General features: G+C 72.2%; 101 protein-coding genes and 1 pseudogene. 54 read left to right on the top strand and 48 right to left on the bottom strand.

Annotated features, from left to right (window positions below; genetic code table 11):
- Window positions 1-844: 844 nt before the first annotated feature.
- The 3 genes from ACBI99_RS41695 to ACBI99_RS41705 are packed head-to-tail and all read right to left on the bottom strand — an operon-like array spanning window position 845 to window position 3,482.
- Window positions 845-2,116, bottom strand: a complete 1,272-nt coding sequence (locus ACBI99_RS41695) for a DUF6493 family protein (RefSeq protein ID WP_375074990.1) — start codon at window positions 2,114-2,116, stop codon at window positions 845-847.
- 33 nt (window positions 2,117-2,149) lie between these two features.
- Window positions 2,150-2,944, bottom strand: a complete 795-nt coding sequence (locus ACBI99_RS41700; protein ID WP_219505361.1) for an SDR family NAD(P)-dependent oxidoreductase — start codon at window positions 2,942-2,944, stop codon at window positions 2,150-2,152.
- 58 nt (window positions 2,945-3,002) lie between these two features.
- Window positions 3,003-3,482, bottom strand: coding sequence for a GNAT family N-acetyltransferase (locus ACBI99_RS41705; RefSeq protein WP_375074991.1), 480 nt, complete (start codon window positions 3,480-3,482; stop codon window positions 3,003-3,005).
- 109 nt (window positions 3,483-3,591) lie between these two features.
- Between ACBI99_RS41705 and ACBI99_RS41710 the strand changes: the two genes are divergently transcribed.
- The 3 genes from ACBI99_RS41710 (at window position 3,592) to ACBI99_RS41720 (ending at window position 7,920) form a co-directional block, all read left to right on the top strand.
- A complete protein-coding gene (locus ACBI99_RS41710) occupies window positions 3,592-5,133 on the top strand; it encodes a trypsin-like serine peptidase (protein ID WP_375074992.1) in 1,542 nt (513 codons plus the stop codon).
- Window positions 5,134-5,233: 100 nt separating this feature from the next.
- Window positions 5,234-6,868, top strand: a complete 1,635-nt coding sequence (locus ACBI99_RS41715) for a hypothetical protein (protein WP_357583841.1) — start codon at window positions 5,234-5,236, stop codon at window positions 6,866-6,868.
- A complete protein-coding gene (locus ACBI99_RS41720; RefSeq protein WP_375074993.1) occupies window positions 6,865-7,920 on the top strand; it encodes a hypothetical protein in 1,056 nt (351 codons plus the stop codon). Before ACBI99_RS41715 ends, ACBI99_RS41720 begins: the two co-directional genes overlap by 4 nt.
- On the opposite strand, the gene ACBI99_RS41725 is transcribed toward ACBI99_RS41720, so the two are convergent.
- The 4 genes from ACBI99_RS41725 to ACBI99_RS41740 all read right to left on the bottom strand — a co-directional run bounded on the left by ACBI99_RS41725 (window position 7,900) and on the right by ACBI99_RS41740 (window position 12,330).
- Window positions 7,900-9,279 (bottom strand): glycoside hydrolase family 5 protein, encoded by a 1,380-nt coding sequence (locus ACBI99_RS41725; protein WP_375074994.1) that lies wholly within the window; start codon window positions 9,277-9,279, stop codon window positions 7,900-7,902. The genes ACBI99_RS41720 and ACBI99_RS41725 overlap by 21 nt on opposite strands.
- Window positions 9,280-9,281: 2 nt before the next feature.
- The gene (locus ACBI99_RS41730) at window positions 9,282-10,100 is read right to left on the bottom strand and encodes a carbohydrate ABC transporter permease (protein ID WP_219505373.1); all 819 of its coding nucleotides are present in this window, start codon (window positions 10,098-10,100) and stop codon (window positions 9,282-9,284) included.
- On the bottom strand, window positions 10,097-10,978 hold the full coding sequence (locus ACBI99_RS41735) for a sugar ABC transporter permease (protein WP_357583835.1): 882 nt from the start codon (window positions 10,976-10,978) through the stop codon (window positions 10,097-10,099). Before ACBI99_RS41735 ends, ACBI99_RS41730 begins: the two co-directional genes overlap by 4 nt.
- A 77-nt stretch (window positions 10,979-11,055) precedes the next feature.
- A complete protein-coding gene (locus ACBI99_RS41740) occupies window positions 11,056-12,330 on the bottom strand; it encodes an extracellular solute-binding protein (protein WP_357583833.1) in 1,275 nt (424 codons plus the stop codon).
- Window positions 12,331-12,496: 166 nt separating this feature from the next.
- Here ACBI99_RS41740 and ACBI99_RS41745 point away from each other — a divergent pair, with 166 nt between their 5' ends.
- Window positions 12,497-13,504, top strand: a complete 1,008-nt coding sequence (locus ACBI99_RS41745; RefSeq protein WP_219505378.1) for a LacI family DNA-binding transcriptional regulator — start codon at window positions 12,497-12,499, stop codon at window positions 13,502-13,504.
- A gap of 35 nt (window positions 13,505-13,539) precedes the next feature.
- Window positions 13,540-14,049, top strand: coding sequence for a DUF6789 family protein (locus ACBI99_RS41750; RefSeq protein WP_246644987.1), 510 nt, complete (start codon window positions 13,540-13,542; stop codon window positions 14,047-14,049).
- Between the two features lie 2 nt (window positions 14,050-14,051).
- Here ACBI99_RS41750 and ACBI99_RS41755 read toward each other — a convergent pair whose 3' ends face one another.
- Window positions 14,052-14,690, bottom strand: a complete 639-nt coding sequence (locus tag ACBI99_RS41755; protein ID WP_219505380.1) for a TetR/AcrR family transcriptional regulator — start codon at window positions 14,688-14,690, stop codon at window positions 14,052-14,054.
- Between the two features lie 66 nt (window positions 14,691-14,756).
- On the opposite strand from ACBI99_RS41755, the gene ACBI99_RS41760 reads away from it, so the two are divergent.
- The 6 genes from ACBI99_RS41760 (at window position 14,757) to ACBI99_RS41785 (ending at window position 21,742) form a co-directional block, all read left to right on the top strand.
- Complete coding sequence (locus tag ACBI99_RS41760; protein WP_219505382.1) at window positions 14,757-15,410, top strand: hypothetical protein; 654 nt, start codon at window positions 14,757-14,759, stop codon at window positions 15,408-15,410.
- Window positions 15,411-15,425: 15 nt separating this feature from the next.
- On the top strand, window positions 15,426-16,253 hold the full coding sequence (locus ACBI99_RS41765; protein ID WP_375074995.1) for an NAD(P)H-binding protein: 828 nt from the start codon (window positions 15,426-15,428) through the stop codon (window positions 16,251-16,253).
- 113 nt (window positions 16,254-16,366) lie between these two features.
- A complete protein-coding gene (locus tag ACBI99_RS41770) occupies window positions 16,367-17,524 on the top strand; it encodes a sensor histidine kinase (RefSeq protein WP_375074996.1) in 1,158 nt (385 codons plus the stop codon).
- Complete coding sequence (locus ACBI99_RS41775) at window positions 17,521-18,165, top strand: response regulator transcription factor (protein WP_219505389.1); 645 nt, start codon at window positions 17,521-17,523, stop codon at window positions 18,163-18,165. Before ACBI99_RS41770 ends, ACBI99_RS41775 begins: the two co-directional genes overlap by 4 nt.
- A 19-nt stretch (window positions 18,166-18,184) precedes the next feature.
- The gene (locus tag ACBI99_RS41780; protein ID WP_375074997.1) at window positions 18,185-18,538 is read left to right on the top strand and encodes a nucleotide pyrophosphohydrolase; all 354 of its coding nucleotides are present in this window, start codon (window positions 18,185-18,187) and stop codon (window positions 18,536-18,538) included.
- Window positions 18,539-18,577: 39 nt separating this feature from the next.
- Window positions 18,578-21,742, top strand: a complete 3,165-nt coding sequence (locus ACBI99_RS41785) for a BTAD domain-containing putative transcriptional regulator (protein ID WP_375074998.1) — start codon at window positions 18,578-18,580, stop codon at window positions 21,740-21,742.
- Window positions 21,743-21,782: 40 nt separating this feature from the next.
- Here ACBI99_RS41785 and ACBI99_RS41790 read toward each other — a convergent pair whose 3' ends face one another.
- The gene (locus tag ACBI99_RS41790; protein ID WP_375074999.1) at window positions 21,783-22,190 is read right to left on the bottom strand and encodes an SRPBCC domain-containing protein; all 408 of its coding nucleotides are present in this window, start codon (window positions 22,188-22,190) and stop codon (window positions 21,783-21,785) included.
- A 145-nt stretch (window positions 22,191-22,335) separates the two neighbouring features.
- Between ACBI99_RS41790 and ACBI99_RS41795 the strand changes: the two genes are divergently transcribed.
- Window positions 22,336-23,034, top strand: a complete 699-nt coding sequence (locus ACBI99_RS41795; protein ID WP_308125762.1) for a helix-turn-helix domain-containing protein — start codon at window positions 22,336-22,338, stop codon at window positions 23,032-23,034.
- On the opposite strand, the gene ACBI99_RS41800 is transcribed toward ACBI99_RS41795, so the two are convergent.
- Entirely contained in the window at window positions 23,020-23,469 is a 450-nt protein-coding gene (locus ACBI99_RS41800; protein ID WP_219505397.1) for a hypothetical protein, read from the bottom strand. The two genes, ACBI99_RS41795 and ACBI99_RS41800, sit on opposite strands and share 15 nt — an antisense overlap.
- Window positions 23,466-24,134, bottom strand: a complete 669-nt coding sequence (locus ACBI99_RS41805; protein ID WP_219505398.1) for a 2OG-Fe(II) oxygenase — start codon at window positions 24,132-24,134, stop codon at window positions 23,466-23,468. The genes ACBI99_RS41800 and ACBI99_RS41805 overlap by 4 nt, the downstream gene beginning before the upstream one ends.
- Window positions 24,135-24,231: 97 nt before the next feature.
- Here ACBI99_RS41805 and ACBI99_RS41810 point away from each other — a divergent pair, with 97 nt between their 5' ends.
- Window positions 24,232-25,050 (top strand): lysophospholipase, encoded by an 819-nt coding sequence (locus ACBI99_RS41810; protein ID WP_357583824.1) that lies wholly within the window; start codon window positions 24,232-24,234, stop codon window positions 25,048-25,050.
- On the opposite strand, the gene ACBI99_RS41815 is transcribed toward ACBI99_RS41810, so the two are convergent.
- The gene (locus ACBI99_RS41815) at window positions 25,036-25,365 is read right to left on the bottom strand and encodes a hypothetical protein (protein WP_219505401.1); all 330 of its coding nucleotides are present in this window, start codon (window positions 25,363-25,365) and stop codon (window positions 25,036-25,038) included. The two genes, ACBI99_RS41810 and ACBI99_RS41815, sit on opposite strands and share 15 nt — an antisense overlap.
- A 321-nt stretch (window positions 25,366-25,686) precedes the next feature.
- Here ACBI99_RS41815 and ACBI99_RS41820 point away from each other — a divergent pair, with 321 nt between their 5' ends.
- Window positions 25,687-26,403: a maleylpyruvate isomerase N-terminal domain-containing protein gene (locus ACBI99_RS41820; protein ID WP_375075000.1), complete on the top strand. Its 717-nt coding sequence runs from the start codon at window positions 25,687-25,689 to the stop codon at window positions 26,401-26,403.
- A 155-nt stretch (window positions 26,404-26,558) separates the two neighbouring features.
- Here the strand turns inward: ACBI99_RS41820 and ACBI99_RS41825 are convergent, their stop codons facing one another.
- From ACBI99_RS41825 to ACBI99_RS41840, 4 genes are all read right to left on the bottom strand, one after another.
- Complete coding sequence (locus ACBI99_RS41825) at window positions 26,559-27,695, bottom strand: methyltransferase domain-containing protein (protein WP_375075001.1); 1,137 nt, start codon at window positions 27,693-27,695, stop codon at window positions 26,559-26,561.
- Window positions 27,692-27,823, bottom strand: coding sequence for a hypothetical protein (locus ACBI99_RS41830; protein WP_281427003.1), 132 nt, complete (start codon window positions 27,821-27,823; stop codon window positions 27,692-27,694). Before ACBI99_RS41830 ends, ACBI99_RS41825 begins: the two co-directional genes overlap by 4 nt.
- 326 nt (window positions 27,824-28,149) lie before the next feature.
- Window positions 28,150-29,997, bottom strand: coding sequence for a DNA helicase RecQ (recQ, locus tag ACBI99_RS41835; protein ID WP_219505408.1), 1,848 nt, complete (start codon window positions 29,995-29,997; stop codon window positions 28,150-28,152).
- Between the two features lie 4 nt (window positions 29,998-30,001).
- Window positions 30,002-31,186 (bottom strand): MFS transporter, encoded by a 1,185-nt coding sequence (locus ACBI99_RS41840; protein WP_375075021.1) that lies wholly within the window; start codon window positions 31,184-31,186, stop codon window positions 30,002-30,004.
- A 99-nt stretch (window positions 31,187-31,285) separates the two neighbouring features.
- On the opposite strand from ACBI99_RS41840, the gene ACBI99_RS41845 reads away from it, so the two are divergent.
- The 3 genes from ACBI99_RS41845 to ACBI99_RS41855 all read left to right on the top strand — a co-directional run bounded on the left by ACBI99_RS41845 (window position 31,286) and on the right by ACBI99_RS41855 (window position 32,629).
- On the top strand, window positions 31,286-32,020 hold the full coding sequence (locus ACBI99_RS41845; protein WP_364179476.1) for an SDR family oxidoreductase: 735 nt from the start codon (window positions 31,286-31,288) through the stop codon (window positions 32,018-32,020).
- Window positions 32,021-32,048: 28 nt separating this feature from the next.
- A complete protein-coding gene (locus ACBI99_RS41850; RefSeq protein WP_364179535.1) occupies window positions 32,049-32,294 on the top strand; it encodes a type B 50S ribosomal protein L31 in 246 nt (81 codons plus the stop codon).
- A 74-nt stretch (window positions 32,295-32,368) separates the two neighbouring features.
- Window positions 32,369-32,629, top strand: coding sequence for a DUF3040 domain-containing protein (locus ACBI99_RS41855; protein WP_219505412.1), 261 nt, complete (start codon window positions 32,369-32,371; stop codon window positions 32,627-32,629).
- On the opposite strand, the gene ACBI99_RS41860 is transcribed toward ACBI99_RS41855, so the two are convergent.
- The 3 genes from ACBI99_RS41860 to ACBI99_RS41870 form a co-directional block, all read right to left on the bottom strand.
- A complete protein-coding gene (locus ACBI99_RS41860) occupies window positions 32,600-32,863 on the bottom strand; it encodes a DUF6343 family protein (protein ID WP_219505414.1) in 264 nt (87 codons plus the stop codon). The genes ACBI99_RS41855 and ACBI99_RS41860 overlap by 30 nt on opposite strands.
- A 13-nt stretch (window positions 32,864-32,876) precedes the next feature.
- Window positions 32,877-33,581 carry a maleylpyruvate isomerase family mycothiol-dependent enzyme gene (locus ACBI99_RS41865; RefSeq protein WP_375075002.1) on the bottom strand — a complete coding sequence of 235 codons (705 nt, stop codon included), beginning with the start codon at window positions 33,579-33,581 and terminating at the stop codon, window positions 32,877-32,879.
- A 100-nt stretch (window positions 33,582-33,681) separates the two neighbouring features.
- Window positions 33,682-34,416: a hypothetical protein gene (locus ACBI99_RS41870; protein ID WP_219505418.1), complete on the bottom strand. Its 735-nt coding sequence runs from the start codon at window positions 34,414-34,416 to the stop codon at window positions 33,682-33,684.
- A 187-nt stretch (window positions 34,417-34,603) separates the two neighbouring features.
- On the opposite strand from ACBI99_RS41870, the gene ACBI99_RS41875 reads away from it, so the two are divergent.
- On the top strand, window positions 34,604-35,476 hold the full coding sequence (locus tag ACBI99_RS41875; protein WP_219505420.1) for a sugar kinase: 873 nt from the start codon (window positions 34,604-34,606) through the stop codon (window positions 35,474-35,476).
- Window positions 35,477-35,491: 15 nt separating this feature from the next.
- On the opposite strand, the gene ACBI99_RS41880 is transcribed toward ACBI99_RS41875, so the two are convergent.
- The gene (locus ACBI99_RS41880; protein ID WP_375075003.1) at window positions 35,492-38,761 is read right to left on the bottom strand and encodes a discoidin domain-containing protein; all 3,270 of its coding nucleotides are present in this window, start codon (window positions 38,759-38,761) and stop codon (window positions 35,492-35,494) included.
- 228 nt (window positions 38,762-38,989) lie between these two features.
- Here ACBI99_RS41880 and ACBI99_RS41885 point away from each other — a divergent pair, with 228 nt between their 5' ends.
- From ACBI99_RS41885 to ACBI99_RS41910, 6 genes are all read left to right on the top strand, one after another.
- Entirely contained in the window at window positions 38,990-39,979 is a 990-nt protein-coding gene (locus ACBI99_RS41885; RefSeq protein WP_219505424.1) for a LacI family DNA-binding transcriptional regulator, read from the top strand.
- A 93-nt stretch (window positions 39,980-40,072) separates the two neighbouring features.
- Complete coding sequence (locus ACBI99_RS41890; RefSeq protein WP_357583810.1) at window positions 40,073-41,422, top strand: extracellular solute-binding protein; 1,350 nt, start codon at window positions 40,073-40,075, stop codon at window positions 41,420-41,422.
- A gap of 3 nt (window positions 41,423-41,425) precedes the next feature.
- Entirely contained in the window at window positions 41,426-42,292 is an 867-nt protein-coding gene (locus ACBI99_RS41895) for a carbohydrate ABC transporter permease (protein ID WP_219505428.1), read from the top strand.
- On the top strand, window positions 42,289-43,164 hold the full coding sequence (locus ACBI99_RS41900; RefSeq protein ID WP_219505436.1) for a carbohydrate ABC transporter permease: 876 nt from the start codon (window positions 42,289-42,291) through the stop codon (window positions 43,162-43,164). Before ACBI99_RS41895 ends, ACBI99_RS41900 begins: the two co-directional genes overlap by 4 nt.
- Window positions 43,165-43,166: 2 nt before the next feature.
- Window positions 43,167-44,672 carry a glycoside hydrolase family 13 protein gene (locus ACBI99_RS41905; protein WP_375075004.1) on the top strand — a complete coding sequence of 502 codons (1,506 nt, stop codon included), beginning with the start codon at window positions 43,167-43,169 and terminating at the stop codon, window positions 44,670-44,672.
- A gap of 41 nt (window positions 44,673-44,713) precedes the next feature.
- Entirely contained in the window at window positions 44,714-45,244 is a 531-nt protein-coding gene (locus tag ACBI99_RS41910; protein WP_308125763.1) for a carboxymuconolactone decarboxylase family protein, read from the top strand.
- On the opposite strand, the gene ACBI99_RS41915 is transcribed toward ACBI99_RS41910, so the two are convergent.
- The 7 genes from ACBI99_RS41915 to ACBI99_RS41945 all read right to left on the bottom strand — a co-directional run bounded on the left by ACBI99_RS41915 (window position 45,241) and on the right by ACBI99_RS41945 (window position 53,266).
- Window positions 45,241-46,470, bottom strand: a complete 1,230-nt coding sequence (locus ACBI99_RS41915) for a hypothetical protein (protein WP_375075005.1) — start codon at window positions 46,468-46,470, stop codon at window positions 45,241-45,243. The genes ACBI99_RS41910 and ACBI99_RS41915 overlap by 4 nt on opposite strands.
- A gap of 72 nt (window positions 46,471-46,542) precedes the next feature.
- Window positions 46,543-47,784 carry a phospholipase D-like domain-containing protein gene (locus ACBI99_RS41920; RefSeq protein WP_357583802.1) on the bottom strand — a complete coding sequence of 414 codons (1,242 nt, stop codon included), beginning with the start codon at window positions 47,782-47,784 and terminating at the stop codon, window positions 46,543-46,545.
- A gap of 43 nt (window positions 47,785-47,827) precedes the next feature.
- Complete coding sequence (locus tag ACBI99_RS41925) at window positions 47,828-48,823, bottom strand: LacI family DNA-binding transcriptional regulator (RefSeq protein WP_219505440.1); 996 nt, start codon at window positions 48,821-48,823, stop codon at window positions 47,828-47,830.
- A gap of 33 nt (window positions 48,824-48,856) precedes the next feature.
- Window positions 48,857-50,227 carry a GH1 family beta-glucosidase gene (locus tag ACBI99_RS41930; RefSeq protein WP_357583800.1) on the bottom strand — a complete coding sequence of 457 codons (1,371 nt, stop codon included), beginning with the start codon at window positions 50,225-50,227 and terminating at the stop codon, window positions 48,857-48,859.
- On the bottom strand, window positions 50,224-51,027 hold the full coding sequence (locus tag ACBI99_RS41935) for a carbohydrate ABC transporter permease (RefSeq protein WP_357583798.1): 804 nt from the start codon (window positions 51,025-51,027) through the stop codon (window positions 50,224-50,226). The genes ACBI99_RS41930 and ACBI99_RS41935 overlap by 4 nt, the downstream gene beginning before the upstream one ends.
- Complete coding sequence (locus ACBI99_RS41940) at window positions 51,024-51,986, bottom strand: carbohydrate ABC transporter permease (RefSeq protein WP_219505444.1); 963 nt, start codon at window positions 51,984-51,986, stop codon at window positions 51,024-51,026. Before ACBI99_RS41940 ends, ACBI99_RS41935 begins: the two co-directional genes overlap by 4 nt.
- Entirely contained in the window at window positions 51,983-53,266 is a 1,284-nt protein-coding gene (locus tag ACBI99_RS41945) for an ABC transporter substrate-binding protein (RefSeq protein WP_219505446.1), read from the bottom strand. Before ACBI99_RS41945 ends, ACBI99_RS41940 begins: the two co-directional genes overlap by 4 nt.
- A gap of 60 nt (window positions 53,267-53,326) precedes the next feature.
- Between ACBI99_RS41945 and ACBI99_RS41950 the strand changes: the two genes are divergently transcribed.
- The 5 genes from ACBI99_RS41950 to ACBI99_RS41970 all read left to right on the top strand — a co-directional run bounded on the left by ACBI99_RS41950 (window position 53,327) and on the right by ACBI99_RS41970 (window position 57,863).
- Window positions 53,327-53,545: a hypothetical protein gene (locus ACBI99_RS41950; protein WP_357583794.1), complete on the top strand. Its 219-nt coding sequence runs from the start codon at window positions 53,327-53,329 to the stop codon at window positions 53,543-53,545.
- A gap of 83 nt (window positions 53,546-53,628) precedes the next feature.
- Window positions 53,629-54,708, top strand: a complete 1,080-nt coding sequence (locus ACBI99_RS41955; protein ID WP_219505450.1) for a ThiF family adenylyltransferase — start codon at window positions 53,629-53,631, stop codon at window positions 54,706-54,708.
- Window positions 54,705-55,862 (top strand): hypothetical protein, encoded by a 1,158-nt coding sequence (locus ACBI99_RS41960; RefSeq protein WP_375075006.1) that lies wholly within the window; start codon window positions 54,705-54,707, stop codon window positions 55,860-55,862. Before ACBI99_RS41955 ends, ACBI99_RS41960 begins: the two co-directional genes overlap by 4 nt.
- A 64-nt stretch (window positions 55,863-55,926) precedes the next feature.
- Complete coding sequence (gene fepB / locus ACBI99_RS41965) at window positions 55,927-56,913, top strand: Fe2+-enterobactin ABC transporter substrate-binding protein (RefSeq protein WP_219505453.1); 987 nt, start codon at window positions 55,927-55,929, stop codon at window positions 56,911-56,913.
- Window positions 56,913-57,863 (top strand): alpha/beta hydrolase-fold protein, encoded by a 951-nt coding sequence (locus ACBI99_RS41970; RefSeq protein WP_375075007.1) that lies wholly within the window; start codon window positions 56,913-56,915, stop codon window positions 57,861-57,863. Before fepB ends, ACBI99_RS41970 begins: the two co-directional genes overlap by 1 nt.
- A gap of 12 nt (window positions 57,864-57,875) precedes the next feature.
- Here the strand turns inward: ACBI99_RS41970 and ACBI99_RS41975 are convergent, their stop codons facing one another.
- Both ACBI99_RS41975 and ACBI99_RS41980 read right to left on the bottom strand, forming a co-directional pair.
- The gene (locus ACBI99_RS41975) at window positions 57,876-58,892 is read right to left on the bottom strand and encodes an iron chelate uptake ABC transporter family permease subunit (RefSeq protein WP_308125764.1); all 1,017 of its coding nucleotides are present in this window, start codon (window positions 58,890-58,892) and stop codon (window positions 57,876-57,878) included.
- Window positions 58,889-59,815, bottom strand: coding sequence for an iron ABC transporter permease (locus tag ACBI99_RS41980; RefSeq protein WP_246644990.1), 927 nt, complete (start codon window positions 59,813-59,815; stop codon window positions 58,889-58,891). Before ACBI99_RS41980 ends, ACBI99_RS41975 begins: the two co-directional genes overlap by 4 nt.
- Window positions 59,816-59,948: 133 nt before the next feature.
- On the opposite strand from ACBI99_RS41980, the gene ACBI99_RS41985 reads away from it, so the two are divergent.
- Genes ACBI99_RS41985 through ACBI99_RS42015 form a run of 7 tightly spaced genes read left to right on the top strand, consistent with a single transcriptional unit; the run spans window position 59,949 to window position 68,274 of the window.
- The gene (locus ACBI99_RS41985; protein ID WP_219505467.1) at window positions 59,949-60,701 is read left to right on the top strand and encodes a 2,3-dihydro-2,3-dihydroxybenzoate dehydrogenase; all 753 of its coding nucleotides are present in this window, start codon (window positions 59,949-59,951) and stop codon (window positions 60,699-60,701) included.
- 11 nt (window positions 60,702-60,712) lie between these two features.
- Entirely contained in the window at window positions 60,713-61,798 is a 1,086-nt protein-coding gene (locus ACBI99_RS41990; protein WP_375075008.1) for an isochorismate synthase, read from the top strand.
- Window positions 61,785-63,296 (top strand): (2,3-dihydroxybenzoyl)adenylate synthase, encoded by a 1,512-nt coding sequence (locus ACBI99_RS41995; protein ID WP_375075009.1) that lies wholly within the window; start codon window positions 61,785-61,787, stop codon window positions 63,294-63,296. The genes ACBI99_RS41990 and ACBI99_RS41995 overlap by 14 nt, the downstream gene beginning before the upstream one ends.
- Window positions 63,297-63,298: 2 nt before the next feature.
- On the top strand, window positions 63,299-63,913 hold the full coding sequence (locus ACBI99_RS42000; RefSeq protein ID WP_219505471.1) for an isochorismatase family protein: 615 nt from the start codon (window positions 63,299-63,301) through the stop codon (window positions 63,911-63,913).
- Window positions 63,910-64,101, top strand: a complete 192-nt coding sequence (locus ACBI99_RS42005) for a phosphopantetheine-binding protein (protein WP_219505472.1) — start codon at window positions 63,910-63,912, stop codon at window positions 64,099-64,101. The genes ACBI99_RS42000 and ACBI99_RS42005 overlap by 4 nt, the downstream gene beginning before the upstream one ends.
- Window positions 64,094-67,999 carry a thioester reductase domain-containing protein gene (locus ACBI99_RS42010; protein WP_375075010.1) on the top strand — a complete coding sequence of 1,302 codons (3,906 nt, stop codon included), beginning with the start codon at window positions 64,094-64,096 and terminating at the stop codon, window positions 67,997-67,999. The genes ACBI99_RS42005 and ACBI99_RS42010 overlap by 8 nt, the downstream gene beginning before the upstream one ends.
- Window positions 67,993-68,274, top strand: a complete 282-nt coding sequence (locus ACBI99_RS42015; protein WP_219505474.1) for a DUF2218 domain-containing protein — start codon at window positions 67,993-67,995, stop codon at window positions 68,272-68,274. Before ACBI99_RS42010 ends, ACBI99_RS42015 begins: the two co-directional genes overlap by 7 nt.
- Window positions 68,275-68,351: 77 nt before the next feature.
- On the opposite strand, the gene ACBI99_RS42020 is transcribed toward ACBI99_RS42015, so the two are convergent.
- The 7 genes from ACBI99_RS42020 to ACBI99_RS42050 form a co-directional block, all read right to left on the bottom strand.
- On the bottom strand, window positions 68,352-70,613 hold the full coding sequence (locus ACBI99_RS42020; protein ID WP_219505475.1) for a hypothetical protein: 2,262 nt from the start codon (window positions 70,611-70,613) through the stop codon (window positions 68,352-68,354).
- A 140-nt stretch (window positions 70,614-70,753) separates the two neighbouring features.
- Window positions 70,754-71,164: a type II toxin-antitoxin system VapC family toxin gene (locus ACBI99_RS42025; protein ID WP_219505476.1), complete on the bottom strand. Its 411-nt coding sequence runs from the start codon at window positions 71,162-71,164 to the stop codon at window positions 70,754-70,756.
- Window positions 71,161-71,385 (bottom strand): hypothetical protein, encoded by a 225-nt coding sequence (locus tag ACBI99_RS42030; RefSeq protein ID WP_219505477.1) that lies wholly within the window; start codon window positions 71,383-71,385, stop codon window positions 71,161-71,163. Before ACBI99_RS42030 ends, ACBI99_RS42025 begins: the two co-directional genes overlap by 4 nt.
- A 77-nt stretch (window positions 71,386-71,462) precedes the next feature.
- The gene (locus ACBI99_RS42035; RefSeq protein WP_357583781.1) at window positions 71,463-72,602 is read right to left on the bottom strand and encodes an FAD-dependent oxidoreductase; all 1,140 of its coding nucleotides are present in this window, start codon (window positions 72,600-72,602) and stop codon (window positions 71,463-71,465) included.
- 45 nt (window positions 72,603-72,647) lie between these two features.
- A complete protein-coding gene (sigJ, locus tag ACBI99_RS42040; protein WP_219505483.1) occupies window positions 72,648-73,493 on the bottom strand; it encodes an RNA polymerase sigma factor SigJ in 846 nt (281 codons plus the stop codon).
- Entirely contained in the window at window positions 73,493-74,380 is an 888-nt protein-coding gene (locus tag ACBI99_RS42045; RefSeq protein WP_219505484.1) for a serine/threonine-protein kinase, read from the bottom strand. The genes sigJ and ACBI99_RS42045 overlap by 1 nt, the downstream gene beginning before the upstream one ends.
- Window positions 74,381-74,420: 40 nt before the next feature.
- Window positions 74,421-76,175, bottom strand: a complete 1,755-nt coding sequence (locus tag ACBI99_RS42050; RefSeq protein ID WP_375075011.1) for a class I SAM-dependent DNA methyltransferase — start codon at window positions 76,173-76,175, stop codon at window positions 74,421-74,423.
- 75 nt (window positions 76,176-76,250) lie between these two features.
- Here ACBI99_RS42050 and ACBI99_RS42055 point away from each other — a divergent pair, with 75 nt between their 5' ends.
- Together ACBI99_RS42055 and ACBI99_RS42060 are read left to right on the top strand one after the other, a co-directional pair.
- Window positions 76,251-77,021 (top strand): PP2C family serine/threonine-protein phosphatase, encoded by a 771-nt coding sequence (locus ACBI99_RS42055; protein WP_219505488.1) that lies wholly within the window; start codon window positions 76,251-76,253, stop codon window positions 77,019-77,021.
- A gap of 240 nt (window positions 77,022-77,261) precedes the next feature.
- Complete coding sequence (locus ACBI99_RS42060; RefSeq protein ID WP_375075012.1) at window positions 77,262-77,939, top strand: CHAP domain-containing protein; 678 nt, start codon at window positions 77,262-77,264, stop codon at window positions 77,937-77,939.
- 257 nt (window positions 77,940-78,196) lie between these two features.
- On the opposite strand, the gene ACBI99_RS42065 is transcribed toward ACBI99_RS42060, so the two are convergent.
- Window positions 78,197-79,237, bottom strand: a complete 1,041-nt coding sequence (locus ACBI99_RS42065) for a glucose 1-dehydrogenase (RefSeq protein WP_375075013.1) — start codon at window positions 79,235-79,237, stop codon at window positions 78,197-78,199.
- 88 nt (window positions 79,238-79,325) lie between these two features.
- On the opposite strand from ACBI99_RS42065, the gene icmF reads away from it, so the two are divergent.
- The 3 genes from icmF (at window position 79,326) to tpx (ending at window position 84,165) form a co-directional block, all read left to right on the top strand.
- Window positions 79,326-82,523 (top strand): fused isobutyryl-CoA mutase/GTPase IcmF, encoded by a 3,198-nt coding sequence (gene icmF / locus ACBI99_RS42070; protein WP_219505493.1) that lies wholly within the window; start codon window positions 79,326-79,328, stop codon window positions 82,521-82,523.
- Between the two features lie 115 nt (window positions 82,524-82,638).
- Window positions 82,639-83,613: a helix-turn-helix domain-containing protein gene (locus ACBI99_RS42075; RefSeq protein WP_375075014.1), complete on the top strand. Its 975-nt coding sequence runs from the start codon at window positions 82,639-82,641 to the stop codon at window positions 83,611-83,613.
- A 51-nt stretch (window positions 83,614-83,664) separates the two neighbouring features.
- Window positions 83,665-84,165: a thiol peroxidase gene (tpx, locus tag ACBI99_RS42080; RefSeq protein WP_219505497.1), complete on the top strand. Its 501-nt coding sequence runs from the start codon at window positions 83,665-83,667 to the stop codon at window positions 84,163-84,165.
- On the opposite strand, the gene ACBI99_RS42085 is transcribed toward tpx, so the two are convergent.
- Together ACBI99_RS42085 and ACBI99_RS42090 are read right to left on the bottom strand one after the other, a co-directional pair.
- Window positions 84,135-85,046, bottom strand: coding sequence for a TIGR03619 family F420-dependent LLM class oxidoreductase (locus ACBI99_RS42085; RefSeq protein WP_357583767.1), 912 nt, complete (start codon window positions 85,044-85,046; stop codon window positions 84,135-84,137). The genes tpx and ACBI99_RS42085 overlap by 31 nt on opposite strands.
- A 4-nt stretch (window positions 85,047-85,050) precedes the next feature.
- Complete coding sequence (locus tag ACBI99_RS42090) at window positions 85,051-85,869, bottom strand: SAM-dependent methyltransferase (protein WP_357583765.1); 819 nt, start codon at window positions 85,867-85,869, stop codon at window positions 85,051-85,053.
- A gap of 54 nt (window positions 85,870-85,923) precedes the next feature.
- Between ACBI99_RS42090 and ACBI99_RS42095 the strand changes: the two genes are divergently transcribed.
- Window positions 85,924-86,706 (top strand): helical backbone metal receptor, encoded by a 783-nt coding sequence (locus ACBI99_RS42095; RefSeq protein ID WP_219505501.1) that lies wholly within the window; start codon window positions 85,924-85,926, stop codon window positions 86,704-86,706.
- On the opposite strand, the gene ACBI99_RS42100 is transcribed toward ACBI99_RS42095, so the two are convergent.
- The 4 genes from ACBI99_RS42100 to ACBI99_RS42115 are packed head-to-tail and all read right to left on the bottom strand — an operon-like array spanning window position 86,671 to window position 90,954.
- Window positions 86,671-87,843, bottom strand: a complete 1,173-nt coding sequence (locus ACBI99_RS42100; protein WP_219505504.1) for an ROK family transcriptional regulator — start codon at window positions 87,841-87,843, stop codon at window positions 86,671-86,673. The genes ACBI99_RS42095 and ACBI99_RS42100 overlap by 36 nt on opposite strands.
- Window positions 87,844-87,846: 3 nt before the next feature.
- Window positions 87,847-88,692, bottom strand: a complete 846-nt coding sequence (locus ACBI99_RS42105) for a carbohydrate ABC transporter permease (protein ID WP_308125767.1) — start codon at window positions 88,690-88,692, stop codon at window positions 87,847-87,849.
- Entirely contained in the window at window positions 88,679-89,593 is a 915-nt protein-coding gene (locus ACBI99_RS42110; RefSeq protein ID WP_219505506.1) for a carbohydrate ABC transporter permease, read from the bottom strand. Before ACBI99_RS42110 ends, ACBI99_RS42105 begins: the two co-directional genes overlap by 14 nt.
- Window positions 89,590-90,954, bottom strand: coding sequence for an extracellular solute-binding protein (locus ACBI99_RS42115; RefSeq protein ID WP_357583759.1), 1,365 nt, complete (start codon window positions 90,952-90,954; stop codon window positions 89,590-89,592). The genes ACBI99_RS42110 and ACBI99_RS42115 overlap by 4 nt, the downstream gene beginning before the upstream one ends.
- 290 nt (window positions 90,955-91,244) lie before the next feature.
- Here ACBI99_RS42115 and ACBI99_RS42120 point away from each other — a divergent pair, with 290 nt between their 5' ends.
- The 3 genes and pseudogenes from ACBI99_RS42120 to ACBI99_RS42130 all read left to right on the top strand — a co-directional run.
- Window positions 91,245-92,279: a zinc-binding alcohol dehydrogenase gene (locus ACBI99_RS42120; protein ID WP_219505518.1), complete on the top strand. Its 1,035-nt coding sequence runs from the start codon at window positions 91,245-91,247 to the stop codon at window positions 92,277-92,279.
- Window positions 92,276-93,061: a sugar phosphate isomerase/epimerase gene (locus ACBI99_RS42125; protein WP_219505520.1), complete on the top strand. Its 786-nt coding sequence runs from the start codon at window positions 92,276-92,278 to the stop codon at window positions 93,059-93,061. The genes ACBI99_RS42120 and ACBI99_RS42125 overlap by 4 nt, the downstream gene beginning before the upstream one ends.
- Window positions 93,058-94,236: pseudogene (locus ACBI99_RS42130) on the top strand (hypothetical protein); the annotation flags it as partial. The gene ACBI99_RS42125 and the pseudogene ACBI99_RS42130, both read left to right, overlap by 4 nt.
- 9 nt (window positions 94,237-94,245) lie before the next feature.
- Here the strand turns inward: ACBI99_RS42130 and ACBI99_RS42135 are convergent.
- Window positions 94,246-95,364, bottom strand: a complete 1,119-nt coding sequence (locus ACBI99_RS42135) for a zinc-binding dehydrogenase (protein ID WP_375075015.1) — start codon at window positions 95,362-95,364, stop codon at window positions 94,246-94,248.
- Window positions 95,357-96,307, bottom strand: a complete 951-nt coding sequence (locus tag ACBI99_RS42140) for a Gfo/Idh/MocA family protein (protein ID WP_219505524.1) — start codon at window positions 96,305-96,307, stop codon at window positions 95,357-95,359. Before ACBI99_RS42140 ends, ACBI99_RS42135 begins: the two co-directional genes overlap by 8 nt.
- 105 nt (window positions 96,308-96,412) lie before the next feature.
- Here ACBI99_RS42140 and ACBI99_RS42145 point away from each other — a divergent pair, with 105 nt between their 5' ends.
- Window positions 96,413-97,387 carry a glucosyl-3-phosphoglycerate synthase gene (locus tag ACBI99_RS42145; protein WP_375075016.1) on the top strand — a complete coding sequence of 325 codons (975 nt, stop codon included), beginning with the start codon at window positions 96,413-96,415 and terminating at the stop codon, window positions 97,385-97,387.
- Window positions 97,384-98,499, top strand: a complete 1,116-nt coding sequence (locus ACBI99_RS42150; RefSeq protein ID WP_219505529.1) for a glycosyltransferase — start codon at window positions 97,384-97,386, stop codon at window positions 98,497-98,499. Before ACBI99_RS42145 ends, ACBI99_RS42150 begins: the two co-directional genes overlap by 4 nt.
- Here ACBI99_RS42150 and ACBI99_RS42155 read toward each other — a convergent pair.
- A complete protein-coding gene (locus ACBI99_RS42155) occupies window positions 98,496-99,290 on the bottom strand; it encodes a universal stress protein (RefSeq protein ID WP_308125768.1) in 795 nt (264 codons plus the stop codon). The two genes, ACBI99_RS42150 and ACBI99_RS42155, sit on opposite strands and share 4 nt — an antisense overlap.
- Window positions 99,291-99,367: 77 nt before the next feature.
- Between ACBI99_RS42155 and ACBI99_RS42160 the strand changes: the two genes are divergently transcribed.
- Together ACBI99_RS42160 and ACBI99_RS42165 are read left to right on the top strand one after the other, a co-directional pair.
- Window positions 99,368-99,670: a hypothetical protein gene (locus ACBI99_RS42160; RefSeq protein ID WP_219505532.1), complete on the top strand. Its 303-nt coding sequence runs from the start codon at window positions 99,368-99,370 to the stop codon at window positions 99,668-99,670.
- 79 nt (window positions 99,671-99,749) lie between these two features.
- Complete coding sequence (locus ACBI99_RS42165) at window positions 99,750-100,298, top strand: phosphatase PAP2 family protein (RefSeq protein WP_219505533.1); 549 nt, start codon at window positions 99,750-99,752, stop codon at window positions 100,296-100,298.
- Here the strand turns inward: ACBI99_RS42165 and ACBI99_RS42170 are convergent.
- Window positions 100,295-100,870 (bottom strand): hypothetical protein, encoded by a 576-nt coding sequence (locus ACBI99_RS42170; protein ID WP_357583754.1) that lies wholly within the window; start codon window positions 100,868-100,870, stop codon window positions 100,295-100,297. The genes ACBI99_RS42165 and ACBI99_RS42170 overlap by 4 nt on opposite strands.
- Window positions 100,871-101,000: 130 nt before the next feature.
- A complete protein-coding gene (gene mscL, locus ACBI99_RS42175; protein WP_375075017.1) occupies window positions 101,001-101,423 on the bottom strand; it encodes a large conductance mechanosensitive channel protein MscL in 423 nt (140 codons plus the stop codon).
- Between the two features lie 209 nt (window positions 101,424-101,632).
- On the opposite strand from mscL, the gene glgX reads away from it, so the two are divergent.
- From glgX to ACBI99_RS42200, 5 genes are all read left to right on the top strand, one after another.
- On the top strand, window positions 101,633-103,726 hold the full coding sequence (gene glgX, locus ACBI99_RS42180; protein ID WP_219505537.1) for a glycogen debranching protein GlgX: 2,094 nt from the start codon (window positions 101,633-101,635) through the stop codon (window positions 103,724-103,726).
- Window positions 103,719-105,827 (top strand): malto-oligosyltrehalose synthase, encoded by a 2,109-nt coding sequence (gene treY / locus ACBI99_RS42185; RefSeq protein WP_375075018.1) that lies wholly within the window; start codon window positions 103,719-103,721, stop codon window positions 105,825-105,827. The genes glgX and treY overlap by 8 nt, the downstream gene beginning before the upstream one ends.
- A 1-nt stretch (window position 105,828) precedes the next feature.
- Window positions 105,829-107,529: a malto-oligosyltrehalose trehalohydrolase gene (treZ, locus tag ACBI99_RS42190; RefSeq protein ID WP_375075019.1), complete on the top strand. Its 1,701-nt coding sequence runs from the start codon at window positions 105,829-105,831 to the stop codon at window positions 107,527-107,529.
- A gap of 250 nt (window positions 107,530-107,779) precedes the next feature.
- Window positions 107,780-108,709, top strand: coding sequence for a hypothetical protein (locus ACBI99_RS42195; RefSeq protein ID WP_375075020.1), 930 nt, complete (start codon window positions 107,780-107,782; stop codon window positions 108,707-108,709).
- An 83-nt stretch (window positions 108,710-108,792) separates the two neighbouring features.
- On the top strand, window positions 108,793-109,731 hold the full coding sequence (locus tag ACBI99_RS42200; protein WP_219505546.1) for a hypothetical protein: 939 nt from the start codon (window positions 108,793-108,795) through the stop codon (window positions 109,729-109,731).
- The last annotated feature ends 121 nt before the right edge of the window (window positions 109,732-109,852 follow it).

A 109,852-nucleotide genomic window follows, 5' to 3' on the forward strand; every position in this document is an offset into this window, starting at 1 on the left:
CACCACCACCCCGTACCCCTGGCATCCCTGACCTCCACTGGCCCCGAGGAACCCCCCACGGAGGCCCCCCGAGGTCCCCGAGGTCCCCCGAGGCCCCCCGAGGTCCCCCGAGGCCAGGCCCCCCGAGGAACCCCCCGAGGAACCGCCCCCACCCGGGGCGGCCCCTCCACCCACCGCCGGCGGGAGGCCAAAGGCCGGCACAGCCGCCCATCCGCAGCCGTGCGGCGGGGTGCCCACCCACACGCCGGCCTCGCCACCGGCCCGCCTACCGTCCACCCCAATCCGGTCGCACCAGATCACCAAGTGAGGGGGCCCACGTGGGCCACCTTGCCGCCGCAAACGGCGGGGTCCGGCGCGGGCGGCCGGTCCGGGACCGGCTCCCCGCCGCAGCGGACGGCGGAGGCCCAATGAGGGCCTGGCCCTCCGTGGGATGGTCCCCGTGAGATGGCCCGCCCATGTGCGGCCTCCCCGTGTGCGGCCTCCCCGTGTGCGGCCTCCCCGTGTGCGGCGGGGCCCGTGGGACGGCACCCCTGGGCGGCCCCCGTGGGACGGTCCGCCCGTGGGACGGTCCGCCTGTGGGACGGTCCGCCCGTGAGATGGCCCGCCTGTGGGACGGTCCCTGTGGGACGGTCCGCCTGTGGGGCGGCCCGCCTGTGGGACGGTCCCTGTGGGACGGTCCGCCTGTGGGGCGGCCCGCCTGTGAGATGGCCCGCTGTGGGACGGGTCGCCGCTGCAAACGGTGGGGTGAGGGGCGGGCGGTCCTCGATGGGCCTGCTGGCACGGCCGATGGGCGGGTGGCCAGGGGGCGGCGCCCGTCGAAGTGGCTTGCCGGGGTGCGGGGAGGTCAGGCTCGGGTGAGGGCGGTGGTGAGGTGGGCGTGGAGGTCGTCGTCCAGGGGGGTGGCGGCTTGGCGCAGGGTGGCGGCGGTGGCCGGGGTGAGGCGGGCGGCGTGGCGGAGCAGCAGCCGGACGGCTCGTTCCTGGACGGAGCGCGTGGGGTGGCCGAAGGTGGGCGTCAGGGCCGGGGTGAGGGTGTCGGCCAGGGCGGGGGAGGCGCGCAGGACGGCGGCGAGCCAGGAGAGCCCGGCGCGGACGAGGCCGGTCTCGCGGCGGAACAGCAGCGCCTCCAGGGCTTCCGCCAGGTCGGCCGGGTCGAGGGCGGGCAGCCGCCGCAGGTGGGTCAGCGCCAGCTCGGCGACGGGGCCGGGCGCGGTCGGGAGGAGGCGCAGGTACGTGGTCGCGTGGGCGGCGATCTCGGCCTCGGTGGGCGCCAGGGATTCGTGGAGCCGGGTGAAGAAGCGCAGCTCGATCGCGTCGCCGCCGAGCAGGAAGCGGCGGCGGCAGCCGTCGAGCAGCAGGTCGCGGCTGATCACGCCCTCCCGGGCGAGGGTGTGCAGGGCGGTGAGCCAGGACAGCGGCCCGTGCTGCTGGTGGCGCAGCGCCAGGCCGACGCCCTGGGCGGTGAACAGGCGCGGCAGCAGGCCGGGCAGCAGCGGGTCGCCGCGCAGGCTGCTCAGCAGGGCGTCGCGTGACACGTACGCCACCACCAGCGGGTCGTGGTCGGGCGGGGTGACGCCGGTGGCGCGCAGCAGCGCCAGGACGAGGGGGAGGGTGCGGTCGGAGCCGCGCTCGCGCGGGCGGGGCGGCCGGATGCGGAGGGCGAGCCGCACGGCCACGTCGGCCTGCCACTCGGGCGGGCGGGCGGCGATCACCTCCAGGAGGGGGCCGTGGTCGGCGAACAGCGGGTAGCCGTCGAGGTCCCACAGGTCGAAGTCGCGCCGGGTGATCCAGGCGGCCGCGGCGGCGGGGCTGAGCACGCCGGCTCCCGCGATCCGCATCGGCTCGGCCCATTCCGGATGGTCGTCGATCTCGTGCTCATGGTCCCAGGGGCGCGGGAAGGTTGAGGCGAGGCGGCGTTCCTGCTCGCGGCGGGCGCGGCGGGCGGCGGCGACCTCGGCCGCGTGGGCGCGGGCGACCTGGACGTGGCCGGGCAGCTCGCGGGCGACGAGGCGGCGGCCGGCGGCGTCGAGGACGGTCACCGCGGCGACGGTGCCGGGGACGTCACCGGCGTCGATGAGGCGGCGCAGCTCGTCCCAGGGGGATTCCTGGCGTGTCATGACGCCGGAGCCTGGCAGAGCGCACCGACATTCCTACGGCAGGATCGAGTCCACGTACCCGCCGTCCACGCGGACGGCCGCGCCCGTGGTGGCGGAGGCGTACGGGGAGCTGAGGTAGACGACCAGGTTGGCGATCTCCTCGGGCTCGATGAGGCGTTGCAGCAGCGACTGGGGCCGGTGTTCGCGCATGAACGCCCGCTGCGCCTCCTCCCACGGCAGGTCGCGGTCGACGAGCTGGTAGACGAAGTCCTCGACGCCGCCCGTGTGGGTGGGCCCGGCGATCACCGAGTTGACGGTGACGCCGCTGCCCGCCGCCTCCTTGGCGAAGCCGCGCGACACCGCGAGCAGCGCGGTCTTGGTCATGCCGTAGTGGATCATCTCGGCGGGGATGACGACGGCGGAGTCGCTGGCGATGTACTGGATGCGGCCCCAGGACCGTTCCCGCATGCCGGGCAGGTAGGCGCGCGTCAGGCGGACCGCGGCGAGCACGTTCACCTCGAAGTAGCGGCGCCATTCGGCGTCGGTGATGTCGAGCGCCGGCTGGGCGCCGAAGATGCCCAGGTTGTTGACCAGGATGTCCACGGCGGGCAGGTCCTCCAGCACCCGGGCTGCGCCCTCGTCGGTGGCCAGGTCGCCGGGGGCGGCCAGCAGGACGGCGCCGGGGTGCGCGGCGCGGATGCGGTCGAGCGCGGACGCGACGGACGCCTCACCGCGGCCGTTGACCGCGACCGTGGCCCCGGCGGTGGCCAGGCCGGTGGCGATGGCGGCGCCGATGCCCTGGGTGGAGCCGGTGACCAGCGCGGTCTTGCCGGTGAGGTCGATGCGCATGTGTTCCCCCCTGATCGCGTTGCCCTGCCATTGTCGGTGACGGGCGGGCGGTTGCCGGTCAGGCGGGGCCGCGCCGCCAGAGGCGTTCGCCGTCGTCGAAGCGGCCGGTGGGGGTCAGGCCGGCGCGGCGGGCCACGGCGGCGGAGGCGGCGTGGTCGGGGTGGATGTGCGCTTCGACGGTGGTGACGCCGTGCTCGTCGAGCCAGGCGACCAGGGCGCGGGCGGCCTCGGTGGCGTAGCCGTGGCCCTGCTGTCGTTCGCCGACGACCCAGGCGATCTCGGCCCGCCGTCCCTCGTGGGTGATCGTCGCCTGGACGTAGCCGACGGCCTCGCCGGCGACCCTGATGATCCAGTTGTGCCACCGCTGGCCGGGCGGGCCGCCGGTGACCTGGCGGGCGTAGCGGGTGCGGAGCTCGTCCAGGGTGGGGGCGGTGCCGCCGGTGAAGGCGTAGAGGTCGCCGGCGAGCACGCCGACCATCTCGTCGGCGTCGGCGACCGTCAGGGGGACGAGCGTGACTCGGCCCGTAATTTCCGTCATATCCAGCCATTTTGCCGGTACGGCGGTGGCAGCGCGCGGCTCACTGATTGTGCGGCAACGGTGACTTAGTGTGCTGAGGGGGATTTGATCTCGATGCTCAGGGGGACCGATGTCACGCCGAAGGACCCTGCTCGCGCTCGCCGTCGCCGGCACGGCCTGGACAGTGCCGCTGGGGCCGGCCGCGCCGCCCGCGCACGCGGCGCCGGAGCCCGTGCCGCCGGCCGACGCGTCGCCGGTGATGGACCCGGCACGCGCGGTGGACTACTGGACGGCCAGGAAGCAGTCCAAGGCCGACGCCGCCGAGCTGCCGGAGGCCATGGTGCTGCCGGCCGGGAAACGGCGCGGGCGCACGGGCGACCGCCCGGCGGCAAGGCCGGGCGAACGGCCAGGCGAACGCTCGGAGGAGCGCTCGGCAGAGCGAGGGGAGCGGCCAGGGGAGCGGCCAGGAGGGCGGCCGGTGGAAGGGCCCGGGGAGCAGCCGGGGCCCAGGCCGGCCGTGCTGGGGAGCGAGGGCCGGCCGGTGAGCGTGCCGGTGGCCGAGCGGCTCACCCCGGGCGCCGACGCCAACGGCTACGGCCGCATGCGCAGGCCCTACACCAGGGCCGCCAACAGCCGCGCCACCGGTCGCCTGTTCTTCCTGGACGCCGACGGCACCCGCCGCTCGTGCAGCGGCGCCGTGGTCAACTCGGGGAGCAGGCTCCTGCTGGCCACCGCCGCGCACTGCGTGTACGGGGTGTCCAAGCGCGACAACCGCGGCCGGTGGTCGTCGAACCTGGCGTTCGTGCCCGCGTACGACGGCCATGCCAAGGCGTCGGCCGATCGCGCGCCCTACGGGGTGTGGGGCGCGCGGCGGGTGTGGAAGCCGCGCGCCTTCACCGGCGAGGGCCACTGGGACTGGGACTCGATCTACGACCTGGCGCTGGTCGAGGTCGGGCGGCGGGGTGACCGGACGCTGCAGGGCACGGTCGGCGCGTACACGCCGCTGCGCAACGAGGGCGGCCGGTTCACCGTCACCACGCTCGGCTACCCGAGCGACGAGCCGTACGACGGCACCCGGCAGCTGTGGTGCCTGGGCCGGACGCAGCCCTGGTCCGGGTACGCGCGCCCGGACCGCAGGGTGACGGGCCGCCTCTACACGGACAACTGTCACCTGTTCGGCGGCAACAGCGGCGGCCCGTGGCTCGACCGGGACACCGGCCTGCTGCTGGGCGTGCTGTCGTCGGGCGCGGCGGACGAGTCCACGGCCGGTTACGCGGTCGCCAACCCGTTCGGCCGGGCCAGCTACGGCGCGCTGGTGCGTGACGCGGACCCGCACGGCGTCTACGACGCGCTGTCGGTCAAGGGGTCGGTCTCGGGCGCCAGGGTGAGCGCGGTCGTGACGATGCGCGGGCTGGTGGCGGCGAGCGTGCCGGTGACCTTCGAGCTGCCGCACGGCGTGAGCCTGGCGCCGGGGTCGCGCTGCCGGGCGAGCGGGCGGCAGGTGACGTGCCCGGCGGGCGTGGTGCGGCCCGGCGACCCGGTCACGGTGTCGTTCCCGGTCCGCGGCGTCGCCGGGGAGCGGGCCTCGTACCGGGTGCGGGTGCCGGTCTCCCACCTGGACCCGGAGCGGGGCGACAACACGCACGTGTTCGGGCCGAGCGCGCGCAGGTAAAGGCGCACGGCGGCGATGGCAAAGGATGGCGTGTCGGCCGGGCGGGCGCTCCGCCCGTGCTGGCAGGGTCGACGGCGCCGCGACGAGCTGGGAGGGCCAGATGCGACGTGCCGGGGATGGGGAGCAGTTCGACCGGCTGCTCTCCGCTGCGAGGGCCTACTGGGGCAGGCGCCCCGCCGGGCCGGGAACGTGCGTGGTCGCGGAGGCCATGCACCAGGACATCCGCGTGATCGTCCGCAACCTGCTGTTGGCGAACGCGCTGTGCGATCTGACCGCCGCCCGGCTGGTCGTGCTGGTGGGCACCGACCGTGACTGGACCCGGGCGCTGTGGGACGACTACGACGTCGAGCGGGTGCGGCGGCTGGCCGAGGCGTTCGGCGCGGCCGAGGTCGTCGACGTGCACGAGCTGGCCGACCGGCGGCTCGCCGACGAGGGTGACGCGCCCGCCGAGGGCGTCGACGCGGCGGCGCTGGACGTCGTGGAGAAGGCGACGCTGATCCGGCTGAACCTGGTGCCCCGGCTGCCGCACGCGGAGGACGAGCAGCACCGCGCTCGCCGGGCCCGCGCCCGCGCCTTCTCCGCCGTGTACGACCGGCTGTTCGCCGAGCTCGCGCCCGCCGCGCTGGTCACCAGCCACGTGGACTATGACCAGTGGGGGCTCGCGGTCGAGACCGCGATGCGCCGCGACGTCCCGGTGGTGCACGCTCAGAGCACCGGGTCGCTGAAGGCGTACGCGCTCTTCCCGGGTGAGGCGCGCGGCCCGGGCGGCTTCCGTGAGGAGCTGACCCGCAGGATCGCCGCCTACTTCGACGAGCACGTGTGGGCGAACCGGGAGCTGATCAGGCCGGGCGCGGAGCTGGTGGCCTGGCGGGCGAAGGGCAACCTGGGCAGGCCGAGCTGGTGGCGGGCGGGCAACGTGAGCTCGTTCGAGGTCCGTACGGAGACCGAGCGCCGCCAGCTCCGGCGGCACGCCTGCGACCGGCTCGGCATCGAGCCGGACCGGCCGATCTTCACCGTGTTCAACCACGCCGTGTCCGACGCGGTGGGGGCGAACCGGGAGGTGTTCGGCGACCTGGCCGAGTGGTTCGAGGAGACCGCCGAGTTCGCGGCGGCGGAGGAGTCGGTGAGCTGGCTGTTCCTGGACCATCCGAGCCAGGAGCGCTACGACGTCACGGGGCACTTCGGGTCCGTCGCGGCCCGTTACGCGGGGCGGTCGCATCTGGCGTTCGCGCCCAGCCTCGACCTGTCGAAGAACATGCTGTGGAGCCTGACGGACGCCGGGGTCACCGTGCGCGGCAGCGTCTCCAGCGAGCTGCCCGCGTTCGGCATCCCCGTCATCCAGGCCGGCTGGTCGGAGTGGAGCGGCTGCGGCCTGTCGAACGTGGCCGAGACGCGGGCCGACTACTGGCGGCTGCTGGCCGACGCCGTCGCCCGGCACGCCAAGGGCGAGTCGACGCTCGGCCCGGAGCAGCGTGAGCGGGCCCGGCTGTGGCTGTGGCTCTACCGGTGCGGCGCCGACGTGTCCTCGCCGCTGCTGCCGCACTGGGAGCTGGGCGACGGCGAGGAGTATCTGCGGGCGCTGTCCGTCAGCATGCGGCACGTGGAGCGCGACGGCGATCCGCTGCACTGCGCGGTGCGCCGCATGTGGGAGCGGCGCGAGCCGCTGCTGAGCCGGTTCGACTTCCGGGACCAAGCGGGGCTGGCCGCGGCCCTGACCGCATCGAGGAGCGCATGATGAGCACGACAACGCTGACCGGGGCCGCCACGACGCTCGACGAGGAGATCGTCCCGCTGTCGCCGCCGGTCGAGGTGTTCAGCGGGCGGGCGGCGGCGTTGCAGGTGACCGACCAGTTGCATCGCGGCGAGCAGATCGTGGGCCGGTTCGAGCGGTCCGGGCTGGCCGGGTTCAAGGTGGCGGCGCGGGGCAGGCGGCTGCGGGTCAAGGTGTCGCTGGCGGTGGACGCCACGTCGATGCCGGGCTGGCATCTGCCGGACGCGCAGGGCAGGGCGGCGACGCGGCCCCGGCTCATCCAGGTGCGCTCGCAGGGGCGGCTGCGCCAGTGCGTGCTGCTCAAGGGCGGCAACGGCATCCGCAGCGCGCAGGCGGCCTTCGACCTGCTGCCCGAGGAGGTGCCCGACGACGGGCTGGTGTGCGTGGAGGCACTCGACATCGCCGAGGGCGGCGGCGTGGACGCCGGGGTGCGCGCGGCCGTGGCGGACGCGATCATGGAGTGCGGCACCGCCGGGCTGCGCATCGACGGCGTCGCGTTCGAGGAGGGCCGCGACGACGGCGAGCCCGGCGGCGGCGAGACGCTCGACGGAGCCCGCTGCGAGATCCTGTCGCTGATCAGCTCGGGCGGGCTGGCCAACCCGAACCGGCGCGGCCCCCGTACGGTGCGTACCGGGATGTTCGTCGTGAACCCGGTCCCGCCCGGCATGTTCGGCTCGGGCGGGCGGCTGACGATCCGGCTCGGCAGCCGGGCCGACACCACCCTGCGCCCCGCCACCGCCCGCGACCGCGCGCTGATGCGCCGGGCGGTGCGGCGGGCGGGCGGCGAGGCCAGGCGGCTGCGTCACGCCGCCCGCGAGGTGCTGTGCTCGGCGGCGCCTTCCGTGACCGGCGTCATGAGCGTCCAGGACGGCGCCCTGCCGATGCCGACCAGGATCACGACCGGCAACACGCTGGAGCTCGACCTGCCGGCCCCGGTCACCTCGCCCGTGCTCGTCTTCGTCGACCCGGGTGAGTGCGCGCTGCCGACCCTGGTCTCAGCGACCTGGACTCCCTGACAGGCTCTGGGCCAGCAGGTCGAGCAGCGGCTGCCGGCGCACGCAGCGCTCCAGCGCGAACGAGTCGGCCAGCGCCGCCAGCTCGTCGTCGCCGAGGCCCCTGAACAGCTCGGCGTACTCGGGCAGCATGGCCTGGGCGATGAGGATGTGCCTGACGAGGTCGTCGGTCTGGTAGCGGGCGCCCCACGGGTAGGGCGCCCAGCCGGGGAACTCGGCGTCCACCAGGGCGTGCAGCGGCCCGACGACGTCCGCCGACTCCTCCATGGTCGAGCCCCACCGGTCCGCGCCCAGCCGCGCCTTCTTGGCGATGAACGGCCCGAACCTCTCCAGGTACGGCCCGGACGCGCTGACCAGCCCCTGCAACCCCACGTCCTTGTACGTCCACAGCGCCCAGCCGGCCTCGTGCCGATCGTAGATCTCCAGCTGGTCGCGCAGGATCTGGTAGCGCTCGTGGTCACGCTCCGGATCGCCCGTGTAGACGGGCCCGAACTCGCCCACCCACAGCGGCGTCCCCGTCTCCCGCTGGAAGCGCGAGCGCCGCTCGAACGTCCGCTCCAGCTCGCGCCGGTCACACCACTCCCCGCGCGTGTAGCCCGGGTAGCCGCCGCCGTGCGCGAACCCGGCCAGCGCGTAGTCGTGGCAGACGAACACCGTGTTCTCGTACACCTCCCGGAAGATCGAGAAGTCCGTCGAGTACGTGTTGCCGTCCAGGAAGAGCACGTGCCCGGGGTCGGCCGCGCGCACGGCCTTGACCAGCCGGTCGTAGAACGGGCCGACGACCTTGCCGGTCGGGTCGCCGGGCTCGTTGACCGGGTTGTACCCGGCCACCCAGGGATGGTCGCGGTAGTGGTCGGCGATGGCCTCCCACAGGTTGACCGCCCGGTCCTGGAAGTGCCGGTGCCGCCAGAACGCGGCGACGTGGGTGGCGTTGTCGGAGTGCCAGTGCTGGTTCTGCGAGCCCGGCAGCGCGTGCAGGTCGATCACGCTGTAGACGCCGCGCTCGCCGAGCAGGTCGATGACCCGGTCGAGGTGGCGGAACCCGTCCTCGATGATCTCGAACGGCCGCTCGTCCGACTCGAAGTGGCGATAGTTGACCGGGATGCGCACGCAGTTCATGCCCAGCCCGGCCAGCAGGTCGGCGTCCCGTTCGGTGAAGAACGAGGTGAGCAGCCGGTCGAAGAAGAACGCGGCCCGGTCCTCGCCCAGCACCTGCCTGACCGAGGCGCGCATCGACGACTCGTCGGCCGGGTAGCCGGTGATGAAGTTCTCCATGTTCATCCAGCCGCCCAGCCCGACGCCGCGCAGCCGTACGGGCTGGTTCTCGGCCGTGAGGAGCCGCGTTCCGGAGACGTGCAGCATGGTCAGCCTTTCGTAGCTCCTGCGGTGAGACCGCCGATGAGGTGGCGCTCGGCGACGGCGTAGAAGCCGAGCGCGGGCACCATGGCGAGCACCAGGTAGGCGAGGATGCGTGAGGTGTCGGAGCTGTACTGGCCCTGGAACTGCTGGATGCCGAGGGGCAGCGTCCAGCTCGCCTCGTCGCTGAAGACGACCAGCGGCAGCATGAAGTTGTTCCAGCTCCCGACGATGGCCAGCACCGACACGGTGGCGAGCGCGGGCCGGGCCATCGGCAGCAGGATGCGCCAGAAGAAGGCGAACGGGCCGCAGCCGTCGAGCGTGGCCGCCTCCTCGATCTCGCCCGGGATGCTCCGGAAGAAGCCGCGCAGGATGATGATCGTCAGCGGCAGCCCGAACGCCGCCTGCACGAGGATCACGCCCCACGCGTTGTCGACCAGGCCGAGCGTGCGCAGCATGACGAAGATCGGCAGGATGGCGACCGCGAACGGGAACATCAGCCCGGCCGTGAAGACCGTGAACAGCAGCTCCCTGCCCCGGAAGGCGAAGCGGGCGAACACGTACGCGGCCATGGCCGACAGCGACACCGTGACGATCGTGGTGAGCACCGCGATGAACGTGCTGTTCCACATCTGGCGCCAGAACGAGCCCGCGGCCAGCACCTCGGTGTAGTTGCCGGTCTCCCACGGGCTGGGCAGGCCGAACGGGTTGGTCGAGAGCTGGCTGGTGTCCTTGAAGCCGCCGAGGACCGCGTACACGATCGGGATGAGGATGAACGCGCCGACGATCCAGGCGATCGCGTGCAGGGGCAGGGTGGGTCGCTTCAACGGGTGTCTCCCATGGCGGTGGTCGCGCCCTCCAGGTCGCGGCGCATCACGAACCGCTGATAACCCAGGGCGAAGACGAGGCTGAGCACGAACATCACCACGCTGATCGCGCTGGCGTAACCCACCTGGGAGCGGCCGAAGCCGATGTCGAACATGGTGACGGCGAGCGTCTCGGTCGAGTGCGCCGGGCCGCCCTCGGTGAGGATCCAGACCAGGTCGAACAGCTGGATGGTGTAGATGACCGACAGGAACACGCTGATCCGGATCGTCGGCCCGAGCAGCGGCAGCGTGACGTGCCGGAAGACCTCCCAGCCGGTCGCGCCGTCGATCCTGGCGGCCTCCAGCAGCTCGTTCGGGATGTTCTGCCGGCCCGCCAGGTAGATCATCATGTGGAAGCCGAAGTACTTCCAGGTCATCACGACGAACAGCGACATGAGCGCGGTGTCCTGGTCCGCCAGGAACTCCGACTCCAGCCCGACCAGCCCGAGAATCCCGTTGGCCAGCCCGGAGGTGGGCGACAGGATCAGCGAGAACAGCACGCCGGTGATGACCTCGGACAGCACGTACGGCGAGAAGAACACCAGCCGGTAGATCGCCCGGCCGCGGATGCGCTGGTTGAGCAGCATGGCGATGCCCAGCGCCATCGGGAGCTGGACCACCAGGCAGAGCAGCACCAGGACCAGCAGGTGCCACATGTCGGTGAAGAAGATCTCGGACTCGAGCAGCCGGGTGAAGTTGTCGAAGCCGATGAAGTCGGTGGGAAGCCCGCCGAACCCGTTCCACTTGAAGCCGCTGGCGTAGACGGCCACCACGATCGGGGCCACGACCAGCAGCAGGAAGAGGGCGAGAGCCGGCAGGACGAACAGGGTGATCGCCACCCAGCTCCGCCGTCTGCCCCGGTTCGGGCGGGCGTGGGCCGGAAGCCGCCTGGCCTCCGGCCTACGGGTGATCGTCGTCATTCGCTCTTGGCCACTTCGGTGATGTCCTGGGCCACCTGCTCCGGGGTCTTGGCGCCGGCCAGCAGCTCGGCGACGCTGTCGTTGACCTCGGCGCCGACGGCGGGCGGGTAGGCCTGGTCGAGGTAGAGCTGAAAGCCCGTCGCGGTCGCCAGGGAGTCGGCCACGATCTTGAGGTTGGCGTCCTTGACCGCGCTCTCCTCGCCCTTGAGCACGGGGAGCACCGCGTTCTCCGCGACGGCCTTGGTGTGGTTCTCCTCGCTGGTGAGGAACTTCAGCAGCTCGATCGCCTCCGGCGGCGCGTCGGCGCCCACGGCCATGCCGCCACCGCCGCCGAACGCCTCGGTGATGGCGCCCTGGCCGCCCTCGACCGCCGGGAACGGGAAGAAGCCCAGGTCCTCGCCGAGGCCCTTGCCGGCGTCGATCTGCACGTTCGGGGCCCACTGGCCCATCAGCTCCATCGCGGCCTTGCCGTTGGAGACGGTGGCCGCCTGGCCGTCGGGGGTGGAGTAGGCGGCGCCGAGGAAGCCCTTCTGGAACGGCTGCAGGTCGGCCAGCGCCTTGAGCTGCTGCCCGGCCTGGACGAACGCGGGCTTGGTGAAGTCGTGGTCCACCGCCGCCTGCTGGAGCGCGGGCAGCCCGCCGATGCGCATGGCCAGGTAGGCCCAGTAGTAGTGGCCCGGCCACTTCTCCTTGCCGGCCAGGGCGATCGGCGTGATGCCGGCGGCCTTGAGCTTGCTGACCGCGTCGAGGTAGCCGGACCAGGTGGTCGGCGGCTCGGCGATGCCGGCCTTCTCGAAGAGCTTCTTGTTGTACCAGAAGCCGACCATGCCGATGTCGGTCGGCAGCGCGTACGTCTTGCCGTCGAACTGGTAGGCGGCCAGGGCGGCGGTGGTGAAGGTGTCGATGACCGGGGCCACGTCGGCGGAGATGTCCTTGACCAGGCCGGCGTCGACCTGCTGCTTGAGCACGCCGCCGCCCCAGGTGGCGAACAGGTCGGGCGCCTTGCCCGACTGGGTGAGCGTGGTGACCTTTGACTTGTACGCCTCGTTCTCCAGCACCGTCATCTTGATGGTGACGTTGGGATTGGCGGCCTGGAACTCCTTGGCGCGCTTCTCGTACACGGTTTTGAGCGGGTCGGACGTGGACAGGTGCCACCATTCCAGCGTGACCTTCTGCGGCGCGCCGGATTCGGACCCGGGCTGCGGCGCCTCGCCGCCTCCGCAACCCGCGACGAGCACGGCTGCCGCGATCAAGGTGACCGTTCGTTTCATTTCAGGGGCGCCCTTCATTTGCCAACGAAAATTTCGTGAACCCCCCGATAATTTCGATGTCCGGAGCATAGGTAAACGCTGCGTTACGCGTCAATAGGTGTCATGGGAGCGATCCCACTACCCTCGTCACCCCGGATTCCGAAAGTTTCGGCTAAACTTCTGATCTATGTCTGCGAAGAGGCGGGTGACGATCGCCCTGATAGCCGAGGAGGCCGGGGTGTCGATCCCCACGGTGTCCAAGGTCATCAACGGTCGTCCCGAGGTCGCGCCGGCGACCCGGCACCGCGTCGAACGGCTTCTCCACAAGCACGGCTACCAGCGGCGCATCAGCCAGGACGACACCCCGGCCGGGCTCGTCGACCTGGTCTTCGCCGAGGTGGAGTCGCCCTGGGCGATGGAGATCGTGCGCGGCGCCGAGTCCGCCGCCCACGAGGCCGGGGCCAGCGTCGTCATCTCGGTCCTGCACACCCACGCCGGTCCCGGCCGCGACTGGCTCGACCGGCTCGCCGGACGGCGCACCGACGGCGTGGTGATCGTCGCCTCCCGCCTGTCGGCCGGCGTCCAGGACCAGCTCGCCGCCCGCTCGCTGCCGTTCGTCGTGGTCGACCCCGACGGCGAGCCCGCGCCCGGCGTCGTGTCCGTCGGCGCCACCAACTGGAACGGCGGCCTGGCCGCCACCCGCCACCTGCTGGAGCTCGGCCACCGCCGCATCGGCATGATCAGCGGGCCCGCCGACATGCTCTGCAGCCAGGCCAGGATCGACGGCTACCGCGCCGCCCTGGAGACCGCCGGGGTGCCGCTCGCGCCCGAGCTCATCCGCCGCGGCACCTTCCTCGTCGACTCCGGCCACGACCAGGGCCACGCGCTGCTCGCGCTCGACGAGCCGCCCACGGCCATCTTCGCCGGCTCCGACCTGATGGCGTTCGGCGTCTTCGAGGCCGCCCGCCAGCGCGGCCTGCGCGTCCCGCAGGACCTCAGCGTCGTCGGCTTCGACGACCTGCCGCTGTCGGAGTCCGCCTGGCCGCCGCTGACCACCGTGCGCCAGCCGCTGCAGGAGATGGCCGCGCTGGCCACCCGCACCGTCCTGGCCATGCGGCGCGGCGAGTCGCCCGAGGCCCGGCGCGTCGAGCTCGCCACCGAGTTGATCGTCCGCGAGAGCACTGCCGCCGTCTAGCGTTTCGGCGCCGGGGCGCGGGGCAGCCGCAGGGCATGATGCGTGACCTCGTCAACGGCGCCGTGAGCGGCACGCTGGCCACCGTCGCCATGAGTGGCGTCATGGTGGCCGGCGAGAAGGCCGGGCTGATGCGCGGCCAGCCGCCCAAGCACATCGCCCGCGGCCTGCTGCCCGGCAGCAAGCACCGCCGCAAGCCCGGCGAGGGAGTTCTCGGCGCGCTGGCCCACCTCGGCTTCGGCGCGGGCGCGGGCGCCGCCTTCGCGCTGCTGACCCGCGGCCGGACCCGCCGCGCCCCGCTCGCCGTCGGCTACGCGCTGACGATCTGGGTCGTCAGCTACTCCGGCTGGGCGCCGCGCCTGAGCCAGCTCCCGCCCATCGGGCGCGACGCCCCCGGGCGTCCCGCCGTGATGGCCGCCGGGCACGTCGTGTACGGGACCACGCTCGCCTTCCTGCTGAACCGCCTGGCCGTCCGCGACGCCGACCCGGCCAGCGTCCCCCAGGCTGCGGCCCCGCCCGTGCCCGTCGCCGGGCTGCTGGGCCTCTGATCTCAGCGGGCGGTGGCCGGGCTCAGCAGTTCGCGGGCCAGCGCCTCGCCCCACCACTGCTCGATCCGGCCGGGTGACCAGGAACGCTCGACGTGGAGCGTCGTGTAGACGTCGATGTTGCACAGGGCGGCGTAGATGTCGACGGCGGTGGCGACGTCCAGGCCGGGCCGGAGCGTGCCGTCCGGCCACGAGGCGAACACCTGCGTGCGCAGCTCGCCGACCTGCCGCCGGCCCTGGAGGTAGAAGTCCGCGATCTCGGGCTCGGTGCGGCCCGCCTCACGTATCAGCGTGATGAGGTCGCCCGCCCGCTCGAACAGCCGCCGGTCGTAGCCGGCCATCGCCGCCAGGTGCCGCCGGGGGTCGCCGGTGGCCTCCAGCTCCTCGATCGCCTGGGGCAGGTCCGCGGCCAGGTCCGCGGCGTCGGCCAGCGCCCGGACCAGCCCCGCCTTGTTCTGGTACGCCGCGTAGACGGTCGGGACGGAGACCCCTGCCTCCCGGGCGACGTCGCGCACGGTGGTCGCGGCCCATCCCTGTGACAGGAACAGCCTCCGTGCGGCCTCGGCGATCTCCGCCCGCGTCTGATGGGCCTGCGCCACGCGGCGCAGCGAGGTGTAGCGGCGCCGCCCGGTCTCGTTCTCCATGATTGCGTCCAGACTTTCCGTGACTTACATTCAATATATGTACCGTAAAACCAATTGGTGGTCACCGTGACCGTCACCAGTCTGGCGGGTGCGGCAGGCATGGGATTCGTCCTGCTCGCCATCGTCGTCAACGTCCTCTACGTCCGCGCCGGGCTCCCGCTGCCCACCTCCGGCCTGTCCCTGGAGGCCACCACCGACGCGCTGGCCGGGATCGGCAAGCGCATCAACGCGCCCTCCGTGGTCGTGCCGGCCACCTGGCTGTTCACCACGCTGTTCGCCGCCGGGCTGCTCGCCGTGCTCTGGCGCGACGGGCAGACCGGCAGCAACATCTGGGCCCTGACCGGGTTCGCCGGGGTCCTCATGCAGAACGCCACCTTCATGGTGGTCGAGTCGCTCCGGTTCGGGACGGCCGCGGCCGCCCGGCACCACCGCGGCTCGGTCGCCGGGCTGTGGGCGTTCGGCAACGTGCTGTTCGGGTTCAACCAGGTCTTCCTGGCCATCGCGGTGCTCGGCTTCACCGCCGCCGGGGCGGGTCTCGCGTTCATCCCCGCCTGGCACGCCTGGCTGGGCTGGATCAGCGCCGCCCTGCTCTTCGTCTCCTCCGCGGCCGCCCCGTACAACGCCGGGGGCGCCGGCCGCGCCGGGGTGATCGGCCTGCTCGGCTGGGTCGGCTGGGCTGCCTGGATCGTCGTCTACAGCATCGCCCTGCTGGGCGTCTGAGCAAGGAGCACGCACGTGATACTCGTGACCGGAGCCACCGGCCGCATCGGCGGCCGGGTCGTCCACGAACTCACCGAGGCGGGCGCGCCCGTGCGGGCGCTCACCAGACGCCCCGGCGAGGCCCGGCTGCCCGGCGGCGCCGTCGCCGTGCCCGGCGACCTGCGGGAGGCGGCGTCCGTCGAGCCGGCGTTCGACGGCGTGGAGGTGGCCTACCTGTGCCCCGTGCCCGGCTGGGCCCTCGCCGGCCTGCTGGCGCTCGCCCGGAAGTCCGGCGTGCGCCGGATCGTCCTGCTGTCCTCGGCGTCGCTGCCCGGCGGGCCCGGCCTCATCGAGCGGCAGCACCGGGCCAACGAGGACGCCGTACGCGCCTCCGGCCTGCCCTGGACGTTCGTCCGGCCGACCGCCTTCATGGCCAACGACCTGCCGTGGGCGCCCGCGATCCGGGCCGGGGACACGGTGCCCGCCGCCTTCCCCGCCGCCTCGCTCGCCCAGGTCGACGAGCACGACGTCGCTTCCGTCGTCGCCGCCGCCGTGCTGGACGACGGCCACGCCGGACGCACGTACGAGCTGTCCGGGCCGCAGGCGCTGACCACCGTCGAACGGGTCGCGATCCTCGGCGAGGTGCTCGGACGGACCCTCCGCTTCGCCGAGCTGTCCCCGCAGGAGCTCCGCGCGGAACTCCTCGCCGGCCACCCGCCCGCGGTCGCGGACGCCATGATCGACGTCCTGGCCGCCGCCACCGGCACGACCGCCCCCATCCTCCCCGGGGTGCGCCAGGCCACCGGCCGCCTGCCGCACGCCTACGCCGAGTGGGCCGCCAGGAACGCCGGCCGCTTCCGCTGAACGCCGGGACGCAAGTGCGGCCGCCTGCCCCCGGCGGTGCAGCCGTTCGTCGGTCACGTATGTAGACGAACGTCGGATCCGTCCACCCGGGCGGCCACCGTACGCTGGCGAACGTGCAGGTGAGCAAACGGATCGAGGCCGCAGTGCCGGCGCTGGTCGGCGCGCTGGTGCTCGTCGCCTCGGCGGCGGCCGTCACCGGCGGCGCCGCGTCCGCCTCGCCCGCGCTGCGGGGCGCCGCCGCCCTCGTGGCGGGCGGCGCGGCGGTGGTCGCCGTCCGCCGGTCCTGGTGGCCGCTCGCGATCATCGGCGCCGTGCTCTACCCCTGGCTGGTCATGTGGCCGCCCGTCGTCGTCGCGTCCTACTACGCGGGCACCACCTGGCGCACCCGGCGCGAGCTCGGCGCCTACCTGGGCCTGGCCGTCGTCATGATGGCCGCCTCGGTGCTGGCCGGCCGGGCGAGCGGCGGCACCCGCGAGATGGTCACCGCCACCCCCGCCAACGCCGCCCTCATGGCCGCCGCCATGATCGGGCTGCCGCTGCTGCTCGGCCTGTGGGTGCGCGCCAAGCGCGAGGTGCTAGCCGCCGCCCGCGAGCGCGCCGACCGGCTCGAACGCGAGCAGGTCATGCGCGCCGAGCAGGCCCGCGCCCAGGAGCGCGCCCGCATCGCCCGCGAGATGCACGACGTCGTCGCGCACCGCGTCTCGCTCATGGTCCTCCACGCCGGCGCGCTCGAAGTGGGCGCCGCCGACGAGCGCACCACCGGCGCCGCCGCCATGATCGGCGACATCGGGCGGGAGGCGCTGACCAACCTGCGCGAGATCCTCGGCGTCCTGCGTGGCCCCGCCCAGCCGCCCGCCCTCGCCCCGCAGCCCACGCTCGACGACCTCGACCGCCTGCTCGACCAGTCGAGGGCCCTCGGCATCACGATCGGCAGGCACGCCCACGGCGAGGCCCGGCAGCTCGCCGCCACCGTGGAGCGCACCGCCTACCGCGTCGTCCAGGAGGCCCTGACCAACGTGCACAAACACGCCGCCGACGCCCGTACCGACGTCCACATCCGCTACCTGCCTGCCGAGCTCCGGGTCGAGGTGCGCAACGAGCCGCCCCCCGGCCCCGGCCGGACCCTCCCGGGCGCCGGCTGGGGGCTCGTCGGCCTGCGCGAACGGGTCGAGCTGCTCGGCGGCACGCTCCACGCCGGCCGGCGCGACGACGGCGGCTTCGACGTGATCGCCGCCATCCCGGCGGAAGCGGCAGGCGGGGTGAGCGCGTGATCCGGGTGCTCGTGACCGACGACGAGGCCCTGGTCAGGTCCGGCCTCCGGATGATCCTGGAGGCGGCCGGCGACATCGTGGTCGTCGGCGAGGCCCGCGACGGGGACGAGGCCGTCACGGCCGTGACCCGCCTCAGACCGCACGTCGTCCTCATGGACGTACGCATGCCGGGCGCCGACGGGCTGACCGCCGCCGCGCGGCTCCTGGCCGCCCCCGAGCCGCCCAAGCTGATCATGCTGACCACGTTCGACCTCGACGAGTACGTGCACGAGGCGCTGCGGCTCGGCGCGGTCGGGTTCCTGCTGAAGGACACCCCGCCCCGCGACCTCATCGCCGCCGTGCGCGCCGTCGCCGCCGGGCAGGCCATGCTGTCGCCGTCGGTCACCAAGCGGATCATCCACGCCTTCGTCGACAAGGCCCCCACCCGCGCCGAGGCGGCCCGCAGGCAGCTCGCCTCGCTGACCGGCCGCGAGGAGGAGGTGGTCAGGGCGCTGGCCCGCGGCCTGTCCAACGCCGAGATCGGCCGCGAGCTGCACCTGTCGGAGGCCACCGTCAAGGCCCACGTGAGCCGGGTGCTGGCCAAGCTCGACCTGACCAACCGCGTCCAGGCCGCCATCCTCGTCCACGACGCCGACCTCTGACGCCGTAAGGTCGTGTCCTGTGACGGAGTTGGAGCGGCATGCCGCACGATTGCGCGCGTTCGCCGCGGCACGCGACTGGGAGCAGTTCCACACGCCCAAGAACCTCGCCATGGCCCTGGCCGGTGAGGTCGGCGAGCTGGTCGCCGAGCTCCAGTGGCTCACGCCCGACGAGTCCCGCGCCCTCGACCCGGAGACGCTCGCCCGCGTCACCGCCGAGCTGGGCGACGTGACCAACTACCTGGTCCGGCTCGCCGACGTGCTCGGCGTCGACCTCGTCGCCGCGGCCTCGGCCAAGCTCGACACGGTCGAGCGCCGCTACCCGAGTGACGCCTACCGGGGCTCCGCCCGCAAGGCCCCGCCCGCCTCCCCGTGACAACCCCGGGGGGAAGCGGCACCGCATAAGGTGACGGGCATGCGTTTTGGGGTGCTTGGCCCGCTGGCCGTGTGGACCGACGAGGGGGAGCCGGTCACGATTCCCGGGCTGAAGGTGCGCGCCCTGCTGGCCGACCTGCTCGCGCACGAGGGCCGTACGGTGTCGGCCGACCGGCTCGTGGACGACCTGTGGGGCGACGAGCCGCCCGGCAACCCGTCGGCTGCCCTCCAGGTCCGCGTCTCCCAGCTCCGCAAGGCGCTGGAGGACGCCGAGCCCGGCGGCCGGGAGCTGATCGTCTCCAAGGCCCCTGGTTACCTGCTGCGCGCCGCCGACGTGGACGCCGTGCGGTTCGCGGAGCTGCTGGCCCGGGCCGAGGCCGCGGGCAGCCCGGGAGCCAGGGCGGCGCTGCTCGGCGACGCGCTCGCGCTGTGGCGCGGGGCGGCGTACGCGGACTTCGCCGACGAGGAGCACCTGCGCACGGCGGTCACGCGGCTGGAGGAGCAGCGGCTGACGGCGCTGGAGCTGCACGCGGAGGCCCGCCTGGAGCTGGGCGAGCACGGCCTGCTGGTGGGCGAGCTGGGCGACCTGGTGGCCCGCCACCCGCTGCGCGAGCGGCTGCGCGCGGCGCAGATGCGGGCGCTGTACCGGGCCGGCAGGCAGAGCGACGCGCTGGCCGCCTACGCCGAACTGCGCGAGCGGCTGGCCGACGAGCTCGGCCTCGACCCCGGGCCCGACCTGGTGGCGCTGCACCAGGCGATCCTCGACCAGGACCCCGCGCTCAACGCGCCGGCCGAACGCCCCGCGACGAACCTGCCCGCCGCGCTGAGCAAGCTGATCGGCCGCGAGGACGCGCTGGCGGAGGTGCGCTCGCTGCTCGGCACCGAACGGCTGGTGACGCTCACCGGCAGCGGCGGCGTCGGCAAGACGCGGCTGGCGCTGGAGACGGCCTCCCGGATGGTGGGGGAGTTCTCCGGCGGGGCGTGGCTGGTGGAGCTGGCGCCGCTCGACCGGCGCACGCCGTCGCTGGCGGAGCCGGTGCTGGCGGCGCTCGACATCCGGCAGGACGCCGGCTCGGGCACCCCGGCCGAGAGGCTGGCGGACGCGCTGCGCGACCGCCCCCTGCTGCTCGTGCTGGACAACTGCGAGCACGTCGTCGATCAGGTCGCCGAGCTGGCCGAGCTGCTGCTGCGGGCCGCGCCCGAGCTGCGCATCCTGGCCACGAGCAGGGAGCCGCTGGCCGTCGACGGCGAGGTGCTGTGGGCGGTGCCGCCGCTCGGCGTGCCCGACAGCACCGACCTGACGGTCATGGCGGGCTCGGACGCGGTGCGGCTGTTCGTGACGAGGGCCGCCGCATCGGCGCGCGGGTTCGCGCTCGACGCGGGCAACGCGCAGGCGGTCGCGCAGCTCTGCCGCCGCCTCGACGGCATCCCGCTGGCGCTGGAGCTGGCCGCGACCCGGGTGCGGCTGCTCGGCGTGCACGGCGTGGTGGCGCGGCTGGACGACCGGTTCCGGCTGCTGGCCTCCGGGCAGCGGGGCGCGCCGCCGCGCCAGCAGACGCTCATGGCCGTGATCGACTGGAGCTGGGACCTGCTGTCCGACCCGGAGCGGGCGGTGCTGCGCCGCCTGGCGGTGCACGCCGACGGCTGCACGCTGGAGGCCGCCGAGGCCGTGTGCGCCTCCGCCGAGGCGGCGCCTTCGGACGTGCTCGACCTGCTGGGCCGGCTGGTGGACCGCTCGCTCGTGGTCGTGGCCGACGGCCCGTCGGGCGTCCGCTACCGCATGCTGGAGTCGGTGACCGAATACTGCCTGGCCAGGCTCGCCGACGCGGGCGAGCTCGACGCCGTACGCCGTGCGCACGCCGGCTACTACGCGGAGCTCGCCGAGGCGGCCGAGCCGCACCTGTACGGGCGCGAGCAGCACGCCTGGCTGCAACGGCTCGACGCCGAGTCCGCCAACCTGCGCGCCGCCCTGGCCACCGCCGCCGACCAGGGCACGCCCGCGACCGCGCTGCGCCTGGTGAACGCGCTCGGCTGGTACTGGTACCTGCGGGGCAGGCCCGCCGAGGCCCGCCGCGCGTTCGACGTGGCGCTGGCCGGAGCCCCGGCGGGCGACCAGGCGGCGGCGCGGGCCGCCGCCTGGCGGGCCGGGTTCGCACTGGTGCTGGGCGAGGAGACTGACAGGGAGGGGCCGCTGCGCGACATCGCCGACCCCGCGATACGGGCGCGGGCGGAGCTGTTCCTCGGCATGAACGCGCCCGACCTGCCGACGTGCGACGAGCTGATCGGCCGGGCGCTGACCGTGTTCCGCCGCAACGGCGACACCTGGGGCGTGGCGGCGGCGCTGAGCAAGCAGGCCATGTCCGCGTTCACCCGCCGCGACCACGACGCGCTGGCGCGTGACGGCGAGGAGGGCGCCCGGCTGTTCCGGGAGCTGGGCGACCGGTGGGGCCTGTTGCAGGCCACCGAGTGGCTGGCCGGGCACGCCGAGATGACGGGCGACGTCGAGCGGGCCGTCGAGCTGTTCACCGAGGGCCTGCGCATGGCCGAGGAACTGGAGCTGTGGTCGGAGGCGGCCCGCCACACCGCCTGGCTCGGCTGGATCGCCCTGCAGAGCGCCGAGTACGGCAGGGCGCTGGAGCTGTGCGGCAAGGCGCTACGCCAGGCCGCCTCCCAGGGCCACCGGGACATCGGGCTGATGGCCGAGATGGGCCTGGCGCTCGCCGCACGCCGCACGGGCGAGCTGGACCTGGCCGACCGGCACCTGCACCGGCTGCTCGACGGCGTGCCGCGCGGGCCGGGCGTCGAGCCCGCGCTGCACCTGCCGGTCACGCTCACGGAGCTGGGCTTCCTCACCGAGCTGCGCGGCGACCCGGCGGGCGCGGCGCGCCTGCACCTGGAGGCGCTGGAGGCCGCGCAGCGGATCGGCGACCCGCGCTCGTCGTCCGGGGCGGCGGAGGGCCTGGCCGCGGCGCTCGCGGCGACGGGCTCGCACCGCGCCGCCGCCCGCCTGCTCGGGCTGGCCGCCGCCGTCCGCGACCACCACAACACCCCGGCCGGGCCGTCCGAGCAGGAGGAGATCGCCCGCGTCACCGCCGCCGCCCGCGCCGGCCTCGGCGAGCCGGGGTTCGCGGAGGCGTACGAGGACGGGGCCCGCCTCAAGCTGGAGGACGCCGCCGACCTGGCCGCGACGCCGTCCGGCGGCTGACCGGGCGCCGTCCGGCGGCTGGCCAGGCGGCGGCCGGCGGCTATGCGAGGGTCTCCCCGAGCCGGTCGAGGAAGCCCGCCCAGCCCGAGCCGCCGCCCGTGTTGACGCCGCGCTGGCGGAAGCGCATGAGCGTGCCGCCGGCCGCCTCGGTCAGCTCGACCGTCACCACCGACGCCGGCCCGTCGCCCGGATCCTCCGGATCGCCGGTGGTGAACACCAGCCGTCCCGGCGCCGCCACCTCCCGGTAGACGCCGTCCAGCAGCACCTCGAACCCGTCGCCGTCACGGAACCTCGCCCGCCACGCCCCGCCGGGACGCACGTCCAGCACCGCCTCCGTGCTCATGTCCGGCGGCCCGAACCACCGGGCGAACCGCCCCTCCTCGGTCCACGCCCGGAAGACCCGCTCCCGGGGCGCGTCGAAGACGCGGATGATCTCGTACTGGCTCAACGTGCCGCCTTTCCCAGGGGTTGACGCTCCCACGCTCCTACGGTGCCGGGCTGCGCTTACGATCGCCTTCAGCCGCCCTTACGGCCCCCCGAACCGCGGCACGGCGGTCGCACGCGGTCCACGGCCGGGCCGCTAGGCTGCGCGAGTGGACAGCGCAGAACTGAAGGACCGCGTACGCGAGCTGCGAGCCGAGGGCCGCTCGCCCAAGGAGATCGCCCGCGCCCTGGGCGTGTCGCCGTCGGTCGTCGCGCCGCTGGTGCGCGAGATCGCGGCCGAGGGCGCCGGCTCCGGCGGCGAGGCCGAGCTCATCGGCTGCTGGACCAACGCCGGCTGGAGCGACGGCCTCGGCGTCGACCCGGCGCGCGGCTGGACCGACGACGAGCCCGGCACGGGCGGCGGCATGGTGTCGGTGCTGGTCGCCCGCCGCCACGGCTGGGACAAGATGACGGTCGGCGGCTTCCTCGCCGACGTCTACTGCCTGGGCATCAAGTACGTGGCCGGTCCCGACGTGCTCAGCGAGCGCGACCTGCGCCGCTTCCGCGACTACTTCTTCAGCGACTACAAGAGCTGGCAGGAGGTGCCGCTGGAGCTGGCGCAGACGCTGGTGTTCGGCTCGGAGCAGTACGCGCGCACGCTCGGCTTCGAGCCGCACGAGGACTTCGCGTCCGTGTCGCCGCTGCTCGGCACGTGGGAGGGGCCGTCGGCGATCACGTTCGGGCGTGACGGCAGGCCGTTCTACCAGCCGGGTCCCGTCGACGACCCGGGCAAGGTCGTCCGCGTGCTGCGGCGCACCCTGTCCGACGACGAGTTCGACTACGTGACCGACAAGTCACCCGCGCTCTGACTCCCGCTCCGGCCCGCGGATGATCAGGTTGCGGCCCAGCCGCCAGGTGCCGCCGCCCCGGCAGGCTCCGCGCATGCCCTCCAGCGTGCCGGGCGGCGCCAGCGCCACGGCCCCGGCCGTCGAGGCGAAGCCGATCGTGCGCGCCGGGTCCCAGCCGGTGCTCTGCCGCAGCCGGGCGGCCATCCGCGCCCAGCCGAGCGGCGGCCCGGCCACCACCCAGGCATCCGGCGGCCCGGCGGCGAACCGCCTGGCCTGACGCAGCCACGACGCCGCCTCCTCCGGCCAGTCGACCACCGCGAGCACGGTGCCCGGCCAGACCGCGAGGAAGGCGTCCACCGAGGCGCCCCGGCCGTGCCCCACGACGACCGTCTCCGCCCGGGCCTGCGCCAGCAGCCGCAGCACGGCGTCCAGCTCCGCCGCCGTCGGCGTGCTCACGCGGCGTCGTGGAAGACGAGGCCCAGCGTGTGCCGCAGCCCGGACCGTACGACGCTGACGCCGTGCCGCACCGGCGCGGCCGACCAGCCGCGCGAGGAGCGCACCGGCCGGTCGCGGGTGGTGAACACCAGCCCGCGACCCTGCGGCAGCAGCGTCGCCGTGCCGCGCGACTGCGCCCGGGGCCGCTGCTCGACCAGCATGAACTCGCCGCCCGTGTAGTCCTCGCCGGGCCGGTCCAGGCCGATCACCACCTGGAGCGGGAACACCAGGTCCCCGTACAGGTCGCGGTGCAGCGCGTTCCAGTCGCCTTCGCGGTAGCGCAGCAGGATGGGCGTCGGCCGGGTCTGCCCGGCCTCGTGGCACAGCTCCAGCCAGGCGCCGAGGTCGTCGGGCCAGGGCGCTGGGCGGCCCAGGCGCGCCGCCCAGTCGCGGGCGATCGGCAGCAGCCTCGGGTAGAGGGCTTCGCGCAGCTCGGCGACCGCGGGCGGGAACGGGTGCCGGAAATATCGGTACTGTCCGCGGCCGAACCGGTGACGTTCCATGTCCACCGTAGACCGGAACCGCCCGGCCTCGTCGTACAGTCCGGCGATCTCCGCGCACTGCGCGGGCGTGAGCAGCGGCTCCGTCAGCGTGAAGCCGTAGGCGTCGAGTTCGTCCAGGTTCATAACCAGATAAACACCGCCGCCGCCCGGGAAGTCGGCAGTTTTCGGACCTCTGAACACCTGCGTACGATCGGCGTACGGCCGAACGAGGAGTGTAGTCATGGCGGAATCCCGGGAGCACCAGTTCAACGGCACGCGCGGCGTCAACGTCGTCCGCGAGTGGCCACACCCCGACCCCCGCTACGTCGCGCTCCTCGTCCACGGCTACGGCGAGCACATCGGCCGCTACGAGCACGTCGCCGACACCCTCGTCCGCCACGGCGCCGCCGTCTACGGCCCCGACCACATGGGCCACGGCAGGTCCGCCGGCGAACGGGTGCTCATCGAGGACTTCGAGGACGTCGTCACCGACGTGCACACCGTGGAGCAGCAGGCCCGCGCCGACCACCCCGGCGTGCCCGTCGTGCTCATCGGCCACTCGATGGGCGGCCTCATCGCCGCCCGCTACGCCCAGCGCCACGGCGCCGGCCTGGCCGCGCTCGTCCTGTCGGGGCCGGTGATCGGCGTCTGGGAGGTCGTCGACACGCTCCTCCCGCTCGACGAACTCCCCGACACGCCGCTCGACCCGGCCACGCTCTCCCGCGACCCGGCCGTCGGCGCCGCCTACGCCGCCGACCCGCTCGTCTGGCACGGCCCGTTCAAACGCCCCACGCTCCGGGCCCTCGCGACCACCCTGGAGACGATCACCAAGGCCGGCAGCCTCGGCCCGCTCCCCACCCTGTGGATCCACGGCGCCGACGACCAGCTCGTCCCCCTCGCCGGCAGCCGCACCGGCATCGACGCCGTCCGGGGCGACGACCTCACCGAGCGCATCTACCCGGAAGCCCGGCACGAGGTGTTCAACGAGACGAACCACGACGAAGTGCTCGCCGACGTCACCGCCTTCATCGACCGCACCCTCACTTCACCGGACGTCTAACCACACGTACCCGGAGCCCCGGGTCCTGGACAGCTCCACCTTCCAGCACCCCGGCTCCGGGAACACCCAACCCGTGCCCCACTCACGACCGGGCCGCCGCCAGCTCGACCCGCTGTGCTCCTCCAGCCACACCAGCCTGGCCCGCCGCCCATCCAGCGACGCCGCCGCCCGCAACGGACCCTCCCCGGTCATCCGCCACACGATCTTCACCTCCGCCCCCGCCTCGAACGGCACCTCGGCGAACAGCAACCCCCACAGCTCCGCGCCCCGCCCCGCGCCCTTCACCTCGGGAAACCCCGCCTCCGACGCGCTCATGACCGTCCCCCCGCAGGTCCTGCGCGCATCCCCGGGAGACGCCACGGGAGAGGTGGCGGGCGTGGCCACAGGAGAGGCCGCGGGCGTGGCCACGGGCGTGGACGCCCCCGCCTCCTCGGCCCTGCCCGCCCCCGCGGACTCCGCCGCACACCCAGCCACCAGTACGACGAACACCGCACCCACCACCATCAGCCGCATACCACCCCTACAGCCCGAACCCCTGGCAGGTTCCCGGACAACCGCCTCATCGACCGATGACTTTCACCCGCCCCCGGCGTCAACCCTTCCGAGTACGCGTTCCGTACAGGAGGAGGCGCAACCATGGCCCAACCGCAGACGCCCACGGTCCCGACGCCGTCCACCGCGGCCCTCCTGGACCGGGCCATCGCCTACACCACCGGCTCCCTGCACCTCGTCACCCCCGCCGCCCTCCACCGCCCCACCCCGTGCGCCGCCTGGACCCTGGCCGACCTCCTCGCCCACATGAACGACTCCTTCCAGACCCTGTACGAAGCCGCCACCCACGGCCACATCCCACCCCCGGCCCGCGACGCCCCCACCCCGGAAACCGTCGCACCCCGCCCCGCCGTCCCCCTCGCACGTGACGCCCCCACAGCCGTCCCGTACGGCATCCCGGCCCCGGTGCCTCCCCCCAGCGCCCCGGAGTGCCCCTTCCCTCAGAACGTGCAGACGGAGGCCGGCGAGTTGCGCGGAGCGGCCTGCGCGACGCTCGGCGCGTGGTCCGGGGCGGTCAGAAGCGCCGTGGTCTCCGTCGGCGGGCTCCCGCTGGCGGCGGAGCTGGTCGCCGGGGTCGGCGCCGTCGAGATCACCGTGCACGGCTGGGACGTCGCCCAGGCCTGCGGACACCCCCGGCCGATCCCGGCCACGCTGGCCGGTGAACTGCTGGAACTGGCCGCCCTCTTCGTCACCCCCGCCGACCGCCCCGCCCGCTTCGCCCCACCCCGCAGCGTCCCCTCGAACGCCCCGGCCGAAGCCCGCCTCCTCGCCTGCCTCGGCCGCGACCCGAATGCCTCATGACCACCCACTCCGGCCCGTTCGACTGGACTTACCGGACCTGAAGAATGATCAGCCCGTTGTAACAGGGCACATGGAGGAGGCGGCGTTCCTCGGTGACGCGGTGGGACCATGCCCCTTGAGTCGATGAGTCGGCGCATGTCGGTCGGGGGCGCACCTCAACTGATCACCTGGCTCGGCATGTCGAGCCAGTAGCACTGCCCCTGCGGGCCGACCGTCATGCCGAACCGGTCGCGGCGGGGCTCGCCCCACCGCACCCACTGGAAGTAGGCGGCCACGACCTCGTCCCACACCGGCCGGTCGCTCAGCTCGTACAGCTTGTACTCAGCCTTCCCTTCCTCCCAGATGACCAAGGCCTTCTCCCGCGCCTCGGTGGTGCTCGACACCCAGACCAGGAAGCGCCCGGGTTCGGTGCGTGTGTCCAGCCGCAGCCCCGTCAGCGCGGCGATGGCCAGCCTCGCGCCGGGCGGCGCCCGGACGACCATGCGAGGGTCGACGCGTGTGGTGCTCTCCCGCGGCTGAACCCCTGCCGGGTCCGGCAAATAGACGGGGCGCTGCGACCGCATGGCCATGTAGTCGGCGTACTCGCGAAAGCGGCCCTGCGCGGTGCCATCATCCAGCACGACCAGGCGCAGCACATGCCCGTCCCCGACCCCCGTGTGGATGGGGGTGACGATCACCGCCCCGGGCCGGCACTGATCGATCCAGACGTACGGCACCGTCCGCACCGCACAGGTGGCGTGCACGCGGTCGAACGGCCCGCGATCGGGGGCCCCTTCCGCGCCGTCACCGACGACCAGGTGCGGTCGCAGGCCCGCCTCGGCGAGGTTCTTCGCCGCTGCCTCCGCGAGAACCGGGTCGACCTCCAACGAGGTGATGTTCTGCTCTCCGGCCAGGTGGCAGAGCAGCGCGGCCGTCCAGCCCGTGCCGGTGCCGATCTCCAGGACACGATCGCCGGGCTGAGGATCGAGGAGTTCGAGCAGGTCGGCGACCGTCGCCGGCGCGGATGACGACGAGCTGTAGTTGCCGTCCAAGGTGGCGAGGTCGGTCGCGCCGTCATCGAGCTGGGTGACGATCGCCGTCTCGGTGTAGACGCTGGTCATCCACAGCTCGGGGTCCTTGTCCCGGTCGATCAGGAACGGCGGCCGGTCGCCGTCGGCGATGAGCGCTATGGGTGGGACGTACCTGTGGCGGGGCACTGACCGCAGCGCGCGTTCGATCCGGCTGTCGACCGGTGCCCGCACCTCTTCGATGCGGGCGATCATGGCGTCCAGCAGGAGGCCGAGTTCGGTCACTTCTTGCCGCCGTCGGCTGGCTTCTCCCGGGATCCGCCTCCCTGTCCCGCCCCGTCTTTCGATTGGTCCTTACCGGGCTTGAACTCCTCGTAGCCGTGCTTCTTGTCGCCCTCGTGCTTACCACCCATAGCGACCTCCATGTGTTGCCTAACGTGACTGTAAAGTCGCTCAGCGATACGGGACAAGTGAATTCGCCGGGCCGCACGCACCCGGACCACGCGCACCGAGCGACCGGGCTCATCGAGGTCGCTCGTGATCGTCCCGTAGAGGCGCCGTGTGGAGGCCGTGGCAAGTCCCCTGCCATCGCTGGTCAGCCGTACGGGGGAGCGCGAACCAGGTCGCCTTGCCTGCCAGTCCGGGGCACGTGGCGAACGCCTGCGGGATGCGCCCGTACACCCGACTGCGGCGGCCCGGCCCGCGGTGTGACGGGCCGCAGGTCCGGCGTGCCGACCCGTCAGGGGAGGAGGGTGCCCTGGGGGTCGTCGGTGGGGTCGGTGCCGAGGGTTTCCAGGACCTGTTGCCCGTATTTGGCCAGTTTGTTCTCGCCGACTCCCGTGACCGTGCCGAGCTGGGACAGGGAGGTCGGGCAGAGGGTGGCGATCTCGCGCAGGGTGGCGTCGTGGAAGATGACGTACGCCGGGACGCCCTGCTCCTTGGCCGTGGCGGCGCGCCAGGCGCGCAGGAGCTCGAAGCGGGCGGCGGCGTCGGGGTCGAGGTCGGCGGCGGGGCGGGCGGAGCCGCCGGACGAGGAGGAGCGGGCCGGGCGCGGCGGGCGTTTGGCGTCGCGGCGCAGCGGGACCTCGCGCTGCCCGCGCAGGACGTCGGCGCTGGCGTCGGTGAGGACGAGGGTGCCGTGGGCGGGCTCGACGGCGAGCAGGCCGTGGGCGAGGAGCTGGCGGACGACGCCGTGCCACTCGGCGTTGCCCAGCTCGGAGCCGACGCCGAAGACGGTGAGCGAGTCATGGCCGTGTTGCAGGACCTTGGCGGTGGTCTTGCCGAGGAGGATGTCGACGATCTGGCCGACGCCGAACTTCTGGCCGCGCTCGCGCTTGAGGCGCAGGACGGTGGAGAGCACCTTCTGGGCGGCGACCGTGCCGTCCCAGGACTCGGGCGGGGCCTGGCAGGTGTCGCAGTTGCCGCACGGGGGGCTGCCGGGCTGGCCGAAGTAGTCGAGCAGCATCGCGCGGCGGCAGCTCACGGTCTCGCAGAGGGCGAGCATGGCGTCGAGGTGGAGCGCCTGGCGGCGGCGGTGCTGCTCGTCGCCCTCCAGCGCGAGGCGCCGGTGCTGGACGACGTCCTGCAGCCCGTAGGCCATCCAGGCGGTCGCGGGCAGGCCGTCGCGGCCGGCCCGGCCGGTCTCCTGGTAGTAGCCCTCGACGGACTTGGGCAGGTCGAGGTGGGCGACGAAGCGCACGTCGGGCTTGTCGATGCCCATGCCGAACGCGATGGTCGCGACCACGACGAGGCCGTCCTCGCGCAGGAAGCGGGCCTGGTGGGCGGCGCGGGTGCGGGCGTCGAGCCCGGCGTGGTAGGGGACGGCGGCGATGCCGTGCTCCACCAGGAACGCGGCGATCTTCTCCACGGACGAGCGGGACAGGCAGTAGACGATGCCGGCGTCGCCGGGGTGCTCCTCGCGCAGGAAGTCGAGGAGCTGCCGCTTGGGCTCGCTCTTGGCGGTGATCCGGTAGTGGATGTTGGGGCGGTCGAAGCCGGCCACGAAGTGGCGGGCCTGCTGCAGGCCGAGCCGTTCGGCGATCTCGGCGTGGGTGGCGGGCGTGGCGGTCGCGGTGAGCGCGACGCGCGGCACGTCCGGCCAGAGCGCGGGCAGCTCCGACAGCGCGAGGTAGTCGGGCCGGAAGTCGTGGCCCCACTGGGAGACGCAGTGCGCCTCGTCGATGGCGAACAGCGAGATCCGCCCCTTGGACAGCAGCCGCACCGTGGACTCGACCCGCAGCCGCTCGGGCGCGAGATAGAGGAGGTCGAGCTCGCCGGCCAGGAACTCCGCCTCGACGAGCTGTCTCTCGTCGTGATCCTGGGTCGAGTTGAGGAACCCCGCCCGCACGCCGAGCGCTCTCAGCGCGTCGACCTGGTCCTGCATGAGCGCGATCAGCGGCGAGACGACCACGCCGGTGCCGGGCCGCACCAGCGCGGGGATCTGGTAGCACAGCGACTTGCCGCCGCCGGTCGGCATGAGCACGAGCGCGTCGCCGCCGCCCACCACCTGATCGATGATCTCCTGCTGGCCCGCCCGGAACGAGTCGTAGCCGAACACGCGGTGCAGAACCTCGATGGGGGTATCCATGCGGCTACCTTACGTGTTCGGGGTCGGTCGCAGGCCCAGTTCGCCCACGGCGATCGTAGGCCATCAGGGCGAGCGCCCCGAGCACGCAGCAGGCCGCGACGGCCGCCATCACGGCGGGGTAGCCGGCGACCTGGGCCACCCCGGCGGCGAGCAGCGGGGCGAGGGCCTTGGCCACGGTGATGGGCAGCGCCAGGGCCCCGCTGATGCTCCCGTACGAGTCCGTGCCGTAGCGGTCGGCCAGCAGGGCGGGCCGGGCGATGGTGCCGACGCCGAACCCCAGCCCGAACAGGACGACCGCGGCCACCGCCCCCGCCGGGTCGCGCCCGATCGCGGGCAGCAGCAGCGCGGCCGCCCCCTGGAGGGCGAACATCGCCGCCGTGATCAGCGACACGCGCCAGCGCGCCTGGAGCCCGGTGGTCACGATCCGCCCGGTCACCGACAGCACCCCGAGCAGCCCGGCCGCCGTCGCGGCGAACAGCGGCGAGTGCCCCAGCGTGATCAGGTACGTGACCAGCAGCACGCCCATGACGGCCACCGCCCCGGTCTGCGTCAGGAACGCGGCCGCCAGCAGCCAGAACGCCCGGTCGCGCAGCGCCGCCCCCACCGGCCGGCCGGGCGCCCGAGCCCGTGGGCGGCTCCGTACGGCGAGCGCGTGCAGCGGGACGGCGGCCAGCCCGTACCCGGCGGCCAGCACGACCAGGGCCTGCCGCCAGCCGTAGCGGTCGACGAGGAACCCGGTCAGCGGCAGGAAGACGCTGGAGGCGAACCCGGCGACCACCGTGACGGCCAGCAGCGCCCGCGCCCGCCGCGCGGCGTCGAACCAGGCCACGAGCACCGCGAACGCGGCCTCGTACAGGACCATCGCGGAGGCGACGCCGAGCGCCGCGCACGCGAGGTAGAGCTGCGCGACGGTGCGGACCTGCGACCAGGCCAGCACGGCGGCGGCGCCCAGCGCCGAGCCGGCGGTCATGATGCCGCGCCCGCCGTAGCGGTCCAGGCCGCGCCCGACTACGGGCGCGACGAGCGCCGACACGAGCACCGAGACCGTGATCGCTCCGGTGAGCTCCGCCACCCCGGCGCCCAGTTCGCGGGACATCGGCGTGATAAAAACCGAAAAAGCGTAGTAAAGGACGCCGTACCCGGCGGTTTGCGTGATGGCCAGCGCCCCCACCATCCGCGCCGCCCGCATGGTCACGCCCGGAGCCCTTCCCGCTTCCCCGGCCCGGCATACGGCCTCCAGTCCCGGCATACAGTGATAATCCTCACGCGCCGGGCATGAGCCCCCGTTATGAATCACAGCTATGTCGTCACCGGAGCCGGACGTGGAATCGGCAGGGCCGTCGTGGAGCGGCTCGGCCCCGCCACCGTGGTGGCCGTGGAACGCGATCCCGCCGCCCTCGGCTGGGCGGGCCCCGGCGTCATCCCGGTGATCGGTGACGCGGCCGACGAGGCCGTCCTCGTGCGTGCCGCCGGGCTCGCCGAGGAGGCCGGCACGCTGACCGGATGGGTGAACAACGCGGCGGTCTTCCGCGACGCCGCGCTCCACACGTCCCCGGCCGGCGAGATCCGCGCGCTGATCGCCGCCAACCTGGACCTGGCGGTCACGGGCTGCGCCGTCGCCGTGCGCCGTTTCCTGGCCGCCGGGACCGGGGGCGCGATCGTCAACGTCACCTCCCACCAGGCCCGCCGCCCGGTCCCCGGCAGCCTCCCGTACGCGACGGCCAAGGCCGCCGTCGAGGGCCTGACCAGGGCGGTCGCGGTCGAGTACGGCAGGCACGGCATCCGGGCGAACGCGGTGGCGCCCGGTTCGGTGGCGACCGAGCGGTACGAGCGGCTGCTGGCCGAGCGGCCGGGAACGGAGGAGGAGATGGCGGTGTTGCACCCGCTGGGCCGGGTCGCCACCCCGGCCGAGGTGGCCGACGCGGTGGCGTACCTGCTGTCGGCCTCCTTCGTCACCGGCGTCACGCTGCCCGTGGACGGCGGCCGGACGGTGCTCGGGCTCGACCCGGAGGCGCGGGAATGAAAACCATTGCCACATGGTTGCACGGGCCATGAAGAAGAACCTGCACCCCGAATACCGCCCCGTCGTCTTCCGCGACCCCAGCGCCGGGTTCGCCTTCCTCACCCGCTCCACGGTGACCAGCCGCGAGCGCGTCGAGTGGGAGGACGGCCGCACCTACCCGGTCGTCGACGTCGACGTGTCGTCCGCGAGCCACCCCTTCTACACCGGACGCGGCCGCATCGTCGACAGCGCGGGCCGGGTCGAGCGCTTCCGCCAGCGCTACGGGAAGGCGTGACCCATCGTCAAGCATGCCCCGGTCAACGACGGGTAAATGCTTCTCACCGGCGTGAGAACGATGGTGAGCGCACGATGGGTCTGTCTGGAAGGGAGCGCCGCATCCTCGCGGACATCGAGCTGGCTCTGGAGAGGGACGATCCGGAGCTGGCCAGGCGGGTGGCGGCCATCAACAGGATCGAGTCCGGCGGCGACGCGGCGATGACGCGCGCCGCCGATCCGCCCGCGCTGCGGGTCACCCGGGCGCGCGGCAGGCCGGTGGTGCGCCGCTGGATGGTCGTCCTGGCCGTGACGCTGATGGTGTTCCTACTGGCGGTGGCGGTCGCGACCGCCTGATCGCGCCCGCCGGTGCCTGAGCACCAGCAGGTCGAGGGCGGCGATGAGCGCCACGGCGGCCGCGATCGCCGCCTCCCACGCCCACACCGCCTCGCCGGTGCTCATGGCCCGCACGACGAAGAACACGGCCGCCGCCGCGCCCAGCACCAGCGCGACCACCGACAGCACCCGGCGCGCGCCCAGCGGGCTGCGCGCGGTCACCGGCTCGGTGCCTTCGCGGTTCCGCAGCCACATGACGGCTCTCCTCTCAGGCCAGGCAGCGCAGCGCCGAGACGAGCCGCTGGTCGAGCGGGTGCGTCTCGGGCAGCCGCCCCACGGTGGCCGCGACGAACTCCGGATAGGACAGGCTGGCGCTCGCCCCGCCGGCGTGCGCCCAGATCTGCTCGGCAGTCGGCTCGACCTGGACGTCAGCGCCCCGCTCGGCCAGCGCGAAGCGGCCGACGGCGGCCCGCCAGAGCGTCCGGCCCTCCGCCTCCTCGTCGGAGACGGGCGCGCCGACGTCGTCGGCGTGGGTGGCGTACTCGGAGTCGTAGTGGAAGGTCTGCTTGCCCACCGGGTACGGCCCGGCCATGGTCTCCAGCGTCGCGTACGGGCCGAGCTCGCGCATGCGGGCCCGGGTGTCGCCGTTCTTGGTACGCCACTCCTCCAGCACCTCGGCGACCGGCACGCCGCGCCGCTGCCGCACGCACCACTCGTTGAACTCGTCATAGCCGGAGATGCCCTGCGACTCCATCAGCTCGCGCAGCTCGGGCAGGGTGCCGTCGAGGCACGCCTGGTTGTAGAGCTCCTCGCCTGCCAGATGGCCGAGCACGTCGCGGACCGTCCACCCGGCCGCCCGTGAGGGACGCCGCCAGCCTTCCTCGTCCAGCCCCGAGAAGAACCGGTCCAGCCGGGCCGCCTCGGTGTCGAAGATGTCGAACGGGTCGAAGTCGCGGAGCAGATCTTCAGCCATACCTGCGTCGCTACCCCCAGGACCGCACCTCTCACCGGGGCCGCCAAACGGCGAAGGCCCGGCCCTCCACGTGGGGGGCCGGGCCGTCAGTCGTCAGGGCTTAGCGGTGCCAGCCCCAGGAGGAGACGCGCACGTAGTCGTGACGGCTCTCGGCGCCGTCACGCTTCCAGTCGCCCTTGTAGACGGCCTTGAACGTGCCGCTCTTGTAGGCCTTGGTGCTCGCGTGGAAGTCGCCGCGCCAGTTGGTGCGGTCGGAGTCGACCCACTTCCAGCCGCTGTGGCCGTTGGCGCGGTAGTAGATGTGCACCTTCTGGTTGCGCAGGGGCTCCCAGCCACGGTCGTCGGCCTGGAGGCGGCCGGAGAAGTGGATGGTGCGGCCCTTGCGGACCTTGTACGGGTCGGCGGAGAACCGGGTGATCCGGGTGTCGGCCTTGCCCGCGCGGATGTCCACGTAGAAGCGGATCGTGTCGGTGGCGACCTTGTCACCGTCGTCGTCGAAGGCGACCGCGGTGGCCTTCCACTTGCCCTCGACGTCGTTCTTGTTGAAGGGCACCGAGAAGAGCCACTTCTCCAGCTCGCGCACGTCGCGGGCGACGAGGGTGCGGGCCGCGCGGCCGTCGGGCTCGACGCTGAGCTCGACGCGCTCGACGTCGGAGCTGGCGCCGACCTTGAACTTGGCGGTGGTCTCGCCGTCGCCCCGCACGACCACCGGGTTGGGCGAGATGTCGAGGATCTCGACCTCGGACGCCTTGGCGGTCGCGCTCGCGGCGCCACCGGACACCAACATGGTGCCGCCCACCAGGGCGGAGATGATTCCTACAGCGATTTTCTGCATGAGGGTGCTGATTCCTCTCCCCGTATCGCTGGAGCCGGTCCGGGATGACCAGCTCCGTCTACTCCTTTGAGTCACAGTAGGAGGAAAAGGTTCGCAAAAGTTACGAGAAAAATATGATCACGGTGTTTACCTGGGGCCTTGATAGAAAATCCGTTTTGGGACAGATGACCGACTACAGTCGGTCTTCATGATTGACGTCTACACCCTCGGCGAGGCGCTGGGGGTCGTGTCCAGCGGCCGGGTCCGGCACGAGAGCGAAGCCAGGCTGGACGTCTGCGGGCCGGAGTTCACGCTGGCCGTGGGCCTGGCGCGGCTCGGTCACCGGTGCGCGTTCGCCGGCAAGGTGGGCGCCGACGAGCTGGGCGCGCGGGTGCTGACCGCGCTGCGCGGCGAGGGCGTCGACGTGGCCGATGTGCGCGTCACGGAGGGCGCCGCCACCGGGCTGCTGCTGCGCGAGACCCGGGTGGGCCGCGCGCCCCACGTGAGCCACTACCGCACGGGCTCCGCCGGGTCGCGGCTGACCCCGGGCAACGTGCCCATCGACCGCGTCGGCGCGGCCAAGATGCTGCACGTCTCCGGCGTCACCGCCGCGCTCGGCAGGGACGCGCTGGAGGCGGTACGCGCCGCCGTGGCCGCCGCGAAACGCGCCGAAGTGGTCGTCTCGTTCGCCGTCGAGTACCGGCCCGAGCTGTGGCCGTCGGTGCGCGAGGCCGAGGACGTGCTGAGCGAGCTCGCCTGCGACGCGCACCTGCTCTTCGTCCACCAGGACGAGCTGGACCTGGTCAAGCCCGCGCTCACGCCCGAGCGCGAGGTCGTCGTCGACCGGGGCGCGAAGGGCGCGAGCGTGCGGGCCGACCGGATGCGCTACGACGCGCCCGGCCCGCAGGTGCCGATCGTCGACACCTCGGGCGCGGCCGACGCGTTCGTGGCCGGGTACGTCAGCGCCGCCCTGGACGGGCTGACCCCGCCCGAACGGCTGCACCGCGGGACGCTGCTGAGCGCCGCCGCGGTGTCCAGCGCGAGCGACTGGCAGGGCCTGCCGCACCGGGGCGAACTCTGACCGCCCGGGCTCCGGTTACTGGATGTTCAGGGTGAACGTCGAGGTGGTGTTCCTGACGTCCTGATGGTTGCCGCCGAAGCGCAGCCCCCGGAACGTCGCCGAGCCGACCGCCGGGCCCTGCCCCGGCTCGGGCATCTCGTTCACCCAGATGCCGAACCCGGACTTGGCGTCGAAGGCGTCGCCGCTCTTGCGCGCCCCGGTGATGGAGACGTTCTCGAACACGGTGTCCGTGACCGGGTTCAGCGGCTGGTTGCCCGCGTACCCGGTCTGGAACATGATCCCCGAGTACGTGGGGTCCACGATCTCCAGGTTGCTGACCCGGATGCCCTGGAACACCTTCGAGGCCGAGAACAGCCACATCGCCGGGAACGTCTGCTGCCCCCAGAAGTGCCCGCCGGCCCGGACCAGCGAGATGTTCTCGAACCGCGTGGGCGGGCTGGCCCCGAAGCCGTGCATCGGGATGCCGAAGTCGAGCGAGCTGATCGTGACGCCCGAGTAGACGAGCGTGTCGGCCACGTAGATGTTGCGGAACACGTTGTCGTAGCCGCCGTAGACCGCGACCCCGGCCGCCCGCCAGGTGAGCAGCGACGTCAGGTTCTCGTACACGTTGCCGTGCTGCTGGCCGCTGTTGTTGTCGATGGCCGAGAACAGCGCGAAGCTGTCGTCGCCCGTGGAGCGGGTCTCGATGTTCGTCACGTGGTTGCCGGTGCTGCCGTTGGTCATGTTGAGCCCGTCGGCGAACACGTTGCGGATGCGCGAGTTCTTCAGCGTCATGTCGTCGGTGTTGGAGCCCCAGTACATGCAGATCTGGTGCTCGACCCACAGGTTGTCGATCGTCATGCCGGCGACGTTGCTGAGGTCGAACACCTTGCCGGGGCCGTCGATGCGGCTGGTGTAGTTGCCGAAGTAGGCGAATCCGGCGAACGTGGAGCCGTTGGCGGTGGCGTCGGCGCGGAAGCCGATGTCGGTGTTCTCCTGCCCGGCGGGGGCGTGGAAGCGGGTGTACCAGGGCCCGGCGCCGACGATCTTGACGGGCTTGCCGTACACCTGGAACTTGCCGGAGGTCCGGTAGTCGCCCGGGGGCAGGTAGACGCCCTCCAGGCCGGGCTCCTGGCGGGCGCGGTCGAGCGCGTTCTGCACGTCCTGGTGCCCGAGACCGGCGGGCACGGCGTAGCGCGCCGGGTCGGGGTTGGCGGCGGGGGAGACGTGCTCCAGGTCGACGAAGTCGATCGTGTAGGTGGAGGTGTTGGCCGCGTCCTTCTGCAGCCTGATCTTGCTGCCGGCCTCGACGGTGGTGCCGAGCATCAGGTTGGCCTCGTCGTAGATGTGCCGGGGCGGCCCGGATCCGGGGGAGTTGTTCGGGCTCGCCTCCGGCCCGTACAGCCAGGCGTAGCGCGAGGTCAGCGGGATGGCCTTGAGGAACGTGCCGTCGACGTAGACGTTCAGCGTGGAGTCGATGCCGCCGCCGCCCGGCGCGTCGGGGATGGAGAACCGGGTCACGAGCGTGTTGGTGCGGGCCCGGGCGGTGAACTCGACGTAGGAGCCGGTGCTGCCGAGCGTGACCGCGCGGCGGCCGGACGCCTCGCCGGCCAGGTGGCCGACCTCCCTGCTGGGGCCCAGCCGGGTGGCGCCGCCGCCGACGGCCGCGTCCTCGGCCTCGTAGGTGTCGTACGGCATGCTCGCGCCGCGGCCGACGGCGAGCTGGTGGGTGCTGGTGTTGTTGGCGCGCTTGACCGGGAGCTCGGCGGCGTCGGCCGCGAGCACCACCTTGACCGTGTGGCGGCCGTCGGCGGCGGTCCAGGCGCCGAGGTTGACCGGGGCGGTGGTGGCGCCGGGCGCGATCACGCCGGAGGCGGAGCCGGTCAGCGTGCGGACGACGGCGCCGGAGGCGTCGGCGACGGTGAGCGTGATGCCGTGCGAGCCGCCGCTGGACGCGATCGTGCCCTGGTTCCTGATCGCGACGGAGAACGTCACGGTGTCGCCCTGCGCGGGGTTGCCCGGGGTCCAGGCGACGGGGGCGGCGACCAGGTCGGCGGTGTCGACCGGTTTGACGGTCAGGTTCGCGGTGGCGGTGTTGTTGGTCTCGTCCCGCTCGATGATCTCGCCGCCGGGGTCGACCTCGGCGGTGACGGCGTACGTCCCGGCGTCGCGGGCGCCGATCGCGGCGGTCACGGTGGCGGTGGCGCCGGGGGCCAGCGGGCCGACGTCCGCGCTGCCGGCCTCGGCGTCTCCCAGGGAGAACGTGACCGACGTGGCGGCGGACGGGGCCGTGCCCGCGTTCCTGACCTGGGCGGACAGCGTGATCGTGTCGGTCTCGACCGGTGCGGCGGGGGAGGCCGCGGGCGCGGTGACGGTCAGGTCGGGGTTGGCCGAGGCGGTGCCGAACACCTGGAACTCGGCGACCTGCCCGCCCGGCGCGCCGGAGTTGGCGGTGAAGCGGAGCTGCACGTCGGCGGCCTTGCCGGTGACCGGGATCGTCACCGTGTTGCCGGTGGCCGGGCTGAAGCCGTAGGTGGCCTGGGCGGCCAGGCTGGTGAAGGAGGTGGCGTTCTGGCCGCGGCCGAGCACCTGGATGGCCTGGGTGCGCGGGCCCCACGCGCCGTCGGGGTTCAGCTTGACCGCGACCGAGGTGAGGTCGTGGTCGGCGCCGAGCTTGACGGTCAGCGTGCTGGGGTGGCCGGCGCCCTCGTAGTAGGTGGTCAGGTCGCCGTCGTTGGCGTTGGCCGGCACGTATGTGTGCGTGTGGGCGGAGCCGGTGACCGGCTTGCCCGCCGCCAGGTTCGCGCCCGGGTCGGGGCCGGGTCCGCCGCCGGCGCCCCACACCTCGAACTCGGCGAGCTGCCCGGCGGGCCAGCCGGTGTTGGCGCTGAACTGCAGCCGCACGTAGCGGGTGCTCGCGCTGACCGGGACGGTGGCGGTGGGGGCGAAGGCGTAGGCGGCCTGGGCCTTGATCGTGGTGAAGGCGGACCCGTCGGCGCTGCCCTGGACGGTCAGCGTCTGGGTGCGGCTCGGCCAGCCGGAGGGCAGCTTGAGCGTGAGGCTGTTGACGGTGGCGGTGGCGCCCAGGTCGACCTGGACCCACTGGGGGAAGGCGTTGTTGGCGGACTCCCAGTAGGTGGCCTGGTTGCCGTCGGTGACGTGCGCCGCCGCGTACGTCTGGGTGTGGCTGCTGGCGGTGGCCGTGCGGCCGGCCGCGAGGTTGACGTCGGCCGCCGCATGGGCGGGGGAGGCGGGTGCGGCGAGGATTCCGATGACCAGGGCGAGGGCGGCTAACAGTGCTCTCATGGGGGGTGGCCCTTCGAAGAAGTCGGTTGGCCGAACCATAGGTTGTTCAGCAGATGTCAGCAATATTCCGACGAGATTTCGCAAACAATTGACTGACTGATGCCGGGTCGTCGACGGCCAAGGTGCTGGTCAAGCCGCGAAAGGGCCCTGGAGGCAAGGCGTGAGCGCCCCGCAAGGCCGAGCGTAAGCGGTTGCAAGGGCTTGCGTTGATAGCCGTATAGTTTGCGCATGACGCGACGACTGGCAGAGGTGGCCAAGAAGGTCGGGGTGAGCGAGGCGACCGTGAGCCGCGTGCTCAACGGCAAGCCTGGGGTGTCCGACGCCACGCGCGAGGCCGTGCTGACGGCGCTCGACGTGCTCGGCTACGAGCGCCCCACCCAGCTGCGCGGCGACCGGGCCCGCCTGGTCGGCCTCGTCCTCCCCGAGCTGCAGAACCCGATCTTCCCCGCCTTCGCCGAGGTGGTCGGCGGCGCGCTGGCCCAGCAGGGGTTCACCTCCGTGCTGTGCACCAGGACCGTCGGCGGGGTGTCCGAGGCCGACTACGTGGATCTGCTGCTCCAGCAGCAGGTCAGCGGCGTGGTGTTCGCCGGCGGGCTCTACGCCCAGGCCGACGCCTCGCACGGGCACTACGAGCTGCTGCACGAGCGCAAGCTGCCCACGGTGCTGGTCAACGCCGCCGTGGAGCGGCTGGACTTCCCGCAGGTGTCGTGCGACGACGTGGTGGCCGCCGAGATGGCGCTGGGTCATGTGCGGGCGCTCGGCCACGAGCGGATCGGCTTGGTGCTGGGCCCCAAGGACCACGTGCCGTCGCGGCGCAAGCTGGAGACGTTCCAGGCGGAGGGCGGCGACCCGGAGCTGGTCGAGCACACGATGTTCTCGCTGGAAGGCGGGCACGCGGCCGCCGCGAGGCTGGTCAGGCGCGGTGTGACGGCGGTGATCTGCGCCAGCGACCTGCTCGCGCTCGGCACTGTGCGGGCGGCCAGGCGGGCCGGGCTGAGCGTGCCGGGTGACGTGTCGGTGGTCGGCTTCGACGACTCGGCGCTGATGAACTGCACCGAGCCGCCGCTCACCACGGTGCGCCAGCCGATCGACGCGATGGGCCGGGCCGTGGTCGACCTGCTGGTGGCCCAGATCGACAAGGCCGTCGTCCCGGCCGACGAGCTGCTGTTCGAGCCGGAGCTGGTGGTCCGGGCGTCGACCGCGCGCCCGAGGGCGTAACACAGTCGTTATCTTGCAATAGTCCGTCGAAATCTTGCGGACTTTCGTTGGCGATCCTATGGTGTGGGCACCTCGCATCAGAAGGGTCAGCCCATGAAGAGATCCACGGGACTCTTAGTTGCAACCGCGCTCGGCCTCGCCGCCACCGCCTGTGGTTCCGGCGAGCCGGCCGAGCCCGCGGCCGGCGGAGCGGCCAAGGTGACGATCACCGTGGCCTGCCAGCCGGCCAAGTCCGCCCCCAAGGAGCGCCAGGCCTGGGACGACGACGTGGCCGCCTTCATGAAGGCGCACCCGAACGTGACGGTCAAGAGCACCGACCAGCAGCCGTGCTTCGACCCCAAGACGTTCGGCCCCAAGCTCGCCGGCGGCCAGATGGAGACCGTCTTCGTCGTCCCCGTGACCAACTACGACGACGTGATCGCCCAGGGCCAGGCCAAGGACATCACCCAGCTCACCGGCGAGATCAAGAACTGGAACGACCTGCGCCAGGACGTGCGCGACCTGGTGACCAAGGACGGCAAGGTCTACGGCGTCCCCAACGTCCACTACGGCGTCGGCCTCGTCTACAACCGCAAGCTCTTCACCGAGGCCGGGCTCGACCCCGACACGCCGCCGGCGACCTGGGCGGAGATCCGCGAGGCCGCCAAGAAGATCGCCGCGCTCGGCCCCGGCCACGTCGGCTACGGCGAGTACTCCGGCGGCAACACCGGCGGCTGGCACTTCACCCAGGCCATCTACGGCCGCGGCGGCAGCATCCTCACCGAGGACGGCAAGAAGGCCGCCTTCAACTCGCCCGAGGGCAAGGCCGTGCTCCAGACGCTGCACGACATGCGCTGGATCGACAACAGCATGGGCAGCAAGCTCCTGGTCGGCTGGGAGTCGCTCATGGTGGCGATGGGCAGCGGCAAGGTCGGCATGATGCTCGGCGCCCCCGACGTGGTCACCGACGTGGTCGGCAAGTTCAAGGGCAACGTCGCCGACTACGGCATCACCGGCTTCCCCGAGGCCAAGGCGTCGCTGAGCGGCGGCGAAGCCTTCATGATCAACCCGAAGGCCACGCCCGAGGAGGCGAAGGCGGGCATGCAGTGGCTCGACTTCCGCTTCAACACCCCCGGCAAGGGCCGCTTCGACTACGCCCGCGGCAAGGCCAACGGCAACCCGGTCGGCGTCCCCGACAACGCCGTCTACGGCGACTCGCCCACCGGCCAGGCCATCCAGGCCGACCGGGTGAAGAACGCCTCCCTGCCGGTCGAGAACTACGACCCGTACGTCAAGGCCTCCGCCACGATCCCGCCCAAGGCCGAGCCGGTCCACGCCCAGGAGATCTACGCGATCCTCGACGTGGCCATGTCCGGCGTGCTGTCCGACAAGGACGCCGACATCGACCGGCTGCTCGCCGACGCCGAGACCAAGGTGAACGCCGTGCTGGCGGCCAAGGGCTGACGCATGGGTGTTCTCAGGCGCAATCTGACGGCCTACGGGTTCCTGTGCGCGGCGCTGTTCTGCTTCGCGGTGTTCGCCTGGTATCCGATGATCAGAGAGTTCATCCTGAGCTTCCAGGAGACGAACCTGATCGATCCGCCCACCTGGGTCGGGCTGGACAACTTCGAGTACGCCGTGAAGTACCCGGGCTTCACCGAAGCCTGGATCGCCACCCTGCAGTTCACGTTCCTCGCGCTGGTGTGCGGCTTCGTCGTCCCGTTCGTCGTCGCGCTCGTGCTCAACGAGCTGCGCCACGCCCGGGCCTATCTCAGGTTCGTGGTCTACCTGCCGGTCATGCTGCCGCCGATCGTCGCGGTGCTGCTGTTCAGGTGGTTCTTCGACCCGGGGCCCGGGCTGTTCAACCAGATCCTCGGACTCGTCAACCTGCCCGGCCTGGCCTGGCTGGACTCCCCGCACACCGCGCTGATCTCCCTGGTCATCGTCTCGACCTGGATGAACATGGGCAGCGCGACCCTGATCTACCTGGCGGCGCTGCAGAACATCCCGCCGGAGCTGTACGAGGCGGCCGAGCTGGACGGCGCCGGCATCCTCAAGCGGATCCGGCACGTCACGATCCCGCAGACGAAGCTGATCCTGCTGCTCATGCTGATGCTGCAGATCGTGGCCACCATGCAGGTGTTCATCGAGCCGTACATGCTGACCGGCGGCGGGCCCGCGGGCTCCACCGTCACCGTCGCCTACATGATGTTCCAGTTCGCCTTCACGAACCAGAACTACGGCGTGGCGGGCGCGCTCGGCATGATGCTCATGATCGTGTTGCTGGTCTTCGCCGCGTTCCAGCTCCGGCTCACCCGGGAGGACAAGGCATGACCATCCATTCCGGCCAGTTCCGTACGATCATCTCCCCGCTCCAGCTCAACAGCCCGTGGGGACGGCGCATCTACTGGACCGTGCTCGTCACGGTCGTGATCACCTTCACGCTCGCCTTCGTCTTCCCGCTCTACTGGATGATCACCGGGGCGATGAAGACGGGCGAGGAGATCGCCCAGATGCCGCCCACGCTCTTCCCCGCCGACCCCACGCTCGACGCCTACGCCGAGGCGTGGAGCCTGTTCGACCTCGGCACGCTGCTCGGCAACACCGCCTACTACTCGCTGGGCGGCTGGATCTTCTGCATGCTCGTGGACGTGTCGGCCGCCTACGCGCTGTCGAAGCTGCGGCCGATGTTCGGCACCGTGATCCTCGGCGCCATGCTGGCCACGCTGATGATCCCGGCCATGGTCGTGCTGATCCCGCTCTACGTCACGGTCGTCGACCTGGGGCTGCTCAACAACCCGTGGGGCCTGTGGTTCCCGGCGGCGGCCAACGGGTTCAACGTCTTCCTGCTCAAGCGCTTCTTCGACTCGATCCCGAAGGAGCTCGTCGAGGCGGCGCAGATCGACGGCGCCGGCCCGGTGCGGGTGCTGTGGTCGGTCATCCTGCCGATCTCCAGGCCGATCCTCGGCGTCGTGTCGATCTTCACGATCGTCACCTCGTTCAAGGACTTCACCTGGCCGCTGCTGGTCATGACCGACAGCGACAAGATGACGCTCAGCGTGGGCCTGTCGCAGACCGCCGGCATGGTCAGCCAGAACGCCATCATGGGCGGCCTGGTCGTGGCGAGCATTCCGACGATCATCGTCTTCTTCATCTTCCAACGTCACATCATGGCGGGTCTCACCGCCGGATCTATCAAGGGATGAGCATGTCGCACACGTGGTGGCGGGGGGCCGCGATCTACCAGGTCTACCTGCGCAGTTTCGCCGACGGCAACGGCGACGGCGTCGGCGACCTGGCCGGGCTCCGATCCCGCCTGCCCTACCTCAAGGACCTGGGCGTCGACGCCGTCTGGCTGAACCCGTGGTATCCGTCGCCGATGGCCGATGGCGGCTACGACGTGGCCGACTACCGCGGCATCGAGCCGGTGTTCGGCACGCTGGGCGAGGCCGAGCGGTTCATCGCCGAGGCGCACGAGCTGGACATCAAGGTCATCATCGACGTCGTGCCCAACCACAGCTCCACGGAGAGCGACTGGTTCAAGGAGGCGCTGGCGAACCCGGCGGCCCGCGACCGGTTCTGGTTCCGCGACGAGCCCAACGACTGGCAGTCGATCTTCGGCGGCCCCGCCTGGACCCAGGTCCCTGACGGCCAGTGGTACCTGCACCTGTTCGCCCCCGAGCAGCCCGACTTCAACTGGGACAACCCGGAGGTGCACCGCGAGTTCGAGGACGTGCTGCGCTTCTGGCTGGACCGGGGCGTCGACGGCGTCCGCATCGACTCGGCCGCGCTCCTCGTCAAGTCCGACACCGCGTACGAGGACCTCGACCCCGTGCACGACGTCTACCGGCGCTGGCGGCAGGTGGCCGAGGAGTACGACGAGCGCGTGCTGATCGGTGAGCTGTGGCTGGCCGACCAGGAGCGGTTCGCCCGCTACCTGCGGCCCGACGAGCTGCACACGGCGTTCAACTTCGACTTCCTGGCGTGCCCGTGGGACCCGGACGAGCTGCGCCGGGTCATCGACCTCACGCTCGCCACGCACGCCCCCGTCGGCGCGCCGCCGACGTGGGTGCTGTCCAACCACGACGTCACCCGCCCGGTGACCAGGTACGGCCGGTCCGATACGTCGTTCGCGCACGGCGGCGCGCTGCACGGCGTCCCGTCGGACCCCGAGCTGGGCTACCGCCGTGCCAGGGCGGCCGCGCTGCTGGCGATGGCGCTGCCCGGCGGGCTGTACGTCTACCAGGGGGAGGAGCTGGGCCTGCCCGAGGTCGAGGACCTGCCGGACGAGCTGCGCCAGGATCCCATGTACGCCCGCTCCGGCGGCGCGAACCCGGGCCGCGACGGCTGCCGCGTGCCGCTGCCCTGGTCCGGCGACGAGCCGCCGTTCGGCTTCGGCGGCTCGCGCCCGTGGCTGCCGCAGCCGGAGAGCTGGCGCAAGCTCACCGCCGAGTCGCAGCTCGCCGACCTGGACTCGATGCTGAACCTGTACCGCCACGGGCTGCGGCTGCGCCGCGAGCACCTCGGCGACGGCACGCTGACCTGGCTCCCGGCGGCGGAGCGGGTGCTGGCCTTCACCCGCGACACCGGCGTCACCTGCGTCACCAACCTCGGGACCGAGACGGTGCCGCTCCCCGACGGCGTCGTCCTGCTGGCCAGCGGGGGCCTGGAGGACGGCGCGCTGCCCCCGGACACCACGGCCTGGGTGCGCTGACCAGAGGGCCGGGCCGATCGGGGCGGGCTAGCATCGGTGCGGTGACGCGCCTTCGCCCGATGCCGCCCGCCGGGCTCGACCCCGACGCCCGCGCCCTCTACGACCGCATCGTCGCCGGCCCGCGCGGCCTGTCGATGGTCGGCGACGGGGGCGCGCTCGCCGGGCCGTTCAACGCCATGCTGCTCAGCCCGGCCCTGGGCGATCCGCTCCAGGAGCTGGGCGCGGCCGTCCGCTACCGCTCGGCGTTGCCGGGCCGGTGCCGGGAGCTGGCGATCCTGGTGGTGGCCGCGCACTGGGACAGCGCCTTCGAGCGGCGGGTGCACGAGGGGCTCGCCGCCGGGCTCGGCTTCACCGCCGCCGAGCTCGCCGCGATCCGCGCGGGCGAGCCCCTGGACCTGGCAGACCCGCAGGAGGCGGCCGTCCTGCGGGTCACCCGCGCGCTCGTGGCCAGGGGCGACGTGGACGACGACGAGTACGCCCTGCTGCCGGAGCCGATGCTGTTCGAGCTGACGACGCTGACCGGCTACTACGCCACCCTGGCGCTCCAGCTCCGCGTCTTCCGCGCAAGCTAGGGCCGTGCGGTGCGGCGGCGCAGGAGCAGCCCGCCGACGCCGGCCGCGAGCACCAGGGCCGACCCGGTCAGCACGAACAGCCGCCCGTCCGGCCCCGCCGTGCCGCCCGCGCCCGTCGCCACGCCGTCCTTGGGCGTCCTGGACTCATCCGCCGAGGGCTCGTCGGCCGGGTCGTCGTCCGTGGGCGTCGGGGTGGGGGTCGGGGTGGGCGTGGTGGTGGTCGTCGGGGTCGGGGTGGAGGTCGAGCCGCCCGCGCCGATGGTCAGCGTGTACGTCTTCAGCAGGTCGGAGTTGTCCGGCTCGCACTCGATGAGCGGGCTCGTCGGCTGCAGGCCGAAGTTGATGGAGGCCGGCTTGACGGTCGCGGTGCCCGCCTGCTGCGAGGTCGTCTTCATGTCCACCGACGCGGGCAGCGGGATCGGCTGGCCGACGGTGACGCCGCTCAGCTCGCCCACGCCCGTCGCCGAGGTGAGCCCGGTCAGGCCGGAGATCGACGCGTAGGCGTACATCTTGAGCCCGGTCGTGGGCAGGCCGTTGGGGGCCTCCAGCTCGGCGCCGCTCTCGTAGACGCCCTTCCAGCCGATCGTGAACTGCTGGCCGGGCGCCGGGTTCGTCGTCGGCAGGGTGAGCGTGACCTTGACGTCGACCTCCTGCTCGGCGCCCGAGGTGGGCTTGCAGGTGTAGAGGACGATGTCGCCGCCGGTGGTGTCGCCGCCGCCGGGGCCGACGGTGACGGTCACCCCCTGGGTGCTGCTGGTCGTGCAGGAGGTGACGTCGTTGGGGGCGCTCGCCAGCGACAGCTTGAGGCTGCCGGTCTCCGTCGACGGCTTGACCGTCACCTCGGTCGTGGAGGTCACCGTGACCTGGCTGGTCACGGTGCTCGCGGTGGCGGACGTGGCTCCGGCGGCCACGCTCGCGCCCGTCGCCACCAGGTCCGCGTGGGTGCCGCCGTTGACGACGAGCTTGCCGTTCACCTGGACCTGCGTGGCGGCCGTCGCGGCGGTGCGGAGCGTCAGCGGGGGGATCGCCCACTCCGCGTCGAACGTCCCGGTCGCCGAGTCGGGCACGACGACCGGCACGCTCAGCGAGGCGTTGCTGAACGGCCCGCCCGAGCAGGTGTAGGACACGGTCAGGGTCTTGTCCGCGGCCAGCGCGGGCGGGGCCAGGCCCGCCAGCGCCGCGGTCAGGACGAGCAGCACGCCTAAGGCGGAACGCGAGGACGGCACCGTCCATCCCCCTCATCGGAGCGGTTTGTCGTAGCCGACCCACAATCGCAGTATTTGGTCACAACGGTGTCTCTAGGCGCGGCACGTATCACGGATCTTGTAGAACCACGACAGGTACGGCGTGTGCACGTCCCGGCCGGAGATTCGCAGCAGGCTGTCGTCGGCGTTCTCCAGCGTGGTGAAGTTGGCGCTGCCCGTGTAGACGCGCGGCGTGATGTCGTCGTCGTAGAAGCCGTCGATCATCATCAGCTTGGCGTGCGGCACTACGGAACGGCCGCCCACGGTGAAGCGGCAGGGCGTGAGCTGGATGCGCCTGCCGTTGACGGTCTTGGCCAGCTCCTCGCGGATCGCCGTGGTGACCGCGCTGCCGTCGTTGTAGACGACGTCCACCCAGCAGTTCTCGCCGCGCAGCCGCAGCAGCTCCCTGGCGATCTCCACCCGCGACCAGTTGAACGCCGTGAGCACCAGGCGGACGTCCGTCTGCCGGGTGACGCCGTCGGTGTCGCGGTAGGAGCACTCGACGAGCTTGAGCACGTTCGCGATGTGGTCGCCGGTCGCCGAGTCGCGCGGCAGGAAGTGACCCCGGTGCTTGGTCCCGGTCGGCGTCGTCCAGAAATAGCCCGGGTTCACCGGCCGGTGCCGGCCCGCCCGCAGGTCGTCGAAGTAGCGCACGTACGCGTCGTGCACGACCGCGTCCTGGAAGGTGTAGGCGTCGTTGTAGGAGTTGTACAGATACCAGTCCGACAGGTTCGACGACGTCTGGAACACCACGTCGGCGCGCGTGACCCCGCCCACCTGGAGCTCGGAGAACGTGGCGAACTTGCTGTGCAGGTAGTTGCGCGCGATGCAGCCCCGGTCCACCGCCGCCGGGTCCGGGTACTCGCACTGCACGACGAAGGAGGCGGCGCCCTCCGCGCTCCCGAGGGCCGCGCCGAGCCGCGCCAGGACGGAGTCGTTCTTGCCGTCGTCGGTGCTGTCGAGGATCACCTTGACCCGTACGCCCCGGGCGTGCGCGTCGATCAGCGCGTCGGCCACCTCGCTCGACCGCTGGCCCTCGCCGAACTCGAACATGACGAACCGGATGTCGCTGCCGGGCCGCGCCGCCCGGATCAGCCTGATGAGCTGGTCCATCACCGCCGACTGGGCGGCGCTGGGGGTGCCGGGGACGCCCGAGCCGGCCACCGGGTCGTTGAACACCGGCCCGCCGATCACGGGCGGACCCGTGACGTCGGCCGAGGCGGGGGAGGGGAGCGACAGGGTGAGGGGCAGGGCCAGGCACAGCGCCGCCAGGACGGCGGCCCGTTTCGACATCATGGACGGACGATCCGCCGACGTAGATCGGCTGTCAAGAAGCCTGTCAGGCCGACTCGCGCACCACCAGCTCGGTGGGCAGGATGACCGGATCGCCCGGCCCGCCCTCGAACAGGTCGAGCAGCAGCCGCACCATCGCCGCCGTCTGCTCGGCGATCGGGTGGCGGATCGTGGTCAGCGGCGGCTCGGTGTACTTGGCCGCCTCGATGTCGTCGAAGCCCACCACGGCCACGTCGTCCGGCACCCGGCGCCCCGCCTGCCGCAGCGACTGCAGCGCGCCCACCGCCATCAGGTCGTTGGCCACGAACACCGCGTCCAGCCCGGGATCGTCGCCCAGGAGCTGGCGCATCGCCACCGCGCCCGACTCGCGGGTGAAGTCGCCCACCGCCACGATCGAGCGCCGGTCGGAGTCGCGCAGCACGTTGCGGTAGCCGGTGAGCCGGTCCTGGCCGCCGATCATGTCCTGCGGCCCGGCGATCGTGGCGATCCGCCGCCGCCCCGACTCCACCAGGTGCCGGACCGCCGCCTCGGCCCCGCCCACGTTGTCGTTGTCCACGTACGGGATGTCGACGGGCACGGCCGGGCGGCCGTAGGAGACGACCGGCACGCGCAGGCGGGCGATCGCCGGCGGGAGCGGGTCGGCGCCGTGCATCGAGATGAGCATCGCGCCGTCGACGTGCCCTCCCGCGATGTAGCGCTCCACCCTGGCGTGGCTCTTGGCGGAGGAGGCCAGCATCAGCACGACCTGCTTGTTGACCGCCTCCAGCTCCACGCTGGCCATCCGGATCACCGTCGAGAACAGCGGGTCCTCGGAGAACACCCTGGTCGGCGGCTCGGAGACGACCAGGGCGATCGAGTCGGTGCGCTGGGTGACCAGACTGCGCGCCGCCGAGTTGGGCACGTAGCCCAGCTCGTCGATGGCCTGCTGCACCGCGTCGCGGATGTGCGGGGCCACCGTCGTCTGCCCGTTGACCACGCGCGACGCCGTGGCCCGGGAGACTCCGGCGCGGGCGGCGACCGCCTCCAGAGTGGGACGTCTCATGACTTCACCATGTGGGAGAGCACGCAACGAAATCTACAACCGGTTGGCGGCGATCACGTCCCGGTACCAGAGCGCGCTGTCCTTGAGCACCCGGGTCTGCGTCGCGTAGTCGACGTGCACGATGCCGAACCTGCGCCGGTAGCCCTCGGCCCACTCGAAGTTGTCCAGCAGCGACCAGACGAGGTAGCCGCGCAGGTCGGCGCCCGCCTCGATGGCCCTGCCGACCTCGCGCAGGTGGCCGTCCAGGTAGGAGACGCGGTCGGCGTCGTGCACCCGGCCGTTCTCCACGACGTCGTCGAAGGCCGCGCCGTTCTCCGTCACCATGAGCCCGACCTGCGGGTAGTCCTGCGACAGCCGGACGAGGAGCCGGGACAGGCCGTCGGGGACGATCGGCCAGCCCATGGCCGTGGTGGGCGCGTCGGCGGGGGCGAACCGGACGTCCTCCGAGCCCGGCCAGGCCGCGTCGGCGGGCAGGCCGGGACCGGCCTCCACCACGCACGGGTTGTAGTAGTTGACGCCGACGACGTCGACGGGGGCGTTGATGAGCGTCAGGTCGCCGTCCAGGATGTGGCCGGTGCCGCCGTTGCGGGCGGCGGCGGCCAGCACCTCCTCCGGGTAGCGGCCGTGGATCGCCGGGTCGAGGAACTGCCGGGTCAGCAGCGCGTGGATGCGGTCCACGGCCGCCTGGTCCGCCTCGGAGGGCACCGCCTGCGGGTCGTTGACCTGGGCCGGGGTGAGCACCGGGGAGGAGTTGACGACCAGCATGAGCCGCTGCGCGCCGAGCTCGCGCAGCCGGGCCGCCGCCAGGCCGTGGCCGAGCAGCAGGTGGTGGGCCGAGCGCAGGGCGTCGCCCGGGTCGCGGCGGCCGGGGGCGTGCACGCCGTTGCCGTAGCCGAGGAAGGCCGACACCCACGGCTCGTTCAGCGTCGCCCAGTCGCCGACCCGGTCGCCGAGCCGGTCGTGGACGAGCTCGGCGTACTCGGCGAACCGGTAGGCGGTGTCGCGGTCGGCCCAGCCGCCCCGGTCCTCCAGCGCCTGGGGCAGGTCCCAGTGGTAGAGCGTGACGTAGGGGGTGATCCCGGCCTCCAGCAGCCCGTCCACGAGCCTGTCGTAGAAGGCCAGCCCGCGCGGGTTGGCCGCGCCCGCGCCGTCGGGCTGGATGCGCGGCCAGGCCACCGAGAACCGGTAGGCGCCCAGGCCCAGCTCGCGCATCAGCGCGATGTCGTCGGGATAGCGGTGGTAGTGGTCGCACGCCACGTCGCCGGTGTCGCCGTCGGCCACCTTGCCGGGGGTGTGGGAGAAGGTGTCCCAGATCGACTGGCCCCGCCCGTCCTCCTTGACCGCCCCCTCGATCTGATAGGAAGCCGTTGCGGCACCCCAGACGAAGTTTTCCGGGAAGATCATCCCTTGACCGCTCCTTGCATGATTCCACCGATGATTTGCTTGCCGAACAGGGCGAAGACGAGGACGAGCGGCAGCGTGCCCACCGCCGTGCCCGCCAGGCCCAGCACGTAGTCGTTGACGTAACCGCTCGCCAGCGTCGAGAGCGCCACCTGGACCGTGGGGTTGTCCGGGCTGAGCACGACGAGCGGCCAGAAGTAGTCGTTCCAGGCCGACATGAACGTCAGCATGCCGAGCACCGCCGCCGCCGGGCGGGCCGTGGGCAGCACGACGTGCCAGAACAGCCCCCACGTGGTGCACCCGTCGACCCGCCCCGCCTCCAGCAGCTCGGTCGGCAGCGCCCGGGACAGATACTGCGTCATGAAGAACACGCCGAACGCGTTGACCAGCGCCGGGACGATCAGGGCGTAGTTGGTTCCGGTCCACTCCAGCTTCACCATGAGCATGTAGAGCGGGATGATGCCGAGCTGGGCCGGCACCATCATCGTCGCCACCGTGATGACGAGCATGGCGTTCTTGCCCCGGAAGCGCAGCTTGGCGAAGGCGAACCCGGCCAGCGTCGAGAAGAACATCACCGCGACCGAGATCGACCCGGCCACGATGAGCGAGTTCAGCAGGGCCAGCCCGAACGGCACCGTGTCGAAGACCCGCGCCACGTTCGCGAAGAAGTTGCCGCCCGGCAGCAGCGGCGGGGGCACCTGGGCCAGCGCCGAGTTGTGCCGGGAGGCGACCACGACGCTGTAGTAGAGCGGGAACGCCGAGAAGAAGGCGACCCCGGTCAGCGTCAGGTAACGCAGTCTCATACCAGCCCGCCCTTCACCTTGCGGGTCAGCAGGAAGTTGATCCCCGCCACGATCACCACCGCCAGGAACATCAGCCAGGACGCGGCCGAGGCGTAGCCGAAGTCGAAGGTCGAGTTCGCGAAGCCCTGCTCGTAGACGAACAGCGCCAGGGTCTGGAACTGCCGGTCCGGCCCGCCGGTCGCCAGCCCGCCCCCGCCGCCGGTGCTCTGCCCGAACAGCATGGGCTCGGCGATGATCTGCATCGCGCCGATCGTCGAGACGATCACCACGAAGATGATCGTCGGCCGGATCATCGGGATGGTGATGCTGCGGAGCTGCTTGAGGTTGCTCGCCCCGTCCAGCGTGGCGGCCTCGTACAGCTCGCGCGGCACCGCCTGCATGGCGGCCAGGAAGATGAGCGCGTTGTAGCCCGTCCACCGCCACATGATCATCACCGAGAGCGCCAGGTGCGAGGTCGCGGTGCCGGCCGCCCAGTCGATGTGACCGGCGCCCAGCCCGCCCAGCACCCAGTTGATCAGCCCGAAGTCCCGGCCGAAGAGCTGGCTGAAGATCACCACCACCGCCACCACGCTCGTCACGTTCGGCAGCAGCAGCGAGATCCGGAACAGCGTGGCGAAACGCAGCCGCTTGTTCAGCAGGTGCGCCAGCCAGATCGCCAGCACGAGCTGCGGGACCGTCGACAGCACGCCGATCGACAGCGTGTTGAACGTGGCGTTCCAGAAGTAGCCGTCGGCCAGCAGCGTCCCGTAGTTGCCCAGGCCGATGAACGTCTGCGTCTCCGACAGCAGCGTCCACTCGTGCAGGCTGACCCAGGCCGTGTAGATCAGCGGGAACAGCCCGAACGCGCAGAACAGCAGGAAGAACGGGGCGACGTAGGCGTACGGCGACACCCTCGTGTCGAGGGTGTGCCGCACACCGCGCCTACGCCGTCGCGTGACCGCGAGGGGGAGCGTGCTCATTTGATCTTCTTGACGTCCTCGAGCACCTGCGCCCACGCCTCGTCCGGGGTCTGCTTGCCCTGCTCGACCCGGCCCAGGCCGTTGCCGATGGCGACGCGGACGTCGGCCTCCTTCGGGCCGAGGTGCTGCGGCTTGAGCGCCTTGGCGGCGTTGGAGTAGATCTTGCCGATGGGGGCGTCACCGAAGAACGGCTTGGTGAAGTTCTGGATCGACGGGTCGTCGTAGAGCGAGGGGATCGACGGGAACGTGCCCTCCTCCTTGAAGACCTTGGCCTGGTTCTCCTTGGAGGTCAGGAAGTCGATCAGCTCGGCGGCCTCCTTCGGGTGCTTGCTCTGCTTGGGCACCATCAGGTGGGAGCCGCCGCTGTTGCCCGAACCGCCCGGCACGGTGGCGATGTCCCACTTGCCGGCCGAGTCCTTGGCCTGCTCCTGGATGAAGCCGGTCATCCAGGCCGGGCAGATGATCGTGGCGAACGAGCCCTTGGCGAAGCCGGTGTTCCACGGCGGCGAGAAGGCGGCCAGCTTGGCCGTCAGGCCCTCGGCCGTGAGCTGGTTGGACAGGTCCCAGGCCTTCTTCACGTCCGGGTTGGAGTCCACGATGATCGTGTCCTGGGCGTCGTAGAGGCCGACCGGCGCCTGGTTGACCATGGCGCGGAAGATCTCACCGGGGGAGTCGACGAACTTGGCGCCGGCCACGTCCGCCGCGGCGAACTTCTTGCCGGTCGCGATGTAGTCCTCCCAGGTGGGCCAGAGCGCCGACACCTCGTCGCGGTCCTCGGGCAGCCCGGCCTTCTTGAACAGGTCCTTGCGGTAGCACATGGCCAGCCCGCCCACGTCGGTGCCGAGGCCCAGCACCTGGCCGCCGTCCTTGCTCAGGCCCTGCTGCCACTTCCAGTCCAGGTAGTCGCCCTGCCGCTGGTCGAGGCCGTACTGCTTGAGGTCGGTGAACTTCTGCGGCTGGGCGGTGAAGGTGCTGACGTAGCCCACCTCGACCGCCACCACGTCCTCCGCGCCGGCGTTCGTGGCCAGGCGCTTGACCAGGTTGTTGTGGTGGTCGTTGAACTGGGTGACGTTCTCGGCGATCTCGATGTTCGGGTGGGTCTTCTTGTATTCCTCGTAGAGGGGCTTGAAGCCGAAGTCGCCGAAGAGGCCGATGGTCAGCTTGATCTTCTCGGTCGGCGCGGCCGCCGGCGTGGCGGTGTCGCCGCCGCTCCCGCAGGCCGCGAGGGCGAGCAGCGACGCGGTGACCAACGGAACGATCCGCCGGGTGCGAGGGGTCATGGAACCCTCCTCGGGTTCGTACTAGGGGGGTGGACGAGAGAGCGCTCTCTCGTCAGATTCGTGGGCATCATGCGGCCCTGTCAACGGCTCGTCGGTAACGATCGCTGTTATCAAGAGAGCGATCTCTCGGGTCTGGCCCCGGGCGTGTGGCCCGGCTGTGGCGATTGTGTGGCGGCGGCGGCGATGATCGGTCGCGAACGAGCGCAACGGAAGGAGGTCCCCATGAAGATCGAGGTCCGCAAGGTCGAGGCGGTCAAGGCCACCGGCTTCGCCGTCTGAGCCGAGTGCTCTGCCGGGTGGGAACGGGGTCCCGTTCCCACCCGCTTTTTTGTCTGTCTTCGAGGGGGATGCGAGGAGGAGCTGTGCGGATTGCGCTGAAGGAATGCGTCTGGGAGTCGCTCGGCGGTGATCTGTTCGTCATCACCGATCCGCGCGAGGTGGTGACGCTGGCCGACGAGGAGGGCCAGGTGGCCGCGCTCTTCGCCGCGCTGGACCGGGGCCCGTGCACGGTGCCCGAGCTGCGCGAGCGGCTCGCGGAGGGCGGCGTCGCGCTGGGCGAGGACGACGTGCACGGCGCCGTGGCGGCGCTGGACTCGCTCGGCCTGGTCGAGTACGAGGCCGACCGCACGCTCGGCGACCCGGCCCTGGACGCACGCCACTTCTCCAACCTGGCCTTCTTCGGCACGCACTCCCGGCTCGACAGGCCGCGCGCCGAGTTCGTCTCGCGGTTGCGCCGCTCGCACGTGCTCGTGCTGGGCGTCGGCGGCGGCGGCTCCTCGGTCGTGCAGGCCCTGGCCGGGCTCGGCGTGGGCCGGCTGACGCTGGTCGACAGGGACGAGGTCGAGCCGCGCAACTTCGCCAGGCAGTTCCTCTACCATCACGCCGACATCGGCCGGTCCAAGGTCGAGTGCGCGGCCGAGTGGGTGCGCGCGTTCGACCCGGAGATCGAGGTGCGCCCGGTGGAGCGCTGGATCTCCGGCCCCGACGACCTGAAGGACCTGCTGGATGGTGTGGACCTGGTCGCGGGCGGCCTCGACGGGCACCCGGACGCCAACCTGTGGATCAGCGACGCCGCCGTGGGCGCGGGGGTGCCGCTGGTGGTGGGCGGGATCACCCGCTCGGAGGTCGTCTACTACTCGGTGTCGCCGGGCCGCAGTGCGTGCGTCCGGTGCGACTGGAGCGACCGGCCGCCGGCGGACGAGGCGAGCAGCGGCGGTTTCGTCGAGCGCAACCGGGACCGGCTGGCGCTGAGCAACACCCTGATCGGGCCGCTGGCGATGCAGATCGGCTCGCTGGTCGCCTACGAGGCGCTGCGCTACCTGACCGGGTTCGAGGAGCCGCGGGCGGCGGGCGCGTACATCCGCCTGGACCTGCGTGAGGGCCTGGCGCCGTCGCGGCACCCGTTCACCCGTGACGACGCCTGCCCGGTGTGCCCGCGATGAGCGGCGGGACTGTCGCGCTGCGCCCGCTCAGCCTGGTCGAGGAGGGTGACGAGGTCCTCGTCGGCGATCCGGAGACCGGCACGTTCGTGGCGATCCCGGCGGTCGGCGGCGTGGTGATCGCCGCGCTGCGTGACGGCGCGAGCGTCGAGGAGGCCGCCCGGCGCGCCGAGGAGTTCGCGGGTGAGCCGGTGGACGTGCCGTCGTTCGTGGAGACGCTGCGTGAGCTGGGCTTCCTCGACGAGGGCGAGCGAGTGCCGGTCGCGACCGCGCCCGTGCAGGGCCGCCGGTGGCTGCGCGGGGTGCCCGCGTGGGTGGCCAGGCCGCTGTTCGGCCGCGTGGCGTGGACGGTGTACGCGCTGGCGGCGGTGTTCGACCTGACCGTGCTGGTCCTGGTGCCGTCGTTGCGCCCGGCGCCCGCGCAGGACGCGTTCGTCCTGGACGACGTGGGGCTGAGCGCGGTGCTGCTGTACGCCTTCCAGCTCGGCCTGGTCGCCGTGCACGAGTGCTGGCACTGGCTGGCGGCCCGGTCGCTGGACATCCCGGCGCGGTTCGGGCTGGACCGGCGGATGGCGTTCCTGGTGTTCGAGACCGATCTGTCGCAGCTGTGGTCGGTGCCGAGGCGGCAGCGTTACGGCCCGCTGCTGGCCGGGCTGGCGATCGACGCGGTGATGCTGGCCGTGCTGCTGGCGGGGCAGCTCGTGGTGACCTCGCCGCTGCTCGCGGCCTGGGCGTTCGTGCTGCTGTTCCAGATCGCCTGGCAGTGCATGGTGTTCCTGCGCACCGACCTGTACGCGGTGCTGGCCACCCGGCTGGGCTGCAAGGACCTGTGGCGGGTCAAGTCGCTGATGCTGCGCCGGGCGTTCGGCCGGCTGAGCGCCGAGCAGGAGGCGGAGCTGGCGGCCGCCGACCCGAACGACGTGCGGGCCGGGCGCTGGTTCCGCTGGGTGTGGCTGGGCGGCCTGCTGGTGGTGGCGGTGTGGCTGGCCTACTTCGTGCTGCCGGTGGTCACCGGGCTGCTGGCGTGGACGGCCGGCGAGGTCGCCGCCGGGCCGGGCGCCTGGGGGTTCTGGTGGGCGATCGGCTGCGCCGCCGTGGCGCTGGGCCCGTGGCTGGTGGCCGCCGCGCTGGCCGTGAAGGAGAGGACCGCCCGGTAGTGCCTATTAGGTAAGGCTGCCCTAATATTGCTTAGGCTTTGCTTACCTAACATGGGAGTCGACTGTGGCATCCTCCATCCGCGCGAGCCTGATCGCGCTCCTGGCCGCCGCCGGCCTGGCGGCCTGCGGGTCGGGCGGGACGACCGCCGAGGGCGGTCAGGCGGCGGCGAAGGCGCAGACACGCACCGTCCAGCACGACGCGGGCACCGCCGAGGTGCCCGTCGCGCCCAAGCGCGTCGTCTCGGTCAGCGTGACCATCACCGGTCACCTGCTCGCCCTGGAGGCGCCGGTCGTCGCGTCGCAGGCCACCGCGCCCGGCCCCATCACCGACGGCAACGGCTTCTTCAAGCAGTGGGCCGACGTGGCCGCCCAGCGCGGCGTCCAGGTCCTCTACCAGGGCTTCGAGCCCGACCTGGAGAAGGTCATCGCGGCCAAGCCCGACCTGATCGTCGGCGCGGCCACCGGCGCCGACAGCGCCGCCAAGGTCTACGACAAGCTCCAGGCCATCGCGCCCACCGTGCTGTTCCGCCACGACAACCTGACCTGGCAGGACCTCAGCGCCAAGCTCGGCAAGGCCCTCGGCCTGGAGGCCAACGCCACCAAGCTGGTCGAGACGTACGACGCCAGGATCGCCGAGGTCAAGGCCAAGATCAAGGTGCCGGAGCAGGAGGCGGTGCTGCTGCGCGACAACAACACCGACATCCCCGTCTTCACCGACAAGTCCGCGCAGGGCGGGCTGCTCGCCTCCCTCGGCTTCGCCATCCACCCCATCGACGCCTCCATGGCGGCCGAGTCCAGCAAGGAGGGCGGCGGCCGCACCGACATCGTCAACGTCGCCCAGGAGAACGTGGTCAAGGCGTTCGGCGACAGCTCGCTCTTCTTCGTCTCGCACAGCCCCGAGCAGATCGCCGCGACCAGCGCCAAGCCGCTGTGGAAGGACCTGCCCGCCGTCGCCGGCAAGCGCGTGCACGACCTCGGCCTCGACTCCTTCCGTATCGACTACTACAGCGCCTCCAACATCGTGGACCGGATCGAGCAGCAGTTCTCCTGATGCGCGATCTGCCTCCCCAGGTGCCCAGACCCGCGCCGCCGCAGGTCGTGCCCACCCCGCCGGTGGACGGCACGACCTCGCCGGTGATCTCCGCGCCCGCCCCGGACCGCCGCGCCGTCACGTTCCTGTGGCGCGGCCGGGCCGGGGAGGTGCGGGTACGGGCCAACAAACTCACCCACCAGAGCGACGCCGCCCTCATGGAACGCGACGGCGACCTGTGGCACCGCACCTACCTGGTGCGGCCCGGCTGGCGCTCGTCCTACCTGCTGACGGTCGACGGCCAGGACGTGCCCGACCCGCTCAACCCGCGCCGCTGGCGGGGCTTCTCGATCGCCGAGACGGCCCCGCCGTCCCCCTGGCTCACCCCCGGCGAGCCGCGCCACCGCCTGTCCCGCCTGCCCCTCGGCTGGCGCTACGACCCGGTACGGCCCGCCGAGGGCAGCCTGGTCATGCTCGACGGCGAGCACTGGGTGGACGACCTGCCCGTCATCCTCGACAACCTGATCGGCGCGGGCGCGATCCCGCCGGTCACCGCCTGGCTCGTCGAGTCGGGGCCGGACCGGGCCGCCCGCCTCACCTGCGACGCCGCCTTCGCCGACGCCCTGCCGTACGAGGGCCGTACCGTGATCGCCGGGCAGAGCTTCGGCGGCCTGGCCGCCGTGCACGCCGCGCACCGGCACCCTGACCGGTTCGCGGCGGCGCTGTCGCAGTCCGGGTCGTTCTGGTGGCCCAACGGCCCGGAGCCCGAACGGCTCACCGGGCAGATCGCTGCCCGGCCGCCCCGGGTGCACCTGCAGACCGGCACGCTGGAGTGGGCGCTGCACGGCCCCACCGAGCGGCTGCGGCAGGCGCTCGGCGACGCGGGCACCCACGCCGCGTTCGAGGGCGGCCACGACCGCTACTGCTGGTGCAACGAGCTGGCGGACGGCCTGATCGCCCTCTACGGCTGATCGGGGCCGCCGCTACTTGCGCCATTCGCGGTAGATGAGCCATGCCAGGTAGATCCCGCCGAGGCCGCCCGTCAGGACGCCGACCGGTAGCTGTCCGGGGGTGGGCAGCCGTTGGACGAGCAGGTCCGCGGCGGCCAGGAGCAGCGCGCCCATCGCGGCCGACGAGCCCACCCCCGGCCCGGGGGCCCGCGTGACGCGCCGGGCGAGCTGCGGCGCGGCCAGCGCGACGAACCCGATCGGCCCGGCGCTCGACACCGCCACCCCGGACAGCCCGACCGCGACCAGCAGCAGCACCAGGCGCAGCCGCTCGACCCGGACCCCGAGTGCCCCGGCCGCCGCGTCGCCCATCTCGATCAGCGCCAGCGCCCGGCTGAGCCCCAGCGTGACCGGCAGCCCGATCGCCACGGCCAGCGCGACCGGCCACACCTTCTCCCAGCCGGTCCCGGACAGGCTGCCGATCAGCCACACCTTGGCCCCCTGCGACTCGTACAGGTCGGCCCTGGTCAGCAGGTAGGCGATGAGCGACTGGAGCATCGCGGTGACGCCGATGCCGACGAGCACGAGCCGCGTCCCCTTGACGCCGCGCTGGAACGACAGCACGTACACCAGCAGCCCGGCCCCGAGCCCGCACGCCAGCGCTCCCAGCGAGATCGCCTGCGCGCTCGCCGCGCCGAACACCAGGAGCATGAGCACGGCCCCGGCGGCGGCTCCGGCGTTGACGCCGATGATGTCGGGACTGCCGAGCGGGTTGCGCGACAGGCTCTGCACGACCGCGCCGCCCACGCCGAGCGCCGCGCCGACCAGCAGGGCGAGCAGCACCCGGGGCGCACGCAGCGAGTAGACGACCATCTCGCTGGTGGCGTCGCCCTGGCCGAACAGCGTGCGCAGCGCCTCGCCGACGCCCACGGCCGAGCCGGTGCTCAGCCCGAACAGCCCCACCGCCATCCCGGCCGCGGCCAGGCAGAGAACCACCGCGGACGCGCGCGGGTGGACCCGCACCGCGATTCCGGGCATCCGTACCGTCTTCACGCCGGGATCGCCTTCCGCCTGCGCAGGAGATAGATGAAGATCGGCGCTCCGAGGAACGCCGTCACGATGCCGCTCTCCAGCTCGGCCGGCCGGACGACCACCCGGCCGAGCACGTCGGCGGCCAGCAGCAGCGCGGGCGCGAACACCGCCGAGTAGCCGATCACCCACCGGTGGTCGGGCCCGGTGAAGGCGCGCACCGCGTGCGGCGCCATCAGCCCGATGAAGCCGATCGGCCCCGCCGCCGCCGTGGCCGCGCCGCACAGCAGCGTGATCGCGATGCCGGTCAGCAGCCGGATGCGGCCCAGCCGTACGCCGAGCGCCTGGCCGGTCTGCTCGCCGAGGGCGAGCGCGTTGAGCCCGCGCCCGAGGCCCAGCGCCAGCAGCGTGCCGGCCAGGACGAACGGCGCGACCTGCTGCACCACGTCGAGCGAGCGCCCGGCCAGCGCCCCGACGTCCCAGAAGCGCCACTGGTCGAACACCCCGGCGTCCAGCGACAGCACGCCGTTGATGGCGGCGATCAGCGACGCGCTGACGGCTGCCCCGGCCAGCACCAGCCGGGTCGGATGGTGGGCGCCCAGCGCGTAGACGACGACGGAGGCGATCAGCGCCCCGGCCATCGAGAACCACACCCACGTCGACATGTCGGAGGCGCCGAAGAAGAGGATCGAGCACACGACGGCCAGCGACGCCCCGGAGTTGACGCCGAGCAGCCCGGGGTCGGCCAGCGGGTTGCGGGTCAGCGCCTGCATGAGGGCGCCGGCCAGGCCGAGGGCGGCGCCGACGCAGATGCCGAGCAGCGTGCGCGGGACCCGCAGGTCGTGGACGACGGCGGCGGTCTCGCCTCCGTCGGGCTGCCAGAACTGCTGCCACACCTCGCCGAGCGGGATGTCCTGCGCGCCGACCGCGAGGCTCAAAACGCTCATACACAGGAAAACCGCACTCAAGACCACAAGTCCCGTCAAGCGCATGAAATCCCTCTCTTTAGGCAAGGCTTACCTTATCTTGAACGCCGGGCCGTCTCGCTCTAGATTAGGCAAGCCTTACCTAAGGAGTGAGATGGAGTTTCGGGGGAGTCATGCTCTCGTGACCGGCGCGGGCCGGGGCATCGGTGAAGCGGTCGCGTCCCAGCTCGCCGGGCTCGGCGCCGCCGTCACCGTCGTCGACGTGGACGCCGGCCTGGCCGGACGCGTCGCCGCCCGGCTGCGCGAGGCCGGCCACCTGGCCACCGCCCGGCCCGCCGACGTCAGCGACGCGGCCGCCGTCGAGCGGGCGGTCGCCGAGGCCGAGGCCGAGTTCGGGCCGCCGGGCATCCTCGTCAACGTCGCCGGGGTGCTCGCGCTCGGCCCGGTGCTGGAGTTCGGCGACGCCGACTGGCAGCGCCTGTTCGCCGTCAACGCCGACGGCGTCTTCCACACCAGCCGCGCCGTCGCCCGCCGGATGGTCGCCCGCGGCGACGGCGTCATCATCACCGTCGGCTCCAACGCGGCAGGCGTGCCCCGCGCCCACATGGCCGGCTACGCCGCCTCCAAGGCCGCCGCCACCATGTTCACCAAGTGCCTGGGGCTGGAGCTGGCCCCGCACGGCATCCGCTGCAACGTCGTCGCGCCCGGCTCCACCGACACCGCCATGCAGCGCGCCATGACCGCCGACCCGGTCAAGGGCGCGCCCGAGATGTACCGGCTCGGCATCCCGCTCGGCCGCATCGCCGACCCCGCCGACGTGGCCGACGCGGTCGTCTTCCTCGCCTCCGACAGGGCGCGCCACATCACCCTGCACGACCTGTACGTGGACGGCGGGGCCTCACTGTGAAGGACACACCGATGGACGAGTTCTTCCTCGCCTCGCCGCGCGGCACCCTGCTGGCCGGCGGGCCGTACTTCGTGGTGCCGCCGTCGGCGCGCAAGAACGCGCTGGCCGACCTGCCAGCGCGGGCGGCCGGCGCGCTCGGGGTGGCGCTGGCGGCCGGGCACACCGCCCCGGTCGTCGTGGGCGCGATCCCGTTCGCGCCCGACGCCGACGCCTGCCTGTACGTCCCCCGCTGGGTACGCCACGGGCCGCCGCCGGGGCCGGGCGCCCCGGCCGCGCCGCTCGCCGCGGACCCGGGCGACTCCGAGCAGATCCCGCCGCCCCTGGAGTACGCCGAGGCGGTGCGCCGGGCCGTGAAACGGCTGCGCGCCGGCGACCTGGACAAGGTGGTGCTGGCCCGCTCCCTCACGATCCCGTACGAGGGCGACCTGACGCCGCTGGTCGAGGCGCTGGCCGAACGCGACCCCACCGGCTACACGTTCGCCGCCGCGCTGCCCGGCGGCCGGACCCTGCTGGGCGCCAGCCCCGAGCTGCTCGTCTCCCGCTCCGGCCGGACCGTCGTGGCCAACCCGCTGGCCGGGTCCGCGCCGCGCGGCGCCGACCCGGGCCACCTGATGACCTCGGCCAAGGACCGGCGCGAGCACGCCCTCGTGGTCGAGGCCGTCGCCGCCGCGCTGCGGCCCCACTGCAGCACGCTGTCGGTGCCCGAGCAGCCGTCGCTGGTGCCGACCGCCTCGATGTGGCACCTGTCCACCCGCATCTCCGGCGAGCTGGCCGACCCCGCCACCACGTCGCTGGAGCTGGCCGCCGCCCTGCACCCCACCCCCGCCGTCTGCGGCACCCCCACCGACGCCGCCCGGCAGCTCATCGCCGAGCTGGAGCCGTTCGACCGGGGCTTCTACACCGGCCTCGTCGGCTGGCAGGACGCCGCCGGCGACGGCGAATGGGTGGTCGCCATCCGCTGCGCGGTCGCCGACGGCACCGCCCTGACCCTGTACGCCGGCGCCGGCATCGTGGCCGACTCCGACCCCGACGCCGAACTCGCCGAGACCTCCGCCAAATTCCGCACGACGCTGGGAGCGCTGCATGTGGCCCGATGACTACGCCGCCCGCTACCGGGCCGCCGGCTACTGGACCGGCCAGACCTTCGGGGACTGGCTGAGGGAGCTGGCCAAGGAGCACGGGGACCGGGAGGCGGTCGACAGGCTGACGTACGCCGCGCTGGACGCCCGCGCGGACCGGCTGGCCGCCGGGTTACATGGACTGGGGCTGCGGCGCGGCGACCGCGTGGTGGTGCAGCTCCCCAACGAGCCGGTGTACTTCGAGGTGATCTTCGCGCTGTTCCGGCTCGGCGCGCTGCCCGTCTTCGCGCTCCCGGCCCACCGGCTCAACGAGATCACCCACCTGGTCACCCACAGCGGCGCCGCCGCCTACGTGACGACCCGCGCGCTGGAGGTGCCGGCCCCGGTGCCGCGCGTCCTGCACGCCGACGCGCTGCCGTACGAGGACCCGATCGACCTCGACGGGCCGCGCCCGGAGGACGTGGCGTTCCTGCAGCTCTCCGGCGGGAGCACCGGGCTGCCGAAGCTGATCCCGCGCACCCACGACGACTACCTCTACAGCGTGCGGGCCAGCGCGGAGATCTGCGAGCTGTCGCCGTCCACCGTGTACCTGTGCGCGCTGCCCGTGGCGCACAACTTCCCGATGTCCTCGCCCGGCGTCCTCGGCGTGATGCACGCCGGCGGGCGCGTCGTGCTGGCGCCGCAGCCGTCGGCCGAGGTCGCGTTCGGGCTGATCGAGCGGGAGCGGGTGACGATGACCGCCGTGGTGCCGCCGCTGGCGCTGCTCTGGCTGGACGCCGCCCGGCGCACCGGCCGCGACCTGTCCAGCCTGGAGGTGCTGCAGGTGGGCGGCGCCAAGCTGGCCGCCGAGACCGCCCGCCGGGTACGCCCCGAGCTCGGCTGCCGGCTCCAGCAGGTCTTCGGGATGGCCGAGGGGCTGGTCAACTACACGCGCTCCGACGACCCCGACGAGATCGTGGAGACCACCCAGGGCCGACCCATCTCACCGGACGACGAGATCCTCGTGGTGGACGACGACGACCGGCCCGTGCCGCCCGGCGAGGTCGGCCACCTGCTCACGCGCGGCCCGTACACGATCCGCCGCTACTACGGCGACTCCGACCCCGGCGCGTTCACCGCCGACGGCTTCTACCGCACCGGCGACCTGGTCCGGGTGACGCCCACCGGGCACCTCGTGGTCGAGGGGCGGGCCAAGGAGGTCATCAACCGGGGCGGCGAGAAGGTCTCGCCCGAGGAGGTGGAGAGCCACCTGCTGGCCCACCCCCGCATCCGCGACGCCGCCGTGGTCGCCGTGGCCGACCCGTACCTGGGGGAGCGCAGCCACGCCTTCGTGCTCAACCGCGAGCCCGTCACCGTGGCGGAGGTCAGGGCGTTCCTGCGCGAACGCGGGCTGGCCGCGTACAAGATCCCCGACCGGATCGAGCTCGCCGGCGAGTTCCCCGTCACCGGGGTCGGCAAGACCAGCAAGAAGGACCTGCGAGCCGCGCTGCGCGCGCGTGCGGAAGGAGACTCCTGACCATGGGACTGCCCGTCATCGAGCCGTACCCGCTGCCGTCGTCGCCGCCCGAGGGCCGGGTGGGCTGGGAGCTCGACCCCGGCCGGGCCGCGCTGCTCGTCCACGACATGCAGAACCACTTCCTCGCCCCGTTCCAGGCCGCGCCCATCCCCGAGGTGATCGGCAACATCCAGCGGCTGCGCGAGCACTGCGCCGACGCCGGCATCCCGGTGCTGTACTCGGCCCAGCCGGGCGCCCAGCCGCCCCGGCAGCGCGGGCTGCTGACCGACTTCTGGGGGCCGGGACTCGGCGCCGAGCCGTTCGCGGCGGCGATCGTGGACGAGCTGAAGCCGGAGGACCCCGGCGCGGTGCTCACCAAGTGGCGCTACAGCGCCTTCGTCCGCACCGACCTGGCCGACCGGCTGGAGGGACGCGACCAGCTCATCCTGGTCGGCGTCTACGCCCACATCGGGGTGCTGGCCACCGCCCTGGACGCGTTCATGCGCGACATCCAGGCGTTCGTCGTGGCCGACGCCGTGGCCGACTTCTCCCTCGGCCACCACGAGTCGGCGCTGGACTACGCCGCCTCGCGCTGCGCGCGCGTGGTGACCACCGGACAGATCGTGGAGGGCGCGTGAGCGACGAGGAGTTGCGGTCGTACGTGGGCGAGCTGCTCGGCGAGCAGCCCGGCGCGGACGACGACCTGCTGGAGCTGGGCATGGACTCGATCAGGCTGATGGCCGTCGCCGACCGGCTCGGCGCCGACTTCGCCGACCTGGCCGAGCGGCCCACCCTGCGCGCCTGGGGAGAGCTGATCCGTGGCTGAGCCGCTGACGGCCGCGCAGCTCGGCATCTGGACGGGGCAGGCGCTGTCGCCGGGCAGCCCCGTCTACAACGCGGGGGAGTACGTGGACATCCGGGGCGCCCTGGACGAGCGGCGCTTCGAGGCGGCGCTGCGGGAGGTGATCGGCGCGGCCCCGGCCCTGCACGCGGTGTTCTCGGACGCCGGGCAGGTGGTCCGCGAGACGGACGGGTGGCCGCTGCACCGGCTCTCGGCGTCCTCCGTGGAGGAGGCCGAGGCGTGGATGCGCGAGGACCTGCGGGTCTGCGCCGACCTGGCTGCCGGGCCGCTGTTCGCGCAGGCGCTGATCCGGATCGACGAGGACCGGCACCTCTGGTACCAGCGCATCCACCACATCGCGGCCGACGGATACGCGTTCTCGCTGCTGGCCAGGCGGGTGGCCGACGCATACTCGGGGCGGCCGGGCTCCTTCGGGTCGTACGCGGCCGTGCTGGAGGAGGCGGCCCGTTACGAAGGCGGCGATGGCACCAGGGCTCGCGACCGGGCCTACTGGGTCGGCCGGTGCGCCGGGATGCCCGCGCCGCCGCTGCTCGCCCCCGCCGCGCCCGTCAGCGGCGAGGTCCACCGGCGCACCGCGAAACTGCCCGATCGGGTGCCGCCGGAGGTCGCCGTCGCCGCCACCGCCGCCTACCTGCACGCCCGGACCGGCGCGGCCGAGGTGGTGCTCGGGCTGCCGGTCATGAACCGGCTCGGGTCCGCCTCGCTCAAGGTGCCGTGCATGGCCATGAACATCGTGCCGCTCCGGGTGCCCGTCTCCCCGTCGGACACCCTGTCCTCGCTGGCCGGGCACGTGGCCGCCGAGATCCGGCACGGGCGCCCCCACCACCGCTACCGCTACGAATGGCTGCGGCGTGACCTGGGGCTCGTGGGCGGTGACCGGAGGCTGTTCGGGCCGGTGGTGAACGTGCTGCCGTTCGGCTACGACCTGCGGTTCGGGGAGGCGCGCGGCACCGTGCACAACGTGTCGGCCGGGCCGGTGGAGGACCTGTCGATCGCCGTGTCGGACCGGGGCGGGCCGTGCGCGGACTTCGACGCCAACGCCGCCGCCTACTCCCGGGACGAGCTGGACGCCCACGCCGACGGCTGGCTGTCCCTGCTCCAGGAGCTGACCGCCGACCCTGACCAGCCGCTGTCGCGCGTCTGGAAGCCTTTGACCGGGGGAGTCGTGCTCGACGGGGGGCCGCTGTCCGTGCCCGCCGTGCCGGTCGCCCACCTGATCGCCGCCCAGGCCGCCGCCGGCCCCCACGCCGTCGCCGTCGAGCAGGAAGGGCGGCGGCTCACGTACCGGGAGCTGCTGACGTCGGCGCGGGCCTTCGCCGACCGGGTCGCCGACGCGTCCCTCGTGGCGATCATGCTGCCGAGGGGCTTCGACGCCGTCACCGCGATCGTCGGGACGGTCCTGGCCGGCGCCGCCTACCTGCCGCTCGACCCCGCCTGGCCGAGGGCGCGCGTCGACGGCATCCTCGCCGCCGCCCGCCCCGACGTCCTCGTCACCGCCGGCGGGGTGGAGCGCCGCCCCGGCGCCCCGCGCGACCCCGGGCTCGCGTACGTCATGTACACCTCCGGCTCCACCGGCCGCCCCAAGGGCGTGGCGGTCGGCCAGGAGGCGCTGGCCCACTTCGTCGCCGGAGCCACCGGCGTGTACGGGCTCCGCGCCGACGACCGGGTGCTGCAGTTCGCGCCGCTGCACTTCGACGCCTCGGTGGAGGAGATCTTCCTGACCCTGTGCGCCGGGGCGACGCTGGTGCTGCGCACCGACGAGATGCTGCAGTCCGTCGGCCGGCTCCTCCAGGCGTGCGCCGACCTCGGCGTCACCGTGCTCGACCTGCCGACCGCGTTCTGGCACGAGGTCGTCTACGCGCTGTCCACCGGGACCGCCGCGCTGCCGCCCCGCGTCCGCACGGTGATCATCGGCGGAGAGGCGGCGCTGCCCGAACGGGTCGCCCGCTGGCACGCCGCCGTGCGCGGCTCCGCCCGCCTGCTCAACACGTACGGGCCCACCGAGGCCACGGTCGTGGCGACGGTCGCCGAGCTGGTGCCGGGGGACCCCGACGTGCCCATCGGACGACCGCTGCCCGGGGTGCGGGCCGCGGTCGTGGACGGCGAGCTGGTGCTGATGGGCGGCGGGCTGGCCCGCGGCTACCTGGACGCGCCGTTCGGCAGCCACGCGGGCGAGCCCGCGTACCGCACCGGCGACCGGGTCCGGGTGCGGGCCGACGGTGCACTGCTGCACCTGGGGCGCATCGACGACGAGTTCAAGATCAGCGGGCACCGGGTGGACCCCGCCGAGGTCGAGTCCGCGCTGCTGCTGCACCCCGGCGTGCGGGAGGCCGCGGTGGTCGGGCAGGTGCTCGACAGCGGAGCCAGGCGCCTGGTCGCCCACGTCGTCCCCGCCGGCGAGGAACCGTCCGGCCTCAGGGAGCACCTGGCCGGGCTGCTGCCCGCCGCCGTGATCCCCTCCGCCTACGTCTTCACCGCCACCCTCCCCAGGACCACCTCGGGCAAGATCGACCGCTCCGCCCTCAAGGAGGCCGCCGTCGAGACCGCGCCCCGGGGCGACGACGGGCTGGTGGGCGTGGTCCTGCGCGTGTGGGAGGAGGTCCTGGGCGCCACCGGGATCACCCCGGCCGACGACTTCTTCCAGCTCGGCGGGCAGTCGCTGCAGACCATCCAGGTCGTCAACAGGCTCGCCGCCGAACTCGGCCGCGACGTCCCGGCGACCCTCCTGTTCCGCCACCCGACGGCGGCGGCCCTCGCCGCCGCCCTCCCCCCGGGCGCGCGGGCCACGGCCGAGGCGCCCTCCCACGTCGCCGACGCCGTGCTTCCCCCGGACGTCCTGCCCCGGGCCGTCCCCGCCACCCGGCCGCCCACGTACCTGCTCACGGGCGCGACCGGCTTCGTCGGCGCCCACCTGCTGGCGGAGCTGCTCACGTCCACCGATGCCCGCATCGCCTGCCCCGTCCGCGCCGCCGACGAGCCCGCCGCACTCCAACGCCTGGCCGACGCCCTGGCCGTCCAAGGACTGCCGGAGCTCCCCCGGGGCCGGGTCCTCCCCATCCCCGCCGACCTCACGAAAGCCGAGCTGACCGGCGACTACCAGGCCGTGTACCACAACGCCGCCGTCGTCAGCGTGACGCGCCCGTACAGCAGCATGCGCGCCGCCAACGTCACCGCCACCCTCGACCTGCTCCGCCTCGGAGCCCCCTTCCACTACATCTCCACCCTGGCCGTCGCCGCCCCCGGCCCGTCCGTGCCCGAGGAGTACGTCCCCCCGCACCCCGGCCTGCGCGACGGCTACACCCAGTCCAAATGGGCGTCGGAAGAGCTCGTCCGTCAGGCGGGGGAACGCGGCCTGCACACCGCCGTCTACCGCCTCGGCCGCGTCGCCGGAGCCGACGGCCACGTCAACCCGGGCGACCTGTTCTGGCGCATCGTCCGCGCCGGCGTCCTCGCGGGCGCCCGCCCCGACCTGGACCTCGCCGAACCCTGGACCCCCGTCGACTACGCCGCCCGCGCCGTCGTCACCCTCTCCCACGCGGGCGCCACCGGTGTCCACAACCTCGCCCCCCTCCCGCCCGTCCACCTCGCCGAAGCCCTGGAATGGGTCGCCGACGACGGCTACGACCTGCCGGTCGTCCCCCTGGACGCATGGGTGCGACGGCTCAGGAACGGCGACGCCGAATCCGCGGCCACCGCCGCCTTCTTCGACCTGGCCACCGGACCGCCGCCGCCGATGGGCCACGTCCACGCCGGCCGATCCGCCGGCATCCCGTGCCCGCCCATCGACCGCGGCACCATGCGCCGCTACCTCGCCCACTGCCGGGCGACCGGCCTCCTGCCCGCGAAAGGAACCCCATGCTGACCAGCACGTCCCGGGTGGAGACCGACCGCGCCACCCGCTACCTCGTCCAGCTCTGCAAGCACTTCGCCCGCAAGGTGCCCGCCGAATGGACGGACGAGAAGGGCACGGCCACCTTCGACTGGGGCACCTGCGCCTTGCTGGCCGAGCCCGACGCCCTCCATCTGACCATCGAGGCCCCGGACGAGGAGAGCCTGGGCCGAGTCCGCTACGTCGTCACCGACCACCTCGAACGCTTCGGCACCCGAGACAACCTGACAGTCACCTGGTCGGAGTGAGTTCCATGTCGACCGGCCTCGCCGAACCCGTAGGAGGGGCGCGGTCCGCGCGCCACGCGAAGGCCCCGCCGGGCGGCTCAGCCGGGCCCGGCGGTCCAACGCCCGACCTGTACGGACTTCACGTGTGCCTTCGCCTGACTGTGTACGGCCTTCGCGATCCCGTGTCGGATCGTCGACGCGTTGACCTCGATCCCGTCGGACGTGGCGCGGCGGATCTCCTCGACGACGGCCGAGGATGAGGCGTGGTCGTCGAGAAGATGCGTGATGCCCGCAAGGTGGTCGGGGCCGTACAGCGGACCGAGGGGATCGATGAGTTCCTCCGGCGGTCCGACGTCGAAGATCTGCTTGACCGGGCGATACTTCCTGTTGGTCTCCTGCATCTTCGCGTAGAACATCTCCCGCTCCGCCTCGTACTGCTCGAAGTACTGCGTGGGGAACACGGCGACCTGGGCGTCCACGGAGACGGAGTCCTCCGCGGTGTAAGTCACGAGTTCGTCGTCGCTGGGGGTTCCGTCCCCTGAAACCCTGATCGTCTCGGTCACGGCGAATGACACGCTGAACGACGGGTTGGCCGCGTTCTCGCTGGTCACCTCCAGCCAGAGCACGCCGCGAGGCGGCCACTCCTTCTCCAATCCCGGGATGGGGTCGTGCGCCGGGTCGCTGACCTGGACCCGGCAGCTGAAGAGCACCCGCCCTTCGCCTTCCTCCTCGGTCCAGTAGGTCGCGCCGGACGAATCGACGAAACGCAGGTAGGTCGCCGTCTCCAGCTCGACGTCATGGTCCGGGCCGAAGCGGGGCACCGGCTTGAGACCGGCCGGTCCCGGGTCGCCGGTGTGCCACAGCCCCTCCTCGCCTTCCAGACGGCGGACCTGGGACTCGAACACTGAGATCCGGGTGCCGTCGTTGCCGACCAACTCGACCTTGTAGCCGAACGTGACGTCGCTGGAGGCGAGCCGGCGAAGGTTCGGTACGCCGTCCAGGCCGGGGTTCGCCTGGATCGCGATCGGCACCCGTACCTTCACCGCGCGGGCTTCACGTACGCCGTCGAACGTGGTGGGCGGGACCAGGATGTTGAACGTCTCCGCGCTGGTCTGTGCGGTGGAGAGGACGCTCAAGGTCTCCGTCTGGGCGCGGTCCGCGTAGATGCCCAGCGTTTCCGACTGAGGGGGAGGGAAGAGAAGCTGCCCCAAGCTGTTGATCACTGACCAGAGGTCGCTGAGCCCGTTGTTCCGGCACACCCATTTGAGCGATGCCTGACGGTCACGGAAGAACCCGCCCATCTGATCCTGGCCCATCAGCCCCGTCGAGAACCCCGCCGGATCGGGCACCCACCACCCCGGCTGGTACGCACTGGTGCCGAAAGCCGGGTCGGCCGCCCCGCACGGCCAGCTGGAGAACGTGAAGCGGGGCAGATACCGCTCCTCGCTGAACGGGGTCGCCGGAACATGGTCGAAATGCGGAGCGGGCATCGGCGCGCTGACCAGAATCTGCGCGTACCAGTCGGCGGCGAACTGGGAAAGCGCCTCGATCAAGCCCAGCAGACGCTCCCGCTCATGTCCCGTCGAACGGAAATAGGGCTCGACGAAGCGAATTCCATTGAGATAGCAGAGCGCTCCCGCCATCAGAACCGGTGCATGGAATCGCCCGTCCCAGCGGAGATGGCTGGCATTGAGGCTGTCCGGTGTCTGCCAATCATGGTAGGAGGCGGAGAGCGGACGCATGACCTGGACCGGCCACACGGTCGCCGGAACCACTCTTGTCTCGTTCGGCCACGACCTCTCCGAGGGAGGTAGGGAACTCGCGAACACACTTTCCGGTTGGCCCATCAAATGGGCCCCGGCGTAGACCTGGTCGCCGCCCATCATCCAGTGCGGCGCCGCGTTCCCGGACAGCATCGTGTAGGTCTCGGGATGGAACGGCAGCAGATTGGCCTCGGGCATGGCATGCCCCAGAAGCTTGGGACGCATCACGTTCAGGGCGTTCACCAGCTCGCGCCGGTGCTGGGCGGAATGGTCCGCCGCGAAGGACCGAATTCCGTCGGCGACATCCTTGATGAGCCCCTGCGTTCCGGTAGCCCGTTCCAGGCGATCGGAAATGAGTGTGCGGTGATTCTGGTCGCCGATCTTCTTGATTTCTTCGCGGATCTGGTCGAGTGCCTCCTGGATCGGATCTTTGCCGCCGATGATCGCCTTGATGATGTCGGCGGCCACGGCAACGACACCCACGACGGTCGACGCCGCCGCGACCCAAGTGGCGATGCTCTTGAAGGTGGCCACGGCGCCGGCGGAAATGCCCACGGTACGGGCGAACGCCTCGGGGTTCCTGAAGCTGATCGACACCGGACCACCGTTCCTTCACAACATCGGTTGACGCCCCAAGATTCGCACCCCGCGAAGAGCTGATCCAGAACTGCGGGCCGTCACCCGGTTACACAGAAGGCATGAGGATGGAAAGCATTTCTTTCCTGAAGAGAAGGCGGTTATGCCGGTGGTGGGTAGCGGTGGATCTCGGCCCGGTGGCCTGTCGAGCCGGCGAATTTGGCGTCGTCGGTGAGCAGCGGCACCCCGAGCAGTTCGGCGAGCGCCACGTACATGCCGTCATAGGCGGTCAGGTTGTTGCGCAGCTCCAGCACGCGCGGCTGCAGGGGCAGCATCGGATGGCGGACGATCTTCAGCTGGGCGTAGCGCTCCAGCATGATCTCGGCCCTCGCCTCGGAGATGCGCACCTCGGGCTTGCTGGTGATGACATGCCCGCGCACGACGGAGGCGATCTCGACGTCGATCAGGGCCGGTGCGTGCAGTTTCCGCGCCAGCCGCTGCCGGAGAAGGTCGTCGCCTTTGACGTTGGCCAGCAGGCGGAAGACGATCGAGGCGTCGACGACCAGGCTCACCGGCCGCCCTCGCGCATGGTCTCCCGGACGAAGTCGGGGTCGTACGCCACCGGCTCGTCGGCGGCGATCCTGGCCATCACCTCGTCCAGTGTCGGCGTGGCCGCCTCTTCGTTCAGGAGGTCGCGGACGAACGCGGTGAGGGACTTGCCTTCGCGCTCCGCCCGCGCCTTCAGTGTCCGCTCGGTCGTGTCAGGAACATCCCTGATCTGTATGGTCCCCATGCAGGCATTTTAGCATGCAACCTGCATGCACTCGGCCGTCGACCGCAACCAGGTCGACGGCCGAGTGATGGGGCGAACTACGCGCGCGCCCCCGCCAACCTTTCCGCAGGTGCCGGCTTCGGGCCCTTCACCCACATGTACGTCCCGGGCCGACGACGTTCGAGGCGCAGGAATGCCACCGTGGACCGGCAAATCAGCTCCTTCACGAACGCCGCACCCCGCCCGCGCAGCACCGTCTCCACGGGCGAGTCGTCGTGCCGGACGAACTGGATGAGCCCGTCGCGGCGGCCGAGGCTGACGCACTGGATGAGGTACCGGAACCGGAACGGCCTGGCCTGGCGTCCGGCGGCGCGGGCGTTGACGGAGTCGGCGGCGTGGGCGGCGATGGGCATGCCGGCCGCGCAGGACATGCGGGACTCGCCGGCGCCGGGGATCCGGACGGCCGCCGCGTCGCCGACGACGTAGACGTCCGGGTGCGACACGGACCGCATGGTGGCGTCCACGACGGCCCGGCCGCGGGCGTCGACGGTCAGCCCGGCCTCGGCGGCGAGCGTCGGGACGGTGAACGAACCCGCCCAGACCACGACATCTGCGGAAATGTCGCCGTCGGTGGTGTGGACGGTCCCCGCCGACACGCCCGACGCGCGGACCCCGTACCGGGTGATGACGCCGAGCCGAGACAGCGCCCCCGCGACGTGCCGGCGGCCGCGCGCCGACAGCACCGGCTCGTTCCCCGACACCAGCGTGACCCGCCACGCCGGGTACGTCTCGGCCAGCTCGGCCGCCATCTCGACGCCGGTCAGCCCGCCGCCGACCACCGCCACGTCACCGCCGCCGGAGGCCAGCCGGGTCCGCAGGGCGGCGGCGGACTCGGCGGTGTAGGCGTGCTCGGCCACCCCGGGCACGCGCACGTCGGTCCGGCTGCCGAGCGCGTACACCAGCGTGTCGTAGCCGAACTCCCGCCCGTCCTCCGTGCGCACCACGCGTGCCGAGGGGTCGAGCGCGGCGACCCGGGCGACGACGGTCTCGATGCCGGTGCCGCGCGTCAGCTCCGCCAGCGGGACCCGTACGGTCGGCCGGCCCGCGGCCAGCTCGTGCAGCCGGATCCGCTGCGTGAAGTGCGCCTCGGCGCTGATCAGGGTGATGTGATGGGTCCGGTCCAGCCGCAGCGCCGCTGTCAGACCCGCGTATCCCGCTCCGATGACCACGATGTTCATGCAAGGGAGACGGCGCCGGCGGACCCGATGTCTGAGTGAGGTGCGTCACACGTTGCGCAGCTTGACGGGATTGCGTACGACGTCGACCTGGACGACGCGGCCACCGGAGACCACGAAGGCCATCACGCTGTCGGGGACCCCGTCGCCGTCGCGGATGACCACGCCCGGAGCCCCGTTGACGTCGAGGAACTCGGCCGTCATGCCGTCGAACCAGCGCTCGACCATGCCCAGGACCATCCTGGCGACCCGATCGGAGCCCACCACCGGCACCGCCGCGGCCGTGACCACGCCGCCGCCGTCGGCCCGCCACACCACGCCTGGGTCGAGCACCGCGACCAGCCCCGGCAGGTCGCCCGAGGTCGCCGCCGCCGCGAAGGCCTCCACGACCTTCAGGTGCGCGGCGCGGTCGGCGGTGCCGCGCGGCGCGTACTCCTGCACGCGCGCGCGGGCCCGCGACGCGAGCTGCCGCACGGCCCCGGGGCTGCGCCCGAGGATCTCGCCGATCTCCTCGAACGGCACCTCGAACGCGTCGTGCAGCACGAACGCCGTCCGCTCCGCCGGGGAGAGCCGTTCCAGCACGGCGAGCAGGGCGAGACTGACCGAATCGTCCAGGGTCACCCGGTCCTCGGGGCCGAGCTCGGCGACGACCGGCTCGGGCAGCCACTCGCCGACGTAGGACTCCCGGCGGGCGCGGGCGGAGGTCAGCAGGTCGTAGCAGACCCGGCTCACGGCCGTGGTCAGGTACGCGCGCGCGTCGCTCACCGCCTGGCGGTCGGCCTGCCGCCAGCGCAGCCACGTCTCCTGCACGGCGTCGTCGGCGTCGGCCACGGTGCCGAGAATCCGGTACGCGACGGCCCACAGGTGGTCACGGTGCTCCTCGAACGCCTCCATCAGCTCAGCACCCGCCCCACCATCCGGGCGTACATGCGCCCCGGGCTCGGGGACCGGGCGAGGAAGCCCGGCAGCATCGGGAGCGACACCGCGAACGGCTCCAGTAGCCGGTAGAGCTCGTGGGCGTCGCGGGGCCGGTCGCCCGGGTTCTTCTCCAGGAGCTGCCCGAGCAGCGCGCCCAGCCCGGCGGGCACCCCGGGCACGGCGGGCGGACGCTCCTTGACCTGCTTCTCGAACACCACGTAGTCGGTGGGCCCGGTGAACAGCTGCCTGCCGGTCAGCATCTCGTGCAGCACGCAGCCCAGCGCGTAGAGGTCGCTGCGGGGCTCGGCGATGCCGTGCTGGATCTGCTCGGGGGCCATGTAGGCGGGCGTGCCGAGGATCTGGCCGATGCGGGTGAACGTCGTCACGTCGGCGTCGCGGAGCATGGCCAGGCCGAAGTCCAGCACCTTGACGCTGCCGTCGGGGCAGAGCATCAGGTTCGTCGGCTTCAGGTCGCGGTGGCAGATCGCCAGCGCGTGCGCCGCCGACAGCACCGCGCACGCCTGGGCGGCGATCGCGACGGCCCACGGCACCGGCAGCGGCCCGTGCTCGCTCACCACGTCGGCCACCGTGACGCCCTCGATGAACTGCATCACCTGGAAGAGCCGCTGCTCATGGGTGCCGAAGTCGTACAGGACGGGCGCGCCGGGGTGCTCCAGCCTGGCCAGGATGCGGGCCTCGCGGATGAACCGGCGCTCCAGCTCCTGGTCGGGGCCGCTGGGCAGGCGGAGGAGCTTGACGGCCACGCGCCGGTCGAGGTGACGGTCGTGACCCGCGTAGACGGCGCCCATGCCGCCCTGGCCGAGGGGGAGGTCGTCGAGCTCATAGCGGTCGCCGATGACCACAAGTCCCCCCTCCCGCATCCTTCCGGGAAAAACTACACCGTCAGGACTGCGGGTGCAGGTGGCCGCCCGTGAGCCCGTCCAGGCCCAGCCGGATCAGCGTCTGGCCCAGCGCGGACGTCTCCCGCAGCGCGTCCTCCAGCACGGCGAGCTGCCGGAACGCCTCGCCGTAGGCCCGCTGGTCCTTGAGCGGGAGCCTCGGCAGGCGGGTGCGCCGCACGTCGAACCTGCTGGAACCGGTCGTCGCCCGGCTGCCCGCCGCCCGCAGGAACCCGGCCAGGAAGTCGGCGTCGAGCCGCCGCGCGTCGACCCGGTAGAGCGTCAGGTGGGGGCCCAGCACCATCCCGCCGCCCGCCATGACGCGCACGCTGGAGTAGGAGGCCACGACGTCGCCCGGCTCGACGGCCACCAGCCCCTTCTGGGCCGTGGTCAGGCCCGACGGCGGCGCGTCGCCGGCCACGTCGTCGGCCGTGAGCACGGGCACGTCGCCGCCATCGGCGGCCATCCGAGGCGGCGCCTGGAACACGCTCACCAGGCCCTCCTTGATCAGGTCGCCGATCGTGGTGGCGGGCTGGTCGAGCGGCTCGTCGAGCACCTTGAGGTCGGGCGGCGCGGCGGCGGCGGCCAGGAACCGGTCGCGCGCCTCGGCGAAGGCCCGGCCCACGTCGTCGCGGCGCTGGTGGCGGGCCGGGGTCATGTCGACCTCGTCGGCCAGCAGGTCGATGATCCGCACCGCCTGGCCCGAGCCGTCGGCCAGGTAGGCGCGCCAGGCGGGCTCGACGACGGACATGTCGGCGGACGCGTCGAGGATCAGCACGTCGGACGGCGGGCGCTCACCGGCCGCCGGGCGGCGCAGCAGCCACAGGTCGGCGCCCGGCAGCGCGATGACCGCGCGCAGCGCGCCCGCCCTGAGCAGGTTGGCGCGGATGCGGCGGCCGGCCTTGCGGCTGGCGGCGGCCGGAGGCATGAGGATCGCGACCAGGCCGCCCGGCCTGACGTGGGTGAGGCAGTGCTGGACCCAGGCCAGCTCCGGCTCGCCGCGTGGCGGCAGCCCGTACTCCCAGCGGGGGTCGCCGACCAGCTCCTCGTAGCCCCAGGCCCGCTCGTTGAACGGCGGGTCGCACAGCACGGCGTCGGCCCGGTCGCCGGGGAAGCCGTCGTGACGCATCGCGTCGCCCGCCACGATCGTCGTCTCGGCCCCGCGCAGGCGCAGCCGCGCGGTGGCGATGGCGGCGGACGTCTCGCTCAGCTCCTGCCCGAGCACCCGCGCGTCGCCGGCCGCCAGCAGCAGCGTGCCGACCCCGCAGGCGGGGTCGAGCACGCGCGGCACGTCCTCGCCCGGCGGCACCAGGCGGACCATCAGCTCCGCGACGTCGTCGCGGGTGACCGACAGTTGCCGGGAGTGGGCCTCCAGATAGCGCTCCACCAGGAACTCGTACGCCGTCAGCGCCCCATGTCGCTCGGCCAGCTCCGACACGAGCGAGGCCGACTCGGGCTCCAGCTCGCTCTCACCGGTGGTCAGCAGCGCCCCGGCCTGGGCGACGACCTCGCCGAGCCGCAAATCGCCCGCGGCTTTCAGGCGTTGCCATGCCCGATCCGCCAGGGAGACCTGGTAGGACTTCCCATAGCGGCGCAGCCAGTCCTCGACCTGAGGCAGTGAAAAGAGGGGCTGGTTGGCGGTTCCGCCGATGGGGGCGGGGAAGTCGTCGTGGCGGCGGCGCCAGTTGCTCACCGCGGCACGCCCGACACCGGCGAGCCGGGCGATGTCCCCGGCGTTCAGGGTCGGGTCGTGGCTCATGAGGGTCAGACTAGTTCAACCGAGTCTTCAGCGCATCTGCTTGTGAAGTCTTTCAACCAGTGATTTACTGCAGGTATGAAGCACAACATCCGCTATGCCGCCGGATCAGACGTGGGCCGCCGCAGGGAGCAGAACGAGGATTCTGGCTATGCGAGCGGCCGGTTGCTCGTGGTGGCGGACGGGATGGGCGGGCACGCCGCGGGCGAGCTGGCGAGCTCGGCGGCGATCGCGGTGATGCGCGAGCTGGACGCCACGCTTCCCGAGACGGGCACCGACCTGGAGGCCGCGCTCGAAGGGGCCGTGCACGAGGCCGCGCGCAGGCTGGTCGAGCTGGCCGACATCGACCCGGCGCGCAGGGGGATGGGCACCACGGTCACCGCCATGCTGTGGGACGGCTACCGGTTCGCTCTGGCTCATCTGGGCGACTCCCGCGGATACCTGCTTCGCGATGGTGCTCTTTACCAGATGACCAAGGATCACACACTTGTGCAGTCGATGGTGGACGAAGGGCGCATCACGGAGGACCAGGCCGCCGTGCACCCCCGCCGCTCGATGGTGCTGCGCGTCCTCGGCAGCGAGGGCAGGGCGGAGCCCGACATGGCACTGCGCGAGGCCGACCCGGACGATCGCTATCTCCTCTGCTCCGACGGGCTCACCACCGTGCTCGGGCCCGAGGTCCTGCACGAGGTGCTGACCACGGTGGCAGACCCGGCGGCGGCCGTCCAGAGGCTCATCGATCTTGCCAACGAGGGCGGTTCGCCCGACAACGTGACGGTCATCGTGGCCGACGTCGTCGCGGCGGGCGCGGGCGACACGCAGGTCTTCCGGGTAGGCGCCGGGGCGTAATCCGGACTCCTGTCCCACCAGCCACAAGACCGTTATTTCCCCTCATGGCTAGACACTTTCGGAATGCTCTGCGCGTGGTCGTGATGTCGCTATTACAGTCCATCATGATCTGCCACATTTCTGGGGGGAGTCGAGCTGGACCCGATCGCGGAAGAGTTACTCGCCACCGTCCGTAAGGAACTCGGCTACCGGGAGAAGTCCGGCCAGCACACCAAGTTCGGCCACTGGTACGCCGACCGGGTGCAGGATCCGCAGTACAAGAACGCCGCCTGGTGCGACATGTTCATCGCCTGGGCCGCCGACAAGGCAGGCATCGGCGAATACGTCGGCCAGTTCGCCTGGACACCCTCCCATGCGGTCTGGTTCATCAAGCAGGGCGCCTGGACGCGCAAACCCGAACCGGGGGCCCTGGTCTTCTTCGACTGGCGCGGCGGTGACAGCTACAAGGGCGTCGACCACGTCGGCATCGTCGAACGCGTCGCCGGCAAGAAGATCCACACCATCGAGGCCAACGTGGACCGCGTCTGGCTCAAGCGCAAGGTCCGCGAAACCGACAAGGTCGTCGGGTACGGGCTGCCGCGCGTCGTCAAGGCCAACGCCGAGCTGAGCGAGATCCGCTCCAGCCAGCAGCCGTTCCCCCTCCGCGAACGCGCCGACCCGCCCGCCGCCTCGCCCTTCGACGCCCTCGGCGGGCCGCTGGCGCTGCTCGCCGTCATCATCGTCACCACCGTCGTGGTCTCCTTCCGCGTCGCCGGCCGCCGCGCGGGCCACCACCGCCGCCTCGCCGGCCCCTGGAACGCGCCAACGCCTCCCGCGCCTCCGGAGCCCACCCAGCCGCCGTCCGCGGACCCCGCGGCCCCCCGCGTCCCCGTAGGCGCCACCCCCACCCGCCGACACCCCTACAACCCCAGCCCCTGACCCACTTCCCGGTAGAACCCTCCCGGGGCAGGAGTGCCCGGGTACGGCATAGGTGGGTGGCGCGGCGTCCTGAGATGGGGCCCCTTCGGGGGCGTGCCCGGGTGCGGGCGCCCGCTGGGGCGGTGGCCGCTGGGCGGTGCGGCGTCTTCGGGGCGGCCCTTCCGGGGGGAGGGCGCGCCCGGGTGCGTACCCGGTTGCCTCGGCTTCGGGCGGGTGGACCCTTCCGGGGGGAGGGATCGGCCGTACGGCGGGGTGGGTCAGGTGGTCAGGTCGATGACCACCTTGACGTCCTGGCCGCGTTCGAGGGCTTCCGGGGCGCGGTCCAGGGGGAGGCGGCGGGTGATGAGGCGTTCGAGCCAGGCGGGGTCCGCCTGGGAGAGCGCGTCGGCGGCGGCGCGGTAGTGGCGCAGGTTGGCGTTGACGGTGCCGAAGACGACGTCGTTCTCCAGGACGATGTCGCGGTTGATCTGCCCGGCGTCGGCGCTGATGGGCCGGCCGCCGGCGGAGACGCCGGCGAGGCAGACGATGCCGGCTTCGGCGGTGTTGAGCATGGCGTCGAAGACGAGCGGCCCGGCGCCGGTGCATTCGAGGATGATGTCCGGTTTGAAGCCGACGGCCTTGAGGTCGCTGGCGGCGTGGTAGGTGGCGTCGAGGTCGGCGACGAGGGCGGGTTTGACGCCGTCGGCGGCGCGGTCGAGGACGTGGACCTCCAGGCCGCGCTGGCGGGAGAGCAGGGCGCCGAGCAGTCCGATGGGCCCGGCGCCGGTGACGAGGACGGTGCGGGGCTCGAACCAGGCGCGGGAGCCGATGGCCTCGATGTGCTCCCAGGCCTTGGCGACGACGGAGGCGGGTTCGACGAGGACGCCGAGGGTGCCGAGCGCGGGGTCGATCTTGACGGCGTAGGCGGCTTCGACGGTCCAGCGCTCGCTGCCGTAGCCGTCGCGTTCCTTGATGCCGCGCTCGGTGTATTCGCCGTTGCGGCACATGTCGAACTCGCCGCGGGCACAGGCGCCGCAGGGTACGGGGTCGGGGCGGCGGACGACGCCGACGACGAGGTCGCCGGGGGAGTAGGCGGAGCCGTCGGGAACCTGGAGCACCTGGCCGAGTGATTCGTGGCCGAGGATCATGGGCTCCTGGCGCGGCCAGCCGTACTCGCCGGAGATGAGCTCGCGGTCGGTGCCGCATATGCCGAGTGCGAGGCCCTGGACGAGCAGTTCGCCCGCCCCCGGCTCCGGCTCGGGAACCTCTGTGACGCCGAGCGTGCCCTGCTTGCCCGGCACGAATGTGATCGCACGCATGCTTCACCCCTACCCACCAGGGCACCTTGGGAATTAGTAGGACGTCCTAGTATCTTCGAATCAGGGCCCCACGAAGGAGTGATCAGGCGTGCACGTTCCGGTCAACCCGGTCCGATTCGTGACAGCGGCAGCGCTGTTCGACGGCCATGACGCGGCCATCAACATCATGCGGCGCATCCTGCAGACCCAGGGCGCCGAGGTGATCCACCTTGGGCACAACCGATCGGTGGACGAGATCGTCACAGCCGCCATCCAGGAGGACGTCCAGGGGGTGGCGATCAGCTCGTACCAGGGCGGGCATGTGGAGTTCTTCTCCTACCTGGTGGACCTGCTGCGCGAGCGCGGCGCCGGGCACGTCAAGGTGTACGGCGGCGGTGGCGGGGTGATCGTGCAGGACGAGATCGACCTGCTGCACGAGCGGGGTGTCACGCGCATCTTCTCGCCGGAGGACGGGCAGCGGCTCGGGCTGCCCGGGATGATCAACAAGCTGATCGAGGAGTGCGACGTCGAGCTGGACGACGCCCCGTCGGTCGAGGCGGTGGTGTCGGGCGACCAGGCGGCGCTGGCCAGGGCGATCACGCTGATCGAGGCGGGCCGGGCGCCGGCCGGGCTGGTCGAGGGGGTGCGTGCGGCGGGCCGTTCGGCTCCGGTGCTGGGCATCACGGGCACCGGCGGGTCGGGCAAGTCGTCGCTCACCGACGAGCTGGTGCGCCGGCTCCGCGTGGACAACGACGACAAGCTGCGCATCGCGGTCATCGCCATCGACCCGACGCGGCGGCGGGGCGGCGGCGCGCTGCTCGGCGACCGCATCAGGATGAACAGCCTGAGCCCGCAGACGTACTTCCGCTCCCTGGCCACCCGGGGGGCCGCCAACGAGGTGCCGGCCTGCCTGGACGACGTGATCGCCGCCTGCCGGGCCGCCGGTTACGACCTGGTGGTGGTGGAGACGCCGGGCATCGGCCAGGGCGACGCGGGCATCGTGCCGCACGTGGACGTGCCGATCTACGTGATGACGCCGGAGTTCGGCGCGGCCTCGCAGCTGGAGAAGATCGACATGCTCGACTTCGCCGAGGCCGTGGTGATCAACAAGTACGAGCGGCGCGGGGCCGAGGACGCGCTGCGTGACGTACGGCGGCAGCTCGTGCGCAACCGGGAGGCGTTCGGCGTCTCGCCGGAGGAGATGCCGGTCTTCGGCACGATCGCGGCCCGCTACAACGACGCGGGCGTGACCGCGCTCTACCAGCACCTGAAGGAGCTGCTGGTGGACAAGGGCATGCCGGCCGGTCCCGGGCTGCTCGCGCCGGTGCGCGGGCGCACGTCGCAGGCGTCGGCGGCGATCGTGCCGCCGGCCAGGGTCCGCTACCTGGCGGAGATCGCCGAGACCGTGCGCGGCTACCACGAGGAGACGCGGGCCCAGATGGAGGTGGCCCGCCGCCGCCAGCAGCTCGCCGCCGTGAGCGCGCTGCTGGAGGACGACCGCCTCGACGAGCTGTCGGCGCGGGCCGAGGCGGAGCTGAGCGACGAGAGCCGCGCCCTGCTGGAGAGCTGGCCCGCCACGAAGGAGCAGTACACGGCCGACGAGCTCGTGGTGAAGGTGCGCGACCGGGAGATCCACACGCCGCTGTGGCGCGAGACCCTGTCGGGCAACCGCATCCCGCGCGTGGCGCTGCCGCGTTACGAGGACCACGGGGAGCTGCTCAGGTTCCTGCGGAGCGAGAACCTGCCGGGCCGGTTCCCGTTCACGGCCGGGGTGTTCGCGTTCAAGCGGGACGATGAGGACCCGACGCGGATGTTCGCCGGCGAGGGCGACCCGTTCCGCACGAACCGGCGCTTCAAGCTGCTGTCGGAGGGCCAGCCGGCCACCCGGCTGTCGACGGCGTTCGACTCGGTGACGCTGTACGGGAACGACCCCGACCTCCGGCCCGATATTTACGGAAAAGTGGGCACTTCGGGGGTGTCGATCGCCACCCTCGACGACATGAAGGTGCTCTACGACGGCTTCGACCTGTCGGCGCCCAACACCTCGGTCTCGATGACGATCAACGGCCCGGCCCCGACGATCCTCGCCTTCTTCCTCAACGCCGCCGTCGACCAGGCGCTCCAGCGCTTCCGCGACGAGCACGGCCGCGAGCCCGACGAGGCCGAGTCCGCCGAGCTCAAGGCCCGGACCCTGGCCACGGTCAGGGGCACGGTCCAGGCAGACATCCTCAAGGAGGACCAGGGCCAGAACACCTGCATCTTCTCCACCGAGTTCTCGCTGCGGATGATGGCCGACATCCAGGAGTGGTTCATCCGCAACGGGGTGCGCAACTTCTACTCGGTGTCGATCTCCGGCTACCACATCGCCGAGGCCGGGGCCAATCCCATCAGCCAGCTCGCCTTCACCCTGGCCAACGGCTTCACCTACGTGGAGGCGTACCTGGCCAGGGGCATGAACGTGGACGACTTCGCGCCGAACCTGTCGTTCTTCTTCTCCAACGGCATGGACCCCGAGTACAGCGTGCTCGGCCGGGTGGCCCGGCGCATCTGGGCGGTGGCCATGCGCGAGCGCTACGGCGCGGGCGAGCGGTCGCAGAAGCTCAAGTACCACGTCCAGACCTCGGGCCGCTCGCTGCACGCCCAAGAGATGAACTTCAACGACATCCGCACCACCCTCCAGGCGCTGATCGCCGTCTACGACAACTGCAACAGCCTGCACACCAACGCCTTCGACGAGGCGGTCACCACCCCGTCGGCCGACTCGGTGCGCCGGGCCATGGCCATCCAGCTGATCATCAACCGGGAGTGGGGCCTGGCGCGCAACGAGAACCCGCTGCAGGGCTCGTACATCATCGACGAGCTCACCGACCTGGTGGAGGAGGCGGTGCTGCGCGAGTTCGAGCGGCTGTCGGACCGGGGCGGCGTGCTGGGCGCGATGGAGACCGGCTACCAGCGCGGCCGGATCCAGGACGAGTCCATGCTGTACGAGACCCGCAAGCACGACGGGTCGCTGCCGATCATCGGGGTCAACACGTTCCGCAACCCGGGCGGTGACGAGCCGGGCCCGCACAAGCTGGAGCTGGCCCGGGGCACCGAGGAGGAGAAGCGCTCGCAGCTCGACCGGCTGCACGCCTTCCACGAGCGCAACCGGGCCGAGGCCCCGGCGGCGCTGGCCCGCCTGCGGGAGGCGGCGATGTCGGAGGAGAACGCGTTCGAGGTGCTGATGGAGGCGGCCCGGGTGTGCTCGCTGGGTCAGATCACCGAGGCGCTGTTCGAGGCGGGAGGCCAGTACAGGCGCAACGTTTAGGGCGCTCCCCGGCTGGATAACCGTGCTGTCACGATTCGGGGCCGAAGGTGGCTTTGTCGCCTTCGGCCCTGTCTTCTCTCCCATACTGATCGGCGATCAGAAGGAGGGGGACGCCGTGCTGGAGGCGCTGGGGCTCACCGCCGGTGAGGAGCTCGCCTACCGCCGCCTGATCGACGGCCCCCGCACCGCCGCCGAGCTGGCCGCCGCCCTCGGCAGGCCGGTCACCGCCGTCGCCGAGGACCTGGCCGCCCTGGTCGGGCGCGGCCTGGTCTCGCGCCTGCCCGGCGTCCCCGCCCGCCACGTCGCCGCGCCGCCCTCCGTCGCGCTCGGCGGCCTGCTCACCGCCCGCCGCGAGGAGCTGCGCACCGCCGAGCTGGCCCTGGTCGCGCTCGCCGAGCAGCACCGCATGGCCGCCGTCGACCGCGCCGTGGGCGACCTCATCGAGGTCGTGACCGGCGTCGAAGCGGTACGCCAGCGCTTCCTGCAGATCCAGTGGGCCGCGGACAAGCGGGTGCGCTCGTTCTCCACGGCGCCGTTCGTGGCCGTGACGCCGGACGACAACACGGCCGAGGAGGAGGTCGTCGACCGCGGCGTGGAGTATCTGGTGATGGTCGAGCGCGAGGTGCTGGCCACGCCCCGCGTGGCGGCCGGGATCATCGCCTCCATCCGCAAGGGCGTCCAGGTCAGGGTGTCCGACAAGCTGCCGATCAAGCTCATGATGGCCGACGGCGAGCTGGCCCTGGTGCCGCTCACCACCGATCCCGGCGGCGAGCCGGCCGCCGTGCTGCTGCACCGCAGCGGCCTGCTCACGGCGGTCGAGGCGCTGTTCGAGGCGATCTGGCAGCGCGCCTACCCGCTGCGCGTGGACGCCTCCGGCGAGCTGGCCGAGGAGCGCGAGGCCGCGATCGGCGAGCTCGACAGGAACATCCTCGGCCTGCTGCTGGCCGGGCTGACCGACGAGGCGGTCGCGGGCCAGCTCGACCTGTCGCTGCGCACCCTCCAGCGCCGGGTCCGCGCCCTGATGGACCTCGCGGGCGCCCGCACCCGGGTGCAGCTCGGCTGGCACGCCGCCCGCAACGGCTGGGCCTGACGGCGGACGATAAGATCCGGACGCGGGATTCCACTGCCATCAGGAGGCTTCATGTCCGACGTCACGTTCAAGGGAAACCCCATCATCGTGGGCGGTTCCTTCCCCAAGCAGGGCGACCCGGCGCCCGGGTTCAGCCTGGTCGGCGCCGACCTCTCCGACCGCACGCTGGCTGACTTCGGCGACGCGGTGAAGGTGCTCAACATCTTCCCGAGCGTCGACACCGGCGTGTGCGCGGCCTCCGTGCGCCGCTTCAACCAGATCGCCGCCGAGCACCCCGGCGTGGCCGTGCTCTGCGTGTCGGCCGACCTGCCGTTCGCCCAGAAGCGGTTCTGCGGCGCCGAGGGCCTCGACAACGTCACCACGCTGTCGCTCATGCGCGGCCGCTCGTTCCTCAAGGACTACGGGGTGGCCCAGGAGAGCGGCCCGCTGGCCGGGCTCGCCGCCCGCGCGGTGGTCGTGCTCGACGGCGCCAACAACGTGATCTACTCCGAGCTCGTCCCGGAGATCACCCAGGAGCCCGACTACGACGCCGCGCTGGCCGCGCTCACGTAGGACCTGAACTCCCCGGCCAGCTCCAGCAGGTGCGGGGCGTTCTCGGCGGTGTGCTGGAGGTCCAGGACGCACTCGTGGACCCCGGCCGCCGCCGCCTCGTCCAGATAGGCGGCGATCTGCGCCACGGTGCCGCTCCTGGGCGGCGCGCCGCCCGCCTCGACGACCGGGTTGGCGCGCAGCACCATGCGCAGCGCCGCCGGGTCGCGGCCGGCCTCCTCGGCGGCCCGCAGCACCGTGCCCCACATCGAGGTCAGCATCCGGATCGGCAGCGAGGCGGTCAGCCAGCCGTCGGCCCGGCGGCCGATGCGCCGCAGCGCGTCGGGGGCGAACCCGCCCAGCAGCAGCGGCGGGCGGCCGACCGGCTTGGGGTGGATGCGGCTGGGCGCCACCGTCCAAAGCTCGCCGCTGTAGGCGACCGGGTCGGTGTGCCAGATGGCCTCCAGCGCGTCGAGCGTGGCCTCGTACCTGGAGGCCCTCGACTTCCAGGGCACGCCGACGGCGGCGTACTCGTCCGACGACCAGCCGAGCCCCAGCCCCACGTCCAGCCGGCCGCCGCTGAGCTGGTCGATCGTCGTCAGCGAGCGGGCGAGCAGCGGGGGAGCGTACCAGCAGGCGTTGAGCGCGCTGGTGCCGAGCCGGATGCGCGAGGTCGTCGCGGCGGCCACCGACAGCACCGCGAACGGGTCGAGGAACACGCCGTGCGCCTCGGGGATCGAGCCGTCGCCGCCGGGATAGCGGTCCTTGGGCTCCAGCGGCGTCAGCAGCCGGTCGCCCACCCACAGGCTCGCGAAGCCCATCTCCTCGGCCTCGTGCGCCACCAGGCGCAGGCTCTCCAGCGAGGCGAACCTGCCGTACTGCGGCGCGGCCAGGCCGATCCGCATCGCCTCAGGCCCTTCTGCCCACGCCGCACAGGATGAGCGACGAGGCGGGATCGTCGGTGAAGTCGATCGCGTCGGTCTCGCCGGGACGCCATTCGGGCAGCCACACCAGTCCCGGGTCCACCAGGTCGAACCCGTCGAACATGGCGGCGATGCCGGCCCGGTCGCGCAGGGTCAGCGGTGCGGTGGCGTTGCGGTAGACCTCGGTGCCCTTGCGGACGGCGGCGCGGCGGGCGTCGCTGGTGCCGTGGGACAGGACCAGGTAGCTGCCGGGCGCCATGGCCTCGCGCAGCGTGCGCAGGATGCCGGCCGGGTCGTCGGACTCGGCGATGAAGTGCATGACGGCCACGAGCAGCACGCCGACGGGCCGGTTGAAGTCGATGGTGTCCAGCACCACCGGGTCGTCGAGGATCTGCCGGGGCTTGCGCAGGTCGCCCTCGACGGCGACCGTGTCGGTGTCGGAGGCGAGCATGGCCCGCGCGTGCACCATGACGACCGGGTCGCGGTCCACGTAGACGACGCGGTTGCCGGGCGAGACGGAGTTGGCCACCTCGTGCACGGCGCCCTGCGACGGCAGCCCGGTGCCGATGTCGAGGAACTGGCTGATGCCCTCGCCGGCCAGGAACCGCACGGCCCGGCCGAGGAAGGCGCGGTTGGCCCGGGCGGCGGCCCGCACTTCGGGCGCCACCTTCAGGATGCGCTCGGCCGCCTCGCGATCGGCCGGGAAATGATCCTTGCCGCCCAGGTAATAGTCGTACAGCCGGGCGACGTTGGGCTTGGTCGGATCGAAGCCCCGAGGTTCGTGCTGGTGATCCCCCAGATTCACATTTCAAGATTGTATGGATATGTATCCCTTCGTGGGGGGATTTAGGGTGTTGTTGTGAGCGATTCCGTCGAATTTGTCGATGACACCGGGGTACGCGTCCCCGTGCCCGCCGCCGTGGGCCGGATCGTGTCACTGGTGCCGTCGCTCACCGAATCGGTCGCCGCGACCGTCCCCGAAGCGCTGGTCGGGGCCACCGACTGGTGCTCGCACCCGCCCGGCCTGGATGTGACCAGGGTCAGGGGCACCAAGAACCCCGACCTCGCCGCGATCACCGCGCTGCGCCCCGACGTGGTCCTGGCCAACGCAGAGGAGAACCGGCCCCCCGACCTCGAGGCCATGCGCGCCGCCGGGCTGGCCGTGTGGGTGACCAGGATCGAGACCGTGGACCAGGCGTTCGCCTCGCTGGCCAGGATGTTCGAGCTGGCCTGCCGGGTGCCCCGCCCGGACTGGCTCGTCCGGGCCGAGCGGGCCTGGCGCGAGCCGCACCGGGGGCCGCGCCGGACCGCGATCGTGCCCGTCTGGCGGCGGCCGTGGATGGTGGCGGGGCGCGACACGTTCACCGGCGACGTGCTCGCCCGCCTGGGCGTCGACAACCTGTACGCCGGCCACCCCGAGCGTTACCCCAAGATCCCGCTCGCCGAGCTCGTCGAGGCCCGGCCCGACCTGGTCGTGCTCCCCGACGAGCCGTACGCCTTCAGCGCGGACGACGGCCCCGAGTGCTTCCCCGGCCTGCCGTGCGCGCTGGTCAGCGGGCGGCTGCTCACCTGGTACGGGCCGTCGCTGCTCACCGCCAGGGCCGAGCTAGCCGGCCAGATCGGGGCGGGCCGGCCCGCCTGAGGCGGCCAGCGCCGCGTCGACTGCCTCCGGCGACAGCACGTGCTCCATGACGATCACCGCCGTGCCCACGATGCCCGCCCGGTCGCCCAGCGAGCTCGTGACGATCTCCAGGTTGCGGGTCGTGTACGGCAGGCTGCGCCGGTAGACGCTCTCCCGGATGCCCGTCAGGTAGTGCTCGCCGGTCTCGGCCATGTCGCCGGCCAGCACCAGGACGCCCGGGTTGAGCAGGCTGACCGCGGTCGCCAGCACGATGCCCAGCGTCCGCCCGGCCTCCTGGGTGCGCGCGATGGCCGCCGGGTCACCCGCCTGCACCAGGCGGACCACGTCGCGGCTGGTCTCCATGCCCAAATCGGCGGCCACCGCGTGACCGCTGGCCAGGGACGCCACGCAGCCGCGCGAGCCGCACGTGCACACCCGGTCGTCGGCCTCGTGCAGCCGGACGTGGCCGATGTTGCCCGCGGCCTCCTCCACGCCCCGGTAGATGCCGCCGTTGAGCACGATGCCGGTGCCGATGCCGGTGGACACCTTGACCAGGACGAGCGCGTCGGTGTGCCGCCACGACGACCACCACTCGCCCAGCGCCATCGCGTTGGCGTCGTTCTCCACCAGGATCGGCACGTCGAAGTCCGCCCCGACGGCCGGGCCGATCGGGTGGTCGTCCCAGCCGGGCATGAGGAACGACCGGATGGCCCGGCCCGAGGTGTGGTCGACCGAGCCCGGCAGGTCCACGCCGATCCCGCAGACCTGGGCGGCCGGGCGGCCGGTGCGGTCGAGCAGCCGCCGGAACGCCTCCCGCACCCAGGACAGCACCGCGTCGGGGCCGCGCTCGATGCGCATCTCGGTGTGCTCCTCGGCCAGCGGCCGGGCCGCCAGGTCGGTCAGCGCCACCCGGGCGTGGCTGGCCCCGAGATCGGCCACCAGCACGAGCCGGCTGCCGGCGTCGATGTCGAGCACCGAGGGCGGCCGCCCGCCCCCGGAGGACGCCACACCCGACTCGTGGATGTAGCCCGCCTCGATGAGCCGGTCCACCCGGTCGGTGATCGTCGACCGGGACAGCCCGGTGAACTCGATGAGCTGCTTGCGGGTGCGGCAGGAGCCGTCGCGGATGAGCTGGAGGACCTGCCCTGCCGTCAGCATGGTCTATCCCTTCTCCGCTCCTGCCGTGAGCCCCTCCGTCAGCAATCGCTCGCTGGCGAAGAAGACGATCACGATGGGCAGCGTCAGCACCACCGATCCCGCCATGAGCACCGTGGTCGGGATCTCGATGCTGCCCGCGAGCTGCGAGAGCCCCAGCGAGACCGTCCAGCTCTCCCGCCTCTCCACCAGGAAGAGAAGGGCGAACAGGAACTCGTTCCAAGCGATCATGAACGCGTAGAGACCGGTGGCCATGAGCGCCGGCTTGGACAGCGGCAGCACCACCCGCCAGATGGTCGACAGGCGCGTGCAGCCGTCGATCGCCGCCGCCTCCTCGACGCTCTGCGGCACGGTCTCGAAGTAGTTGCGGAGCATGTATACCGTGACTGGCACGGTTTGCGCGATATAGACGAGAATCAGGCCGACCAGCGACCCCCGCAGCCCGAGCATCGTGAACAGCACGAACAGCGGGATGGCCAGCACGATCGCCGGGAACAGGTAGACGGCCAGGAACAGGAAGTGCACCTGCCGCCGCCCGAAGAAGCGCAGCCGCGCCACCGCGTACGCCCCCGGGATCGAGATCAGCAGCGTGACCGCCACCGAGGCGACGGCCACGATCGCGCTGTTGCGCATGAAGATCAGGAACCCCTGCCGGTCCAGCACGTTCGCGTACGTGTCGAGCGTGAACGTCGCCGGCCACAGCGAGCCCGGGTCCAGGATGAGCTCCTGGATGTCCCGGAACGACAGCATCACCATGTAGTAGAACGGGAACGCGGTGATCACGAAGAGGAAGAGGATCACCAGCGGCCTGAGCACCTTGAGCAGCGCCCGCTCGAACCTATCCCTGCTCACGTTCGCCACCTCCGAAGAAGCGCAGGTAGAGCACCAGGAACACGACCAGCACGACCGCGAGCACGATCGCCTGCGCCGCCGAGGCCCCGATGTCGTCGCGCGCGGTCAGGAAGTTGTAGACCCGCACGCTGACCACCTCCGTGCCCGCCCCGCCGCCGGTCAGCAGGTAGACGTCGTCGAACTTGGTGAAGGTGAAGACGAACCGCAGCACCGACAGCAGCGCGATGATCCGCCAGAGCTGCGGCATGATCACGTAGCGGAACCGCTGCGTCGGCGTGGCCCCGTCGACCACCGCCGCCTCGTCCAGCTCCGCCGGCAGCGCCTGGAGCCTGGCCAGCAGGAACAGGAACGCGAACGGGAAGTAGCGCCACGCCTCGAACGCGATCACCGTCAGCAGCGCCACCGGCACCTCCAGGCCCAGGAACGTGCCCCGGGCCTGGGTGAGGAAGGCGATCGGCTCGTCCAGCCAGGAGTTGACGATGCCGTACTGGGGATTGAGCATCGTCTCCCACAGGAACGCGACGGCCACCACCGGAGCCACGTACGGGATCAGGATCGAGGCCCTGACCAGCGTCCGCAGCCGGAACCTGTCGCGCAGCGCCAGCGCCGCGACCAGCCCGATCACGATCGACAGCGCGGTGCCCGCGACCGTGTAGACGAGCGTGTTGACCAGCGCGGACCAGAACCCCGGCTCGGAGATCACGTACGTGAAGTTCTCCAGCGTGTAGTTGCCGAACAGCCCCGCCTGGCGGATGTTGATCAGCCGGACGTCCTGGAACGCCAGCATGATCGCCCACAGGAGCGGCAGCACCACCACGACCAGCGTGATCACGAGCGTCGGCGAGATCAGCGCCAGCCCGGCCCGCCCCTCCTGCTCGCGCAGCGTGCGTCCGCGGCTCATTCGCGGATCCCGCGCTTGATGGTCTCGACCTCGGTCCTGGCCTGCGCGGCGGCGGCCTGCGGGGTGAGCGAGCCGTCGGCCACGCCGGCCAGCGCCTTGGGCACCGGCAGCTCGCCCATCGTGGCGCCGACCAGCTTGCCCTGCCCCTGCGGGATGCCCCAGCGGGCGAACGTGCCGGGGCTGGTGCGCAGCGCCTCCAGCACCTCGGCCGGGTAGACGTCGGCCAGCGGCTTCTTGGTGTCGACCCCGGCGGGCAGCGCCTGCCATTTGTCGGCGAACCCCTCGCGGGTGGGGAACTTGCCCTCGGGGGCCATCCCGATCCATCGCTCGTAGCCCTCGTTCATCATGTACGCGACGAACTTCGCGGCCTGGTCCGTGGCGGCGTCACGCATGACAACCCAGGACACGACCTCGCCGAACTGGGCGGGGGCGCTCCCGTCCGGGCCCTTGAGCGCGGTGACGACGCCGGTGTTCGCGGCCAGCCACTCCGGGTCCTCGCGGCACTGCGGGCAGCTCGGCAGCGCGTCCTTCCGCAGCCCGGCCAGCTCGTCCAGGATGAACGACGACCAGATCATCATGGCGGCCTTGCCGGAGAAGTACGTGGCCCGGGTGGAGTCGACGTCCTGCATGCCCTTGACGGAGTGGTTCCTGGCCAGGTCGCCGTAGAACTCGAAGGCGCGCACGCACTGCGGCGAGTCGAGCGCCACCTTGCCGGAGCCGTCGACGAGCTGGCAGCCGTTGGCCAGGGCGACGTGCTCGAAGCTCTGCGCGGTGAAGGAGTCCTTGGGGGCGACCGCCAGCGTGATGCCGGCGACGCCGCCGGTGTTGAGCTCGGCGGCGGCGGCCCGCAGCGCCTCGTAGGTGTCGGGGGGCCGCAGCCCGGCCTTCTCGAACAGGTCCTTGCGGTAGAGGATGAGCTGGGCCCAGCCGTCGCTGGGCACGGCCAGCAGCCTGCCGCCGGATGAGTCGAGCTCCAGGGCGCGCGCCGAGAACGTGTCGCGCCCGAGCTGGTCGACGATCTTCGCGGGGGTCTCGGTGTCGAGCAGCTCGTTGGACTCCAGCTCGCGGACGGAGGCCAGGGGCAGGGCGCCGATCACGTCGGGCAGGTCGCCGGCCGCCGCCGCCGAGGTGACCACCTGGCTGAACTGGTCCTCGGCCACGCCGACCAGTTTGACCTTGATGCCGGTCTTCTGGGTGAACTCGTCGATGATCTTCTGCTGGACGGCCATCCGGTCCTCGAGGTTCTCCTCGGTCCAGACGGTGATCTCGTCGGCCGCCCGCTCGCCGTCGTCGCCGCAGGCCACCAGGCAGGTCGCTGCCAGCAGCGCGGCGGAGAGGACGGCGGTTACCTTCTGCGGCATGGCACGCTCCTCCGGTTCGGGATAAGGCTCCTGTACCCCTGAGGCAAAGGGGCGGTCTGATCTCGGCGAAGATTTTTCCGCCCTGGATCACGCCTGATATCCCTGCTGGACCAGGGGGTGTGCAATGCCGGTAAGGTCGCTTTCCTGAAGACGGGCGATCAGAAACCCCAAGGTAATCCGGAGCCCTCGGCGGAAGTCGTAGACTTACGAGTGTTCCAAGCGCAACTATGGTGTGCAAACAAGCACTAAATCTCTTACTTTTGTTTGATCAAAAAGCGTAAGTGTGGGCAATGCGCGTCATCACCTTCCAAGAGCCAGGTCACGTTTCCGTAAGCCTGGAGCAGCCCGCCGAGCTCGTTCCGGGCAGCGTGCGGGTTCGTACGATGTACTCGGGCGTCTCCGCGGGCACCGAGCTCACCGCCTATCGCGGGACCAATCCATACCTCAATCACAAGTGGGACACCGAGCAGCGTCTCTTCCTCGATGGCCAGACCCACGCCTACCCGCTGACCGGCTGGGGCTACCAGGAGGTCGGCGAAGTGGTGGAGGCGGCGCCCGACGTCGCCGACCCGCCCGTCGGCAGCCTCGTCTGGGGCATCTGGGGCCACCGGGCCGAGGCCGTGCTGCCCGCCCACAAGCTCGTCGGTCACGTCATGCCGCCCGGCGCGGCCCCGCTGAGCGGCGTCTTCGCCCGCGTCGGCGCCATCGCGCTCAACGCCGTGCACGCCGCCGACATCCACTTCGGCGACCAGGTGGCGATCTTCGGCCAGGGCGTCATCGGCCTGCTCGCCACCCGCCTGGCCGTGCTGAGCGGCGCCCGCGTGGTCGCCGCCGACGCCATCCCGGCCCGGCTGGAGCTCGCCCGGCGCTACGGCGCCGCCGAGACCGTCGACGTGCAGGCCGGCTCCGTCGCCGAGCTCATCCGCAAGCGGATCGAGGGCGCCGACACCGCGATCGAGCTGAGCGGCAGCCACCACGGCCTGCACGAGGCCATCCGCACCGTCCGCAAGGGCGGCCGGGTCGTGGCCGCCGGCTTCTACCAGGGCGACGGCATCGGCCTGCGGCTCGGCGAGGAGTTCCACCACAACCAGGTGCAGCTCGTCTCCTCGCAGATCGGCGGCGTCGCCTCCTGGCTGGCGCACCGGTGGGACGTCGAGCGGCTGCAGCGCACGTTCATGGAGACCGTCCACCGGGGCGACGTCGAGGTCGACGACCTCATCAGCCACGTCGTCCCAGTCGACGACGCCGCCGACGCCTTCGACCTGATCGACAAGCACCAGTCCGAGGTGCTGCAGCTCGTCTTCACCTTCGAGGAGTCACAGTGAAGCTCGCCGCCCAGGAGCAGCTCCTGCCCGGCCGGTCCCTGCAGGAGAAGTTCGCCTTCGCCGTCGACGCCGGGTTCGACGCCATCGAGTTGCGCGGCAAGGGCGACTTCCACTTCGCCGGCCGCCTCACCGAGCTCAAGCGGGCGCTGGCCGACGGCGTCGTCATGCCGACCGTGTGCGTGGACATGCCCCACTTCATCGGCGACTTCGACGCGGCCAAGCGCACCGACGCGATCCAGCAGCTCAGGTCGCAGCTCACGGTCATCGGCGAGCTGGGCGGCATCGGCGTCATGACCCCCGCCTCCTGGGGCCAGTTCTCCCGCCGGCTGCCGCCGTTCGAGCCGCCGCGCAGCCCCGAGCAGGACCGCGAGGTGCTCACCGAGGCCCTGGCCGTGCTCGGCGAGCACGCCCAGCGCAACGGCGTGCTGATCATGCTGGAGCCGCTCAACCGGTACGAGAACCACATGGTCAACACGCTGGCCGACGCGGTGTCCTACTGCGCCATGGACTCCATCAGGATCGTCGGCGACACGTACCACATGAACATCGAGGAGGACGACCCCTGCCGCTCGCTGGCCGAGGCCGCCCCCTACCTGGCGCACATGCAGATCAGCGAGTCCAACCGCAACCAGCCCGGCACCGGGCACCTCGACTGGGGCGCGCAGCTCGCCACCCTCGACGCCGTCGGCTACGACGGCTACCTCGCCCTCGAATGCCGCCTGCGCGGCGAACCCGAGGTCGTCCTGCCCGAGACGGCCGCCTTCATCAGGAAATTCCTATGATCCTCCGCGACGCGGTACGTGTCCTCGTCGACAACTGGGACGGCAGCTACACGGTCCCCTCCCGGCGGCTCTACCCCCACCAGTGGAGCTGGGACTCCGCCTTCGTGGCCATCGGCAACGCCCGCTGGTCGCCCCGGCGGGCCCGGTCGGAGCTGCTGTCGCTGTTCGGCGCCCAGTGGGCCGACGGCAGGGTGCCGCACATCGTGTTCAACCCCAAGGTGCCCGAGGGCGCCTACTTCCCGGGGCCGGAGTTCTGGCAGGCGCGCTCGCCCTCCGGCTCCGCCACCTCCGGCATCGTGCAGCCGCCCGTGCACGCGCTGGCCGCCTGGAAGGTGCACCAGGCCGAGCCCGACCCGGGCTTCCTGCGCCGCATCTACCCCCGGCTGGTCGCGCAGCAGGAGTTCCTGCGCACCGCCCGGCGCTCGCCCGAAGGGCTGATCTCCATCGTCCACCCCTGGGAGTCGGGCATGGACAACAGCCCGGCCTGGGACCGGCCGCTCAGCGCCGTGCCCGCCGGGGCCACCGGGTTCGTCCGCCGCGACCTGGGGCACGTCGCCGCCGCCGAGCGGCCCACCGACCGCGACTACGAGCGCTACACCGCGCTCGCCCGCGCCTACCGCGACTCCGGCTACCGCGACCCGGGTGACTTCCAGGTCGAGGACCCGCTGTTCAACGCCGCCTACGGGGTGGCCGAGCTGGCGCTGGCCGAGATCGCCGCCGAGCTCGGGCACGACCCCGGGCCGCACCGCGCCGAGGCCGCCCGCGTCACCGCGGCCATGATCGAGCACCTCTACGACGACGGCCTCTTCCAGCCGCGCGACGTGCGCACCGGCTGCCTGATCCGCTCCGCCAGCGCCGCCGGGCTGACGCCGCTCCTGCTGCCCGGCCTGCCCCGCGAGATCGCCAACGCGCTGATCGGCACCGGGCTGGACCGCTTCATGCTCAAGGACGGCGTGCTGCCCAGCTTCTCGCCCACCGCGCCGGAGTACGACCCGGCCCGCTACTGGCGCGGGCCGAGCTGGCTCAACGTCACCTGGCTGGTGTGGCAGGGGCTGCGGGAGCGGCGTGCCGACCTGGCCGACGCGCTGGCCGACGGCATGATCGCCGCCGCGACGCGCTCCGGGTTCCGCGAGTACTTCGACCCGGCCACGCTCGACGGCCACGGGTCGCGCGACTTCAGCTGGTCAGCGGCCCTCGTCCTCGACGTGGTCGCAGAGCACGGCCTGCACGGCATGCCGCCGGCGGCCCGCGAGGTCGGCCAGCAGCTGGGGAGCCTCGGCAAAGCCGACGACATCGGTGATCACGTGCCGGCGTAGCAGGTCGCCGCGCCGCCTGAGCAGGTCCACGGTCTCGTGGGACAGCCGTTCGCGGTCCCACGCGTGGGCCAGCCCGCGCGGCACCCGCCCGATCTGGGCGCACCGCAGCGACAGCCCGTTGTGGTGGAACTCCTCGCCGAGCCGCACCTCGTCCGCGCCCTGCGTGTAGAAGGCCAGGTCGATCGCGGTGCCCTGGGGCCGCAGCAGCTTGAGCGCCAGGGCCAGCGCCCTGGCCTGGCCGCGGCACTGGAAGACCACGTCCGCGCCCCGGTCGTTGGGGCCGTGCCGCCAGCGGCGTTTCAGCTCCACCGCCGGGTCGTCGGCGACCGACAGCGCGTCGGCGCCGAGCGCCTCGGCGACCGCCAGCCGGGCCGGCGTCTCGTCCACGACCACGACCTCCGCCGCGCCGTGCGCGAGCGCGAACGAGGCCGTCAGCAGGCCGACGACGCCCGCGCCCACCACCACGACGCGCCTGCCGCGCACGCCGTCGCCGAGCTGGTGCACGTTCTGGCCGTAAAGGTCGGCGGCGGCGTGCAGCAGGCCGTTGGCGCAGATCGGGCCCATGTGGGCGACGTAGACGCCGAGCATCGCGTCGAGGTCGCCGGGCAGCTCGACGAACCGGTCCTGCATCGGGTCGGCGACGTAGCCGGTGCGGTGCCCGTACGCCATCGCGACCAGCGCGCCCTCCTCGACCGCCCGGGTGCGGGTCTCGACCACCATGCCGACCTGCATGTAGCCGATGCCGCGCACCGGATAGGCCACCGACGGCGCGCCCCGCTGGAACAGCCCGAGCGCCGGGTCCCAGGTGGAGGTCAGGTACGGGTTGTCGCCCTTGACGTAGGTGAGCTCGGTGCCGGCGGAGATGCCGCTGTGGGTGGTCTCCACACGGAAGCCGCCGTCGGGCACCTCGCCGAGCTTGTCGTCGGCCAGCGTCACCTCGCCGGGGCCCTCGATGCTCAGCACCCAGCCGTTCCCGTTGTCAGCCATCGACCATCACCGGCTCCCGTTCCCGCGCCGACCGCGCCAGGGCGAGCGCCAGCCGGTGAGTCTTCAGTGCCTCCCGGTACGGCGCCCGCACGTCGGCCTCCTTACCCTGTACGGCGTCGATGAACGCGCGGTCCACCAGTTCCTTGGCCCGGCCGCCGTCCTGCACCAGCTCCTGGCCGTCGACCATCAGCCGGGTCTCGCTCAGCTCCAGCGAGATGCCGTCGGCGCACACCTCCAGGCCCACCCGATGCTTCCCGCGCAGCAGGCAGGTGGTGGCCAGCAGCCCGGCCGCGCCGCCCGCGAACCGCATGACCGCCGCCGTGGCCCGGTCGACCTCGCCGTCCATCGCGCCGTCGACGGGCACCGCGTGCACCATCGTCACCTCGCCCACCAGCAGCCTCGCCAGGTCCAGGACGTGGACGGCCTGCTCGACGGTCTGGCCGCCGGACATGGCGGAGTTCAGCCACCAGCCGACCGGGGGCACCTTGTCCATCCAGTGGCCCAGGGCGAGGCGTACCGGGCGCTCGCCCAGCAGGTGCCGGGCGCGGTCCAGGATGTCCAGATAGCGCCAGTGATGGCCGACGGCCGAGGGCAGGCCGCGGCGGTCGAGCTCGTCGGCGATCTTCTCGGCGGTGGCCAGGTCCAGCGAGAGTGGCTTTTCTACGAATATGGGGATATCGCACGACAGGACGTCGAACTCGGGGTTACCGTGCGCGAAAGGAGGCACACAGACATAGACGGCGTCCAGTTCGCCGGCCTCCAGCAGGTCGGCGTGGCCGCCATAAGCGGGGGCGCCATGCTGCGACGCCAGTGCTTCAGCCCTGCCGAGATCGGTGTCGGCGATTCCGGCGATCTTCACGTCGGGGAATCCGGACAGCACTTCCGCATGTCGAGCGGCGACATTACCGGCACCGATGATGCCGACGCGGGTTGTGGGGAACATAACCCGGCATATCCCACGTATTGCAGAAAACAAACAGACATGTTCGAAGACTCGTAGAGCGGGCAGATGTCGCCGACCGTGACCTCAGAGATCGGGGCTGACTGTATGGAGACAGATCTGCGAGCCTTGGCAAGGGTCGAGGAATGGTACGGGCCGCACTCGAGCACCGCGGCCGACTGGCCGGTCGACGCCCTCCTCCTCGCCAAGGGGACGACCACCGTGAGCGTCGTGCTCCCGGCGCGGGACGAGGAATCGACCGTCGGTGACATCGTCACCACGATCCGCCGTGACCTGGTCGAGCGGTCGCCGCTCGTGGACGAGATCCTCGTCGTCGACTCGCACTCCACCGACGCCACCGCCGTCCGCGCGGCAGCCGCCGGAGCCCGCGTGGTGGCCCAGGACGCCGTGCTGCCCCACCTGCCCCCGCTGACCGGCAAGGGCGAGGCGCTGTGGAAGGGCCTGGCCGCCTCCACCGGGGACATCGTCGTCTTCGTGGACTCCGACCTGCGCGACTTCGGCTCCCACTTCGTCTCTGGCCTGGTCGGGCCGCTGCTCGTGGACCGCAGGATTCAGTTCGTCAAGGGCGCCTACGAGCGGCCTTACACCGGCGAGGACGGCGTCGCCAGGCGCGGCGGCGGCGGGCGCGTCACCGAGCTGGTCGCCAGGCCGCTGCTCAACATGTTCTGGCCCGAGCTGTCCGGCTTCTGCCAGCCGCTCGGCGGCGAGTACGCGGCCCGCCGCTCGATCCTGGAGCGGGTGCCGTTCGTCACCGAGTACGGCGTCGAGTTCGGGCTGCTCGTCGACCTCCTCCAGGTGGCCGGGCTGGACGCGATGGCCCAGGTCGACCTCGGCTGCCGCACCCACAGCCACCAGTCGGTCACCGCGCTGGGCCGCATGGCCGGGCAGATCATGCTCACCGCCTGGTCCCGGCTGGAGCGCCAGGGCCAGGTGCTCGCCTCGCGACCTCCCGCGCACACGCTGCTGCAGTTCGGACTCGAAGGACAGGCCGACGTGGTGGATGTGGCCGTGGCCGAGCGGCCACCGCTGGCCTCGCTCGTACTGGAGGAGGATGTGGCATGAACGTCCTGGTGAACGCGGGGCCGTGGCTCGCGGTGCCGCCCCCCGGCTACGGCGGGATCGAGAACGTGGTCGCCACGCTCGTCCCCGCGCTGCGCGAGCGCGGCGTGCGGGTCGTGCTGGCGACGGTCGGATCGAGCACGCTGGAGGCCGACGAGCACATCAGCGTCTTCCCCGAAGGGCAGTTCGCCCACCTGCAGAAGCCCTACAACCAGGTCATGGGTCTCGCGCACGCCCACCAGACGCGGCTGGCCGCCGAACTGCGCGGGCGCGACGACATCGACCTGGTCCACGACCACCTGGAGGTCGTCGGCCCCGCCGTGCTGTCCGCGCTGGGCGGCCCGCCCGTCCTGCACACGCTGCACTGGGACCTGCGCAAGCACCACGAGTTCTACTCCGCCTTCCCGCAGTCGATCGCCGTCAACGGCGTCTCGCAGTCGCAGCTCGCCCGCGCCCCGCAGGCGCTGCGCGAGGCCGCGCTCGGCGCCGTCCACCTCGCCACGCCGCTCGCCGACCAGGACGTCCGGGTCGAACGGGGCGAGCACCTGGTGGTCATGGGGCGCGTCTGCGGGCTCAAGGGCCAGCACATCGCGGCCCGGGTGTGCCAGAAGCTCGGCCTGCCGCTGGTGCTGGCCGGCCCGGTCAGCGGGCTGAACTCGCCCGCCGAGCTGGAGGCCGTCGCCCAGGACCCGGGCCATCCGCTGCACGGCCACCCCGACGTGCGCTACTTCGTCGAGCGCGTCACCCCGTACCTGGACGGCGACCTGACCCGGTGGGTCGGCTCGGTCGGCGGCGCCGAGCGGGACGGGCTGTACGCCTCCGCCCGCGCGTCGCTGTTCCCCATCCAGTGGGACGAGCCGGGCGGCACCGCCGTCGTCGAGGCGCTGGCGCTCGGCGTCCCGCCCATCGGGCTGCGGCGCGGCTGCCTGCCCGAGATCATCGAGCACGGCCGCACCGGCTTCCTCGCCGACACCGAGGAGGAACTGGCCGAGTGGGTGCTGCGGGTGGACGAGCTGGACCCGGAGGAGTGCCGGCGTGAGGCCCGCCGCCGCTTCTCCCCGGCCGTCATGGCCGATCGCTACCTGGAGCTGTACGAGCGGGCCCGGCGCCGCTAGACAAAACCCCGGGGCAGCACCGCGACGGGGCAGGCCGAGGCACGCAGCAGCTTCATCGCCAGCTCGCCGATGAACACCCGGTGCGGCTGGGCGTCCTCGCTGGCCGCGCAGACCAGCAGCTCGCCCGGCAGCCATTCGGCCGCGGCCACGGCGGCGGCCACGTCGTGCCCTTCGGCGACGTCCGCCTCGGCTTCGAGGCCGGTGCTCTCCCAGGCCAGGCGGACGGCCAGGGCCAGGTCGTCGCGGATGCGCTCAGGGTCGTCCGTGCGCAGGTCGAAGGTGATCAGCCGGAGCGGCACGCCGAGCCGGAGCGCGGCCTCCGCCACCCGGGGGACCGCCGCGTCGCACTGCGGCCGGTGCACGTACGCCAGCGTCAGCCGGGCGGGCCGCTCGGGCGGCGCGTAACCGGCGGGCACCGCCACCACCGCCTCCGGCGACAGGTGCAGCAGGTGGGAGGCGGTGCTGCCGAGGGAGATGAGCCCGTGCTGCCCGCCGTCGGCCGACCCGACGACGATCAGGTCGGCCTTGATGCGGCTGGCCAGCACGGCCAGGCCGCGTCCCGCGCCCCTGCTCTCGAACGCCATGAACCCGGCCGGGGTGTCCTCCAGCAGCCCGGCGGCGTGCGCCAGCGCGGCCTGCGCCTCGACGGCCAGCCCCGGGCTGCCCGGGGGGTAGATCGCCGCCACCGTGAGCTCCCCGCCGGTGATCCGCGTGATGGCGGCGCCCAGGGCGAGAGCGTCACGCCCGCCGGCGTCGTCGGTGTAGCCGACGATCACGTGCTCTCCGATCACGCATGCCCTCTTACCCGCTGTGACCAGGGAATACGCCGCCTTTTCAGGACGTTTCAAACATGCGGAGGCGTAAGAAAGTGAAGATCACTCTTGACACCAGGTTCAACGGCTCCCTCGGCCCGGTCACGCTGCGTGAGGCCGTAGCCCAGCTCAAGGCCCAGGACCTCGCCTGCACCGTCGCCCCGGAAACCGTGGCGGGCAAGGTCAGCGTGTTCGCCGACTGCGTCGAGCGCGGCTTCACGCCGCTGCGCAGCGAGATCATGGCCGCCTGTTACGTCGCGGAGCGCGACGCCACGACGGAGGCGTTCGACCGCGGGCTCATCACCGAGGGCGAGCTGCGCCAGCAGTATCTGGACCTCGATCGCAGGTTCCTCGCCTAGGTCGTCCTTTCGGCTGAGGCGAAGCCCAAGATCCATTCATAATGTCGTGTCCATCACCTGTTAATGGATTGGACACGAGTTGTACCGCGACATCGTCGACTTCGCACTCTCCACGCCCGCCTGGCTGCACACCTTCGCCGAGGTCGGCACCGACGGCGGGCTGTTCGTCTTCGCCGCGCTGTTCCTGCTCTGCTTCTGGCGGGCCCGCAACGCCCCCGCCCGCGACCTGGCGATCACCATCGCCGGCCCGGCCGGAGTGGTGTGCGCGTACGTGGTGAGCGAGGTGCTCAAGACCGTGGTGCGCGAGGACCGGCCGTGCCGGGGCGGGATCGCGACGATCGCCGCCTGCCCGCCGGTGGACGACTGGTCGTTCCCCAGCAACCACGCCGTCATCGCCGCGGGCGCGGCGGGAGCGCTGGTGCTGGCGTGGCGCACGCTCGCCTGGGCGGTCGTCCCGCTGGCGGCCGTCATGGCGTTCTCGCGGGTGTTCGTCGGCGTGCACTACCCGCACGACGTGGCCGCCGGGTTCGTGCTCGGCCTGGTGCTCGCGCCCCTGTTCGCGCTGCTGCTGGTGGGCGCCGTCACCCCGGTCGTCAAGCTGGCCCGGCTACGCCTGGCCGCCCGCTAGGCCGACCACTCGTGACGGGTCAGGAATCCCCGCTCGCCCGTCGCGTACTCGTGGAAGGCACGCCGCACTTCCTCCAGGTCCTCCACCAGGGTGCGGACCAGCGAGCCCTCCTTGTACTCCAGCTCGAAGCCCGGCGACACCTGGATGAAGTGGTGGCCGAAGGTGACCAGGGCCGTGAACGGGTTCTGCGGCGACATCGTCGCGAGCACGTCGTGCACCAGGCCCAGGTCCGGGTCGTGCACGATCAGGCCGTCGCCGGTGTGGAGCTGCATGCCCGCGTAGACGCCCAGCGGCGCGACGTTGTGCACCAGGTCGCGCTGCGGGTCGTAGCACACCAGCCCGTGCGCCCGTGCGGTCGCGAACACCTGGGCCGACATCTCGTCCATGGTGTCCAGGTCCATCGTCACCAGCACGTGATCGTCGTAGGCGGTGACGATCCCGGGCAGCTCCTTGGAGATCTCCGGCAGCTCCCCGCTGACGGGCTCGGTCTTCTTGACCTCCAGGTACGCGGCCCGCGCCCGGTCTCTGGAGATAGGGGCGGGCTCGTCCCAGACCATCAACTCAACGCTCACCCGTCCATCTTGTCGAACTGTCGCCGCACTTGGTGCGGTAGTGGCCGTAAGAACACGAAACCCACGCCCAGCGCGCCCGTCGTCCGCGTGGCGTCGGCGTGGTGGGTCGCACCTTTTCCGGATATGTCGGTTATCGGTCCGGCTTCTCGGAGGCCGGGACCAGCTCCACCGTGCAGTGCATGCACCGGCGCGCCTCGGCCGGGATGTCGCCGACGCACTCGGGGCACTGCTTGGTGGCCGCCTTCTCGTTCCGGTCGAACAGGCTGATCAGCCGCGTCATCGGCATCACGACCAGCCAGTACACGATGGCCGCGATCAGCAGGAACGCGATCAGATGGTTGACGAAGTCGCCGTACTTGAACTCGCTGCCGTTGACGGTGAAGGAGTACTCGGCGAAGTTCGGCTGCCGCCCGCCGGTGACCGCCCCGATCAGCGGCGTCACCAGGTCCCTGACCAGCGCCTGCACCAGCCCGCTGAACGTGGCCCCGACGATCACCGCGACCGCCAGCTCCACGATGTTTCCGCGTAACAGAAATTTCTTGAAACCGCCCATGGAAGGGCTATGTAGCCGGGCAAAAGCGGACCAAACCCTCATGCTGGAGTACGTGGGCCGCCTCCCCAGCCGCGCCAGGGGAGGCGGCCCACCCGTTTTGCCGCAGCCTTGAGGTGATCGTCCGGAGGGCCGGGGAAGGAACGTGATGCCCACGGCTTGTCCGGGGGAGCGGGGGAACGGAACATGGGAGAGACCGTGAGGGAGCCTCGATGATCGAAGTCTGGCCGGGAGATCCGTATCCACTCGGGGCCACCTACGACGGCGCGGGCACCAACTTCTCGCTCTACACCGAGGTCGCCGACGCCGTCGAGCTGTGCCTGTTCGACGACGACAACAAGGAGTCCCGCGTACGGCTGAGCGAGGTCGACGGGTTCATCTGGCACGGCTACCTGCCGGGCATCGGCCCCGGTCAGCGCTACGGCTACCGGGTGCACGGCCCCTACGACCCGGCGCGCGGACTGCGCTGCAACCCGGCCAAGCTGCTGCTCGACCCGTACGCGATGGCGATCGAGGGCGGGGTGACGTGGAACGAGGCGGTCTACGGCTACCGCTTCGGCTCGCCCGACACGCGCAACGACAAGGACTCCGCCCGGTACGTGCCGCGCTCGATCGTCATCAACCCGTTCTTCGGCTGGGGCCACGACCGGCCGCCCGCGACCCCGTACCACGACACCGTGATCTACGAGGCGCACGTGCGCGGGCTGACGATAGGGCATCCGAAGATCCCCAAGCACCTGCGCGGCACCTACGCGGCCCTGGGCCACCCCGAGATCCTCGACCACCTGACCAAGCTCGGCGTGACCGCGCTGGAGCTCATGCCGGTCCACCAGTTCGTCACCGACCACATCCTGGAGCAGCGCGGGCTGTCCAACTACTGGGGCTACAACTCGATCGGCTTCTTCGCCCCGCACAACCGCTACTCCAGCCAGGGCCAGCGCGGCGGGCAGGTGCTGGAGTTCAAGGCCATGGTGCGGGCGCTGCACGAGGCCGGCATCGAGGTCATCCTCGACGTCGTCTACAACCACACCGCCGAGGGCAACCACCTCGGGCCGACGCTCAGCTTCAAGGGCATCGACAACCCCGACTACTACCGGCTCGTGCCCACCGACAAGCGCTACTACGTCGACACCACCGGCACCGGCAACAGCCTGCTCATGCGGTCACCGCACGTGCTCCAGATGATCATGGACTCGCTGCGCTACTGGGTGATCGAGATGCACGTCGACGGGTTCCGCTTCGACCTCGCCTCGACGCTGGCCCGCGAGCTGCACGAGGTCGACCGGCTGAGCGCCTTCTTCGACCTGGTCCAGCAGGACCCCGTGCTGTCCCAGGTCAAGCTCATCGCCGAGCCCTGGGACGTCGGCCCCGGCGGCTACCAGGTCGGCAACTTCCCCTCACGCTGGACCGAGTGGAACGGCCGCTACCGCGACACCATCCGCGACCTGTGGCGCGGGCAGCCGGCCACCATGCCGGAGTTCGGCTACCGCTTCACCGGCTCCAGCGACCTCTACCAGGCCGACACCCGCCGCCCCGCCGCCTCGATCAACTTCGTCACCTGCCACGACGGCTTCACCCTCCAGGACCTCGTCTCGTACGACCACAAGCACAACGAGGCCAACAAGGAGGGCAACCGCGACGGCACCGACGACAACCGGTCCTGGAACTGCGGCGCGGAAGGCCCGGCCGACTGGGCCGTCGAATCCCTGCGTGAGCAGCAGAAACGCAACTTCCTCACCACGCTGTTCCTGTCGCAGGGCGTGCCGATGCTCTCCCACGGCGACGAGCTGGGCCGCACCCAGCAGGGCAACAACAACGGCTACTGCCAGGACAACGAGATCACCTGGGTCGACTGGTCCGACGTCAGGGAGAACTGGCTGCTGCTGGAGTTCACCCAGAGCCTGGCGGCGCTGCGCAAGAAGCATCCGGTGTTCCGCCGCAGGAGATTCTTCTACGGCAAACCGGTGCGCGGCCTGAGCGACATCGCCTGGCTCACCCCGTCCGGGGAGGAGATGACCGACAGCGACTGGAACGTCGGCTACGCCAAGTCGCTGGCCGTCTTCCTCAACGGCGACGCCATCACCGAGCCCGACCGCCGCGGCCGGCCCATCAGGGACGACTCGTTCCTGCTGCTGTTCAACGCGCACCACGACACGATCAGGTTCACGATCCCCAAGGACTACGGAGAGATGTGGCAGACCGAGATCGACACCGCCATGCCGATCAGGCTGGACGTCCGGATGTGCCGGGCGGGCGAGGGAGTGGCCGTGCCCGGACGCAGCGTGCGGGTGTTGCGCCGTGTCTAGGCCGATCTCGACCTACCGCCTCCAGCTGACCCCCGACTTCGGCTTCGCCCAGGTCGCCGACCTCGCCGGCTACCTGCGCGACCTCGGCGTCACCCACGTCTACCTGTCGCCGATCCTCCAGGCCGTGCCCGGCTCCCGCCACGGCTACGACGTCACCGACCACTCCCGCGTCCGCGAGGAGTTCGGCGGCGCGCAGGGCTTCAGGGAGATGGCCCAGCGGCTGGCCGCCCACGACCTGGGCATCGTCCTCGACCTGGTCCCCAACCACATGAACACCGAGAACGAGCGGTTCATGGCCGTGCTCCGCGAGGGGCCCGGCTCGCCGTACGCCCGCTGGTTCGACATCGAGTGGGACGGCGGGAAGGTGGCGCTGCCGGTCCTCGGCGACGACACCGACCCGGCCGAGGCCGAGCGCGGCTACCCCCAGCCCGGCTACCACAAGCTGGTCGACTGGCGGGAAGGCCCAGGCTACCGGCGCTTCTTCGACGTCTCGACGCTGATCGGGCTGCGCGTCGAGGACCCGGAGGTGTTCTTCGCCACCCACGAGGTGATCTTCTGGCTGCTCGACGAGGGGCTCGTCGACGGGCTGCGGATCGACCACCCCGACGGGCTCGCCGACCCGCGCGGCTACCTGGAGGCGCTGCGCGCCAGGACCGGCGGCGTGTGGACGGTCGTGGAGAAGATCCTCATCGGCGCCGAACGGCTGCCCGGCGACTGGGCGTGCGACGGCACCACCGGTTACGAGGCGCTCAACCGCGTCAACGGCCTGTTCGTCGACCCCGAGGGCAAGGCGCCGCTGGTCGAGCTGTTCACCCGCCTGACCGGCGAGCCCGAGGACTACCACGCGGTCATGGCCAGGGCCAAACGCGAGGTCATCGACCTGTTCTTCGGCCCCGAGGTGCGCCGCCTGGCCCGCGCCGCCTCCTGCACCCCCGAGGCCGCCGCCGAACTGCTCGCCGCCATGCCCGTCTACCGCGCCTACGTGGTGCCCGGCGAGCCGCCGCCGCGCCGGTCCGTGGAGATCGTCGAGCAGGCCGCCGCAGCCTGCTCACCCGCCGTCCGGCCGCTCGTCCAGCAGGCCCTGTACGGCTCGCCCGAGGCGATCATCCGCTTCCAGCAGGCGTGCGGGCCCGTGATGGCCAAGGGCGTCGAGGACACCGCGCTCTACCGGTGGTTCCCGCTGTCGTGCCTGAACGAGGTCGGCGGCGAACCCGACCTGTTCGGGCTCTCCGCCGAGGAGTTCCACGCGTTCTGCGCGAGCATGCCGCCCCACTCCATGACCACGCTGTCCACCCACGACACCAAACGCTCCGAGGACGTGCGGGCCAGGCTGTCGGTGCTGTCGGAGCTGCCCGAGGAGTGGGCGGAGGCCGTCGCGGGCTGGTCGGCCGAGCTGAGCTTCGACCGCCACCTCGACTACCTCGCCTGGCAGAACCTCATGGCCGCCTGGCCGATCTCCGCCGAGCGGTTCACCGACTACCTGCTCAAGGCCGCCCGCGAGGCCAAGACGGCGATCTCCTGGATCCGCCCCGACCCCGGCTACGAGCAGCGCCTGCGCGCCTTCGCCGAGGCCGCGGTGCGGCTCGACGTGGGCGCGTTCACCCGGCGCATCGACCCCTACGCGATGTCCAACTCGCTCGGCGCCAAGCTCGTGCAGCTCATGATGCCCGGCGTGCCTGACGTCTACCAGGGCAACGAGATGACCGACTTCTCCCTGGTCGACCCGGACAACCGGCGGCCCGTCAGCTTCCCCCGCGAACCCGCCACCGAGTGGGACGCGGCCAAGCTCCTCGTCACCACCCAGGCGCTGCGGCTGCGCCGCCGCCTCGAACCCGCCGCCGCGTACACCCCCATGAGCGCCGAAGGCGACGCCGCCGAGCACGTGATCGCCTTCGCTCGCGGCGACCGGCCCGCCGCCGTCGCCGTCGCCACCCGCCTGCCCGTGCGCCTGGCCCGGCGCGGCTGGGGGGCCACCACGCTGACGCTGCCGCCCGGCCACTGGCGCGACCTGCTCGCCGGCGGCCGGCACACCGGCCGCGTCCCGCTCGCCCACCTGCTCGGTACGTATCCCGTCGCACTCCTGGAGAGACATGATCTTTGAGGTGTGGGCACCCAGAGCCACGGCCGTCGACGTGGACGTGGACGGCCGGCGGCACCCCCTCACCGCCGGCGCGGGCGGCTGGTGGTCCGCCGAGGTGGCCGAGGCCGGCCACGGCAGCCGCTACGGGTTCGTGCTCGACGGCGACGGGCCCTACCCCGACCCGCGCTCGCGCCGCCAGCCCGAAGGCGTCTTCGGCCCCAGCGCCGTCTACGAGCACGACCGCTTCACCTGGGCCGACCACGACTGGAAGGGCCGCGACCTGCGCGGCAGCGTGATCTACGAGCTGCACATCGGCACCTTCACCCCCGAGGGCACCTTCGAGGCGGCCGCCGACAGGCTCCAGCACCTGGTGGAGCTCGGCGTCGACCTCGTCGAGATCATGCCGGTCGCGCCCGTGCCCGGCACCCGCAACTGGGGCTACGACGGCGTCGACCTCTACGCCGTCAACGAGACCTACGGCGGCCCCGACGGACTCAAGACCTTCGTCGACGCCTGCCACCGGGCCGGCCTCGGCGTCCTCCTCGACGTCGTCTACAACCATCTCGGACCGTCGGGCAACTTCCTGCACCCCTTCGGCCCGTACTTCTCCGGCTTCGCCGGTAGCTACTGGGGCGAAGCGGTCAACCTCGACGGGCCCGGCTCCGACGTGGTGAGGCGCTACTTCATCGACAACGCGCTCCAATGGCTGCGCGACTACCACCTCGACGGGCTCCGGCTCGACGCCGTCCACGCGCTGCACGACCGCCGGGCCACCCACCTGCTCGCCGAACTCGCCGACGAGACCGACGCCCTCGCCTGCTCCCTCGGCCGGCCCCTCACGCTCATCGCCGAATCCGACCTCAACGACCCCCGCATGGTACGGTCCCGCGACGCCGGCGGACTCGGCATGACCGCCCAATGGGACGACGACGTCCACCACGCCCTCCACACCGCCGTCAGCGGCGAGACCCACGGCTACTACGCCGACTTCGCCGGCCTGCCCGCCCTGGCCAAGGTGCTGACCCGCGGCGTCCTGCACGACGGCGGCTACTCCAGCTTCCGCGAACGCGCCCACGGCGCCCCCTTCACCGGAGTCCCCGGCCACCGGCTCGTCGCCTGCCTGCAGAACCACGACCAGATCGGCAACCGGCCCCCCGGCGACCGGCTGCCGGTGCCCGCGCTCAAACTCGGCGCCGGGCTGCTGCTCACCTCACCGTTCACACCGATGCTGTTCATGGGGGAGGAGTGGGGGGCCGGGACGCCGTTCCTGTTCTTCTCCGACCACGTCGAGCCCCACCTGCGCGAGAGCGAGGGCGGGCGGAGGCAGAAGGAGTTCGAAGGCTTCGGCTACGCCTGGGAGGCGCCCGACCCGTCGGACGAGGAGACGTTCCTGCGCTCCAAACTCGACTGGGACGAGCTCAAGGGGGAGGAGCACTGGTCGCTGCTGTGCTGGTACCGCGACCTCATCGCGCTGCGCAAGGCGCTGCCCGAACTGTCGGACCCGCGCCTGGACCGGGTGCGCGTCGAGACGGACCCGGCGGGCGACTGGCTCGTGGTGCGGCGCGGTCCGCTGGCGGTCAGCGTCAACCTCAGCACCGAGACCCGCACCCTGCCGGGCACGCTGGGCACGGTGCTCCTGGCCTCCGACGAGCCGATCGAGGCAGGTGAGGACGGCATCCGCCTCCCCGGCCAATCCTTGGTCATCCACCGCCCCCCGCCCTAGCCCCTCCACCCGTTATCCACAGGGGAGAGCCGGGGCGCCCGTCGTCCACAGGGGAGAGCCGGGGCGCCCGTCGTCCGCAGGAGAGGGCCGGGGCGCCCGTCGTCCATAGGAGAGGGCCCGCGCGCCCGTCGTCCACAGGCACGGCGGCCTCCCTCCTCCACCGTCCACAGAACGCCGTTCTCCTCCACGCCCCGCCGCCCCGCTGCCCGATCCTGGCTGCCTCACCGCACCCATCCCCCGGGAGGCCGCCATGCAGATCGCCCTTGCCCTGCCAGCCCTGCTGACCTCACTGTTCGTCGTCGCCGTCGAACGGCTGCCGTTCGAGCTCACCGCCCTGCCGTGGCGCGTCGGCACCCCCTACCGCCGGGCCGCCATCGCCCAGGCGGGCACCCGGTCCCTCCTCCTCACCCACCACCCGACCCCCTGGAGACAGCCCGGCACCACCACCTTCACCGACGCCGAACGCCGCCTCCTGCGCCGCTCCACCGAGCACGTCGTCATCTCCGCCACCACCCCGCCCACCGCCCTCCCGGCCGCCGCCCAGCTCGCCCGAGCCACAGCCCGCACCCTCGCCCACGCCAGCGCCGGCCTCCTCATCGACCCCCTGACCGGCACCACCCAGCCCCACCCCGTTCGGCCCACTCCCACCCACCCCGTGGCGGAACCCGCCAAGTTCCACCTCGGCGACGGCTGGCTCGGCTGGGACGTCCGCGTCCACGACGACGCCACCTGCCCACCGTGGAACCCCGCCGACACGGGCACCTGCGACGCGCTCAGCGTCACCTCCCGAGGGCTGAGCCGCTTCGCCCTGCCGGAGATCACCCTCGACGGCGCGGCCTGCGCCCACCGCCTGTGCGCCACCGACCTCCTCCGCACGGTCGCCCACCGCCTGGTGACCGACCAGCTGGCCTTCCTCGCCGCCCACCCGGACGCCCGCCTCCGCCTCATCGACGACCACCTGCGCATCGGCCCGCCATCATCCTTGAGCGTCCGCCTCACGCCCTGCTCGACCACCCCGGCCGACCTGGGCCGCACAGGCAGCATCAGACGCCTCAAGATCGCCCCCACGACCGGCGGCGACCAGATCACCTGCCTGCGCGTCGGCCCACCCTCCGGCTTCACCGGCTCCCTCAACGACTGGCTCTGCGCCCCCCACCCCACCCCCGCCCTGGCAGCCTGAAACGCCCACCCCCATGCAGAAACACCACCCGGCACGGGAACCCTCCGAGGAACACCCACCGCCCCCCATTCGTCCACAAAGTCGTGGACCCAATCGAAGACCTCGACCGTCGCCTGCGGGAAACACGTGAAGCCGTTCGCAGGTTCGACCAGCTCGCCGCCCGGCGCTCCACCGTCAACACCCAGCTCAGGGAGGTCACCGAAGCAGTCACCCGGCTGGAGGCCGAGCTCAAGAAGGAACAGCGGGACGTGACCCGACTGGAGGGCGGCTTCTCAGGGTTCCTGGCGGGCCTGACGGGCGGCAAACAAGAGCGCCTGACCCGCGAACGAGCCGAGGCCCAGGCCGCCGCCGAACGCCTCGACGGCCAGCGCCACCGCCTCACCGACCTCACCGCCGACCTCGAAGCCACGGACCGGGTGCTGTCCCACCTGGCCGGCGCCGCCGAAGCCTACGAGCAGGCATTGGCCGACAAGGAAAGCCTCCTGGTCAACCTGGCCGACCCCCGGGCGCAACGCCTCATCGACCTGGCCACCCAACTGGCCGACACCGAGGCCGACCTCCGAGAGCACGACGAGGCCATCCAGGCGGGCGACACGGCCCGCCGCGCGGTCGCCGAGATGCTCGCCCTCCTCAAGCATGCCCACGGCGCCTCCACCTTCGACATGCTCGGCGGCGGTGCCTTCGCCGACGCGGTCGAACACCACCACCTCAGAGCAGCCGACCAGGTCGCCTGGCACGCCCAGCGCGCCCTCGACGTCTTCTCCCGCGAACTCGCCGACATCGGCTGGACCGCCACCCCACGACTCCCCAAGGTGGACACCCGCTGGTTCGCCGACACCTTCTTCGACAACATCATCACCGACGCCCTCAAACACCAGCGCATCAACCGCACCCGCAACGCCGTGACAGCCATGTCCCAGTGGCTGGGCACCTCCCTCCACACCCTCACCGTCCAGCGAAACGACCTCGCAGCCCTCCACACCCAACTCCTCCAGGAACGAGAACACCTCCTAACCGCCTAACCCCGCCAACCAGGGGCACGCCCTTGTGCCTCGCAGGGCCGCAACCCACGAACCTGGCACGGCCCGCCGAAGCCCCAAGCCCCCCGGCCCCTTCACCTCAGCCCCCACCCGCCCTTTCACC

Source organism: Nonomuraea sp. ATR24 (genome assembly GCF_041950485.1).
Classification (GTDB): domain Bacteria; phylum Actinomycetota; class Actinomycetes; order Streptosporangiales; family Streptosporangiaceae; genus Nonomuraea; species Nonomuraea ceibae.

What these genes read in the sequence shown, in the direction of transcription:
- ACBI99_RS41695 (WP_375074990.1), bottom strand. Translation starts at nt 2,116, where the DNA reads ATGACACGCCAGGAATCCCCCTGGGACGAGCTGCGCCGCCTCATCGAC.
- ACBI99_RS41700 (WP_219505361.1), bottom strand. Translation starts at nt 2,944, where the DNA reads ATGCGCATCGACCTCACCGGCAAGACCGCGCTGGTCACCGGCTCCACC.
- ACBI99_RS41705 (WP_375074991.1), bottom strand. Translation starts at nt 3,482, where the DNA reads ATGACGGAAATTACGGGCCGAGTCACGCTCGTCCCCCTGACGGTCGCC.
- ACBI99_RS41710 (WP_375074992.1), top strand. Translation starts at nt 3,592, where the DNA reads ATGTCACGCCGAAGGACCCTGCTCGCGCTCGCCGTCGCCGGCACGGCC.
- ACBI99_RS41715 (WP_357583841.1), top strand. Translation starts at nt 5,234, where the DNA reads ATGCGACGTGCCGGGGATGGGGAGCAGTTCGACCGGCTGCTCTCCGCT.
- ACBI99_RS41720 (WP_375074993.1), top strand. Translation starts at nt 6,865, where the DNA reads ATGATGAGCACGACAACGCTGACCGGGGCCGCCACGACGCTCGACGAG.
- ACBI99_RS41725 (WP_375074994.1), bottom strand. Translation starts at nt 9,279, where the DNA reads ATGCTGCACGTCTCCGGAACGCGGCTCCTCACGGCCGAGAACCAGCCC.
- ACBI99_RS41740 (WP_357583833.1), bottom strand. Translation starts at nt 12,330, where the DNA reads ATGAAACGAACGGTCACCTTGATCGCGGCAGCCGTGCTCGTCGCGGGT.
- ACBI99_RS41745 (WP_219505378.1), top strand. Translation starts at nt 12,497, where the DNA reads ATGTCTGCGAAGAGGCGGGTGACGATCGCCCTGATAGCCGAGGAGGCC.
- ACBI99_RS41750 (WP_246644987.1), top strand. Translation starts at nt 13,540, where the DNA reads ATGATGCGTGACCTCGTCAACGGCGCCGTGAGCGGCACGCTGGCCACC.
- ACBI99_RS41755 (WP_219505380.1), bottom strand. Translation starts at nt 14,690, where the DNA reads ATGGAGAACGAGACCGGGCGGCGCCGCTACACCTCGCTGCGCCGCGTG.
- ACBI99_RS41785 (WP_375074998.1), top strand. Translation starts at nt 18,578, where the DNA reads ATGCGTTTTGGGGTGCTTGGCCCGCTGGCCGTGTGGACCGACGAGGGG.
- ACBI99_RS41805 (WP_219505398.1), bottom strand. Translation starts at nt 24,134, where the DNA reads ATGAACCTGGACGAACTCGACGCCTACGGCTTCACGCTGACGGAGCCG.
- ACBI99_RS41810 (WP_357583824.1), top strand. Translation starts at nt 24,232, where the DNA reads ATGGCGGAATCCCGGGAGCACCAGTTCAACGGCACGCGCGGCGTCAAC.
- ACBI99_RS41815 (WP_219505401.1), bottom strand. Translation starts at nt 25,365, where the DNA reads ATGAGCGCGTCGGAGGCGGGGTTTCCCGAGGTGAAGGGCGCGGGGCGG.
- ACBI99_RS41820 (WP_375075000.1), top strand. Translation starts at nt 25,687, where the DNA reads ATGGCCCAACCGCAGACGCCCACGGTCCCGACGCCGTCCACCGCGGCC.
- ACBI99_RS41830 (WP_281427003.1), bottom strand. Translation starts at nt 27,823, where the DNA reads ATGGGTGGTAAGCACGAGGGCGACAAGAAGCACGGCTACGAGGAGTTC.
- recQ (WP_219505408.1), bottom strand. Translation starts at nt 29,997, where the DNA reads ATGGATACCCCCATCGAGGTTCTGCACCGCGTGTTCGGCTACGACTCG.
- ACBI99_RS41840 (WP_375075021.1), bottom strand. Translation starts at nt 31,186, where the DNA reads ATGCGGGCGGCGCGGATGGTGGGGGCGCTGGCCATCACGCAAACCGCC.
- ACBI99_RS41845 (WP_364179476.1), top strand. Translation starts at nt 31,286, where the DNA reads ATGAATCACAGCTATGTCGTCACCGGAGCCGGACGTGGAATCGGCAGG.
- ACBI99_RS41850 (WP_364179535.1), top strand. Translation starts at nt 32,049, where the DNA reads ATGAAGAAGAACCTGCACCCCGAATACCGCCCCGTCGTCTTCCGCGAC.
- ACBI99_RS41855 (WP_219505412.1), top strand. Translation starts at nt 32,369, where the DNA reads ATGGGTCTGTCTGGAAGGGAGCGCCGCATCCTCGCGGACATCGAGCTG.
- ACBI99_RS41860 (WP_219505414.1), bottom strand. Translation starts at nt 32,863, where the DNA reads ATGTGGCTGCGGAACCGCGAAGGCACCGAGCCGGTGACCGCGCGCAGC.
- ACBI99_RS41865 (WP_375075002.1), bottom strand. Translation starts at nt 33,581, where the DNA reads ATGGCTGAAGATCTGCTCCGCGACTTCGACCCGTTCGACATCTTCGAC.
- ACBI99_RS41870 (WP_219505418.1), bottom strand. Translation starts at nt 34,416, where the DNA reads ATGCAGAAAATCGCTGTAGGAATCATCTCCGCCCTGGTGGGCGGCACC.
- ACBI99_RS41875 (WP_219505420.1), top strand. Translation starts at nt 34,604, where the DNA reads ATGATTGACGTCTACACCCTCGGCGAGGCGCTGGGGGTCGTGTCCAGC.
- ACBI99_RS41880 (WP_375075003.1), bottom strand. Translation starts at nt 38,761, where the DNA reads ATGAGAGCACTGTTAGCCGCCCTCGCCCTGGTCATCGGAATCCTCGCC.
- ACBI99_RS41885 (WP_219505424.1), top strand. Translation starts at nt 38,990, where the DNA reads ATGACGCGACGACTGGCAGAGGTGGCCAAGAAGGTCGGGGTGAGCGAG.
- ACBI99_RS41890 (WP_357583810.1), top strand. Translation starts at nt 40,073, where the DNA reads ATGAAGAGATCCACGGGACTCTTAGTTGCAACCGCGCTCGGCCTCGCC.
- ACBI99_RS41895 (WP_219505428.1), top strand. Translation starts at nt 41,426, where the DNA reads ATGGGTGTTCTCAGGCGCAATCTGACGGCCTACGGGTTCCTGTGCGCG.
- ACBI99_RS41900 (WP_219505436.1), top strand. Translation starts at nt 42,289, where the DNA reads ATGACCATCCATTCCGGCCAGTTCCGTACGATCATCTCCCCGCTCCAG.
- ACBI99_RS41905 (WP_375075004.1), top strand. Translation starts at nt 43,167, where the DNA reads ATGTCGCACACGTGGTGGCGGGGGGCCGCGATCTACCAGGTCTACCTG.
- ACBI99_RS41920 (WP_357583802.1), bottom strand. Translation starts at nt 47,784, where the DNA reads ATGATGTCGAAACGGGCCGCCGTCCTGGCGGCGCTGTGCCTGGCCCTG.
- ACBI99_RS41925 (WP_219505440.1), bottom strand. Translation starts at nt 48,823, where the DNA reads ATGAGACGTCCCACTCTGGAGGCGGTCGCCGCCCGCGCCGGAGTCTCC.
- ACBI99_RS41930 (WP_357583800.1), bottom strand. Translation starts at nt 50,227, where the DNA reads ATGATCTTCCCGGAAAACTTCGTCTGGGGTGCCGCAACGGCTTCCTAT.
- ACBI99_RS41935 (WP_357583798.1), bottom strand. Translation starts at nt 51,027, where the DNA reads ATGAGACTGCGTTACCTGACGCTGACCGGGGTCGCCTTCTTCTCGGCG.
- ACBI99_RS41940 (WP_219505444.1), bottom strand. Translation starts at nt 51,986, where the DNA reads ATGAGCACGCTCCCCCTCGCGGTCACGCGACGGCGTAGGCGCGGTGTG.
- ACBI99_RS41945 (WP_219505446.1), bottom strand. Translation starts at nt 53,266, where the DNA reads ATGACCCCTCGCACCCGGCGGATCGTTCCGTTGGTCACCGCGTCGCTG.
- ACBI99_RS41960 (WP_375075006.1), top strand. Translation starts at nt 54,705, where the DNA reads ATGAGCGGCGGGACTGTCGCGCTGCGCCCGCTCAGCCTGGTCGAGGAG.
- ACBI99_RS41970 (WP_375075007.1), top strand. Translation starts at nt 56,913, where the DNA reads ATGCGCGATCTGCCTCCCCAGGTGCCCAGACCCGCGCCGCCGCAGGTC.
- ACBI99_RS41980 (WP_246644990.1), bottom strand. Translation starts at nt 59,815, where the DNA reads ATGAGCGTTTTGAGCCTCGCGGTCGGCGCGCAGGACATCCCGCTCGGC.
- ACBI99_RS41985 (WP_219505467.1), top strand. Translation starts at nt 59,949, where the DNA reads ATGGAGTTTCGGGGGAGTCATGCTCTCGTGACCGGCGCGGGCCGGGGC.
- ACBI99_RS41990 (WP_375075008.1), top strand. Translation starts at nt 60,713, where the DNA reads ATGGACGAGTTCTTCCTCGCCTCGCCGCGCGGCACCCTGCTGGCCGGC.
- ACBI99_RS41995 (WP_375075009.1), top strand. Translation starts at nt 61,785, where the DNA reads ATGTGGCCCGATGACTACGCCGCCCGCTACCGGGCCGCCGGCTACTGG.
- ACBI99_RS42000 (WP_219505471.1), top strand. Translation starts at nt 63,299, where the DNA reads ATGGGACTGCCCGTCATCGAGCCGTACCCGCTGCCGTCGTCGCCGCCC.
- ACBI99_RS42015 (WP_219505474.1), top strand. Translation starts at nt 67,993, where the DNA reads ATGCTGACCAGCACGTCCCGGGTGGAGACCGACCGCGCCACCCGCTAC.
- ACBI99_RS42030 (WP_219505477.1), bottom strand. Translation starts at nt 71,385, where the DNA reads ATGGGGACCATACAGATCAGGGATGTTCCTGACACGACCGAGCGGACA.
- ACBI99_RS42035 (WP_357583781.1), bottom strand. Translation starts at nt 72,602, where the DNA reads ATGAACATCGTGGTCATCGGAGCGGGATACGCGGGTCTGACAGCGGCG.
- sigJ (WP_219505483.1), bottom strand. Translation starts at nt 73,493, where the DNA reads ATGGAGGCGTTCGAGGAGCACCGTGACCACCTGTGGGCCGTCGCGTAC.
- ACBI99_RS42050 (WP_375075011.1), bottom strand. Translation starts at nt 76,175, where the DNA reads ATGAGCCACGACCCGACCCTGAACGCCGGGGACATCGCCCGGCTCGCC.
- ACBI99_RS42055 (WP_219505488.1), top strand. Translation starts at nt 76,251, where the DNA reads ATGAAGCACAACATCCGCTATGCCGCCGGATCAGACGTGGGCCGCCGC.
- ACBI99_RS42065 (WP_375075013.1), bottom strand. Translation starts at nt 79,237, where the DNA reads ATGCGTGCGATCACATTCGTGCCGGGCAAGCAGGGCACGCTCGGCGTC.
- tpx (WP_219505497.1), top strand. Translation starts at nt 83,665, where the DNA reads ATGTCCGACGTCACGTTCAAGGGAAACCCCATCATCGTGGGCGGTTCC.
- ACBI99_RS42085 (WP_357583767.1), bottom strand. Translation starts at nt 85,046, where the DNA reads ATGCGGATCGGCCTGGCCGCGCCGCAGTACGGCAGGTTCGCCTCGCTG.
- ACBI99_RS42100 (WP_219505504.1), bottom strand. Translation starts at nt 87,843, where the DNA reads ATGCTGACGGCAGGGCAGGTCCTCCAGCTCATCCGCGACGGCTCCTGC.
- ACBI99_RS42110 (WP_219505506.1), bottom strand. Translation starts at nt 89,593, where the DNA reads ATGAGCCGCGGACGCACGCTGCGCGAGCAGGAGGGGCGGGCCGGGCTG.
- ACBI99_RS42115 (WP_357583759.1), bottom strand. Translation starts at nt 90,954, where the DNA reads ATGCCGCAGAAGGTAACCGCCGTCCTCTCCGCCGCGCTGCTGGCAGCG.
- ACBI99_RS42120 (WP_219505518.1), top strand. Translation starts at nt 91,245, where the DNA reads ATGCGCGTCATCACCTTCCAAGAGCCAGGTCACGTTTCCGTAAGCCTG.
- ACBI99_RS42135 (WP_375075015.1), bottom strand. Translation starts at nt 95,364, where the DNA reads ATGGCTGACAACGGGAACGGCTGGGTGCTGAGCATCGAGGGCCCCGGC.
- ACBI99_RS42140 (WP_219505524.1), bottom strand. Translation starts at nt 96,307, where the DNA reads ATGTTCCCCACAACCCGCGTCGGCATCATCGGTGCCGGTAATGTCGCC.
- ACBI99_RS42145 (WP_375075016.1), top strand. Translation starts at nt 96,413, where the DNA reads ATGGAGACAGATCTGCGAGCCTTGGCAAGGGTCGAGGAATGGTACGGG.
- ACBI99_RS42150 (WP_219505529.1), top strand. Translation starts at nt 97,384, where the DNA reads ATGAACGTCCTGGTGAACGCGGGGCCGTGGCTCGCGGTGCCGCCCCCC.
- mscL (WP_375075017.1), bottom strand. Translation starts at nt 101,423, where the DNA reads ATGGGCGGTTTCAAGAAATTTCTGTTACGCGGAAACATCGTGGAGCTG.
- glgX (WP_219505537.1), top strand. Translation starts at nt 101,633, where the DNA reads ATGATCGAAGTCTGGCCGGGAGATCCGTATCCACTCGGGGCCACCTAC.
- ACBI99_RS42195 (WP_375075020.1), top strand. Translation starts at nt 107,780, where the DNA reads ATGCAGATCGCCCTTGCCCTGCCAGCCCTGCTGACCTCACTGTTCGTC.